General features: G+C 56.1%; 103 protein-coding genes and 1 tRNA gene (1 of these 104 running past the window's edge). 36 read left to right on the top strand and 68 right to left on the bottom strand.

Annotated features, from left to right (window positions below):
- Positions 1-463 carry the 3' portion of a phosphoribosylglycinamide formyltransferase gene (gene purN / locus AL01_RS00520; RefSeq protein ID WP_077395331.1) on the top strand. It extends 122 nt beyond the left edge of the window, so 463 of the gene's 585 nt are visible here — the last part of the coding sequence; its start codon lies off the left edge, out of view; its stop codon occupies positions 461-463.
- Between the two features lie 95 nt (positions 464-558).
- Here the strand turns inward: purN and ndk are convergent, their stop codons facing one another.
- A complete protein-coding gene (ndk, locus tag AL01_RS00515) occupies positions 559-981 on the bottom strand; it encodes a nucleoside-diphosphate kinase (RefSeq protein ID WP_077395330.1) in 423 nt (140 codons plus the stop codon).
- A gap of 113 nt (positions 982-1094) precedes the next feature.
- Between ndk and AL01_RS00510 the strand changes: the two genes are divergently transcribed.
- Positions 1095-3008: an ABC-F family ATP-binding cassette domain-containing protein gene (locus AL01_RS00510; protein ID WP_077395329.1), complete on the top strand. Its 1914-nt coding sequence runs from the start codon at positions 1095-1097 to the stop codon at positions 3006-3008.
- A gap of 70 nt (positions 3009-3078) precedes the next feature.
- Positions 3079-4257 (top strand): AI-2E family transporter, encoded by a 1179-nt coding sequence (locus AL01_RS00505; RefSeq protein WP_077395328.1) that lies wholly within the window; start codon positions 3079-3081, stop codon positions 4255-4257.
- A gap of 35 nt (positions 4258-4292) precedes the next feature.
- On the opposite strand, the gene AL01_RS00500 is transcribed toward AL01_RS00505, so the two are convergent.
- The 4 genes from AL01_RS00500 to AL01_RS00485 form a co-directional block, all read right to left on the bottom strand.
- Positions 4293-4703 carry a hypothetical protein gene (locus tag AL01_RS00500; RefSeq protein ID WP_077395327.1) on the bottom strand — a complete coding sequence of 137 codons (411 nt, stop codon included), beginning with the start codon at positions 4701-4703 and terminating at the stop codon, positions 4293-4295.
- Positions 4687-5841 carry a DegT/DnrJ/EryC1/StrS family aminotransferase gene (locus tag AL01_RS00495; protein WP_077395326.1) on the bottom strand — a complete coding sequence of 385 codons (1155 nt, stop codon included), beginning with the start codon at positions 5839-5841 and terminating at the stop codon, positions 4687-4689. The genes AL01_RS00500 and AL01_RS00495 overlap by 17 nt, the downstream gene beginning before the upstream one ends.
- Positions 5842-5845: 4 nt before the next feature.
- The gene (locus tag AL01_RS00490) at positions 5846-6247 is read right to left on the bottom strand and encodes a MarR family transcriptional regulator (protein ID WP_077395833.1); all 402 of its coding nucleotides are present in this window, start codon (positions 6245-6247) and stop codon (positions 5846-5848) included.
- Between the two features lie 240 nt (positions 6248-6487).
- A complete protein-coding gene (locus tag AL01_RS00485) occupies positions 6488-7879 on the bottom strand; it encodes a leucyl aminopeptidase family protein (protein ID WP_077395325.1) in 1392 nt (463 codons plus the stop codon).
- A 99-nt stretch (positions 7880-7978) separates the two neighbouring features.
- Here AL01_RS00485 and AL01_RS00480 point away from each other — a divergent pair, with 99 nt between their 5' ends.
- The 3 genes from AL01_RS00480 to fdxA all read left to right on the top strand — a co-directional run bounded on the left by AL01_RS00480 (position 7979) and on the right by fdxA (position 11280).
- Positions 7979-10561, top strand: a complete 2583-nt coding sequence (locus tag AL01_RS00480) for a helicase-related protein (RefSeq protein WP_143280625.1) — start codon at positions 7979-7981, stop codon at positions 10559-10561.
- A complete protein-coding gene (locus AL01_RS00475; RefSeq protein WP_077395324.1) occupies positions 10558-10845 on the top strand; it encodes an RNA-binding S4 domain-containing protein in 288 nt (95 codons plus the stop codon). Before AL01_RS00480 ends, AL01_RS00475 begins: the two co-directional genes overlap by 4 nt.
- 102 nt (positions 10846-10947) lie before the next feature.
- Complete coding sequence (gene fdxA, locus AL01_RS00470; protein WP_077395831.1) at positions 10948-11280, top strand: ferredoxin FdxA; 333 nt, start codon at positions 10948-10950, stop codon at positions 11278-11280.
- 165 nt (positions 11281-11445) lie between these two features.
- Here the strand turns inward: fdxA and cyoD are convergent, their stop codons facing one another.
- The 5 genes from cyoD to AL01_RS00445 all read right to left on the bottom strand — a co-directional run bounded on the left by cyoD (position 11446) and on the right by AL01_RS00445 (position 16617).
- Positions 11446-11784, bottom strand: a complete 339-nt coding sequence (gene cyoD / locus AL01_RS00465; RefSeq protein WP_077395323.1) for a cytochrome o ubiquinol oxidase subunit IV — start codon at positions 11782-11784, stop codon at positions 11446-11448.
- On the bottom strand, positions 11784-12398 hold the full coding sequence (gene cyoC / locus AL01_RS00460; RefSeq protein ID WP_077395829.1) for a cytochrome o ubiquinol oxidase subunit III: 615 nt from the start codon (positions 12396-12398) through the stop codon (positions 11784-11786). Before cyoC ends, cyoD begins: the two co-directional genes overlap by 1 nt.
- Positions 12399-12416: 18 nt before the next feature.
- The gene (locus AL01_RS00455) at positions 12417-14414 is read right to left on the bottom strand and encodes a cbb3-type cytochrome c oxidase subunit I (protein ID WP_077395322.1); all 1998 of its coding nucleotides are present in this window, start codon (positions 14412-14414) and stop codon (positions 12417-12419) included.
- A 14-nt stretch (positions 14415-14428) separates the two neighbouring features.
- Positions 14429-15421, bottom strand: a complete 993-nt coding sequence (gene cyoA / locus AL01_RS00450; protein ID WP_241502636.1) for a ubiquinol oxidase subunit II — start codon at positions 15419-15421, stop codon at positions 14429-14431.
- A gap of 431 nt (positions 15422-15852) precedes the next feature.
- Positions 15853-16617, bottom strand: a complete 765-nt coding sequence (locus AL01_RS00445; RefSeq protein WP_077395828.1) for a Bax inhibitor-1/YccA family protein — start codon at positions 16615-16617, stop codon at positions 15853-15855.
- A 151-nt stretch (positions 16618-16768) separates the two neighbouring features.
- Between AL01_RS00445 and AL01_RS00440 the strand changes: the two genes are divergently transcribed.
- Entirely contained in the window at positions 16769-17359 is a 591-nt protein-coding gene (locus tag AL01_RS00440; protein ID WP_077395320.1) for a 2'-5' RNA ligase family protein, read from the top strand.
- Here AL01_RS00440 and AL01_RS00435 read toward each other — a convergent pair.
- Together AL01_RS00435 and AL01_RS00430 are read right to left on the bottom strand one after the other, a co-directional pair.
- On the bottom strand, positions 17356-19398 hold the full coding sequence (locus AL01_RS00435; protein WP_077395319.1) for a lysylphosphatidylglycerol synthase domain-containing protein: 2043 nt from the start codon (positions 19396-19398) through the stop codon (positions 17356-17358). The genes AL01_RS00440 and AL01_RS00435 overlap by 4 nt on opposite strands.
- A 3-nt stretch (positions 19399-19401) precedes the next feature.
- Positions 19402-21030 (bottom strand): lysine--tRNA ligase, encoded by a 1629-nt coding sequence (locus AL01_RS00430; RefSeq protein ID WP_077395318.1) that lies wholly within the window; start codon positions 21028-21030, stop codon positions 19402-19404.
- A gap of 95 nt (positions 21031-21125) precedes the next feature.
- Between AL01_RS00430 and AL01_RS00425 the strand changes: the two genes are divergently transcribed.
- The gene (locus AL01_RS00425; protein ID WP_241502635.1) at positions 21126-24131 is read left to right on the top strand and encodes an ATP-dependent DNA helicase; all 3006 of its coding nucleotides are present in this window, start codon (positions 21126-21128) and stop codon (positions 24129-24131) included.
- 105 nt (positions 24132-24236) lie between these two features.
- Here the strand turns inward: AL01_RS00425 and groL are convergent, their stop codons facing one another.
- Positions 24237-25898: a chaperonin GroEL gene (gene groL / locus AL01_RS00420; protein WP_077395317.1), complete on the bottom strand. Its 1662-nt coding sequence runs from the start codon at positions 25896-25898 to the stop codon at positions 24237-24239.
- A 48-nt stretch (positions 25899-25946) separates the two neighbouring features.
- On the bottom strand, positions 25947-26237 hold the full coding sequence (gene groES / locus AL01_RS00415; protein WP_077395316.1) for a co-chaperone GroES: 291 nt from the start codon (positions 26235-26237) through the stop codon (positions 25947-25949).
- Positions 26238-26557: 320 nt separating this feature from the next.
- Here groES and AL01_RS00410 point away from each other — a divergent pair, with 320 nt between their 5' ends.
- A complete protein-coding gene (locus tag AL01_RS00410) occupies positions 26558-27346 on the top strand; it encodes an SDR family oxidoreductase (protein ID WP_077395315.1) in 789 nt (262 codons plus the stop codon).
- Between the two features lie 74 nt (positions 27347-27420).
- Here the strand turns inward: AL01_RS00410 and AL01_RS00405 are convergent, their stop codons facing one another.
- On the bottom strand, positions 27421-28317 hold the full coding sequence (locus AL01_RS00405; RefSeq protein ID WP_077395314.1) for an S-methyl-5'-thioadenosine phosphorylase: 897 nt from the start codon (positions 28315-28317) through the stop codon (positions 27421-27423).
- Positions 28318-28578: 261 nt separating this feature from the next.
- Between AL01_RS00405 and hemF the strand changes: the two genes are divergently transcribed.
- Complete coding sequence (hemF, locus tag AL01_RS00400; protein WP_077395313.1) at positions 28579-29484, top strand: oxygen-dependent coproporphyrinogen oxidase; 906 nt, start codon at positions 28579-28581, stop codon at positions 29482-29484.
- An 89-nt stretch (positions 29485-29573) separates the two neighbouring features.
- Here the strand turns inward: hemF and galE are convergent, their stop codons facing one another.
- The 8 genes from galE to AL01_RS00360 all read right to left on the bottom strand — a co-directional run bounded on the left by galE (position 29574) and on the right by AL01_RS00360 (position 37238).
- Positions 29574-30563, bottom strand: coding sequence for a UDP-glucose 4-epimerase GalE (gene galE / locus AL01_RS00395; RefSeq protein ID WP_077395312.1), 990 nt, complete (start codon positions 30561-30563; stop codon positions 29574-29576).
- A gap of 47 nt (positions 30564-30610) precedes the next feature.
- Complete coding sequence (locus tag AL01_RS00390; RefSeq protein ID WP_077395311.1) at positions 30611-31408, bottom strand: ABC transporter ATP-binding protein; 798 nt, start codon at positions 31406-31408, stop codon at positions 30611-30613.
- A gap of 1 nt (position 31409) precedes the next feature.
- Positions 31410-32456: a FecCD family ABC transporter permease gene (locus tag AL01_RS00385; protein WP_408735429.1), complete on the bottom strand. Its 1047-nt coding sequence runs from the start codon at positions 32454-32456 to the stop codon at positions 31410-31412.
- Between the two features lie 37 nt (positions 32457-32493).
- Entirely contained in the window at positions 32494-33633 is a 1140-nt protein-coding gene (locus AL01_RS00380) for an ABC transporter substrate-binding protein (protein ID WP_077395824.1), read from the bottom strand.
- A gap of 157 nt (positions 33634-33790) precedes the next feature.
- On the bottom strand, positions 33791-34366 hold the full coding sequence (locus AL01_RS00375; protein WP_241502634.1) for a Smr/MutS family protein: 576 nt from the start codon (positions 34364-34366) through the stop codon (positions 33791-33793).
- Between the two features lies 1 nt (position 34367).
- Positions 34368-35213, bottom strand: coding sequence for a DNA-methyltransferase (locus AL01_RS00370; protein WP_077395309.1), 846 nt, complete (start codon positions 35211-35213; stop codon positions 34368-34370).
- Positions 35210-36448, bottom strand: coding sequence for a murein transglycosylase A (mltA, locus tag AL01_RS00365; RefSeq protein ID WP_077395308.1), 1239 nt, complete (start codon positions 36446-36448; stop codon positions 35210-35212). Before mltA ends, AL01_RS00370 begins: the two co-directional genes overlap by 4 nt.
- A 94-nt stretch (positions 36449-36542) precedes the next feature.
- Positions 36543-37238: a Tim44/TimA family putative adaptor protein gene (locus AL01_RS00360; RefSeq protein ID WP_077395307.1), complete on the bottom strand. Its 696-nt coding sequence runs from the start codon at positions 37236-37238 to the stop codon at positions 36543-36545.
- A gap of 275 nt (positions 37239-37513) precedes the next feature.
- Between AL01_RS00360 and secB the strand changes: the two genes are divergently transcribed.
- Positions 37514-38032: a protein-export chaperone SecB gene (gene secB / locus AL01_RS00355; protein ID WP_077395820.1), complete on the top strand. Its 519-nt coding sequence runs from the start codon at positions 37514-37516 to the stop codon at positions 38030-38032.
- Positions 38033-38072: 40 nt separating this feature from the next.
- Here secB and AL01_RS00350 read toward each other — a convergent pair whose 3' ends face one another.
- Positions 38073-38774 carry a uroporphyrinogen-III synthase gene (locus AL01_RS00350; protein WP_143280623.1) on the bottom strand — a complete coding sequence of 234 codons (702 nt, stop codon included), beginning with the start codon at positions 38772-38774 and terminating at the stop codon, positions 38073-38075.
- Between the two features lie 3 nt (positions 38775-38777).
- Entirely contained in the window at positions 38778-39827 is a 1050-nt protein-coding gene (gene hemC / locus AL01_RS00345; protein ID WP_077395305.1) for a hydroxymethylbilane synthase, read from the bottom strand.
- 69 nt (positions 39828-39896) lie between these two features.
- Between hemC and tsaD the strand changes: the two genes are divergently transcribed.
- From tsaD to murJ, 4 genes are read left to right on the top strand one after another with little or no spacing between them, the layout of a single operon-like run.
- A complete protein-coding gene (tsaD, locus tag AL01_RS00340; RefSeq protein WP_077395819.1) occupies positions 39897-41024 on the top strand; it encodes a tRNA (adenosine(37)-N6)-threonylcarbamoyltransferase complex transferase subunit TsaD in 1128 nt (375 codons plus the stop codon).
- A complete protein-coding gene (locus AL01_RS00335; RefSeq protein ID WP_077395304.1) occupies positions 41021-41992 on the top strand; it encodes an NAD(P)H-dependent glycerol-3-phosphate dehydrogenase in 972 nt (323 codons plus the stop codon). The genes tsaD and AL01_RS00335 overlap by 4 nt, the downstream gene beginning before the upstream one ends.
- A gap of 52 nt (positions 41993-42044) precedes the next feature.
- Positions 42045-42542 carry a glutathione peroxidase gene (locus AL01_RS00330; protein WP_077395303.1) on the top strand — a complete coding sequence of 166 codons (498 nt, stop codon included), beginning with the start codon at positions 42045-42047 and terminating at the stop codon, positions 42540-42542.
- Between the two features lie 2 nt (positions 42543-42544).
- The gene (gene murJ / locus AL01_RS00325; protein WP_077395302.1) at positions 42545-44101 is read left to right on the top strand and encodes a murein biosynthesis integral membrane protein MurJ; all 1557 of its coding nucleotides are present in this window, start codon (positions 42545-42547) and stop codon (positions 44099-44101) included.
- On the opposite strand, the gene AL01_RS00320 is transcribed toward murJ, so the two are convergent.
- The gene (locus tag AL01_RS00320; RefSeq protein WP_077395301.1) at positions 44098-44565 is read right to left on the bottom strand and encodes a GAF domain-containing protein; all 468 of its coding nucleotides are present in this window, start codon (positions 44563-44565) and stop codon (positions 44098-44100) included. The genes murJ and AL01_RS00320 overlap by 4 nt on opposite strands.
- Before the next feature lie 191 nt (positions 44566-44756).
- Between AL01_RS00320 and mutS the strand changes: the two genes are divergently transcribed.
- Both mutS and AL01_RS00310 read left to right on the top strand, forming a co-directional pair.
- Positions 44757-47480, top strand: a complete 2724-nt coding sequence (mutS, locus tag AL01_RS00315) for a DNA mismatch repair protein MutS (protein WP_241502633.1) — start codon at positions 44757-44759, stop codon at positions 47478-47480.
- Complete coding sequence (locus AL01_RS00310) at positions 47470-50349, top strand: [protein-PII] uridylyltransferase (protein WP_241502632.1); 2880 nt, start codon at positions 47470-47472, stop codon at positions 50347-50349. Before mutS ends, AL01_RS00310 begins: the two co-directional genes overlap by 11 nt.
- A 49-nt stretch (positions 50350-50398) precedes the next feature.
- Here the strand turns inward: AL01_RS00310 and AL01_RS00305 are convergent, their stop codons facing one another.
- A complete protein-coding gene (locus tag AL01_RS00305; protein ID WP_077395299.1) occupies positions 50399-52633 on the bottom strand; it encodes a TonB-dependent receptor in 2235 nt (744 codons plus the stop codon).
- Positions 52634-52835: 202 nt separating this feature from the next.
- On the opposite strand from AL01_RS00305, the gene AL01_RS00300 reads away from it, so the two are divergent.
- The 6 genes from AL01_RS00300 to AL01_RS00275 all read left to right on the top strand — a co-directional run bounded on the left by AL01_RS00300 (position 52836) and on the right by AL01_RS00275 (position 60854).
- Positions 52836-54290: a PepSY-associated TM helix domain-containing protein gene (locus AL01_RS00300; protein WP_077395298.1), complete on the top strand. Its 1455-nt coding sequence runs from the start codon at positions 52836-52838 to the stop codon at positions 54288-54290.
- Positions 54287-55645: a hypothetical protein gene (locus tag AL01_RS00295; protein WP_077395297.1), complete on the top strand. Its 1359-nt coding sequence runs from the start codon at positions 54287-54289 to the stop codon at positions 55643-55645. Before AL01_RS00300 ends, AL01_RS00295 begins: the two co-directional genes overlap by 4 nt.
- Positions 55646-55672: 27 nt before the next feature.
- Positions 55673-57079, top strand: coding sequence for a threonine synthase (gene thrC / locus AL01_RS00290; RefSeq protein WP_077395296.1), 1407 nt, complete (start codon positions 55673-55675; stop codon positions 57077-57079).
- A 163-nt stretch (positions 57080-57242) separates the two neighbouring features.
- Positions 57243-58511, top strand: coding sequence for a M16 family metallopeptidase (locus AL01_RS00285; protein WP_077395817.1), 1269 nt, complete (start codon positions 57243-57245; stop codon positions 58509-58511).
- Complete coding sequence (locus AL01_RS00280) at positions 58508-59857, top strand: TldD/PmbA family protein (protein ID WP_077395295.1); 1350 nt, start codon at positions 58508-58510, stop codon at positions 59855-59857. Before AL01_RS00285 ends, AL01_RS00280 begins: the two co-directional genes overlap by 4 nt.
- Positions 59858-59864: 7 nt before the next feature.
- Positions 59865-60854, top strand: coding sequence for a Tim44 domain-containing protein (locus tag AL01_RS00275; RefSeq protein ID WP_077395294.1), 990 nt, complete (start codon positions 59865-59867; stop codon positions 60852-60854).
- Positions 60855-61068: 214 nt separating this feature from the next.
- Here the strand turns inward: AL01_RS00275 and AL01_RS00270 are convergent, their stop codons facing one another.
- Genes AL01_RS00270 through AL01_RS00260 form a run of 3 tightly spaced genes read right to left on the bottom strand, consistent with a single transcriptional unit; the run spans position 61069 to position 64011 of the window.
- Positions 61069-62034, bottom strand: a complete 966-nt coding sequence (locus tag AL01_RS00270) for a heme o synthase (protein WP_077395293.1) — start codon at positions 62032-62034, stop codon at positions 61069-61071.
- Between the two features lie 11 nt (positions 62035-62045).
- Positions 62046-63317: a heme-copper oxidase family protein gene (locus AL01_RS00265; protein WP_077395292.1), complete on the bottom strand. Its 1272-nt coding sequence runs from the start codon at positions 63315-63317 to the stop codon at positions 62046-62048.
- 37 nt (positions 63318-63354) lie between these two features.
- Complete coding sequence (locus AL01_RS00260; RefSeq protein ID WP_077395291.1) at positions 63355-64011, bottom strand: class I SAM-dependent methyltransferase; 657 nt, start codon at positions 64009-64011, stop codon at positions 63355-63357.
- Between the two features lie 184 nt (positions 64012-64195).
- Here AL01_RS00260 and AL01_RS00255 point away from each other — a divergent pair, with 184 nt between their 5' ends.
- Positions 64196-64483 carry a hypothetical protein gene (locus AL01_RS00255; RefSeq protein WP_077395290.1) on the top strand — a complete coding sequence of 96 codons (288 nt, stop codon included), beginning with the start codon at positions 64196-64198 and terminating at the stop codon, positions 64481-64483.
- Positions 64484-64559: 76 nt separating this feature from the next.
- On the opposite strand, the gene gshB is transcribed toward AL01_RS00255, so the two are convergent.
- Genes gshB through uvrB form a run of 4 tightly spaced genes read right to left on the bottom strand, consistent with a single transcriptional unit; the run spans position 64560 to position 69139 of the window.
- Positions 64560-65546, bottom strand: a complete 987-nt coding sequence (gene gshB / locus AL01_RS00250) for a glutathione synthase (protein WP_077395289.1) — start codon at positions 65544-65546, stop codon at positions 64560-64562.
- A 58-nt stretch (positions 65547-65604) separates the two neighbouring features.
- On the bottom strand, positions 65605-66105 hold the full coding sequence (gene greB, locus AL01_RS00245; protein WP_077395288.1) for a transcription elongation factor GreB: 501 nt from the start codon (positions 66103-66105) through the stop codon (positions 65605-65607).
- A gap of 5 nt (positions 66106-66110) precedes the next feature.
- On the bottom strand, positions 66111-67016 hold the full coding sequence (locus AL01_RS00240; protein WP_077395287.1) for an aldose 1-epimerase: 906 nt from the start codon (positions 67014-67016) through the stop codon (positions 66111-66113).
- A gap of 2 nt (positions 67017-67018) precedes the next feature.
- Positions 67019-69139 (bottom strand): excinuclease ABC subunit UvrB, encoded by a 2121-nt coding sequence (gene uvrB / locus AL01_RS00235; RefSeq protein ID WP_077395286.1) that lies wholly within the window; start codon positions 69137-69139, stop codon positions 67019-67021.
- A gap of 180 nt (positions 69140-69319) precedes the next feature.
- On the opposite strand from uvrB, the gene AL01_RS00230 reads away from it, so the two are divergent.
- The gene (locus tag AL01_RS00230; protein ID WP_077395285.1) at positions 69320-69676 is read left to right on the top strand and encodes a hypothetical protein; all 357 of its coding nucleotides are present in this window, start codon (positions 69320-69322) and stop codon (positions 69674-69676) included.
- 58 nt (positions 69677-69734) lie between these two features.
- On the opposite strand, the gene AL01_RS00225 is transcribed toward AL01_RS00230, so the two are convergent.
- From AL01_RS00225 to AL01_RS00210, 4 genes are all read right to left on the bottom strand, one after another.
- Positions 69735-71093 (bottom strand): ABC1 kinase family protein, encoded by a 1359-nt coding sequence (locus tag AL01_RS00225; RefSeq protein ID WP_077395284.1) that lies wholly within the window; start codon positions 71091-71093, stop codon positions 69735-69737.
- 70 nt (positions 71094-71163) lie between these two features.
- Entirely contained in the window at positions 71164-73020 is a 1857-nt protein-coding gene (locus AL01_RS00220; protein ID WP_241502671.1) for a M3 family oligoendopeptidase, read from the bottom strand.
- A 99-nt stretch (positions 73021-73119) separates the two neighbouring features.
- Positions 73120-77679 carry a glutamate synthase large subunit gene (gene gltB, locus AL01_RS00215; protein WP_077395282.1) on the bottom strand — a complete coding sequence of 1520 codons (4560 nt, stop codon included), beginning with the start codon at positions 77677-77679 and terminating at the stop codon, positions 73120-73122.
- On the bottom strand, positions 77679-79109 hold the full coding sequence (locus AL01_RS00210; protein ID WP_077395816.1) for an NAD(P)-dependent oxidoreductase: 1431 nt from the start codon (positions 79107-79109) through the stop codon (positions 77679-77681). Before AL01_RS00210 ends, gltB begins: the two co-directional genes overlap by 1 nt.
- A gap of 364 nt (positions 79110-79473) precedes the next feature.
- Here AL01_RS00210 and AL01_RS00205 point away from each other — a divergent pair.
- The 6 genes from AL01_RS00205 (at position 79474) to lptB (ending at position 83682) form a co-directional block, all read left to right on the top strand.
- Positions 79474-79560: transfer RNA gene (locus tag AL01_RS00205), tRNA-Leu, on the top strand.
- 61 nt (positions 79561-79621) lie between these two features.
- Positions 79622-80272 carry a ribonuclease D gene (locus tag AL01_RS00200; RefSeq protein WP_077395281.1) on the top strand — a complete coding sequence of 217 codons (651 nt, stop codon included), beginning with the start codon at positions 79622-79624 and terminating at the stop codon, positions 80270-80272.
- A 12-nt stretch (positions 80273-80284) separates the two neighbouring features.
- A complete protein-coding gene (locus AL01_RS00195) occupies positions 80285-81262 on the top strand; it encodes a KpsF/GutQ family sugar-phosphate isomerase (RefSeq protein ID WP_077395280.1) in 978 nt (325 codons plus the stop codon).
- On the top strand, positions 81259-81999 hold the full coding sequence (gene lptC / locus AL01_RS00190; protein WP_077395279.1) for an LPS export ABC transporter periplasmic protein LptC: 741 nt from the start codon (positions 81259-81261) through the stop codon (positions 81997-81999). Before AL01_RS00195 ends, lptC begins: the two co-directional genes overlap by 4 nt.
- A 7-nt stretch (positions 82000-82006) precedes the next feature.
- A complete protein-coding gene (locus AL01_RS00185) occupies positions 82007-82939 on the top strand; it encodes an LptA/OstA family protein (protein WP_241502631.1) in 933 nt (310 codons plus the stop codon).
- A complete protein-coding gene (gene lptB, locus AL01_RS00180; RefSeq protein ID WP_077395277.1) occupies positions 82936-83682 on the top strand; it encodes an LPS export ABC transporter ATP-binding protein in 747 nt (248 codons plus the stop codon). The genes AL01_RS00185 and lptB overlap by 4 nt, the downstream gene beginning before the upstream one ends.
- Before the next feature lie 323 nt (positions 83683-84005).
- Here lptB and AL01_RS00175 read toward each other — a convergent pair whose 3' ends face one another.
- On the bottom strand, positions 84006-84269 hold the full coding sequence (locus AL01_RS00175) for a DUF1150 family protein (RefSeq protein WP_241502630.1): 264 nt from the start codon (positions 84267-84269) through the stop codon (positions 84006-84008).
- Entirely contained in the window at positions 84256-84738 is a 483-nt protein-coding gene (locus AL01_RS00170) for an Hsp20 family protein (protein ID WP_143280649.1), read from the bottom strand. The genes AL01_RS00175 and AL01_RS00170 overlap by 14 nt, the downstream gene beginning before the upstream one ends.
- A gap of 205 nt (positions 84739-84943) precedes the next feature.
- Here AL01_RS00170 and def point away from each other — a divergent pair, with 205 nt between their 5' ends.
- The 3 genes from def to truA are packed head-to-tail and all read left to right on the top strand — an operon-like array spanning position 84944 to position 87217.
- Complete coding sequence (gene def, locus AL01_RS00165; RefSeq protein ID WP_077395814.1) at positions 84944-85495, top strand: peptide deformylase; 552 nt, start codon at positions 84944-84946, stop codon at positions 85493-85495.
- Positions 85496-85500: 5 nt separating this feature from the next.
- Positions 85501-86433 (top strand): methionyl-tRNA formyltransferase, encoded by a 933-nt coding sequence (fmt, locus tag AL01_RS00160; RefSeq protein ID WP_077395274.1) that lies wholly within the window; start codon positions 85501-85503, stop codon positions 86431-86433.
- The gene (truA, locus tag AL01_RS00155; RefSeq protein WP_077395273.1) at positions 86426-87217 is read left to right on the top strand and encodes a tRNA pseudouridine(38-40) synthase TruA; all 792 of its coding nucleotides are present in this window, start codon (positions 86426-86428) and stop codon (positions 87215-87217) included. Before fmt ends, truA begins: the two co-directional genes overlap by 8 nt.
- A 14-nt stretch (positions 87218-87231) precedes the next feature.
- Here truA and AL01_RS00150 read toward each other — a convergent pair whose 3' ends face one another.
- Complete coding sequence (locus AL01_RS00150; protein WP_182081274.1) at positions 87232-88050, bottom strand: sulfotransferase family protein; 819 nt, start codon at positions 88048-88050, stop codon at positions 87232-87234.
- 243 nt (positions 88051-88293) lie between these two features.
- Between AL01_RS00150 and rfaE2 the strand changes: the two genes are divergently transcribed.
- Positions 88294-89778, top strand: a complete 1485-nt coding sequence (gene rfaE2 / locus AL01_RS00145; RefSeq protein WP_077395271.1) for a D-glycero-beta-D-manno-heptose 1-phosphate adenylyltransferase — start codon at positions 88294-88296, stop codon at positions 89776-89778.
- Between the two features lie 2 nt (positions 89779-89780).
- The gene (locus AL01_RS00140; RefSeq protein WP_077395270.1) at positions 89781-90914 is read left to right on the top strand and encodes an AGE family epimerase/isomerase; all 1134 of its coding nucleotides are present in this window, start codon (positions 89781-89783) and stop codon (positions 90912-90914) included.
- A gap of 8 nt (positions 90915-90922) precedes the next feature.
- Here AL01_RS00140 and AL01_RS00135 read toward each other — a convergent pair whose 3' ends face one another.
- The 27 genes from AL01_RS00135 to AL01_RS00005 form a co-directional block, all read right to left on the bottom strand.
- Complete coding sequence (locus AL01_RS00135; RefSeq protein WP_241502629.1) at positions 90923-92701, bottom strand: chloride channel protein; 1779 nt, start codon at positions 92699-92701, stop codon at positions 90923-90925.
- Positions 92702-92807: 106 nt separating this feature from the next.
- On the bottom strand, positions 92808-93953 hold the full coding sequence (gene dapE, locus AL01_RS00130) for a succinyl-diaminopimelate desuccinylase (protein ID WP_077395269.1): 1146 nt from the start codon (positions 93951-93953) through the stop codon (positions 92808-92810).
- An 8-nt stretch (positions 93954-93961) separates the two neighbouring features.
- Entirely contained in the window at positions 93962-94792 is an 831-nt protein-coding gene (dapD, locus tag AL01_RS00125; RefSeq protein ID WP_077395268.1) for a 2,3,4,5-tetrahydropyridine-2,6-dicarboxylate N-succinyltransferase, read from the bottom strand.
- Positions 94793-94850: 58 nt separating this feature from the next.
- Positions 94851-95789, bottom strand: coding sequence for an acetylglutamate kinase (argB, locus tag AL01_RS00120; protein WP_182081284.1), 939 nt, complete (start codon positions 95787-95789; stop codon positions 94851-94853).
- A 26-nt stretch (positions 95790-95815) separates the two neighbouring features.
- The gene (gene yihA, locus AL01_RS00115) at positions 95816-96469 is read right to left on the bottom strand and encodes a ribosome biogenesis GTP-binding protein YihA/YsxC (protein ID WP_407647561.1); all 654 of its coding nucleotides are present in this window, start codon (positions 96467-96469) and stop codon (positions 95816-95818) included.
- A complete protein-coding gene (yidC, locus tag AL01_RS00110) occupies positions 96469-98247 on the bottom strand; it encodes a membrane protein insertase YidC (protein ID WP_077395266.1) in 1779 nt (592 codons plus the stop codon). The genes yihA and yidC overlap by 1 nt, the downstream gene beginning before the upstream one ends.
- 118 nt (positions 98248-98365) lie before the next feature.
- Positions 98366-98602 (bottom strand): membrane protein insertion efficiency factor YidD, encoded by a 237-nt coding sequence (yidD, locus tag AL01_RS00105; protein WP_077395265.1) that lies wholly within the window; start codon positions 98600-98602, stop codon positions 98366-98368.
- Positions 98599-98949: a ribonuclease P protein component gene (gene rnpA / locus AL01_RS00100; protein WP_077395264.1), complete on the bottom strand. Its 351-nt coding sequence runs from the start codon at positions 98947-98949 to the stop codon at positions 98599-98601. Before rnpA ends, yidD begins: the two co-directional genes overlap by 4 nt.
- A 2-nt stretch (positions 98950-98951) precedes the next feature.
- A complete protein-coding gene (rpmH, locus tag AL01_RS00095; RefSeq protein WP_018979184.1) occupies positions 98952-99086 on the bottom strand; it encodes a 50S ribosomal protein L34 in 135 nt (44 codons plus the stop codon).
- A gap of 175 nt (positions 99087-99261) precedes the next feature.
- Positions 99262-99657, bottom strand: coding sequence for a lactoylglutathione lyase (gene gloA / locus AL01_RS00090; RefSeq protein WP_077395263.1), 396 nt, complete (start codon positions 99655-99657; stop codon positions 99262-99264).
- A 15-nt stretch (positions 99658-99672) separates the two neighbouring features.
- A complete protein-coding gene (locus tag AL01_RS00085; protein WP_077395262.1) occupies positions 99673-100512 on the bottom strand; it encodes an LpxI family protein in 840 nt (279 codons plus the stop codon).
- Entirely contained in the window at positions 100509-101363 is an 855-nt protein-coding gene (gene lpxA / locus AL01_RS00080; protein ID WP_077395261.1) for an acyl-ACP--UDP-N-acetylglucosamine O-acyltransferase, read from the bottom strand. The genes AL01_RS00085 and lpxA overlap by 4 nt, the downstream gene beginning before the upstream one ends.
- A 5-nt stretch (positions 101364-101368) precedes the next feature.
- Positions 101369-101788, bottom strand: a complete 420-nt coding sequence (fabZ, locus tag AL01_RS00075) for a 3-hydroxyacyl-ACP dehydratase FabZ (RefSeq protein ID WP_195805412.1) — start codon at positions 101786-101788, stop codon at positions 101369-101371.
- A gap of 171 nt (positions 101789-101959) precedes the next feature.
- Positions 101960-102991, bottom strand: a complete 1032-nt coding sequence (gene lpxD / locus AL01_RS00070; protein ID WP_077395259.1) for a UDP-3-O-(3-hydroxymyristoyl)glucosamine N-acyltransferase — start codon at positions 102989-102991, stop codon at positions 101960-101962.
- An 11-nt stretch (positions 102992-103002) separates the two neighbouring features.
- Positions 103003-103926, bottom strand: a complete 924-nt coding sequence (locus tag AL01_RS00065) for an OmpH family outer membrane protein (RefSeq protein ID WP_077395258.1) — start codon at positions 103924-103926, stop codon at positions 103003-103005.
- An 83-nt stretch (positions 103927-104009) separates the two neighbouring features.
- Positions 104010-106505, bottom strand: a complete 2496-nt coding sequence (gene bamA / locus AL01_RS00060; protein WP_077395257.1) for an outer membrane protein assembly factor BamA — start codon at positions 106503-106505, stop codon at positions 104010-104012.
- A 224-nt stretch (positions 106506-106729) separates the two neighbouring features.
- On the bottom strand, positions 106730-107815 hold the full coding sequence (gene rseP / locus AL01_RS00055) for an RIP metalloprotease RseP (protein WP_077395256.1): 1086 nt from the start codon (positions 107813-107815) through the stop codon (positions 106730-106732).
- Complete coding sequence (gene dxr / locus AL01_RS00050) at positions 107808-108992, bottom strand: 1-deoxy-D-xylulose-5-phosphate reductoisomerase (RefSeq protein ID WP_077395255.1); 1185 nt, start codon at positions 108990-108992, stop codon at positions 107808-107810. Before dxr ends, rseP begins: the two co-directional genes overlap by 8 nt.
- Before the next feature lie 95 nt (positions 108993-109087).
- Complete coding sequence (locus AL01_RS00045) at positions 109088-109858, bottom strand: phosphatidate cytidylyltransferase (protein ID WP_077395254.1); 771 nt, start codon at positions 109856-109858, stop codon at positions 109088-109090.
- A complete protein-coding gene (gene uppS / locus AL01_RS00040) occupies positions 109855-110592 on the bottom strand; it encodes a polyprenyl diphosphate synthase (RefSeq protein ID WP_275077760.1) in 738 nt (245 codons plus the stop codon). The genes AL01_RS00045 and uppS overlap by 4 nt, the downstream gene beginning before the upstream one ends.
- An 11-nt stretch (positions 110593-110603) precedes the next feature.
- Entirely contained in the window at positions 110604-111170 is a 567-nt protein-coding gene (gene frr, locus AL01_RS00035) for a ribosome recycling factor (protein ID WP_077395253.1), read from the bottom strand.
- A gap of 71 nt (positions 111171-111241) precedes the next feature.
- Positions 111242-111979 (bottom strand): UMP kinase, encoded by a 738-nt coding sequence (gene pyrH / locus AL01_RS00030; protein WP_077395807.1) that lies wholly within the window; start codon positions 111977-111979, stop codon positions 111242-111244.
- A gap of 93 nt (positions 111980-112072) precedes the next feature.
- A complete protein-coding gene (gene era, locus AL01_RS00025; RefSeq protein WP_077395804.1) occupies positions 112073-112975 on the bottom strand; it encodes a GTPase Era in 903 nt (300 codons plus the stop codon).
- A 25-nt stretch (positions 112976-113000) separates the two neighbouring features.
- A complete protein-coding gene (gene rnc, locus AL01_RS00020) occupies positions 113001-113753 on the bottom strand; it encodes a ribonuclease III (RefSeq protein WP_143280622.1) in 753 nt (250 codons plus the stop codon).
- The gene (gene lepB, locus AL01_RS00015; protein ID WP_408735423.1) at positions 113753-114631 is read right to left on the bottom strand and encodes a signal peptidase I; all 879 of its coding nucleotides are present in this window, start codon (positions 114629-114631) and stop codon (positions 113753-113755) included. The genes rnc and lepB overlap by 1 nt, the downstream gene beginning before the upstream one ends.
- 82 nt (positions 114632-114713) lie before the next feature.
- Complete coding sequence (gene acpS / locus AL01_RS00010) at positions 114714-115124, bottom strand: holo-ACP synthase (RefSeq protein WP_077395251.1); 411 nt, start codon at positions 115122-115124, stop codon at positions 114714-114716.
- Positions 115125-115128: 4 nt separating this feature from the next.
- Positions 115129-115343 (bottom strand): ACT domain-containing protein (locus AL01_RS00005; RefSeq protein WP_143280621.1); only part of this gene is annotated, 215 nt, incomplete at its 5' end.

Here is a 115343-nt window from a genome sequence, read left to right as displayed (position 1 = left end):
GGCCGATGCTGCCGGGCTGGAAACAGCCCGTAAGGCGGGCATCAAAACACTCTGCGTACCTCATCAGGAGTATGGCAAAGACCGTGAGGCCCACGAGCGGGCATTGGACAAAGCCGTGCGGGATTCCGGGGCAAAGCTGATCTGCCTTGCCGGATATATGCGAGTACTAACCCCTTGGCTGGTCCAGCAGTGGGAAGGGAAGATGATCAACATTCATCCCAGCCTGCTTCCTGCCTTCCCCGGCCTACACACACACGAAGCCGCCCTGAAGGCTGGAGCCAAAGAACATGGCTGCACCATCCATCTCGTCACAGACGGTGTGGATGAAGGCCCCATTCTTGCACAAGCCCGTGTTCCCGTTCTGCCCGGCGATGATGCGGATACTCTGGCCGCTCGTGTTCTGGAACAGGAACACCGCCTTTACCCGGAAACGCTGCGTCAGTTCATTGAAAAACGCTTCTGATTAGCCTTCAACACGAACAACAAAAAAGGGAGCCATTTCTGGCTCCCTTTTTCTATGAGGCCTAAGCCTCAACCTGTTTCCATTTACGGAATGGATCAGGGCAGGATTTCTGTCTCAGCAAAGAAGAAAGAAATCTCACGCTTGGCGTTCTCGAGGCTGTCGGAACCATGAACGGAGTTCTCGCCAATGCTCTGGGCATAGAGCTTACGCACGGTACCTTCAGCAGCTTCAGCCGGGTTTGTGGCACCCATCACGTCACGGTGGTGAGCAACAGCATTCTCGCCTTCCAGAACCTGCACAACTACCGGAGCAGAGCACATGAAGGACACCAGCTCACCAAAGAAAGGACGCTCCTTGTGAACTTCGTAAAAAGCACCAGCCTGCTTCTCCGTAAGCTGGATGCGCTTCTGAGCCACGATACGCAGACCGGCATTCTCGAATACAGTATTCACCTTACCGGTCAGGTTGCGGCGTGTGGCATCAGGCTTGATGATGGACAGCGTACGTTCCAGAGCCATAAGACCCTCCTCAATAATAGATGTCTATAATCAGCCTCCCCTAGAGGAAAAAACCCGGTTCTGGTAGTGTTGCAGGTATCTTTTTTCATATTTTCATGTCCTGAGGGGCCTGCGTGAGCTTACTGACCATTACCGACCTTACCTTACGCATCGCAGGCCGCACCCTGCTGGATCAGGCGTCCCTTACCATCGAACCCGGACGGCGCATCGGGTTGATCGGCCATAATGGGGCCGGAAAATCCACCCTTCTAGCGGCCATTGCAGGGGATATTGCACCCGATGGCGGCAGCATTACCTTTTCCGGCCGTGCCACGATGGGGCGGGTGAAGCAGGAAACACCATCAGGCGACCTCTCTCTGCTGGAAACAGTGCTAAACAGCCACGAGGAACGCACCCGCCTTCTAGCCGAGGCTGACAGCACGACCGACCCAACCCGCCTAGCAGATGTGCATGAACGTCTCCTTGCCATTGATGCCCATAGTGCCCCAGCCCGGGCCAGCACCATTCTGGCCGGTCTGGGGTTCGATCAAGAGGCACAGAAGCGGCCTGTTAATGACTTTTCCGGCGGCTGGCGGATGCGTGTAGCACTGGCCAGTGCGCTCTTTCTGGCACCCGACCTGCTACTACTGGATGAACCAACCAACCATCTGGACATCGAAGCCACATTATGGCTGGAAAACTGGCTCGCCCGCTTCCCCGGTGCCGCCTTGATCGTCAGCCACGACCGTGCGCTGCTGGATAACAGCGTGCAAGCCATTGCCCATCTGGATCAGAAGAAACTTTCCCTCACTCCCGGCGGGTATGAACGCTTCGTGCAGATACGCACGGAACAGCGGCTCCAACAGAATCGTCAGGCTGAAAAGCTGGCAGACCAGCGGGCAAAGATGGAAGCCTTTGTGGCCCGCTTCCGGGCCAAAGCCACCAAAGCAAAGCAAGCCCAATCCCGCTTGAAGGCTCTAGCACGCCTTCCGCAGATTGATTCGGTCGTGGAGGAAACACCCACCCGCTTCTCCTTCCCTGATCCCGGTGCCCTGCCACCGCCCATGCTGAAACTAGAGGATGTCTCTGTCGGTTATGGCGAGACAGCCATTCTGCGCCGCCTTTCCCTCCGACTGGACAGTGACAACCGAATCGCCCTGCTTGGACGGAACGGACATGGTAAATCAACCTTTGCCAAATTGCTGGCGGGTCAGCTTTCCCCTATGTCGGGCGAAGTACAGGCCTCATCCCGCCTGCGGGTTGGCTATTTTGCCCAGCATCAAACGGATGAGCTTATTCTGGATGAAACGCCCGTCCAACATATGGCCCGCACGCTGAAAGATGCCACGCCGCCACAAGTCCGTGCCCAACTGGCCCGTTTCGGCCTGGATGCTGAACGGGCAGAAACACCTGTCCGTAATCTCTCCGGTGGTGAAAAGGCCCGCTTGCTCCTCGCACTAGCAACCCGCCATGCACCTCATCTTCTACTCTTGGATGAACCAACCAACCATCTGGACCTTGATGCCCGTGATGCGCTCATCCGCGCTCTTGGAGAGTTTGAAGGGGCCGTCATTCTTATCAGCCATGATAGCCATCTGGTAGAATCCGTTGCTGATCAGCTCTGGATTGCCGAGAATGGCACAATCACACCCTTTGATGGCGACATGGATGATTACCGTTCATGGCTGGATGAGCGGGCCAAACAGGCCACGCAGGACAATCAACGTCAGGCGTCCCGCACCCAGAAGGACACAGCCAGCACGACACAGCCAGACAAAAACCAACAACGTGCCCAGCGCAAGGAACAGACCCGCCAACTGGCCCCACTTCGCCGCAAAATCCGTGATCTAGAAACCCGGCTGGAACGGTTGGAAAAGGCCAAATCTCAACTAGAAGCTAAGCTAGCCGACCCGAACCTTTATCAGTCCAGCCGTGCGGAAGATATTGCCACGCTGAACAGTGACCTTGCCCTTGTCAGTCAAAAACAGGAAGAGACGGAAATGCACTGGCTCGAAGCACAAGATGAACTTGAAAATGCTACAAATTGACCTGGCGTGAAATAACCCACATTATTCTCTGCGTCATTTCTGCCGCCTCTTACAGGAATCTCTCCCGCCAATGCCATTCTTCTTCAGCCGCCCTCCTGTTCCTGTAGCCCAGCAGACCCCTACCAATGCCTTAGACCGCATCTACGGCATAATACGTTTAACACTCTGCCTATCACTCATCATGCTGGCTATCTGGCTGCTGGGGGAGGTTCTGGCTGTCCTGTTCGCTGCCACGCTGATGGCTATTGTCCTGCATGGGTTGGCCCGTATCCTACGGCGACACATGAAATTCATCCCCTATCCGATTGCCGTCAGTCTTGTGGCTCTCTCTGTCATCGGGCTTATGACAGCTCTTGTATGGAGCAACGGCCCCGCCATCGGGGAGCAGTTTGTCGGCCTCAAGAATGCATTGGTCGTGCAATCGGGTGATATGCGTTATCACCTCTCCCAGACAACCATCGGCCAGATGGTTCTAAATCACCTGCCCGTTTCTCTGGGAGGTAACGATAGTACCACCCCGCTAAGCAGCTTCGGTTTCGGGATTGCTGGGTCCGTCACTGGTCTGCTGGGCAGTGCCTTTGGCCTAGTGGGCACGCTCTTTGTTGTGCTGATCTCGGCCTTCTATTTCGCCGTGTCCCCCTCTCTCTATATCAACGGGGTTCTTAGACTCGTACCGCCCCATCAGCGAGAGTCTGCCCGTGACCTCCTCTATAGTGCGGGTAATACCCTTTGGGCATGGACAGCGGGACAAGCTCTGGACATGCTGGCGGTAGGTATTTTCTCCGGTATTGGGCTGTATCTAATCGGCGTGCCGCTAGCTCTTGCTCTGGGCGTTGTGGCAGGACTGTGTAACTTCATCCCCTATATTGGGGCCATTCTCGGCGCCGTGCCTGCCCTACTGATAAGCCTTTCCCTCGGCACACGAGAAGCTCTTTTCGTTGCGATTCTCTATAGTGTTATCCAATTCTGCGAGGGGAATATCCTTGCCCCGCTTATCCAGCGGCGGGCTGTCCATATGCCGCCTGCCCTAGCCATTCTATCTCAGAGTGTTTTTGGTTCCATCCTAGGGGTACCGGGGCTGGTTCTTGCCTCGCCCATCACCGCTGCACTGCTGGCCGTCTTTGATAAAGCAACCCCACCGCTTGCTGATGCGACCAAAACCCAGCTGGAAACCAATGAACTGACCCAACAGGAAATCATCAAGAACAAACAGGAAAAGTCTGACGCCACAAAAAGCAAGAGCGAATAACAGGTCTTAACAAAACCCAGTTTTACAGATACCTTTTAATCAGGCAGGTGAAGCGTTCCACGTTCAAATGAGCGCATCCGATACGTTCCACCGGCCTGAGTTTGAATACCCACCACATCAGCACCGTGACGGAAATGCCATGCTGATAGAATGATGGTCCGCCCATCGGCACTGGTAAGCTGATAAACAGCCTCCGCCGGTGTGTCCTTCGGCGGTACTTCACCAGCAATACCCCATCCTGTCTGATGCTGATGCAACCACTGGTTCATGGCTCCAATCTCGTCTGCCATGAGGTTGCGTTCATCTCCGGCTTCATACAGGACCCCACGGGTGACATCGGGCAAGTTCCATGGCCGTAGGATAGGCCATGCAACCGTCCAAATCAGCACAACCGGCACAATCACCGCTACCGCAAAAACCAGAAGAAACTTATTGTTGCGGCTCATCCTGTTCCTCCGCCCATTGACTAATCACCGCCAGCACATACGCCACTGCCTCATCTGAAAGATCGGCATGAATCGGCAGAGCCAACACATGCTCTCCTATCCTTTCTGCAACTGGCAGGGCAATCCCATCATGCTGCGCCTGATAAGCAGGCTGCTGATGCAAGGGCTTAGGATAATAAATGGCCGTAGCAATTTCAGCCTCGGTGAGACGATCACGCAGACTGTCCCGCAAGGTGCGGGATGGCAGACACACACAATAAACAGCCCAAGCACTTTGACTATCTGGCACCCTCACGGGCGGACGAACCAAAGAAGGTAAAGCTGCATCATAGGCCCGTGCCACACCCTCACGCCGCTTTAGCTCATCCTCAAAAACATCCATCTTGCTCAGCAAAACAGCCGCCTGAAGGCTATCAAGCCGAGCATTCAAGCCGATGCGCTGCACTTCGTAACGCTGGCGTCCTTCTCCATGACTGCGCAATGAGCGATAAAGAGCCGCTTTTTCATCATCATCTGTCAGTACGGCCCCACCATCACCATAACCGCCCAGCGGTTTGGAAGGGAAAAAGGACAATGTGGTGGCCCCAGCCTCATGGCCCAGCTTCCGCCCCTTATAGGAGGCTCCAAAAGACTGGGCGCAATCCGCCACAAGAAACAGTCCTTCCCGGGTAGCAAAACGATTCAGCTCATCCCACGGAGCCGGTTGTCCGAACAGATCCACGCCTATGATCGCCTGCGGCCGTACCTGCCCTGCTTGACGAATGGCCTTAAGACGCTGCTCTAGCGAAGGCAGGCTGATCTGAAATGTCTGTGGGTCCACATCCACAAAAACAGGTACAGCCCCTAGCAAAAGAACCACCTCTGCCGTGGCCGTATAGGTAAAAGCAGGTAGAAACACCGCCATGCCGGGACCGATGCCCTCTGCCATCAAAACCATCAGCAAAGCATCCGTGCCGGATGACACGCCGATAGCATGACGGGCCCCGCCATAACGGGCCAGACGTTCCTCTAGCTCCGTTACCTCCGGCCCCATCACAAAACGGCAGTGAGCGAGGACACGGTCCAGCCGCTCCCGCAGGGCAGCACCAAGACGCTTCTGCTGGGCAGGTAGATCGAGAAAAGGAACAGGCCCGGACAAGAAATCAGCCAGCTTTACGCGTCTGGAGAGACGCTACAGACGACAAGACCGGCGCACGAACGACTACATCATCCCCGCTCGCCTCTTCCATGACACTCCGCAGCCCCCGCAGGTAAGCAGACCCCTTCAGCGTGCGTTGGACAAGGACAGAACGGCGGTCCAGCGGGTCCACCTTGCGGCGAGCAAGGTCTAATTCACTCAAGCGATCCAAGGCCCGGGTGATGGCTGGTTTGGACACGTTGAGCGACTGGGCAAGGCCTCGCACCGTATGTGCCCCATCCTCTAGGTAACAGCTCAGAAATACAGCCAGCTGGCGGGCGGACAGGTCCGGCCCCTCACCACGCACTGTGGAAACGATCGTATCACGCAGCAATTGAAGCATGCGGTTATCAGCATTCCGACTCATAATAAAAGCCCCATCGTTTCCGGTTTCAGATGCCCCCATACACCCCGGCATGACCATCCGCCTCTCGGCCATGCCTCATCATGTAACTACACGGGGACTTTGCTTTTCGCCCAGTTTGTGACGCTTTTGCATCGAAATGACAAGCACTCTCAATGCAGGGCAGCTATTCCCAAACCTGTTTTCCCTACAAAATGCAATGGAAAACAGGTTTCTGTACCAAATATTACAAATTGTTTCTTTTTAGAAACTTTCCGAAAACGCACGGAAAAGTGCTCTCAGAGCCAGCACCTCTCCCCCTACAGGGCGACCGGGACGGGTCGCGTCATTCCATGCGTAAGTGTCCACATGCGCCCATGTCTGCCCTGAAGGCACAAAACGCTGTAGAAACAGAGCCGCCGTGATGGCCCCTGCCATCGGGCGGGAAGATAGATTGTTACAGTCGGCAATCGAACTGTTCATCCAATCATCATACTCTGCCCAGAGAGGAAGCTGCCAAAGAGGATCATGCGTTTCTTTTCCAGAAGCAAGAATATGTTCTGCCAGTTCTTCATCATTACTGAACAAAGCGGGAAGATCAGGCCCTAAAGCGACACGAGCGGCACCGGTCAATGTTGCGGCATCCAGCAGCACGTCAGGTTGGCTCTCGGCCGCTTCGGTAAGAAGGTCTGCCAAAACGAGACGCCCTTCCGCATCCGTGTTGCCGACTTCGACACGTAACCCCTTGCGTGTCGTCAGTACATCACCCGGCCGCATGGCATGGCCGGAAATGCTGTTTTCTACACAACCAAGGCGTATCTCCAGCGCAATATCAGCTTCGGAATCTAGCAAAGCACAAGCCAGTGCCAGCATCAGAGTGGCCCCGCCCATATCCTTCTTCATTCTCGCCATGGAGGAGCCGGGCTTCAGGTCGTAACCGCCTGTATCGAAACAAACGCCCTTTCCTACAAGAGACAAACGTGGCGCATCCTTCGTCCGGCCTGCCTTACGACCGATCACGACCACGGCAGGCCTATCGGACCCAGCCCCGACCGCTGCCAAGCAAGGATAGGCTGTCTCCAGTGCCTCACCTTCAACTAGCTCTACAGAGGCCTTCCGCTCTGTCAGCATCTTGCGGGCGGCTTCGGCCAGTTCTGTTGGCCCCATAAGATTGGCAGGCGTATTGATGAGGTCCCGCCCCAGCCATGCCGCCCGTGCTAGAATCCGAGCCTCCCGCCCCAGCTCTGTCGGAACGCAGAGCTTTGCGCATGCCTTTTCTGCTTGGGCCGCCCCTTTAAGCTGGTATTCATAAGCACCGAGGCAAAAACCAAGAATCAACTCTTCCAGAATGGAAGCATCAAGCCCTTTAGGCTGCGGGGTCCAGCATCCTTCCTTCAAATGGGCAGGCAAAGCTCCATACGACATGGGGCCTTTCCCTGTTTCCACACAGAAGACAGCACCGGATACACCATCCTGCCCCGGCAACAAGGTGAACTGCCCGGCACGCCCCTCGAAGCCCTGCTTCCGCAAGAACGCCTCATGAGGCCCCAGCAGACCGGACAACGTTACCTCATCACCTGCCTTCACTACATAGAGGGGCAGAGCCGGGCCTCCCTCATCAGAAGGGCAGAGGGGCAAAAACGGAGCGTCAGACATATGAATACCGTCCCATCATCCAGAGTATGACTCTGGCTTTGCTGAAAAACTCTCTGGAATGTCTTGCTTTTATCCCATTCAAGCAAGATCATTCCAGCCATGACGGGACCATATCCATCCTTTACCACGGCAGCCTCCCAGCCGCCGGGACCAATCCACGCCGTACTCGGCCCCACCAATACTGGCAAGACTCATTACGCCCTTACCCGCATGATGGCCCATCAGAGCGGTATTATCGGCTTTCCTCTCCGCCTTCTGGCGCGGGAGAATTATGAACGTCTCGTCAAGCTGAAAGGCGAACGTCATGTCGCCCTGCTAACAGGTGAGGAAAAGATCATTCCCCCCGGTGCCCGCTGGTTCTCCTGCACAGTTGAAGCTATGCCGTTGGACCGGAAGGTGGATTTTGTCGGGATTGACGAGATACAGCTCGCTGCCGACCCCGACCGTGGGCACATCTTCACCGACCGTCTCCTCCACGCTCGTGGTAAAGGGGAAACCCTCTTTTTAGGGGCCGAAACCATCCGTGGGTTGTTGCGGCAGCTTGTACCCGGCATCACGATCGAGACCCGTGCCCGCCTCTCCCAGCTCACAAATATCGGGCCGGTCAACCTCACACGCCTGCCGCCCCGCTCCGCCATCGTGGCTTTTTCCGCCACGGAGGTTTACGCCATTGCTGAAGCCATCCGCCAGAAACGGGGCGGCTGTGCCATCATCATGGGGCGTCTTAGCCCCCGTACCCGCAATGCGCAGGTCGCCCTCTACCAGAACCGGGATGTGGACTATCTCGTAGCGACTGACGCCATCGGTATGGGGCTGAACATGGATGTGGACCATGTCGCCCTTGCCTCCCTCCACAAATTTGACGGTCAGAACTCCCGTGCTCTTACACCGCAAGAGGTCGCCCAAATTACCGGGCGAGCTGGCCGGGGCATGAGAGACGGCACGTTCGGCACCACGGCGTCTTGCCCACCTATGAGCCAGGAACTCATTAAGGCGGTGGAAGACCATCATTTCGAGGCCATCAAAGCCATCTACTGGCGGCAGACCAACCTTGATTATAGCTCCCCTGAAAAGCTCTTCCACAGCCTGATGAGCAAGCCGCCCCGCCCCGGACTGATTACCGGGCGTACAGCGGCCGATCTGGACGTGCTGAGCGGCCTTATGCAGATGGAGGATATCCGGGACGTAGCCCGAGGGCACAAAGCCACAGAACTGCTCTGGGAAGTTTGCCAGATTCCAGACTTCCGCAAGCTCGGCGATGGCAGCCATACACGGCTTTGCGCTCGCCTTTTCCTTGATCTGTTAAAACATCGCCGTATTCCTCCAGCATGGATGGAAGGGCAATTACGGGGACTAGACCGGCTGGATGGAGACATGGACACGCTGATGCACCGCCTCTCTGGTGTGCGGGTTTGCGCCTATGTGGCGGCCCGAACAGGCTGGATGCATCAAAGCCGCCAGTGGCAGGAGCGTTGCCGTGCGGTGGAAGACCGCCTCTCCGACACGCTACATGAGCGACTAAAGGAACGCTTCGTCAACAAGCGGGCCACAGCCCTGCTCCGCCGACCTGAAGCAGGCGCAGCCTCCGATGCCCTCTATGCCGTTACCCCCCAAAATCGCATCATCGTGGAAGGCCATGAGATCGGCCAGATTGTCGGTTTTACAATGCAAATCGATACCCCTACCGACAATCGGGAAGGTGAACTGCTGTTGCGGGCCGGCAAAAGAGCCTTACGACAAGCTATGCCTGCCCGGATACGCCATTTCCTGAAGCAGGATGCCAGCCAACTAACACTGAACGATGATAGACAAATTCACTGGGAGGGAGGCGCCATTGCCACACTCACCCGTGGCGATGATCTATTCCATCCCCTTATCCAGCTTCTGCCGGGAGAGTTTCAGGATAATCACCAAAGCCGACAGGTACAGACCCATCTTCAGGCCCTGATTACAGAACGGATCAACGGCATACTGGCCCCCTTTCTCCGACTGGTAGAGCAACTACAGGACACTCCAACTCTACGGGGCCTCTATTACCGCCTACGGGAGGATGGGGGCACCACACCAACCCTGCCTGAGGACCGGAGCCTCTCCCCAGCAGATAAGAAACGCCTCTATCGCAGTGGGGTGCGTATCGGGGTGCGTCAGATTTATTATCCGCTGCTCTTCCGCCCTGCCAGCTTACCCATGATGGTCCTGCTTCATAATATCTGGCACGGCCGCCACCAGAAGACGCCGAACGCTGCCCGCATCTGCCTACCTGTTGCAGACTATCCAACGCCCCCGCCGGGATGGGAAGAGACCGGCCCTGTCCATACCCGCCTCGATAGGCTGGACGCCCTCCTCTCTACTCTTCGCCCACATGGGCGACAGCCGAACCGCTCCTTCATCGCACCGGATACGCTTGCTTCATCCCTTGGGATAAAAACAGCCCTGTTACCCGCCCTCTTGAAGAGCCTGAGCATCCCTCACCATGCCCCACAGCCTCTTACAGCTGATCAGTACGGCCCAGCCTCTCCGCTTATCATTCTAGGACGAGCAAACCGCAAAGGGACAAAGCCTATCAAGCACACACGCCAGAACCGAAAGACAAACCCTCCCCGCAAAGAACAAAAGAACACCCGCAAACTGGCCGACTCTCCTTTTGCTGCACTTCAGAAATGGTCATCCGGTAAATCATGATGGAAGAACAGCGGCTTGATCTCTGGCTCTATTACACACGGCTCGCCAAAACCCGTGGCCTTTGTGCTGCTTTCATCCGCAAGGGCCGGGTTAGGATCAATGGGCAACGGACACACAAAACCCATGCCCGCCTCAGGCTCGGTGATATCGTTAGTTTCGCTTCCCCCCACCGAGAAAGAGAGGTGTGTGTTTGGCGTGTCATGCAGCTGGGAGAACGCCGGGGCCCCGCCAAAGAAGCAGCTCTACTTTATGAACGGATAGAGGAAAAGACGGCTAATTTCTGACAATAGGCTTGCAAAATGCCCTCCCCTTTCGGCATATCAGTGCTGGAATCCTTGAAATGGGCCGTTTGGCTGGCCTGCAACACCAAACCGGAGACGCCAATAATGGCCTATGTGGTCACAGAAAACTGCGTTCGCTGCAAGTTCATGGACTGTGTGGAAGTCTGCCCCGTTGACTGCTTCTACGCTGGTGAGAACTTCCTTGTCATCAACCCTGATGAATGCATTGACTGCGGCGTGTGTGAGCCCGAATGTCCGGCAGAAGCCATCTTCCCCGATAGCGATGCCCGTGCTGCTGACTGGATGGAAATCAACGCCAAATATTCAACTATCTGGCCGAACATGAGCCAGAAAGGCACACCGCCCGCCGACCGTGAAGAATGGAACGGCAAGGAAGGCAAGCGTGAAATGCTCTCTGAAGAGCCGCATAAAGACTAATTAGCCTTCCCCATTAACAGCTGACAAAACCCCCAGAGGATACCCATCCTCCGGGGGTTTTTCTTTGCCAGTGATCCCGCCTCTTTTCAGCAAGTTCACATAAAAAAACCGGCGGAGGTAATCCCCCGCCGGCTTCTTCATAGTGCTGACATGATAGGCTGACTATTAGCCAGCCATCATGTTTGCCTGTGCGTCCCAAAGAACAAACAGATAACCAGCCACCACGATCAGAACCATCAGAGCCGTCACGATGAAGGCTGCCAGATTCTGCCGCTGTGAGAGGCTCTTCGCCCCCATGTGCAGGAAGAAGATCAGATGGACAACCATCTGCACTGCAGCCAGCACACCGAGAATGGCAATCGTCTGCCAGAAGGAGAAGGCCTTGCTGAGGACAGTGGCGAAGGACGCCACTGTCAGGATCACGGCCAAAACGAAACCTACAATGTAGGAACCATAGGAACCGTGATTCTCACCTTCGTGCGATGTCGTATGATTCTCGCTCATTAGACAACACTCCCCAGGTAAACGAAGGAAAAGACGCAGATCCAGACGATATCAAGGAAATGCCAGAACAGGCTCAGGCATGTCAGTTTCGTCTGCATCCGGGTGCTCAGCCCCTGCTTGCCCATGATCTGGAAGAACAGGACCAGCATCCAGATCAGACCGATCGTGACGTGCAGCCCGTGCGTGCCTACCAGCGTAAAGAAGGAAGACAGGAAGGCGGACTTGTCCGGACCAGCACCATGAGCCACGAGCTCATTGAATTCCCTGATCTCAAGAACCACGAAGGAAACACCGAGCAGGAAGGTCAGCAGCAGCCAACCCAACACGGCACCCTTGTTCTTCTTGTGGGCGTTGATGGATGCAAAGCCGTATGTGATGGAAGAGAAAAGCAGGATGGCTGTTTCGATCTCAACATTCTTGATATCGAACAGGTCCTTACCCGTCGGCCCACCAGCAAAGTGATGGCAGAGTGTAGCAAAGACGGCAAACAGCGTGCCGAAAATGATACAGTCTGTCATCAAGTAGATCCAGAAACCAAAAATCGTGGTTTCCTGCTGATGGTGCTCATGCTCATCGTGATGAGCAGAGGGTGCGTGAGTTGCGTCATAAGACATGGTTTTCATCGCCTCCCTTTACTCTGCTGCCTTGGCAGCGGCAAGCCGCCGGGCAAAAGCTTCTTCATCAGCCCGGATCTCTTCTACAGGAACGTAGAAATCAACATCCAGGTTCGCACTGCGATGAACAACGGTGAAGAAAGCCACAACCAGCCCCACAACAACGGCCCACCAGATATGCCAGACCAGCGCAAAGCCAATCAGCAGACCGCAAGCACCCAGTACGGGACCAACAGCCGAATATTTCGGCATATGGATCGGCTCCAGCTCGGAGACCGGTGCCGGACGTCCCAGTTCCTTCTCGATATGGAATGTATCCAGACCACGAATAACCGGCAGACGTGCGAAGTTGTAGTGCGGAACCGGAGATGGAATTGACCATTCCAGCGTACGACCAGAACCCCAGTTGTCACCCGTCAGATCCAGTGCATCCGGCTTTTTGTTGACGGCGTCAAACGCAGCCAGAACAAACTGGATGACCTGGCAAGCCAGACCAGCAGCCAGAACGAACACGCCAACGCAGGCCACGAGCAGCCAAGGATGCCAGTCCGGGTTGTCGTAATGGTTCATACGGCGGGTCATACCCTCCAGACCAACAGCATAGAGCGGGATGAAGGAGAGGTAGAAACCAACGAACCAGAAACGGAACGCCCATTTACCCCAAACATCACGCATCTTGTAGCCAAAGGCCTTCGGGAACCAGTAGCTCAGACCAGCCACGTAACCGAAGAACACACCACCGATAATCACGTTATGGAAGTGCGCCACCAGGAACAGGGAGTTATGAATAACCCAGTCTGCTGCTGGCATAGCCATCATGACACCGGTCATACCACCAATGGAGAAGGTGATCATGAAGCCGACGATCCAGTGCATCGGACCTTCGAAGCGGACACGCCCCTTATACATGGTGAAGAGCCAGTTGAAGATCTTCACACCCGTCGGTACGGCGATGAACATCGTCATGATACCGAAGAAGGTGTTCACATCAGCGCCGGCACCCATCGTGAAGAAGTGGTGAACCCACACGATGCTACCCAGGAAGGTGATGATACCCGTTGCAATAACCATCGTAGCATAACCGAAAAGCGGCTTGCCGGAGAAGGTTGCTGCAATTTCAGAGAACACACCGAAGGCAGGCAGGATAAGGATGTAAACCTCTGGATGACCCCAAGACCAGATCAGGTTCAGGTAGAGCATAACGCTACCACCACCATCATTGGTAAAGAAGTGCATCCCGACATAACGATCCAGAGCCAGCAGAGCCATGGAAACCGTCAGAACCGGGAAGGTCGTCAGGATCATGATGCAGGCAAAGAAAGCCGTCCATGTGAAGACGGGGATGTGCATCCACTTCATGCCGGGGGCACGGAGCTTGATGATCGTTGTCAGGAAGTTCATCCCAGTCAGCAGCGTACCGATACCGGAGATCTGCACGGACCAGATGTAGTAATCCACACCAACGCCGGGGTTGAACTGCAGTTCGGAGATCGGCGGATAGCCGAGCCAACCGACATTGGAGAACTCACCAATGAAAAGAGACACATTGATGAGAATGGCACTGACGAGCGTCATGTAGAAGCTGATCGAGTTGATCAGCGGGAACGCAACGTCACGCGCACCAATCTGCAGAGGCACCACGAAGTTGAACAGGGCCTGCATCATCACCATGGCCATGAAGAAAATCATGATCGTACCATGGGCCGAGAAGACCTGGTCATAATGGTGCGGTGGCAGATAACCGGGGTTACCTGCGTAAGCGAGGGCAAGCTGTGTACGCATCATCAACGCATCGGCAAAGCCACGCACGAGCATGACGAGGCCGAGAATGACGTACATGATGGCGAGTTTCTTATGGTCGACAGTCGTCAACCACTCACGCCACAGATAACCCCATTTTTTGAAATAGGTGACCGCCGCAAGAACGGCAATCCCGACTACAGCCACACCGATGAACGTACCGACAAGAATCGGCACATCATAAGGTATGGCAGAAAGGGTAAGTTTTCCGAGCATCTTTAGATCAGTCCTCACATGCCGGTATTGGAAGGTGCAGCCTCATGAGACTCAGCTGGCATGTTCATGGACTTTTCACCCATGTTCTTGCCGTGATCCTCGTGGCTCATGCCGACATTGTATTTCGCAACAATGCCCTCAAACAGCCCAGACTGTACGCTAGAGAAATATACGACCGGGGCCGGCTTTGGTGCCTCATCATGCGGGGCAGGCGGTGCGGTGTGATATTTCGGGTATGTCTGTGCGTCCAGAGCCTCTTTAGCTACAAGCGGATTGTCGCCGCTGCGTACATTCTGCACCCAAGCGTCAAACTGCTCCTGCGGCATAGCAATGGCACGGAAGCGCATATCGGAGAAGCCCGGCCCTGTATACTGGGCGGCCTCACCCTGGAAGTTACCTGGGCGGCTTGCCAGCAGGTGGAGCTGTGTTTCCATCCCAGCCATGCTGTAGATCTGAGATCCAAGCTGCGGAATGAAGAAGGATGTCATCACACTGTCAGACGTAATCCGGAAATCCAGAGGTGTCTTTGTGGGGACGTCCAGCTCGTTGATGGTTGCAATTCCAAGGTCTGGGTAAATGAACAACCATTTCCAGTCCAGAGAAATTACTTCCACATGGAGCGGTTTTGCATCAGGCGCACCGACTTTTGCCTGCATCTCCTTGGAGATCGGCTTATACGGGTCGTAATCGTGCGTGCTCTTATAGTTAAAGACACTCAGAACAAGAATGATCAGAATGGGCACGCCCCAAATGAACACTTCAATCTTGTTTGAATGTGACCAGTTCCGCAGATATTCCGCCTTCGTATTGGAAGCCCGATATTTCCAGGCAAATACGAGGGTCGCAATAATCACCGGAACCACAACGCACATCATGACGGCCCATTCAAGCACCATCATGTCGCGATTACCTTCCCCGATCGGGCCGGCCGGTTGAAGAAGATCAACCGTACAACCCGACAGCATCAATGCAGGCAACGCCGGGAAAAATCGCCAGAGTCTTTTCATGGATCCTGCCTCTATCTGTTGTTCCGCCATAAAAAGGCCGAAACACTTTCTGACACAGTCAGGACAGCGCAATCGCCACCGAACGTTGTCATCTTATATGTGCCTTTCCCGTTCGTATCCTGACAACAGAAGGGAACTCCCTCCTTACTCAATATGAAATATGGGGCCCTGAGACCCCAGTGCCGACCACTTTATTCAGCCTGAATAACGGAGATTACAAGGGGGCAATCCTCATAAAAAAAAAGAACCCCATAGGTCTTGTTTTAAGAAAGACCGGTTATCTGCCGTTTCTTAGAAAACACTATAAAATCGTGGAAAACAAGAACACATCCATTTAATTTTTCATTTTCTTTTCAATCGCAAAAAATCGCAACAAAAAAGGGCCCGAAGGCCCTTTTCCATATTCAGATACAAACCCGACTCATCAGGTATCAATCACGCCCACCAGACCGTGTCCCAGTAAACTGAAGAAGAAACTGAAAGAGATTCACGAAGTTCAGATACATCGAAAGGGCATCATAGACCCCCATCTTACCCAGCTCCTCCGCAGGGAGGACAGTCGCATATTGCTGGTAAGAAAACTTAATACGCTGCGTATCGTAAGCCGTCAGCCCCGTGAACAACAGCACCCCGACAAAAGAGATCAACACTGTCAGACCGTGAGCCGGGAGGAACATATTAATCAAAGACGCAATTACCAGTCCGACAAGCCCCATCGTCAAGAAAGACCCGAAACCCATCAGAGACCGGTTTGTCACATACCCCCAGAGGGACATCACCCCATAAAGAGACGCCGTAATAAAGAAGGTACGAACAACCGAAGCCCCAGTATATGCCATCAGCAGAGATGCCATGCTGATACCCATCACTGCGCTGAAGAGCAGGAAAAGCAGCTGCGCCGTAGAACGAGAAAGACGGTTCACACCAAAGGACAGCACCAGAACAAAAGCCAGAGGTGCAAAGATGCCCAGCATCCCCAAACCAGTAGGAGCCAGCGTGAAAACATCACCCCGCTGCACGACATGGAAGAATAGTGCCCGGAGAGACGTATGGACCACGGCATAAGCCGTTACCCCCGTCAACGCCAGAGCAAGAGCCATCCAGTTATAAACACGCAGCATATAAGCCCGCAGGCCTGCATCAAAAGCGACAGCTGACTGCCCCCGTGTCGTCTCAAAATCCGAATGGAAAGCCATAACACCCACTTACTGCGGAAGATCTACGGAAGAGGCCTATCCTGCCCCCTATCGTTTCCATAAGATGTGGGGTAGTTTCCTCTCAAGTCAAGAAGGTGGGAGACCCCCTCGGCTTTCTTTTTGTTAATCTCCCTTTCTGCGGGAGGTCTGTATGAACCTTTCCCTCGCCATCACGCTCTCCTCCACCCTTCAGGCTGAACTCGGCCTATTGCGTGGCAGTCTGGATGATGTCCACTGGACACCAGCAGAACAGAGCCTGATTCCTCTCCAGCACCTCGGCCATCTCTCCAGTCGTCATGAACTGGAAGAGCTGGATATGGCCCTCTCTCATTTACGGTGGGAACCGTTCCCTCTGGCACTGCATCAAGTGGCCCATCAGATGGGAGATGTGGAAGACCGGCTGACAGTCGGCGTTACACCGCAGCAGCCGCTGCTTACCTTACAGAAACGCCTTGCCACAGCCTTAAAGCGGGTAGGCCTCTCTCTGCCCCGCCGCACTGTCGTCCCAGAACTGACAGTCGCCCGGCTAGCACCAGCATCACCAACCGATCTCATCCCGTGGATACAGCGTCACAATCTGTTCCATAGCTCTGAAATGGTGGTGGATCATATAAGCCTGGTGGAACATTTACCCTCCAGCAGCGGCACGCATATCCGCCCACTGGAAAACTATATGGCCGGACCTGAATTCATCCAACCACCAGTGTCACTATCTTCCCACGAAGAAGACGAACTCTTTTAGACACCCAACAACAGTTTCAGGGCGTGATAATCTTCCGGTCGGCAAACAAGGAACCACCCTTCATCACTCTCAAGAGAGAAAAGCCCGAGACCAAAAGAAGCGTAGATATCCGCTTGCCGTGCCCCATATTGCAGGACGGCAAGCTGGCATCCTTCCTGCACGGCATAATCCCGCAAACGCCATATAGCACCACCCCGCCAGCCCCGTGCGCCTACAGCACCTCCCAAGCACAGCAAAACCGGCTCCGAAAGCAGGAACGGCTTTAGCCGAAGAACAGCGCACGCAGCCTTACCCGTGGCATCCGTCAGCATACCATCTGGCACGAAAAGACGTTCCAATGGCAAGGACAGGGCAAAATCTGATTCTTGGAGGCAGGCATAACGCACACGAGTATCCATATTCCACGGCAGAATATGAATCCGTGTCTTCCTAAGTGCCAACCAAAGGCCCACAACGCAGCAGAGTGCCGCCCCTCCCAGAAACCAGCGGCCTACAGCTGTATGAGCATCATAGACCATCGACCGCCACCACACATGCCCGAGATGACGTTGCCGAGCGATCCAGCTGACACCAGCTAGGCCACACAACCAGAGCGAAAATGGCGCCAGAATAAAGGGAGAAAACGGCTCAACCCGCCAGTAAGCCTGACGATAATAATTCTTGCGGAACGGCAGCAGCACAAGCAGGACGGCCAACACTACGACAAAAGCCACCCAATGGGCTTGCCGCACAGCCAATATCGCCAACGTAGCATAAAGAGCACCAACCGAAAGCCGCCATGCCAGTGCCACCCTTTGGGACAACCCAAGAGACAAACCAACAAGCATCACCCCAATAAGAGTGAGCAAAAAGGCCGCCCCTTGAAGGATGACTGCCCCCCAGAAAGAATGAAACAGAGGCAATGGTGCCAAAAGGGCATACACCACAATGACAATACCCAGCATGGCCTGACTGCCCGTCGCCACAACTGTGGAGAAGTCCGCTTCAGACGAACGCAAACTCTGGCTATGCTCCACGGTTTTACCAAACCGCACCAACAGAGGGGCACCCTTTATAAAAAGCTCATGCCCAGCGAACATGGCCCCGGCCAGAAGTAGAGGAATAATGTAGTAAAACAGCCGAAAGACCAGAATACTCGCCATGATATGGGGTACGGAAAACCACGGCGAGAGAGCGAGCAGCATAGTGCTATCGAACACCCCCAGCCCGCCCGGCACATTAGCCAAAAGCCCTGCCGTATAAGCCCCGATATAGATGGCCAGAAAGCCACCAAAAGTCAGGCTACTCCCCTGTGGTAACGTATCCAACACACACCAGGCAATCAGGGCTGTGGCAGACATGTCCGCCATGCTGGAAAATATCTGCCCCAGCCCAATCCGCCAGTCTGGAAAACGTAACGTCCATTTATAGATACGAACTTCCTGCTTCCAGCAGGGCAGAAGCACATAGGCTAGCAAAACAGCAAAACAGCCACCCCCGCCTATAGTCGTCATCCAGTGTGGGACATGGCGAACGTAAGGAATGATACCCGGCTGGTCCAGCAAGATAAAACCCACCAGCCCCAACATCCCCAGCCAGTAAGTGACCGAGCAGAACGCCACGATTGACGCAATCTTAAGCCCCGGCACGCCCCAATTACGATACAGCCTGTATCGCACTGCCGTGCCAGAAATAGCGGCACACCCCAGATTATGGGAGAGGACATAGGAACAAAACGCCACAAAGGCCGCTCGCCCCCACGAAACCCCCGCCTTTACATGCAGGCAAGCCAAACCATCATAAAAAGACAGAATGGCGTAAGAGAGGAACGTAGCCCCAGCCCCCTTCCACAAAGCAGATGTCGGAATAGCATGAAGCCCGCCCATCACCTGCTGAAGGGAAAGGTGCTGAAGCTCCCGCCAGATCACCAGACCAGCAACAATCAGCAGAACTAACCCCACCAATGCAGGCAGGCGTGTCAACAGACGCCTCAGCCGCCCTCCACCAGAGGGCGGAGACGCTACCTCCGCATTATCTGGCACACCGGAAGGATCCGTCATGCCTTAGCCCCGGCTCTCCTCTGCCACGGTCTCTTCTGCCGCCTCAACAGGGCGGGCCAGAGCCTCATCGATAAGAGCAATAGTCTCTTTCAACCCGAATAGAGCCGCAAAGATACCAAAACGAGGGCCTTCCTTCTGGCCCAAAAGCACCTCATACAGGCACCCGAACCATGAACGCAGCTCCGGCTTCGCAAAATAGCGTTTACCAACTTCAAAAACGACATTCTGCACGTCATCCGGGCTGGCATTCTCTGGCACGGTCTTCAGAGTTGCAGCGAGGTCCTCAAGCGCCTTGCGCTCCGTTGCTGTCGGCGCACGGAAGACCTTGGTCGGGCGGACACGTTCATTGAAGTAATCGAGGGCGTGCTGAACCAACCCAGCCACATACGGATGTGTCTCCGGCGACAGGCTGGAATCATAACGCCGGAGGAACTTCCAAAGCGTTTCCACCTCACGGGCATTAGCCACACTGGCCAGATTCAAAAGAGCGGTGAAAGAAACCGGGCTGGTATCCTGCGGGCGCAATGTACCTTCATGGACGAACCATACCGGATTGGACAGAAACTCTTCTGCACTCTGCTGCTCCCCCTTCTGCACGAGGGCGAGGTATTCGTCCGTCGCTCTGGGGATCATGTCCGTATAGAGCCGCTTAGCACGGGTCGGCTGCTGGAACATATAATGCGCCAGACTCTCCGCAGGGCCGTAGCGCAACCATTCTTCAACAGAGAGACCATTCCCCTTGGATTTGCTGATCTTCTGGCCGTTAGCATCCAGAAACAGCTCATAAGTCAGGTTCAACGGCGGCTCACTGCCAAGGATGCGGCAAATTTTGGAGGAGAGCTTTACACTGTCGATGAGGTCCTTACCGGACATCTCATAATCGACACCCAGCGCATACCAACGCATGGCCCAGTCGGCCTTCCACTGCATCTTGGCCTGCCCGCCATACACGGAAGTCTCGAAACTTTTGCCCTCATCGTCCTTCCAGACCACCGTTCCGGCATCCGGGTTGACGCTGATAATGGGCACCTGCATGACACGACCCGTCTCAGGGTGGATAGGCAACACAGGGGAGTAAGTTGCACGACGTTCCTTGCCCAGCGTAGGGGCAATCACCTCGATGATGCGGTCATGCTCTTCCAAAACACGCTTCAGGGCCGCATCAAAAATACCGGACGTGTAATAATCAGTGGCCGAGGCGAATTCGTAATCAAAACCAAATGCATCAAGGAACTGCCGCAGTCGGGCATTGTTATGAGCGGCAAAACTTTCATGCGTGCCAAATGGATCGGGAATACGGGACAGGGGCAGCCCCAGATGCTCTGCGAGCATTTCCTGCTGCGGCACATTCCCCGGCACTTTGCGCAGAGCGTCCATATCATCAGAGAACGCCAGAAGGCGCGTCTTGCGGCCTGTCAGCTCCTGAAAGGCCTGTCGAACCCATGTCGTCCGGGCAACCTCACCAAATGTACCGATATGAGGCAAGCCGGAAGGGCCATAGCCTGTCTCCATCAGAACCGGTTTACTAGGGTCCCTATCTGCCACACGGGCGGCCAGTTTGCGGGCTTCCTCAAACGGCCAGAGCTTGGGAAGGGACGAATCATTCTGGGGAGAAGGCGTTTTTTTCTGCATAAGACCATGTTAATTATGAACCCTCCCCCCTCTGGTCAAGTATTCAGGCGTTCCGTCTGCCGCTTTCCCCCTCGCAGGCAGGGGCCTTCCTGTGTATGAGTCTGGACATGTCCAGCCTGTTCCGCTCCTTCTTTGACGCTCCGGCCTTGATCGCACGGCATGGCCTCTCCTCCATCATTACCCCCGATGGTGAGGTGCTGGACATTCCCCTTTCCGAAGTCCGAGATACGCTTCGTCAGCTTCCTCCGCCTCTGCTCATTCATGGGCCTGCTACGCTCCGCTTGCTAGAGCTTCCCCCCGAGCCACTCCCCGCCCCTTGGCTGGACTTGCTAGAGCTTTTCTTGCTTGTCCACCCGGCCCGCAACGTCACTCCGACTGCCCGTGGCCTTGCTCTGGAGCTAAAGCTCATCCCCCCGGATGATGCCACCCCCTTGCAAGCTGACATCCTTTACAAAATCGCCCAGCATCTTTTGGATGAATTGGCAGAGCAATCCGCCCAGAAAATCGCCACGCTCCATCTTCTGCTCCCCACATTACGACAAGCCGGGTGGAGCTGGCATGACATCGTAAAAGATGCCCTCCCTGCTGCAAAAAACACAACACAGCACAACCGAGCAAAAGAAGTCGATGCTCTAAAAATATGGAAACGCCTACCCCAATGGGAAGAGCGTGCACCTCGCCCCCCTGCGGGCAGCCACTCCGTCAACCAGCAAGAGGCCCGCAAGCGTCTCTCTGCCCTGCTGGGTAAAGATGCCGAGCCACGGCCCGGTCAGGCTGATTTTGCCTCCGCCACTAGCTACGCCTTCACGCCCCGTGATGTTGCCAACACCCCCAACATCATGCTGGCAGAAGCAGGAACCGGTACCGGCAAAACAATGGGCTATATCGCCCCAGCCAGCCTTTGGGCCGAGAAAAATGACGGAGCTGTATGGGTCAGCACCTATACACGCCATCTACAACGGCAGATCGAACAGGAACTGACACGCCTCTACCCCGACCCGACAAAACGGCACGAGCTGGCTGTCATCCGCAAAGGGCGGGAGAATTATCTTTGCCTGCTAAATCTGGAAGACATCACCACCACCCTGCTCAACCGTTCACCACAGCAAGGGCAGAGTGGCCTTATTCCACTGGTTTTCCTCGCTCTCTGGGCCGAAGCTACAGAAGATGGCGACCTCATGGGTGGTGATCTACCCGGCTGGTTTGGCGATCTCTTCCAATCAGGATTACTGAACATGATTGCCGACCGGCGGGGTGAATGCATCCATTCTGCCTGTCCGCATTACCAAAGCTGCTTCATTGAACATGGCATCCGTCGTGCCCAACACGCCCAATTCGTCATCGCCAATCATGCGCTCGTCCTATCGCAAGCAGCGTGGAATGCCATGCTACCGCAGGACACAGCCCCCGGTAATCTGCCAGACGAGAATGGCGTCCCCACCCGCTATATCTTTGACGAAGGGCACCATATCCCCGATGCCGCCGACAGTGCTTTCTCGCTGGTCTTTTCCGGACTAGAAGCCGCCGACCTGCGCCGCTGGATCTTGGGAGCCGAAGGGGGACGCTCCCGCGCCCGTGGGCTGCTCCGCCGCATGGAAGACCTTATGGAACGTCTTCCCTCCCTTAAGGAAAGCCTTCAAGAACTTATCTATGCCACACAAAAGGGATTGCCACGCCCCGGTTGGAGTAGCCGCTTACACGAGGCACGACAGGCCCGTCTGACACCACAGTTTGAGGACACAAACCTACCGGAAGAAGAGACCTCTGCCCTACTGCCTGATGATACTGATGAAGAAACGCCCTCTCTCGACGTCATAGAGCAAACCCCACTTACCCAACCAGCTGAAGATTTCCTTCAAATGCTGGACATGCATCTTGATGCCCGTATAGCCGAACTACAAATGCTGACACGGGGCGAACATGGCCATTATCCACGGCAAGAATGTGACCTGCACCCTATCCCCACCCCGCTACGAGACCGAGCCGAAGGCCTGCTAACCGCACTTCAGGACATTGTGACCCCGTTGGACCGGGTCATCAAACATCTGCAAAACGCTCTGGAGGAACAGGAAGAAGAGCCAGACACTGCTTTTCAGCAACGGCTGGAGGGCACTATCCGTAGCCTCCATCGCCGGGCACTCTCCCGCCTGCAAGGCTGGATCAACATGTTACGGGCGATCATCGACCAGCCCATAGCCCAGCCGAGCTTGCCCACTTATGTGGACTTCATCCACCGTGAACCTCTCCCCTCCACACGGGTTCTACAGAAGGGGCACGACATTGCCCTGAACCGCCACTGGCTAGACCCGACCATTCCCTTTGCTGGCACTCTGCAAAGCACCACACACGGGCTGCTCATCACCTCCGCCACATTGCGGGACCGCAGCCCAAATGAGGACGGAGACACCGGATGGGAAAAGGCCGAACGGCGACTAGGAACAGCACACTTCCTCAATCCCCCTATGCGGGCAGCTCTGATGAGTCCGTTCGATTATGCTCACCAGACACGAGCTTACATCATCACCGATGTTTCCAGAAACCCGACAATACAAGCACAGGCTTTTCAGGCCCTATTCGAGGTTGCGCATGGTGGGGCCTTGGGGCTTTTCACAGCCATTCGGCGACTGAAGGAGGTTCATCGGCGCATCCATGAACCACTAGGGATGAAGCATATCCCGCTTTATGCCCAGCATGTCGATGCTATGACCAACGCCACACTGGTTGATGTTTTCCGTACTGAAACCAATAGCTGCCTACTGGGGACAGATGCCATGCGGGATGGCGTGGATGTCCCCGGTGAGGCCCTCCGCATGGTGGTGATGGAGCGCACCCCCTGGCCCCGCCCCGACATTCTACACAGGGAACGCCGCCGCCATCTCTCTGGCGGCAGGCCGGGTGACTATGACGACCTCATCACCCGAATGCGCCTGCAACAAGCCTTCGGGCGGCTCATCCGCCGTGCTGATGACCGAGGGGTGTTCATCATTCTGGACAGCCGGATGCCGTCCCGCCTCCTCTCCGCCTTCCCGGACGGTGTTCCCATCCAGCGTTTGCCACTGACCGAAGCACTGGCAGACATTGACGGCTTCCTAAACCGATAACCCACAAAAAAAGCCCCGCTCCCAAAGGGGCGAGGCTTTTCTTTTGACCTGTCGTAACAGGAGGCCATCCCGGCCAAAGTGACCGGGATGGGGAAGAATGAGCGATCAGAAGCCGCCCATACCACCCATGCCACCCATTCCGCCCATGCCACCCATACCGGCACCAGCAGCATCGTCGGACTTCTTCTCCGGACGCTCGGCAACCATGGCTTCCGTGGTGATCAGCAGGCCAGCAACAGATGCGGCATCCTGCAGGGCTGTACGAACGACCTTTGTCGGGTCGATGATACCAGCAGCCACGAGGTCCTTGTACTCACCCTTCTGGGCGTCAAAGCCTTCGTTGTAGTTGCTCAGTTCCAGAACCTTGCCAGCAATCACAGCACCATCTTCACCGGCGTTGTGGGCGATCTGGCGCAGCGGAGCCTGCAGAGCCTTGCGAACGATCTGAGCACCAGCACGCTGGTCATCGTTCTCGAAGGCCAGGTCATCGAACAGCAGGCTTGCACGGGCCAGAGCCGTACCACCACCCGGGACGATACCTTCTTCAACAGCGGCGCGGGTGGCGTGCAGAGCGTCATCAACGCGGTCCTTACGCTCCTTCACCTCAACCTCGGTGCTGCCACCAACGCGGATGACGGCAACGCCACCAGCCAGCTTGGCCAGACGTTCCTGCAGCTTCTCACGGTCGTAGTCAGATGTCGTAGCTTCGATCTGGGAGCGGATCTGAGCGCAACGGCCCTTGATACCCTCAGCAGCACCGGCACCTTCAACGATGGTGGTGTTCTCTTTGTCGATATGCACCTTCTTGGCTGTGCCAAGCATATCCAGCGTGACGGATTCCAGCTTGATGCCGATATCCTCGGAAACAACCTGACCACCGGTCACGATGGCGATGTCTTCCAGCATAGCCTTGCGACGGTCACCGAAGCCCGGAGCCTTAACGGCAGCGATCTTCAGGCCACCACGCAGCTTGTTCACAACCAGCGTTGCCAGTGCTTCACCATCGACTTCCTCAGCGATGATCAGCAGCGGACGGCCAGACTGCACAACGCTTTCCAGCAGCGGCAGCATCGGCTGGAGAGAAGAAATCTTCTTCTCGTGGATCAGGATGTAGGGGTTTTCCAGATCAGCCGTCATCTTCTCCGTATTCGTCACGAAGTACGGGGAGATGTAACCACGGTCGAACTGCATGCCTTCCACGACATCCAGCTCGGTGTGCAGGCCCTTAGCCTCTTCCACCGTGATGACGCCCTCGTGGCCGACCTTCTCCATAGCTTCGGAGATCATCTTGCCGACTTCGGACTCACCGTTAGCGGAGATCGTACCAACCTGAGAAATCTCATCCTGAGAAGAGATCTTCTTGGTGCGGGTCTTCAGCTCGTCCACAACACGCAGCACGGCCTTGTCGATGCCACGCTTCAGGTCCATCGGGTTCATGCCAGCGGCAACAGCCTTGGCACCCTCACGGATGATAGCCTGAGCCAGAACGGTAGCGGTCGTGGTACCATCACCAGCCACATCGTTGGTCTTGGAGGACACTTCACGCACCATCTGTGCGCCCATGTTCTCGAACTTGTCGGCCAGCTCGATCTCCTTGGCAACAGAAACGCCGTCCTTGGTGATGCGGGGAGCACCGTAGCTCTTGTCCAGAACAACATTGCGGCCCTTCGGACCGAGTGTCACCTTCACGGCATTGGCGAGAATATCCACACCACGGAGCATACGCTCACGGGCATCAGCACCAAATTTTACGTCTTTAGCAGCCATTATACCTAATTCCTTTAAAGATGGTCAGAGAGAGTTCTGGAAAGTGGCTCAGCCAACGATCCCCAGAATGTCGCTCTCTTTCATGATCAGCAGGTCTTCACCAGCGATCTTCACCTCAGTACCGGACCACTTGCCGAACAGGACACGGTCGCCAGCCTTAACATCCAGCGGTACAACCTGGCCCTGCTCATTGCGAGCACCGGAACCAACAGCCAGAACTTCGCCTTCCATCGGCTTTTCTTTGGCTGTCTCAGGAATGATGATGCCACCGGCGGTTTTTTCTTCACCGTCCAGACGGCGGACCACTACACGGTCGTGAAGGGGACGAAACTTCGTCATGGATCACTCCATTCTAGGCTGGCCCTTCTATAAAGCAGCACAGCCGGGTTATTGCGCTCATTTCAGCAGCGCACCAATAAACTCCCCGATCACACGGGGCGAGTGAGAGATAGTGATGGCCCCTTCCAGCGTCAAGAACTCACCCCCCTGAGGTAGCTGACATTTTTAATCGTTCTTACCTGAAAATTTTATCGTTTTAATATGTAAGACCTATCATAGTGCCTTTACCGCCAAACCTCTTGCTCCGGGCTGTGAATGAGGTGAAAACTGCTTCTACCGCCCCTGAAGGGGCATCCCCCCAGAGGACAGGAGAGTCCATCATGGAACTGCATCTGCAAGGACGATCGGCTATCATCATGGGAGGAAGCCGAGGCCTTGGGCTAGCCATTGCCCGATCACTAGCTCGGGAGGGTGTCCGCCCCTGCCTGCTGGCCCGTGATGAAAACAGGCTACGGCAAGCCGCCCACGACCTCGCCGCCGAAAGTGGCATCACACCACATTGGTATGCCGTGGATTTTTCAGAGCCGAACAGCGTACAGACCTGCCTAAATGCCCTACGGGACATTGTGCCAGAAACAGACATCATCATCGGCAATGGCGGCGGCCCGCCTCTGGGGCCTGCTACGGCATGCGATCCAGCACTCTGGCAGAAAGAAACCGCCACAATGCTACTGCCTGTCATGCAGATGACAGACCAATATCTTCCGGGCATGAGGCAACGGCAATTCGGGCGGATCATCATGGTGTCTTCCACCAGTATCGTAGAACCCATCCCCAACCTTGTCCTCTCCAGTGCTTTACGCTCTGCACTGGCAAGCTGGGGCAAAACACTGGCTCGAGAGGTTGCCCATGATGGCGTGACGGTTAACACACTTCTGCCCGGCCGTTTTGAAACAGACCGCATCACCTCACTAAATGCGATACGGGCGGAAAAAGCCGGCATCCCCCTTTCTGAATTCCGTAGGCAGAAAGAGGATGGCATTCCCATTGGCCGTTATGGACAACCCGAGGAGCTCGGCCACATGGCCACTTTCCTTGCCAGTCCACTGGCAGCCTACATTACTGGCACCTGCATCCCGGTTGATGGAGGATTGCTTCACGGTTTCTGAGGCCCCCCTATACAAAAGGCCTCCCCGCTAACTAGCAGGGAGGCCTCTTTTCATAAGTCGTTCAGACGCTCTGTTCAGCCAAACAGCACACGTCCAGCAACGGCATCCAGACGAGCCAGAACGGAGAAGTCTCTGGCTTCCGGCGGAGTGATGATGGCGTTGTCCAACGCACGCTCGGCAGCACCAGGCCCCGTGCAGATAGGCCGAGGCTTACCAAGAGCAGGAATAGCACGGCGGACAAGCTCCCGTGCGTGTTTGGAGTTGCTCTTCATGGTGCGGACCACAGCCTCTACCGTGACATTCTCATGCTCCTCATGCCAACAGTCATAGTCTGTTACCATAGCGACCGTGGCGTAGTTCATCTCGGCTTCACGGGCCAGACGGGCTTCCGGCATGTTTGTCATGCCAATGACGGAGGCCCCCCATGAGCGGTACAGCTCACTTTCAGCACGGGTAGAGAACTGCGGCCCTTCGATCACAACATAGCTACCGCCTCGTGCAACGGTGATCCCCAGCTTCTCGGCCTCATCCGCCAGCGTGCTGGCCATGCGGGCAGAAACAGGCTCGCCCATACTGACATGCGCCACGCAGCCTTCCTCAAAGAAAGTACGAGGGCGGCCCTGTGTCAGGTCGATGAACTGGTCCACCAGCACGAAATTACCCGGTGCTAACTCTTCCTTCAGAGACCCCACAGCGGAGAGAGAGATAATATCCGTCACACCGGCACGTTTGAGGGCATCAATATTCGCACGATAATTCAAACGGGATGGCGGAATGGGGTGCCCACGGCCGTGGCGGGGCAGGAACACGCACTTCACACCCTCCAGCGTGCCGAACAGCAGCTCATCAGAGGGAGAACCCCAGGGAGACTCACAACGGCGCCATTCCCGGTTTTCCAACCCATCAATCTCATACAGGCCCGAGCCCCCGATGACACCAATGACGGGCTCGATCGTCTTGTCTGCTACCATAAATCCTCACTTCATCCTGCCTCGACCCGGTCGCCGCTCGCAGGCACTCTATCCCGCACAACCCTTCCGGCAGTCTCTCATCAGATAGCGGAGACTGTTTCAGAAGACCAACCCAAAAATCAAGGGAAAGACCTGTCTCGCCTTTTTACAGCTGCAAGAAAAGTCAGTAAGCCAGACAGACGCTTTTAGCTTATGAACAACCATGGTCCTCTCGGAAGGCCGCGTTACTGAACTCTACCACATCATGATCAGGAGAGGCTCATGTCGTCCACATCCCCCTTTACCCTCCCAGACGTCCCTCATGCTAGCCTGAAGGATGAAGCCCAAAACTGGTTCAAAAGTCTGCGGGACAGGATATGTGCCGCTTATGAGGCCCTAGAAGACGAAGCCGCCAACAGAGAGTCTCCCATCCTGAAAGGGCATGAACAGCCGGGGCGTTTCCAGCGGACATCATGGGATCGGCCTGAAGGCGGCGGCGGTGTCATGTCCATCATGAAAGGGCGTGTTTTTGAAAAAGTGGGCGTAAATATCTCCACGGTTTGGGGCGAATTTTCACCCGAGTTCCGCAAAACTATTCCCGGCGCAGAGGAAGACCCACGATTCTTCGCCACGGGTATCTCGCTGGTGGCCCACCCCTGCAACCCGCATGTCAGTGCGGCACATTTCAACACCCGCATGATCATCACCTCCAAAGGTTGGTTTGGTGGCGGTGGGGATATTACCCCCATGTTCCCCACACATGCAGAAGCCCATGAAGACGCCGCAGAGTTTCACCGAGCTTTTCAGGCAGCCTGCGACAAGCATAACCCGGAGTATTACCCCCGCTTCAAAAAATGGTGCGATGACTATTTCTTCCTGAAGCACCGCAATGAGCCCCGGGGGCTGGGAGGTATCTTTTATGATTGGCTGGACAGCCAAAACCTCGCCAATGACTTCACCTTCACCCGTGACGTAGGGGAAGCCTTCTTGAACAGCTATACCGGGATTGTCCGCAAGCGGATGTTCACGCCATGGAGCGATGAAGACCGACTAGCCCAGCTCCAACGGCGTGGACGGTATGTGGAGTTCAACCTCCTTTACGACAGAGGCACGCTGTTCGGTCTGAAGACGGGCGGCAATACAGATGCCATCCTGATGTCCATGCCGCCGGAAGTCATCTGGCCATAAAAAACGACCGCCAGAAGGAAGAATATGGGATGTCCCGTTCCAGACCTTCTGGCGGCACTAAAATCTAGTCTGCCCTGCACCCACACAGGTCAGTCGTCATAGCCCTGCGGATGTTGTTCTCGCCACCGTAAAGCGGTCTCAACAATCTGATCAAGTTCTAGAAACTGCGGTGTCCACCCTGTATCAGCACGCAATAGAGCGGGGTCAGCCACTAACTGCGCAGGGTCCCCATCCCGCCGAGGGGCTGCCTCCCATGGCACGTCCCGACCGCTTACTCTCTCGACACTGGAGATAACCTCCAGATTTGAATAACCCCGCCCGGTACCAACATTGTAGCACACACTACGCTCATCAATCTGATCAAGTGCCTTAAGATGAGCATCCGCAAGGTCACTAACATGCACATAATCCCGGATGCAGGACCCGTCATGGGTGGGATAATCCGTACCAAAAAGCCTAAGAGCAGGCCGAAGTCCTAAAGCGGCATCAATGGTTAAGGGGAGCAGATGGGTCTCTGGCTGATGGTCCTCACCGGCTCGCCCGGCGGGGTCCGCACCTGCGGCATTAAAATAGCGCAGACACGCACTCCGTAGGCCGTAAATCCTATCTGCCCAATGCAGGATGCGTTCAATCATGAACTTGCTTTCCCCGTAAGGAGAGCCGGGTTCAACGGATGCAGTTTCAGAGATAAGGCTGGGGCAGTCACCCGCCCCTCCGAACAAGGCGGCTGTTGATGAGAAAACGAACTTCCTCACGCCATGCGCCACGCAGGCCTCAACGAGATTGAGGGTGGTAAGGCTATTGCGCCGCAAATAGTAAAAAGGCCTCTCCACACTATCGGCAACCAAGGAGAGCGCAGCAAAGTGCAGCACCCCATCCCACGGCCCCTGCGCAATAATGTCCAATGTAGCCCCATAATCCACCAGATCAACCTGAAACAAAGGCACATCAGGAGGGACGGCAGAGCGATGGCCCGTACTCAAGTCATCAAGAACGGCCACCTCATGCCCTGCATCCAGCAGAGCCAGCACAACATGACTACCAACAAAACCAGCACCACCCGTGACCAGATAACGCATTAGAGCCTCTTATCCATACATGCACTGTAAAGAGGCAACTGACCGTATCAGGCACTGTCCCCCATAATACCGTCCACCAACACATGGGGCAGCCCACGGGGGCAAACCTCAAGGCGGGTCTGGACACCGTAGACCTTCGCCAGAACCGCTGGCGTTGTAACGGCCATGACCGCTCCCTGTGCCACAAGCTGGCCATCCCGCATATAGACAACATCATGAGCTCGTTGCAGAGCTATGTTCAAATCATGAACAACCAGTAGCGTCACGATATGACGTTTTCGTGTTTCACGCCGGACGACATCCATAACGGCAAATTGATAGCGTAAATCCAACGCACTCAATGGCTCATCCAGCAACAGCATGGCCGGGCGGCGGACCAGAGCTTGAGCCAATCCCACCATCTGCCTCTGCCCACCAGACAGCTCATCCATGTAACGCAGGGCTAGTTGGCCAATGCCCAATTCCTCCAGAACATCCGTGCTTTCCCGCAGGGCACATTCAGCAGAGACAGCCTCCCCCGCACGGCGGGCAACCATCACAGCCTCAATCACCTGAAGATGAACAGCGGGCGGAAGGCTCTGCGGCAGATAGGCTGCCAGTCTAGCCCGCTCCCCTACGCCAAGCTTGGAGAGGTCCTGCCCAGCAAGGCGGATATGTCCCTCTGCACGGGTCAAGCCAGCGATACCCCGCATCAGCGTGGATTTGCCCGAGCCATTCGGCCCCAGCAGAGCCGTCACACGTCCTGCCCGCATAGGAGCAAATGTCATGTTATGCAGCACCTGCCGCCGCCCATAATGGACGCTGATCCCCTCGACCTCAAGCTGATGTGTCGGACAGTTCACCATCTCAGGCCCCCTTTCTCAGAACCACAGCAAGGAAGAAGGGAATCCCCACCAGAGATGTGACGATCCCAACCGGAATCACGACCCCCGGAAGAATATTCTTGGCAGCGATAGAGGCCAGCGACATGATGAGCCCCCCGCACAACGCCGAACCGGGTAGATAGAAACGGTGATCCTCCCCCAGCAGGCGGCGAGCAATATGCGGTGCCACCAACCCCACAAAACCAATCGTCCCCACAAAAGACACGGCCAGAGCGGACAACATACTAATACGCAGCAGGGACATCATCCGCAGACGTTTCGTATCAACGCCATAACTGGCAGCTCTGTCCTCCCCAAGGCGCAGAGCTGTCAAAGCTGGAGCAGACCGGAAACAGAATGGCAGAACCAGCAGGCAACCAATGCCCATGACGGAGATCTTGCCCCAGTCAGCCCGTGTCAGGCTCCCCATCGTCCAAAATACGAGGTCCTGCAACGCATCTTCATCAGCGATGAACTGCATCAAGGCCACAAACGCATGGAAGGTAAAAACCAGCGCAATGCCGAACAACACCACCATAGCCGTGGAATGGCCCCGAGCCCGGGCTACCAGCTCCAAAAGGCCAGCAGAACCTACGGCAAACACGAAGGCATCCAGCGGCACCATCCAATTCTCTGGCACATACGGGATATGCCAATGCAGCACGATAGCCAAAGACGCCCCAAAGGCCGCAGCAGCAGACACGCCGAGCGTATAGGGACTAGCCAATGGGTTATCCAGAACCGTCTGCATCTCCCCGCCAGATATCCCCAAAGCCACCCCGACCAGAGCGGCCATCAGGGCATATGGCAAGCGGATATGCCAGACGATAACAGCATTTGTCCCGGAGGAAGGATTAAGAAGGGCATGCAACAAAGCCGAAGGGCCAAGCCCAGCCGGGCCAAGGGAAAAGTCCAGCAGGATGGAAAAGAGAATCAAGCCTGCCAAAAGACAGAGAAGCCCCACCCTGTGGCGGGTCAACTTTACATAAGATGCCTGTATACCTGTCAGCCGTGCAGCAAGGCGGGCCATCTCGGCTGATGACCCGCCTGTTGTAGTCTCTCTCTCTTTAGTGGGCATCCGCCTTAATCCAATACGTCCCGCTGTTAGGCATCACTGTAAAACGGCTCTGTATCAGACTGCGGTCGGCGTCCGGATCCAGATCCTTGAAACGTTCGGGATAGAACCATTTAGCCATGACCTCAATGGCAAGAATGTTGAACGGGCTGTCATAGAATGTATGCCAGATGCCATAGGCACGCCCGTTACGCACGGCACTCAACCCGGCAAGTTCCGGTGCTTTCAGGAGAGCTTGCAGGGATTCCTGCGCCAATTCCGGCGTTACCTGAGAGCCCATCTTCAGTCCCGGCCCGCTGTTACCGGGCCCCCGTGTACCATCGAGGATCAAGACATCCGGGTCCTTCGCAATGACCATTTCAGCTGAAACATCGCCAATATAACCCGGTAGAAGATCAGCCGCGATATTGCGGCCACCGGCAGCCTCGATGAAGGCCCCCATATTACCCCGCCCGGCCGTATGACAGCAGCTTTGCCGTGCCCCGGCCAGCATATTGATAAACACGGCGGGACGTTGATTCTCTGGAATGGACCCCACAACAGACTGAATGAGCTTCAACCGGCTTTCATAAAAATCAGTATAGGCTTTGGCTTCTGCCTCACGTCCGAGAGCCTGCCCGAGAATCAGCATGCTAGGCACGGTCGTCTTTACCGGGTCCTGCCGGAAATCCACAAACAAAACGGGAATATGAGCCGCCCTCAGACGAGCCGTGACATCACCAGCCTGCCCCGGCCCGTGACCGGTCGTGCTAAAAATGGCAAGGTCTGGGTGTAGGTCCAGCACCTTTTCCGGGCTGATCGTATCGGCAGTCGTCCGGCCAATCACGGCCACCTTGTCCGCCTCCGGGAATGTCTTGAGCATCTGCTCGTAATTCTGTTTATCGGCTTCCCGGAATTCGCCCTGCCACCCTACGATGCGGTCGAAAAGATGTCTGCCTTCCAGCGGCTCCAGAGCGTAAATCAACCGCCCTTCCCCCAGAATGATACGCTGAGGATGGTCGGGTACGGATACAACCTCCCCCGTGATATCACGCACATCTTTTGCCTGAGCCTGATGGACCGGCACTGCACTGCTCGCCAAAGCCGCCAGCATAACGCCAGCAGGGCCGAACAGGTTCTTCAATGAAACCATGATGTTACGCCTTTCCCCAGAAAGATCACCCCGCGAGGATACCATATCCCCTGCCGGACGAGACTTCCTATCTCAATTGATAATCATTCTCGATACGATTTGTTATAGAAAACCTCTTCCGCTTCTCCAAGGTCGGAATGGCTTTCCTTTCACACCTCTAGCGTTTTTTCCGTAAAAGAAGCCGTAAAGCTCCCTGATTGCCCTGATGACTATGCACCACCCCCAGCACCATAGGGGCAATATCTGCTCTGTGCAGCCAATGGGGCAGCTCCCGGCGGATACTGCCTCCACGGGCACCACTGCCCAACCCTGTAACAATCTCAACACAACGCCAGCCCATGACACGGCTACGCTGCATGAAGCGATGAAACTCCTCAAACGCTTCCTGAACGATATAACCATGTAGGTCGAGCCGGGCATCAACCCGAATCTGCCCACGGGAAAGGCGACGCCACTGCGTATCATCCAGACCGGGCGCACGAACCCCGACATGAGGGGCGGGACGAACTGGCGTTGATGCCCGAGCCGGTGGAGCACCCCTCACCAGTCGCACAGTCACCATGCCCGTCATCCGTCCCCCTGCTGGCTGGCGTGGCGATGCACCCGCTCCCTGCCCGGGTGATGCCTCAGCTGGTGCTTTCGCCGCATCCTTCCGACCACGCAGAGGTGCTACGCCCTGTACAAAAGCACGCCATAATGCTGCTTCATCATCACCGAGAATCCGTTTTGCCACCTTATTGCGTCCCGTCTTCCATCAGTGCATCGGTACCATCACCCTGCGCTATCATGGCACGCAGCCGTTTGCGTGCAAACCGGACATAAGTCGTATCCGCCTCAATCCCGATGGAGCGTATCTTCAACGACTCTGCGGCAATAAGGCTCGTACCTGTCCCCATAAACGGGTCTAGCACTATCATATCCGGTTTCACCCCATGCAGGCGGATGCAGCGTTCTGGCAGAGCAACCGGGAAGGTTCCCGGATGGCTGTAGCGGGCCTGCCGACTCCGAACTGTCTCGTAAGGAATGAACCATGTATCCCCCCGGCAGCGGCGATCCTCCCGGTGCTGCCGGCGATGAATATTACTCTTATCCGTGAATGGCACACCCGCACCGAGCCTATCCAGCTCCACATCACCTTGTTTCGTCAGATGGAAAATATGTTCATGGTTCCGGTTGACGTAACGGAGGGAATTGACCGGCTTAAAATGCCCATGCGTAACCTCCCCTACCGCCACAGATTTAATCCATGAAATATGGTTCTGGAGGGTAAAGAGCTTTCGCAACCGGACCATCAACTCGAAGGGCAGCCACGGCTGTGCGGACGACCCCGCAATATTGAGGAAAAAAGAGCCATCATCCCGCATGACACGGGCCACCTTGGAGCAAATAACCTCCATCCAGTCGAGGTAACTCTCCTCAGACAGGCTGTCTTTATAGCTCCGATAGGCCAAGCCAAGATTATAAGGGGGGGATGTCACCACCACATCCACACTACCGGCGGGCATGCGCCGCATGACACTCAGGCAATCCCCCCGGATGAGCGTATGCATCCCCAGCGTCTCACGACGCGCACGTATCATCTGGCCGTCTGCCCTACCCCTGCTGGAATGCTCCCAGCCACGGTAACAGTTGGCTGGTCCTCCGCCCTTTTAGCTTCAGGCAGCGGAACCAGAACCATCATACGGCCATGATTCTTCATATCTCCGGCAATATTTGCGGCTCTATCGCCCCAGCCAAGGAAGAGGTCCCCTCGTGCGGCACCTCGTATGTCACTGCCTGTATCCTGTGCAAAGACCATCCGTGACCACGTCACAAAACGCCCCTGCGCATCCTTTCCACTAATATCTACCCACACGGGCATCCCATAACCGATGAACCGTCTATCCACGGCGAGAGAGCGTTGCGGTGTCAACGGCAGGCCAAAAGCACCTGTCGGCCCTTCATTCTCTGTGCGCTGCGTACGACGGAAGAAAACGTAACTTGGATTTGCCTCCAGAATGGCAGTCGCCTGAGCCGGATTGTTAGCCAGCCACTCCCGGATGCTCTGAGCATTGACCTCTTCCGGCTTCATCAGCTTGCGTTTGATCAACACACGACCAATCGGAACATAAGGCTGCCCGTTGCGTCCATCATATCCAAGAAACACCTGCTGCCCATCTGGCAAACGCAAACGGCCAGACCCCTGCGTCTGTAAGAACAGCAAATCGACCGGGCTTTTCAACCAAGCAATTTCGAGGCCTTTGCCCTCCAAAGAACCTGCATCAATGGCTGCTCGGTCATCATAAGGACGGAAAACGGAGTTTACCCAATGGCCATATTCCAGTTCGCCATTCTCATTCCGGCCCCGCAGAAGGTCCTTCGGGCGACCATAAACGGGAATCTGATACTCACCACCCCGTGTCAGTGAGGCCGGAACTTCCGGGTCATAATAGCCTGTGTAGAAAGCGTCCTGCTTTACAAAGTAAGGCTGGAACCAGCTTTCAAAAAACTGTTTCGCCTCTGCCCTATTGGTAGCCTGTACGGAAGACACTGCCGTGCAGACATTTTGCCAATCCTTCATGTTACGGCCGTAAGGCAGGGTTTTAGCACCCCCAAGGGATGCATCCGCTGGCAGATGGGCAATGCGTAAACATTCCATCCTCACCATACCAACAAGCCCGGTATGGTCCTCGCTCTCCCACCCCGACAGCTGCCCAAAACTAACGGGCGTGATATCCACCTTCCCCATCGGCACGCCGGGCATACACCCGGACAGAGCCAGCGCCATCAAAGGGGCTAATATCGGACCAGCAGAGGAGAAACAGCGTTTTATCATAACAGAGCCACCCGCCCCGGTATGAACAGTACCGGGCCTTCATCATACCCGGCCTCCCCGTACGGGAGACCAACCTTATCAGAGCGGGGTAGCCTCACTCGGCCTCTGTTGCAACCACCTTCCACTGGCCATTTACACCCTGTTCAAAGCTCCAGCGGTCACGGAACTCTGTCAGAGCTTCCGTCCCCTCAACGAGGGTACCCTGCTCGTCCCGGCAATAACTAACCTGCCACGACACAATGCGAACACAGAGGCGGCAGACATCACTACCTTCACCCGCCGCAACGGCAGACACATAATCCAGCCGCTCAATACGCCGTAGCTCCAAATGCACCTGCTCTTGGCGTTTCTGCCGCTCCTCCAGTGCATGACGGAAAGCAGCCAACACATCAGGGGCCAACACCTTCTCCAGCGTGGCGACATCAGCGCAAGCAAATGCTTTAACGGTACGGGCAAAAATATCCTCAGCCTTCTTGAGGAAATATTCGGCCGAAAACCCGTTGATGTCCGTACCGACTCGGACAAGCGCCTGCCCAAGCTGCGTATCAGCCTGCGGCAGCCCGTATTCTGTCGCTTTTTGCTCTACCCCAGAGCGACCGGGCAACGGCGGGGGCTTGGGGGCCTCTGCTACGCCTCCTTCCTGCTTCCTGCCAACTGTTTGAGCGGTCGGCATCTGCTCCTGCCGGATGGCCTGTGCCCCCATACGGCGCCCCAGAACAAAAAACACGGTACTGCCCACCGCTACAGCTAGCAGAGCCCAAAAAACGATATCCCAAGGGAAAGCCGTCATCTTACGTCCTAATCATCACATCCGGGCACAGACCTGCGCAGCCCTACCCGTACCATGCCCTAAAGGTAGGATGCTCTAGCAGCAATCTCAAGACTTCCCGCCATATCCTGCCTTATTGGGGAGACAAAGGGGCCTCCCTGCTTGGCCCCTTCCCCAAGACATGCTACCGGCTGAGAGGACACGCTCATGCAGGGTATAGGCCTTGTCCCCCGTACTGGCGGACAGCTTCTCCCGCAGGCATATTATGCAGGCACATTCACACAAGGATGATTCAGATGCCCGATACAAAAAACCCAGAAACCCCGCAGGACAACACACCACCATCCCTGCCGCTGGCCATCAATTTGCAATACACCAAGGACCTGTCCTTTGAGGTCCCCCGTGGTGCAGCTACTTTCACGTCACTTCAGGCCCCGCCGCAGGTTAACGTGAATATTGATGTGCAGGCCAATCGTATCGAACAGGAACAGTCCATCTACGAGGTCACGCTGATCATCCGTACCGAGGCGACTGAAGCCCCGCTGGAAGGCAGCAAGGAGCCGGGGCCTGTCGTCTTCATCGCAGAACTCGCCTATGCCGCTATCGTCACGCTGGACAACCCACCGCAGGAAATCATCGAACCGATTCTGCTGGTGGAAGTGCCCCGCCTGATCTTCCCCTTCGCCCGGGCCATCATCAGCGATGTGACACGGGATGGCGGCTTCCCACCGGTTGCTCTCCAGCCAATCGATTTTGCCGCTCTGTGGCAGGCCAAGCAGGAGCAAAACTTCCCTGAGCCAGAAGGCGAAGCCTGATCTACAGGCCATCACGGTCTTAGTATGGGTAAGGCGGGCCTTAAATGGTCCGCCTTTTTTCATGTCTCTTCCCAAGCACGGTAAGGGGTGAGCCAACCTCAATACAGCCCCACTGCCCCATCGACTCAGCACGTTTGGCAATAGCCTGTGAGAAGCAGATAGCCCGACACTGGCCAAGCCGATCATGAAGCTCTGGCGGGCACAATTCCATAAATAAAGACACTGTTTCGCTGGAGTAAAAAAGGACAGCTTCCAGCTCTCCAGTAGCCAAAGCCTCCAACGCTGCCCCGGAAAGATGCTCTACAGGCTGTACCTGATAGGCTTCAACCCTCTGCGCTCCCAACTTTACTGCCAGATCAACCCCATATGGCTGGCCATGCCGCCCCCGTCCGCAGGCCAACAAAAGGTCGGAGCCATATAAATTTTTCTGGCGACACAGTGCTTCCAATCCTTCCTGCGTGCCAGAAGCCGCTTCAACACACCGGAAACCCATCGCCTCGGCCCGCTGTGCCGTGCGGTTGCCTACCGTCAGCAACAAACGATCCCGGTCCTGCTTCACCAGAAACGGCAGAGCCTGACTGCTCGTCACCAGCATGGCCCGACAGGGATGATCCTCTATCGGCGGCATCTGACGCATCGTCATGACGGGGCTGGCAATAGCCCGCCACCCCTGCGCCTGCACGGCACTAACCGTTTCGCTCAGACCCGGTTCAGGCCGTGTGACCAACACTGCCTGACGCATGATTTACGGTTGGACAATCTTAGCAAAAATGGCAGGCGGCGTATCTCGCCGCAATTCGCACGCCAGCTCATACCCCATCCGTGCCGCATCCTCTGGCAGGCCCTCACATTCCCGGCGCAGCAGGAAGGTGCCGTCCTCACTAGCTACCAGACCGGAGAGATAAAGCCGTCCATCCTTCAACTGAGCATAGCCACCAATTGGTGTCCGGCAGGAACCATCAAGCTCCGCCAGCAGGGCGCGCTCTGCCGTAGCTACAGCACGAGCCTCCGGGTCCTCAATGGCAGACAGAAGCTCCCGCAACTCATGGTCACTCTCACGCACGGTTACGCCAACAATACCCTGCCCCGACGCAGGCAGCATCACATCGGGGGAAAGCGGCACATCGATGCGATCTTCCATGCCAAGGCGTTTCAGCCCGGCATAAGCCAGCAAGGTTGCATCACACTGGCCCGCACCGAGCTTATCCAACCGGGTTTGCACATTGCCACGCAGCAGAGTGAATCGCAGGTCTGGACGGACATGCAGCATCTGCGCCTGACGGCGAACAGAGGCGCAACCAACCAGTGCCCCTTCTGGCAAGCAGTCGAACGGTCTTTCAGGGTCAACCGTTACACCACGTTTCCGCAGCATCAGCACATCACGAGCATCTTCACGCTTCATCGTGCAAGCCAACACCAGCCCCGGCGGCAGATGCGTCTCAAGGTCCTTAAGGCTATGGACGGCAAAATCAATGCCCCCTACGGCCAAAAGCTCGTGAATCTCCTTGGAGAACAACCCCTTCCCGCCAATCTCTGCCAAGCGGTCCTTGAGGTTGAGGTCCCCGGAGGTTTGCATCTGCTCCTCCTTAAAGGCCCCCATATCCCGCAGAACAGGACAGAAACGGGTCAGACGGGTCAAGAAATGCCGTGTCTGCACCAGTGCCAACGGGGACGCCCGTGTCCCCACCCGCAGAGGAAGTTTACGGCGGTCCGGTGGCGCCTGAACGTGGGAGCGGCGGGCCGCTTCGGCAGCAATTTTCTGGAGAGCTGCGGAGGAAAAGTTTGAAGCATTCATGGTGTTCCCTCCATAACCGATTCTGGAAGGGGTGTCATGCTCCGAAGAATCCGCCATAATGAACCAATCATGTCTGACATTTCCCACCTGACACCGCTCCTCGCCATAGAGACCTCATGCGATGATACGGCCTGCGCCATTTTGGATGCTCACGGTACCCTGCTAGGGGAAAGCGTTCTCTCGCAAGAGGATCATGCCGCTCTGGGCGGGGTTGTGCCAGAACTGGCCGCCCGTGCCCATCTGAATGCTCTGCCAGAACTGGTAGAGCTGACCCTCCAACGGGCAGGGCTAACCTTGAAGGACATCGCCCTCTTCGCCGCCACAACCGGCCCCGGCCTCATTGGCGGGCTGATTGTTGGTAGCTCCTACGCCAAAGGGCTGGCTATGGCCTGTGGAAAGCCTTTCATGGGTATCAACCATATTGAGGGGCACATCCTCACCCCCCGCCTACCCGCTGCCCTGCGCCCGGACGAACAAGCACCAGCTTTTCCCTATCTGGCACTTTTAGTCTCTGGTGGTCACTGCCAGTGCATCACCGTAGAAGATACAGGCCAATATCGCCGCCTTGGTGGTACAATTGACGACTCTGCCGGTGAGGCATTCGATAAAGTAGCCAAGATGCTGGGGCTGGGCTGGCCCGGTGGTCCGGCCTTAGAAAAACTAGCACGGGAGGGCAACCCGCAGGCCTATAGCCTGCCCCGCCCGCTGAAAGGCCGCCCTGGTTGCGATTTCTCATTCTCTGGCCTCAAAACAGCCGTCTCACGCCATATTGAACCTTATGGCCGGGAAGCCCTGCCTCGACAGGTCGCTGCTGACCTCGCAGCGTCCTTCCAACAGGCCGTAACGGATGTAATGGCGGACCGCATCACCAATGCGCTGGCCATAGCCCCGCAGGTGACAACCCTTGTGGTCGCCGGTGGCGTTGCCGCCAATACGGCCCTACGTCAACGACTTGAAGGCATTGCCGAAGCTCATAAGATCGCTTTCCTCGCCCCACCGCTGCGGCTCTGTACCGACAATGCCGCCATGATAGGATGGGCCGCTCTGGAGCGACTAAAGCAGGGGGAAGTACCGGATGATATTTCCCTTGCCCCCCGCCCCCGCTGGCCGCTAGATGAACGCCAACCTTACCAGCCACACACACCGCAGGAAACGCCCCCCGTTGGGCACTCCCCTCTGATGGAACCATCCGCATGACTAGCCAGCCACGCATTGCCGTCATCGGGGCCGGAGCATGGGGTATTGCTCTGGCCTGCACCCTATCCCAGATCGCCCATGTCACCCTCTGGACACGCACCCCCGTGCCAGACGGTACACGCACCATGCCCCACCTGCCGCAGGTCACCCTGCCAGACAACATCACGGTGACCAGCACTCTACCTTCCGAGGCGGATATTGTCCTTCTCGTCGTCCCTACGCAGGGGCTGCGTGATACGTCACTGGCTCTCCAGAAACGCCTAAAGCCTGATGTGCCCGTTGTTACCTGCTGTAAGGGCATGGAACAGGGAACCTTCATGCTCCCGCTAGACATTATCGCCCAAACCATGCCCGGTCGCCCGGCGGCGGTTCTTTCCGGCCCTAACTTCGCCATTGAGGTCGCACAGGGCATGCCAGCTGCGGCCACTCTGGCCGCCTCCGACCTGCCCTTCGTTACGGAGCTAACCCGGCGTCTCACTACCCCTACGCTGCGCCTTTATGCCAGTACCGACCCCTTGGGCGTTCAGCTCGCCGGGGCAGCTAAGAATGTCATTGCCATTGGGGCAGGTATCAGCGTTGGGGCCGAAATGGGAGAAAATGCCAGAGCTGCTGTCATCACCCGTGCCTTGGCTGAGACGGCCCGTCTTGTAAATGCCATGGGTGGCGAAGGCCGCACCATGTACGGTCTGGCTGGCATGGGGGACCTGATCTTAACCGCTACGGGGGCAGGCTCCCGCAATTACAGCCTTGGCGTAGCTCTGGGCCGTGGGGAGAATGTCGAGGATATTCTTGCCAAGCGTGACACGGTCGCCGAAGGCGTACTAACCGCCCCCACCCTAAAGAAACTCGGCCAGCGTTTTGACATCGAAACCCCTATCATCAATGTCATCACCCGCCTCATTTCTGGCGAGCTTACGCCTCATCAAGCCCGCGATGAACTGTTAGACCGCCCGCCCTGCTTTGAATAACCTGCCCGACTGGTTGCTCCAGCCTTATATCACCTTATCAGGATGACCCTTCATGACCCGTTTCCATGACTTCCGGCTACCTGCCCTTGAAGGCGGAGAGATTGATTTTTCCCAGTGGCGGGGACGCCCTGTGTTGATCGTCAATACAGCTTCGGAATGTGGATTCACCAAGCAGTATGAAGGACTGCAGAAACTATGGCGGGAGATGGGCCATTCCACACCAGATGGGCTTATCATCCTCGGGGTGCCCAGTAATGACTTTGGCAAGCAGGAACCCGGCAATGCGCAGCAGATCAGCCAGTTCTGCCAGCGGCGTTACGGCGTTAGCTTCCCTCTAGCGGCCCGGTCTGTCGTCCGGGGGACGGAGGCTATTCCGCTCTTCAAATGGCTAGCCAAAGAAGGCGGCTTTCTCTCTCTCCCTCGCTGGAACTTCTATAAATATCTCATCGACCGTCAGGGCAGACTGCACCGCTGGTTCACACCGCTGACGGACCCTCAGTCCCCCCGTCTTCTGGAAGAAATCCGGCGGGTAAGCCAGAAACACGCCTGACCATGCTCAGACACCTTCTTACCGTTGGCGGCTGGACCATGCTCTCCCGCCTGCTAGGGCTCGTGCGTGACCAGCTTCTGGCCATGTTTCTAGGGGCTGGCCCGGTGCAGGATGCGTATCAGATCGCCTTCCGCCTGCCGAACATGTTCCGCCGCCTCTTCGGAGAAGGAGCACTAAACGCCGCCTTCGTGCCACTCTTCACTGCCCGATATGAGAAGGACGGCCCCAACAAAGCACTGCTGCTAGCGGGGCAGGCTTTCTCTCTCCTGCTCCTCTGGCTCAGCCTGCTGACTGTTCTGGCGGAAATCTGCATGCCGTGGGTGATTGATCTCATCGCCCCCGGCTTTCGGACACAGGGTACGGGACGCTTTGCCATTGCCGTGCAGCTTACCCGTATCACCATGCCTTATACGGTGCTGATCTGCGGGGCGGCACTTGTGGCGGGCCTCCTGAATGCCCGTCAGAAATTTGGCGCAGCCTCGGCTGCCTATATCGCCTTCAATATTGTTGGCATTATCGCCATTCTGATTGGTGCCTTCCGGGGGCACCAATATGTAGCGGCGGCCAGTGCGTGGGGGATCACCATTTCTGGCGTCTTCCAGCTTGCTGGACTACTCTGGGCTGCCAAAAAAGCCGGCCTCATGCTGCCACTGGTTCGCCCTACCCTTTCAGCGGATATCAGACTACTCATCCGCCGCATGTTGCCGGGGCTGGTCGGTTCAGGGGTTACACAAATCAACCTGACCATTGATACTATTATCGCCACTCTGCTGCCGACAGGCTCCATCTCGTGGCTCTATTTTGCAGACCGGGTCAACCAGCTTCCTCTTGGCGTATTAGGTGCCGCTTTGGGGACAACCCTGCTACCTCTCTTCACCCGCCACATCACCGCCAATGACCGTCCCGCTTTGCAGGACAGTCTAAATCAGGCCATGAATTATGCCCTGCTGCTTAGCCTACCTGCCATGATCGGACTATTCAGTCTGGCACCGGAGATCATGGCCACATTGTTCGGCTATGGGCATTTTTCTCTGCTAGATGTTCATAATTCCGCTGCGGCGCTCCGTATGTATGCGCTAGGCCTGCCTGCCTTCATCATCATCAAACTGCTGGCCCCGGCCTTCTTTGCCGAAGGCGATACCTCAACGCCTGTCCGTATCGGCTTTGTGACGATGGGGATCAATCTAGCTCTCAATGTGCTGCTCTACCGCACATTGGCGCACCTAGCCCCTCCGCTGGCGAGTGCATTAGCCGCTATCATCAACATGATTGCACTAGGCTATCTACTCTGGCGGCGGGAGTCCTTCCGCCCTACCTTCCAAAGCGTGACACGAGCCACCCGCATCATGCTAGCGGCCCTTGCTATGGGCATGTGGGCATGGGGTGGTGCCAATCTACTCGCCACCAATCTACCCGAGTGGCATGCTCTACCCCGGCTTTTCTTGCTGCTCTGCCTCATCGGTAGTAGCGCAATGCTCTATGGCGGGCTGCTCATCGCTCTACGGGTCCTGAGCCTAGAGGAACTCCGCAGCCGCCTGCTCCGGCGTCTGAAACGTTAGAGATGCGCTTCCAAAAGCCGGACAAGAGCCTCCAATTTTTCCTGATCCTCTGCTGAGAACCGGTTCTTCACGGGGCTATCAATATCCAGCACACCATGAACCTCACCATGTTTCATGATGGGCAGGACAATCTCTGATTCAGAAGCACCATCACAGGCAATATGACCGGGGAAAGCATGAACATCCGCTACACGCTGCACGCTCCGTTCCGCCACGGCCGCCCCGCAGACGCCTTTGCCCACGGCAATTCTCGTACACGCTACCCGCCCCTGAAACGGGCCAAGCACCAGCTCGCCCTCTTTCATCAGGTAAAAGCCAACCCAGTTGACCTGCGCCATTGCCTCGAACAGCAGAGCAGCAATATTAGCTAAGTTAGCGGTTTCATCCCGTTCTGCCTCCAGAAGACCTTGAGCCATCGGGAGGACATCATCAAAAATAATGTGATTTTCTGGTGCAGTACTCATGGGAAGCACCATGCCGCTACAGGGCAGGTCATGGCAAGGGGCAAGAAAAACGACTCTTCTGGCACATCACCGTGAAAGTCAGCCTTCCCCTCAGCGTGTCATGATGAGAAAATGGTCGCATTTCCATTTAAACACCTGTTAACCTAAACGGGACATCCAATCCCGATAAAACGGTGAGGTCTTTTCCCTGCATGGTCGATCAGAAACCATCCGTCCCTCCCATTCCCCCGCAGACAACGGGGAAGGTCACCCCGACCATGGAACAATGGTTCAGCCTGAAAAATCAGGAACCTGATGCCCTCCTCTTTTTCCGCATGGGGGATTTTTACGAGCTCTTCTTTGGAGATGCTCAGGCAGCCGCTCTTGCACTGGACATAACCTTAACCCACCGTGGCACGCATGATGAGGAACCCATCCCCATGTGTGGGGTCCCCGTTGGGACAGCACAAATCTATCTCTCCCGGCTCATCCGCCGTGGCTTCCGTGTAGCCGTAGCCGAACAAACCGAACTTCCCCGCAAGGGACAGAAAGGCCCACTCCGCCGGGAGATCATCCGTGTCGTCACCCCCGGTACACTGACAGAAGATGAGCTGCTAGATGCTGGACGGGCCAATACCCTCCTTGCCATTGTTGCACCGGACAAACGCCATAAAGACCGCCTTGGTGCGGCATGGATTGATATTTCCACCGGCACGCTGGAACTGCTCCGTCTGGGAGCGGACACACTGGCTGAACTACTGGCCCGCATTGCCCCTTCGGAAATCCTATCCGACCCGACACTCATTCCGACCGAACATGCGGGCCTCATTACCCCCTCTACAGCCCACCCTAGCCATGAGGCTGCAGAACGCACCGTAACGGAGGCCTATCAGGTTGCCCAGATGGATGCTCTGGGGGACTTTAGCAATGAGCAAATCATCGCCTGCGCCGTACTGCTGGATTATGTCCGCCGCAGCCAAGCGGGCAAATTACCCCGGCTAGCACCACCCATCGACCATGGGCTGGACAGTATCATGGGGCTGGACCCCGCCACCCGTAGCAGCCTCGACATTCTCCAGTCCCGTGATGGCGGCAGCAAGCACACGCTCTTCTCCAGCGTTAACCAGACAGCCACAGCCGCCGGAACTCGCCTTCTGGCCCACTGGGTTAGCACCCCCAGTACGGACCTTGCCCTCATCACAGGGCGACAGGATGGCTGGCACTGGCTGCACCATCAGCCCAAACCCACGGGGGTCTTACGGGATATCCTCAAGCACGCTCCCGATTCGGCTCGTGCCCTAGGTCGCATTTCCAGCGGGCGTCCCCTCCCACGGGACCTTGCCGCCATCCGTGATACACTCCGGGCGGCCAACCAAATTACTGAAACGCTCGGCACGCTAGCCGAAACCGGCATGCCGGAACGCATCCGCCATATCGGGGCCAACCTGTATGGGCGGGCTGATGCTCTGTTAGAGCGATTGGAAGCTGCCCTAAATACGGAGCTACCCGTCAAGATTGAGGATGGCGGGGTCATCGCTCCCGGTTTTGATGCTGAACTGGATCGCCAGCGTGACCTCCGGGACAATAGCCGCCGCCTAATCGCCCAGTTGCAGGTCCGTCTGGCAGAAGACTACGGAATTTCCAACCTTCGCATCCGCCATCACAACCAGCTTGGCTATGTTATTGAAGTCCCCGCTGCGGCTGGGCGTAAGCTACGCCAACATGAAGGGTTGAGCCTGCGGCAGGGCACGGCCAGCCTCGCCCGTTTCTCCAACGAAGAGCTAACGTCACTCAATCAAGCCATTCTGGAAGCCTCAGAAAAGGCCGACCAGCTAGAGCGTCATCTTTTTGCCGACCTTGCCCGGCACTGCCTGAATACGCCGGCACTTGATGATATCGGCCTCGCCCTTGCCGAGCTGGATGCGTTGATCTCCTGCGCCCGCATCATGGATCGTGGCACATGGTGCCGCCCAACCATGACAAACGGGCAGGATTTTAACCTTCAGGCCTGCCGCCACCCTGTTGTGGAAGCGGCCCTGCATGAAAGTGCAGCGCATGATACGGCTTTCATCGCCAATGACTGCGCCTTGCCACCGGAAAAACATGCCATCCTGCTAACAGGCCCTAATATGGCCGGTAAATCAACATTCCTACGTCAAAATGCTTTAGCCGTCATTCTCGCACAAGCGGGGCTGCCTATCCCGGCGAAAGCCGCCACGATTGGCATTGTGGACCGTCTCTTCTCCCGTGTCGGTGCGGCGGATGATCTGGCCCGTGGCCGCTCCACCTTCATGGTAGAGATGACCGAAACCGCCGCTATTCTCAATCAGGCAGGGCCTCGCTCCCTCGTGGTCGTGGATGAGATCGGACGGGGCACATCCACCCTTGATGGCCTCTCCATTGCTTGGGCCACGCTGGAGGCCCTTCATTCCCAGCTACGCTGCCGCACCATTTTTGCCACGCATTTTCATGAGCTCGGTGCCCTGCTGAAAACCCTCCCCCGTCTGGCGGCCTGCACCATGGCCGTTAAGGAGTGGAAAGGCCATGTCGTCTTTCAACATGAGGTCCGCCCCGGGCTTGCCCAAAAAAGCTGGGGCCTCCATGTGGCCAAACTGGCAGGCATACCGGCTTCTGTCCTCCAGCGGGCACGAAATCTTCTCACTCGCCTTGAGAATGAGCGTGACCAAAACAACCAACCTGCCAGCCTTCCCCTCTTCGAACAAGCTGCGCCAGAGCCCCCCATTCCGCAGAATGATCCGCCCTCTGTTGGCAACTGCTTGCCTAACGGCACATTATCGGCCCTCCAAGCCCTGCATAAGGAGATTGAAGGGCTGGACCCGGATTCCCTTTCCCCCAGAGAGGCCCACTCTGCCCTCTATCAGCTAAAAAGCATGATTGACGGCCTTGCCAAAATGGATGTTACGGATGAAGAATGACTCCCCGGATATCCTGACGAACCCGCCAGAACCAGCTGCCAATAAGAGAGCCGTCATGTCTGCTCACCTCACCTCCACTGCTCCATCTCGTCCTGATCTGTCGGGTCGGCAACCCGCTATTCCTCGTCAAGACGCTCTGGAACGGTTACGGACAGAGCTTGGCATACAGCGGGAAACCATCCGCCAGCAATTTGAGCAGCGTGAAACAAACGGCGTAGAGACCGCTCGCAATCTCGCCCTGCTGATGGACCGTATCATTGAGAAACTGGCCCGCTATGCGGGGCTGCCTCATACCCTGCAGGAGAATGGCACTGATGAAGTGTTCTGCCTCTGTGCCACAGGAGGCTACGGGGCAGGGCTGCTGGCCCCTTTCAGCGATGTGGACCTGCTTTTTCTAACAGCGGAAGCACCATCTAAAGACCTCATCGAGGCCATTGAATATATCCTTTATACACTCTGGGACCTCGGGCTGCGGGTCGGCCATGCCACACGCACTATTGAGAGTGCACTGGAAATGGCCAGAACGGACCAGACGTCCTGCACGACCCTACTGGATATCCGGCCCCTCTATGGGCAAAAAACACTTGTTCTTACCTTGCAGGAAAAGCTGGAAACCCACCTGAAAGGCCCTGCGCTGGAACAGTTCGTCCTTCAGGCCATCACCCAGCGAGAAGATCGGCATCGGAGATTTGGCGACACACCCTATCTTGTGGAGCCACACATCAAGGAAGGCAAAGGAGGGTTGCGGGACCTTCAGGTCCTCAACTGGATTGGCTATGCCGTTCTGGGGAACGGGCTATCTGTAAAATCCAACCTCCAACGTGCCCAAGGGCTGGCACCTGCTTGCACCCTGCTCGGCCTACTGACAAAGCGGGAAATATCACGCACCCATAGCCTTTGGAACTTCCTTTGGACGGTCCGGCTCAACCTTCATTATATCACTGGACGGAATGAAGAGCGGCTGACTTTTGACGTTCAACCCATCATCGGTGCCCGTATGCGGTATGGCAATCATGGCCATCAACGGGGGGTGGAACGCTTCATGCGTCATCACTTCCTTATGGCCCGGGCTGTGATGCGGCTAACCCATGTCTTCCAGCCAGCCATTCTTTTGCACCTGCGTAACCAGCTCCAGCAACGCCCTCCACGGGTGGAGCCCGGCCCGGATGGTTTCCAGCGCATTGATGGTTGCCTGAGCCTGCCCAATCCGCTGGCCCTCGTGCGGGAGCCTGTAACAGTCTTCCATTTTCTGGACTGTGCACGCCGCCATCAACTAGCCCTCCATCCAGCTGCCATACAACAGATCATCCGTTTCGAGCGGCATAGTGCGTCACTCCGCCATAATGGAGAAGCATCGGCACTTTTCATCAAGCTACTCTGCGACCCAGCAGCGGAACTTCCCTCCCCTGCCGCCGCCACACCACCCGCCGGTGATGACCGAGACCACAGGCAGGACCGTATCTTCTGGCTACCACTGCTCAACGAAACGGGGATTCTCTCCCATCTGCTCCCCGGCTGGTCTCGCATTCTCGGACGGACACAGTTTGACGGCTATCACATCCATACTGTGGATGCGCATACGATTGAGGCTGTCCATATCCTGCGGATGATCGAACAGGGCCGCATGGCGGATGAGCTACCGCTAGCCTACAGGCTAGCCCGCACCATGACACAGCGTCCTCTGCTCTATCTTGCCACCTTGCTGCATGATATCGGCAAGGGCCGTGGGGGGAACCACTCCGAAATCGGTGCGGACATCGCTACGCAGATCTGCCAGCAACTTGGCCTCTCCGCTAGCGATACCGATACAGTCTCGTGGCTTGTGCTGCATCATCTTCTGCTCTCACGCACGGCCTTCAGCCGGGATATTGATGACCCACAGACCATTCTAGACCTCGCCGATACCATCCAATCCCCTAAACGGCTGCGGATGCTCCTGCTGCTCAGCATTGCCGATATTCGCGCTGTTGGCCCCCGGGCATGGAATGCATGGAAAGCCACTCTGCTCGGCCGTCTCTATACCCGCATCGCCGATGTATTGGAGGGAGGGCTACAAGCACAGGAAGATGACGAGCGGGTCGACCATAATAAGACCTTCATCCAACAAGCCCTTAGAGATGAAGGCATGCCCGATGCCGATATTACCCATTTCATGAAACTAGGGCGGCCTGGTTACTGGCTGGGGTTCGATCCCCAAAGCCATGTCCGCCATGCCAGGCTTGTCTGCCGCCACCGAGCTGAAGGACGGGAAGATGCCATAATCGTGGACATCGCCCCACTCCCCGACCGAGGCATCACAGAACTAACTGTCTTCTGCAAGGATCAGCCCGGCCTCTTCTCCCGCATTACCAGTGCGCTGGCCCTCTGTGGGGCATCCATTGCCGATGCCCGCATCCATACCCTCAATAACGGCATGGTTCTTGATACATTCTGGTTCCACGACCCCTATGGGCAGGCCTTTATGGAGGCCGAGCATCTCGACCGGCTGCACAACACCATCGTGCAGGTCATGGAAGGAGCAATTGATCCTAAGGAAACGCTCAGCGCAGCCAACTTCCCGCTTCCCCGCCGGCTAGAGGCTCTCCATATTCCATCCCGTGTCCTAATCGACAGTGATGCTTCCGAGAATTATACCATCGTGGAAGTCAACGGGCGGGACAGACCGGCCCTACTGCACAACATTACCACCACGCTCAGCCGCCTGAAGCTGCATATTTCTTCGGCCCATATCATGACCTATGGCCTGCGGGCCGTGGACGTCTTCTATGTAACCAATGCAGACGGCCACAAGCTGACTGCCTCAGCAGAAGACGAACTTCAGACCGCTCTGTTGGACACGCTCCACACTATGGAGGCGGATGCCGACTGAAAATGACGGGGCCATGCCGGGAAAGGACATGGCCCTGTTTCTTTCTGCCTTACATATCCGTTGAGAAGGAAGCCTTAAACGTCCTTGGCAGCCCTTGGGTCAGATACCCGTTCACACTGCTGAAGGCCGTATAAGATGACGCCCAATAATGGCTGTTGGTGAGGTTCTCCACACCAAAACGGAACGTGACCGGACGCTTCGGTGTCATCAAGAAGGTATAACGGGCCCCGAGATCGTAGGTGGTCCAGTTCGGAATCTTCAAAGAATTCTGGACATTAACCCACTGATGGCCCGTATGAGTGACACGGCCTGTCAGGGTCAGCCCTTTGACGAAGGGAACGTCATATTCCAGATTGCCATTGATCGTATAACCCGGGATACCAACAGCCTTGTTGCCGAGATAATCCCCCTTAACCTGCTTGGCCTGAATCAGGGCACTGCCACCGTTAAAGCGTAGTCCCTTGATAATCTCACCATTGAGGTTCAGCTCAATACCCTGATTACGCTGACGCCCGCTGGCCTTAAAAATCTGTTCATTCCCATAATCCTCTACGAGTCCCGTAGGACGATCCAACCGGTAGAAGGCTAGAGAAGCACTAAAGCGACCAATGTCGTATTTCCCGCCAACCTCATACTGAACGGTCCGTGTCGGTGCGAGAAACTGCTGGGCATTAACCAGATTGGGATAAAGCGAACTCTTCGCTGGTGCCTGAAGCCCCTGATTCAGCCCTTCCACCCGATTGAAATAGAACGAAACATGACGGGACGCATGCACAACAAGCCCAACCACGGGTGTGATGGCATCCCGGCTATAATGGGTCGGCGTGTACTGATAGCTGTTCTGAAGAATATGCTGATATCGGAAACCACTCGTCACAGCGATGCGGTCGTGCCAGAAGGACATCGTATCCGAGAAGAACAGACTATAAAGCTGCGTTTTCGCACTGGGTGTTGCGGAAATACGATGGATTGAATCCGGCTTTTCCTGAATACCGGGGCTATAAATATTCGTACTGCCGAGGTAACCGCCCGCATAGCCCGTAGAAGCCTCTGACCAAAGGGCCGATCCACCAGCATTGACCTCATGTTTCAGGAAGCCTGTTCTGAAATGGGCACGAACACCGCCGCGGGTACTTTCGTTAGTCTGCTGATACGGAATGTATGACCCGTAGCCAAAGCCATCACCTGTCCGTCCGTCTGAGACATAAACAGTATCGTAATTTCCTTCCTCATGACCGGTCATGCCACCGAAACTGCCGTAGAGCGTGACGTGGCTGTTCAGGTCATGTTCAACATTCAACAGGCCGAAGACATAATGCATGTCTTCATAGCTCCAGCCTTGGCTCCAATTATGGCCCGGTCTTGTGGGGCGGGGAACAGTCGTCAGACCGGAATTCAGAACGACAGAGCCACGCCCCTGCTGGACATTCTGGTTCTGATAATTGATGTCGAGACTGATGCGGGTATTGTCATTATGCCAGTCCGTATCAAGCCCCAGCGCAACGGAATGGCGCCGCTCGCCAGAAATGGATGTCTGCCCATCCATCCCAGCCGCATTAAAGCGGATACCGAACTGATCATCCTTACCAAAACGACGCCCTACATCTAGGCTACCCCCGCCTTGGCCTTTGCTGGTGTAATCCCCTGTCAGTCGTGCAACTGGTTCGCTCTCAGCATGTTTAAACTGGAGATTGATATTCCCACCGACAGACGTTCCCCCCGGTGCAGCGCCGTTAATAAAAGCACTAGCCCCATTCAGAACCTGCACTGAATCATAAAGCTGGGGAGAAATCAGCTGTCGGGGGCTAATCCCATACAGCCCATTGATGGCCACATCATCCCCATAAACTGGCAATCCACGGATGATGAAGGTCTCTGAGAAATTGCCGTAACCATAGGTCGTCCGTACGGAAGGATCGTTCTGAAGCACCTGCCCCAATGTCTGGGACTGCTGGTTCAAGATCATGCTGGACGTGTAACTGCGCAAATTGAAGGGGAGGTCCAACCCCTTCTTGTTGCCGAGGACACCAGCTTGCCCCCCTAGCTTCACTTCCATCCGCTCCCGCCGCCGTGCCTTGACGAGTATGGTCTCCCTAGGGGCTTCTGCCTTCTTACGGGCGTCAGTCTTCTCGCCCTGCCGATCAGACAGTTTTATTGGACCTTTTACAGAGTGTTCTCCTCCTTCATCTCCGGCAGCCCAGACAGGATTCCCGGCCAGTGTACTGCCTGCCAGCAGGCACCAGAGACCGGCGGTTCTGCAAGAAAAACGAAAAGAGATAGCCATATATGCCCATCCTGAATTGCAAGACTGAATGAGCGATGTCTTATATGTTAATGAAAATTATTCTCAATAACTTTCCATAAAAAAGACGTAATATTTTTATCTTTATTGCATTTTTCCCCATTTCGCAGCTTTCCCATTTACAGCCGCCTCAACGAACAGTAGGAAATGAGAATAATTATTAATATTAAGATGCCGTACCCGTATGTCCCCCAGCCTCCGTTCCATCCTGCGTCTTTTCCATCGCTGGATTGGCTTCCCGGCTGGAGTCTTCCTCTTCATCCTCTGCTTCACCGGCTCTCTGGCCTGTTTTTCACCCGAAATACAGGACTGGATGCAACCTAGCACGACTCTACACGCCCCCTTACCTTCCATGACCTCATCCGGCCTAACCGAAGCCGGACGGAGGCTAAAAGAACAGCTTAACGCAGGCCATTTTACCTTTCTAAGGCTGCCCTCTCCCCGAGACCCCGTTTTCCGTCTCTGGCATTATGACGGCCATATATTCCTTGGCCCTGCCCTTGCGCCCGATACCGGCCTCCCTCTGCCCAGCAGAGACGTTCCCGGTGGTACTTTTTTCGTTACTCTGCATAGCCACCTCTACTTACCCACCCCGTGGGGGCAGGTCGTGATAGTAGTCGCTGGCACTGCGTTGCTCGCCACATTGCTCACTGGCCTCTGGCTCCAGCTCCGCCGTTTTCTGCCGGACCTGCTGCTCTTCCGCCCCCACGCTGCCCGTCAGCGTCGCTGGTTAGACCTCCACCTACTGGGTGGAACACTTAGCTTGCCCATCCTGTTTGTCATTGGGTTGTCAGGTACAGTTCTACAGGCACAAAAGCTTTTTCAGCTTGCCAGCCCCCCACATCATCCACCCGGCCATGCCAGCCGTCATCAGGCCCAGAGTGCCGCTCCTCTCTCCATCCCTGCGGACACCCTGCCCACATTGGCTAGAGCCGGACAGCAGCAATGGGGCACCGTGGCCGAGGGCTTCTTTATGCAAACAGGCCACGACCTCAGCCTTTATGCGCCGGACAACTTACATTTCTGCCTCCAGCGTCAGGCTCTAACCGCCACACATACCACCATACCCGCCCGCTCCCTTTGCCCCACCCTCCACAGTGTTGTCCTAGGGCTGCATAATCTGCGCTGGGCGGGGCTGGCGACACGATGGTTCTACTGTTTCAGCGGCCTACTAGGCTGCATCATCATCGGTTCCGGTATGATCCTTTTTCTTCAATCGGAACAAAACAGCATCATCCATCTTTCCACGATTTCCCTAGCCCAACGAAGTCTTCAGCAGGGCTATTCCGCCCTCACCACCGCCACCATTGTGGGGCTGCCTCTAGCAACGCTGGCCTTGTTCTGGAGTACACGCCTGCCGGCACCTTCTGATCTTCCCTCTCTCTTATGGGAAGAAAGTCTGTTCTTTGGCCTCTGGGGCCTCTCCCTACTCCATGCCTGCGTGTCCCGCTGCGCTGCTACATGGCAACTTGCCCTCTTGGCTATACTGGGGGTAGGCACCACAGGCCTAGACCTGCTGACACGCCCCTTTCACACAGGCCGTCCCCTCCTCTTCAGTGCTGTGGATGCCCTAGCAACTGGCATCGGGATAGCCTGTCTGTCTGTTCTTCTCCGGCCTATTTACAAGAGGTCAACATGATCCTTTCCCTCATTCTCATGAGCCTATGGACCATTATCTGGCTTCTCTATCTCAACCAGCTTCCGGCTCACAGGCGGCGGAATCCCTGCCACCTTCCCCCTGCTAATGCGCTACAAAAATACCTTCGCTTACTTCTACCCCCCTGCGGTCTGACAGCAGCCTATCTACTAAATGGGTTGGATGGGTTGTTCCTATGGGCTTTCACAGCACCACTTACGGGTTTTCTGCTGGCCCTGATTCTTCCATACCCCCAGCATCCAAACCGTCCCCACCGAAGGGAACTTGCAAAACGCTCCCAAAGTCCCCAGATACCTGCCATGCAAATACGTCTGTCCTCATTGCTGACTTCAGCCTTCATCGTATCGGCCGCTTTTCTGGGGCTCAGCCCTGCCGCCAGAGCGGACCGCCCATGGCAGGATGCCCATGTGCAGGCTCAGATCACTGCCGAGCATGAGCTAAGCCTACCTCTAGCTGCCTCGCTCAGCTCACTCCCAGATGGCTCCCCCTTTGCCTTAGGCGTGACTGGTAAGCTCTACAGGCTAGACCCCGTGGATGGGCACCTCACCATCCTGATGGATGAATTGCCCCCCATCACAGCGTTGACAGCTACAGCCCAAGGTCTCTGGGCCGTAACGCAAGCCCCCAAACCTGCTTTGTTGAATATCGCACCAGATACAGGGGTCATCCTCAACCATATCGGTTTTGGCTCCGCTCTGGCGGTTGGTAGCCATATTTCAGCCCTTCAGGTAACGGACAATAAGGCCTTTCTGGTGGATGATGGCGCCCCAGCTTTTGTCGTCATCGACCTGCAAAGCGGACATGCGGAACGCCTGCTAGAGGGAGCTCCTTCTCTAAGCAGTCACGCCCCCCTCATACGCCACGGGCAGCCTGTCACCACCGCACAGGGACAGTCCAGAACGGGCGGCAACGTGCATTTTCTTCTGTTGGACCATAGCAAGAACTGGCTGTTCTATCAGACACCGACAGGACCACTTTACCGAATCGGCACCACTATCCTGACCGATTCTAGCCTCGGTCCGGCTGAGCGCATAGAGGCTATGACGAACTGGCGGCGGACCCCTAGCCTAGGTGGTATGGCCATCACCCGGGATGACACACTCTATATGGTCGATATTGACCACGGAGACCTCTTAGCCTTCGGTGCCGACCGTTTGCCCTGGCGTCTTCTTCATGATGACAGACTCTACGATGCGCAGGCCATTTCCCTACTCAAAGGCCGCACAGGCGCACAAGAGAAGCTGGCTATTCTGACAGAGCCTACAGCACCAACAAACGGTGCAAATCCTGCTTCCGCAACCAATCACCAGCATCTACTGGAAATTACCCTGCCCTGATGACATTTCGGTGTTATAGTGAGGCCTATGCGTTATCGATCTACCCGCGGCACACTGGATGCCGCTGCCCCCGACTTTTCCGATATCCTGCTCAGCGGTCTGGCTGACGATGGCGGGCTTTACATGCCCGACCACTGGCCACACATCCCTCGTGAGACCCTGACTAGCTGGCGTAGCCTCTCCTATGCCGACCTAGCGGCGGAAGTTATTGGCCTCTTCACCGAGGGCAGCATAGACCGTGAAACGCTCCGCACCATGGCACGGGATGTATACGGCAAGTTCGACCACGCTGCTGTAGCGCCTCTGGTGGAAGTGGAAGACGGCCTCTTCTCGCTGGAACTGTTCCACGGCCCGACACTGGCCTTCAAAGATATGGCCATGCAGATGCTTGGCCGCCTCTTCGAATATGTACTGAAACAGCGTAACCGCCACGTTACCATTGTCGGCGCAACATCGGGCGACACAGGGTCCGCCGCCATCGAAGCCTTCCGTGGGCGGGAACATGTCTCCATCGTCATCCTCCATCCCTATGGCCGGACATCGGACGTCCAACGGCGTCAGATGACCACCGTGCTAGAGGATAACGTCCTCAACATCGCCGTAGAAGGTGACTTTGACGACTGTCAGGACATGGTCAAAGCCATGTTCGCTGATGAAAAATTCCGTACGGACTGTTCCCTCTCCGCCGTTAACTCCATCAATTGGGCCCGTATTGCTGCGCAAATCCCCTACTATGTGCGCTCTGCCCTTGCCCTTGGTGGGCCGGACCGCCCGGTCTCCTTTGCCGTACCGACCGGGAACTTTGGTAACATCCTCGCCGCTTGGGCTGCCAGCCAAATGGGCTTGCCCATCGACCATCTCTGTGTCGGTTCCAACAGGAATGACATCCTTACCCGCTTCCTGCTCAATAACGACATGACCAAGCGGAAGGTCGAACCCAGCCTGTCGCCCTCCATGGATATTCAAGTATCCTCCAATTTTGAACGTCTCTTGTTCGAAATGCTGGGCCGTGACCCCAACCGGTGCCGGGCCATCATGGAGGAGTTCCGTCAGACAGGCTGCATGGCCGTACCGCACGATGCTTGGGAGCAAATCCGTGAGACCTTCCACGGTATTGCTCTGAGCGACGAGCAGACAACCGCCACGATGAAGCAGCTTTTCGCCGAGAGCCACTATCTGGCCGATCCTCATTCAGCGATCGGGCTGGCGGCAGGGCACCGCTTCCGTGAGGCGGGTACACCGATGGTTGCCGCAGCTACGGCGCATCCAGCCAAATTCCCCGATGCCGTGAAGAAGGCCACAGGCATTCATCCAGAATTGCCACCCCATCTAGCAGACCTCTTCTCCCGCAAGGAGCGTTATGAGGTCCTCCCCAACAACCTCGAAAAGGTCAAGGCGGCTGTTCGCAAACATCGGGACAGCCAGACCACATAGGCCTGACGGATCAGGCACCATAAAGGGGGGTAGCCTTGCCGGGCTGTCCCCCTTTTCCATCCCTACCTCCTCCCTCTGGGCAACAGGGGCTGGAAAAAGACCCCCGACACACCATATTGCAGGCACCTCAGCCTCTTCTTTCAGAATGGACACACAGAACTGCATGAGCGAACAGATCAGACGTACGACTCTTGAAAATGGCCTCAACATCGTGACGGAACGGATGGAGCGTGTCGAAACCGTCTCTTTCGGGGCCTATGTTGCAGCTGGTACCCGTCATGAAAGCGAAGCTACCAACGGGGCTGCCCATTTTCTTGAGCATATGGCCTTCAAGGGAACAAAACGCCGCTCTGCCATCCGCATTGCCGAGGAAGTCGAAAATGTGGGCGGTTATCTCAATGCCTATACAGCACGAGAAAACACGGCCTATTACGTCAAACTTCTAAAAAATGACCTGCCCCTCGGTGTGGACCTGATCGGCGATATCCTCACCCACAGCACCTTCCTGCCGGAGGAAGTGGAGCGGGAACGTGGTGTCATTCTTCAAGAAATTGGTCAGGCCAATGATACGCCGGATGACATCGTCTTTGACCATTTTCAGGAATGTGCCTATCCCGACCAGCCCATGGGCCGCCCCATTCTCGGCACAGAAAATGGCATTGCCAGCATGAGCCGAGAAACACTGATGGCCTATATGCACGAGCATTACAGCACGCAGAACATGGTCATCGCTGCGGCAGGTAATCTGCATCATGATGATGTGGTCGAGCTCGTCCGTACCCATTTTGCAGACCTACCCACACATACGCCCCCACAAGCCGTACCGGGTCGCTATGTCGGCGGACTAAAGCAGACAGAGCGCAAGCTGGATCAGGTCCATATCCTCATGGGTTTTCCAGCCCCCGGCTATCGGGAAAAGAGCTATTACAGTGCGATGATCCTCTCCACCCTGCTGGGTGGCGGCATGTCATCTCGCCTGTTTCAGGAAATCCGGGAACGGCGGGGATTGGTCTATAGCGTTTACAGCTTTGCCAGCCCGTTCGCAGATAGCGGCATGTTCGGCATCTATGCCGGTACAGGGCCAGACAAAACGGATGAGCTTATCCCCGCTGCCCTGAACGAACTCCGCAACCTTCAGAATGGCATCAGCAAGGAGGAGCTGGATCGTGCTCGCACCCAGCTCAAAGCATCTCTCCTCATGTCGCTGGAAAGCACGGGCAGCCGCTGCGCCCAGATTGCCCGCCAAATTCAGGTGCATGACCGCATCATCTCCACAGGGGATATGATCCGCAAGATTGATGCCGTCACCGAAAAAGATGTGCTCGCCACCGCCCGAACCATCTTCAATGGCGCACCGACCCTGACAACAATGGGGCCAGCCCGTAACATTCCCGGGCCGGATGCCATTCATGCCGCACTGAAATCCGCATGACCAGCCTTCTTTCCCACCTTGATGATGCCCTAAAACTCGCCCGCCAGCATGGGGCCGATCAGGCTGATGCGGTGGTCATTCGTGGGCAGAGCCGTTCCGCCATGATACGGCAAGGCAAGGCCGAAGGCATCCGCCATGCTGAAAGCCTATCCCTCGGGCTGCGGGTCTTCCATGAAGGCCGTGTGGCTACGGTTGCAGGCAACGACCTAACCCCAGAAGCCCTTTCCCAACTGGCAGAACGGGCTTGCGCCATGGCAAAGGTCGTGCCCCCTTCACCGGATGATGGTCTAGCTGCCCAGCCCCTCATTCCCGTTCCGGCCAACGCTATTGCAACGCTTGATCTCCTTGACCCGGCCACTCCGCCCAGTATGGAGACCCTGCTGAGCAAGGCGCAGGACATGGAAGAAGCCGCCCTCTCGCATGATGGCATTACCAACAGCAGCGGGGCCTCCGCCAGCACAAGTCTGCACGATGTTGCTCTTGCTACCAGTGCGGGCTTTACCGGGCAGTATCAGCGCAGTGGCCACGGTTATGGCATCAGCGTTCTGGCCGGGACAGGCGCACAGATGCAACGTGACTATGCCTTCCATAGTGCCGTGCATCAGGCGGACCTTGAAAATCCCGCCCAACTGGGTCACGAAGCGGCCCGCCGTGCCCTCGCCCGACTAAACCCCACACGACCGAAAACAGGCCTTTATCCTGTTTTATTCGACCCCCGTGTGGCTGGCTCCCTATTGGCCCATCTTGCCGGGGCAATTAACGGGTCTGCCATCGTACAGGAGGCTTCTTTCCTCAAGGACAAGCTGAACCACGCTGTCTTCAGCCGGGGCATCACCATTACTGATGACCCGACCTTGCCACGTCTTGCCGGCTCCCGCCCCTTTGATGGAGAAGGTACAGCCGGCCGGCCTCTCAACCTTGTGGAGGATGGGCAGCTCCATCACTGGCTGCTGGACAGCCGCTGCGCCCGCAAGCTGGGCTTACCCGCCAGTAATGGCCGGGCCAACCGTAGCGGCGGGGGAAGTGTTCATCCCGGCACGTCCAACCTCCTCCTTCATGCAGGCCAGCACTCCCCTGAAGAACTAAGACATGATATCAAAGAGGGCGTGCTCATCACTGAACTGATGGGCAGTGCCATCAACATGTTAACAGGGGATTACAGCCGGGGTGGATCAGGCTTCATGATCCGCAATGGTGAGATTGCCGAACCTGTTTCAGGCATTACAGTGGCCGGCAATCTACTTGACATGTTTGCGCGGCTCATTCCCGCCAATGACATCAACCTGATGATGGGCCATCATGCCCCGACCATCCGTATTGACCAGATGAGTCTTGCTGGAGATTGACCAGATTATGCGTATTCGTCTTCTTCCTCTTGCAACGGCAGCATTCTGTCTGCCGCTCTTTGCCCTCGCCCCGGCGGCCGATGCCAGAGCAGGCATGGGGTCCTCCATGGGTAGCCGTGGTTCCCGTACCTATACGCCACCACCCCGCACCAGTGTTGCACCCAACTGGACCCGCCCAATGGACCGCAGCATGACGCCCCGGACGCCGTCCTATTCCTCTCCCGCACCAGAAAGCAGCTTTGGCCGTTCGGCTCCCGCTTTCGGCAGCAGCGCACGTCCTCCCTTTGCCATGCGTCATCCCTTCCTGACGGGACTGGCTGGCGGCTTCCTTGGTGCCGGCCTGTTCGGAATGCTCAGCGGGCATGGCTTCTTCAGCGGCTTTAGCGGTGCTGGTGGAGGGGGCGGCTCCTTCTTCGGCTTCATCATTCAGGTGCTAGTTGTCGCTTTCATCATCAATCTGATCATCAAATTCTGGCGGAAGCGGTCTGCTAACAACACTTCATCCGGCGGCACTGGTAGCTCCGGCATGTTTGGTGCTGCTGGTGGGGCTTCTCCTTTCTCCAACCAGCCACAGCAGGCTCCTTCACAGGAGGTGACCCTGACACCTGACGATTACAGTGCCTTCCAGCAGCTCCTGATCAACATTCAGGCCGCATGGAGCGCACAGGACATGATGTCCCTCCAGCGCATGGCTACGCCAGAAATGGTCAGCTACTTCAACAACCAGCTTTCCGAGCTGACAAGCCGTGGTGCCCGCAACATCGTCTCTGATGTTCAGTTCCTGCGTGGCGACCTCTCCGAAGCATGGCGGGAAGGCACCGTCACTTATGCCACGGTCGCTCTGCAATACTCTGCTATTGATGTCACCACTGACAGCATGGGCAATGTTCTGGATGGCAGCAAGACCGAACGCCAGACGGTAACGGAACTCTGGACGTTCCTCCGTGCTGATGGCCGGGGCAACTGGATCCTCTCCGCTATTCAGCAGGCTGGGTAATCAGTACCCTTATCGGGAGGGGTTTGCCTCTCCCGATAACAAAAACCCCGCTTCCTACGTCCATATCGGAGTAGGAGGCGGTTTTTTTTGTGGTCACCAGACCAATGTTACAGCCGATACAACGCCACTACGAACAGAGCCAGCGTAAAGAAGGAAAGCCCTAGAACAATACCAAAGAGACGTCCCTGACGGCGGGAAGGAATGTTGTGATCGCTCATGCTAGAAGAACCCGATCAATCAGAAGGCCACAGAAAAGAAAAAACAAATAAGCAAGCGAATAGCGAAATGCATACCGAGCTGGCTTATCTTTCGTCAGGCTATTCCCCTTATCATCCTGCTTATCGAACAGAACCCGCAAACCATAATAAATAAAGCCGAGGTCCAGCAGGCTAGCGCATACCGTGTAAAACCAACCGCATTGCCCAACCACACTAGGCACAAGGGACACTGCCCCGAGAATAAAGGTATAGATAACGATCTGCCAACGTGTATGCCGAGCCCCCTTCACGACTGGCAGCATAGGAATACCTGCGCTCTCATAATCCTTACAGGCATAGAGCGAGAGCGACCAGAAATGCGGAGGCGTCCATAAAAAGACGATGGCGAACATCACAACCGGCAACACATCCAGCGACCCCATCGTAGCGGCCCAGCCGATCATGGGAGGAAAGGCCCCGGCGGCACCGCCAATCACGATATTCTGCGGCGTACTGCGCTTGAGCCACATGGTGTAGATCACACCATAAAAGAAGATGGAAAAGGCCAGAATACCCGCTGCTAACAGATTAGTCGCCAGCCAGAGCAGCACGACCGAGGCTACGGACAACACAACTGCATAAACCAGCGCACTGGTTGGCTCCACCCGCCCACCGGGCACGGGGCGGACACGAGTACGCTTCATAATCGCATCAATATCGCGATCATACCACATATTGATGGCACCAGCGGCACCAGCACCGATACAGATACAAGCGATAATGACTAATCCAACCGGTACGGACGGCCATTTCGGGGCTACGGCCATACCAGCCAGCCCAGTGAAGACCACGAGCGAGATCACCCGTGGCTTGAGCAAAGCTACCCAATCCTGCAAAGCAGCATCACCATCATGCCCCTCCACACGCAGCACTCCCAGAAAACGGGCCAGTGGAGATGCCAAAAGGCTAGATGATGCCTGCATGGAAAAACGCCTTACTGTTTACGAAGAAGTCCCGTTACCTCTTGGGCCCGCTCAACGAGCATACCATACCACACCATCCCGGCGGGCAAAGCAAACATGAGGAGACTCCCCCCCATCAACAGGGTGGCGGGCAAAACCAACTGCGGCAGGACCGAGCAAAGTGCGCCGGCAAACGTGACCAGCGCATGAGCCATGCCAAAGACGGCAAAAAACCGTCCATGAGAAGCCAGCCTCACCCCGCACCAGCCATAGAATGCGGCACTCAAGGCCAACAAACTACCGAACATGACCAACTGATGCCCTGCTGCACCCAACATGAAAGCACCGGGCTGTACACTCCCCCCTGCCCAAAGCGGCTCCGTCAGCATGGCTGCCCAGCCGGCAAGCAGTAGAACCAACCCACCAGAGGCCCAGCCCGCAGCAGGACCGGAAGGCAACGCTACACGCCAGAGGTCTCGGGCAAACGCCACTAACAGAGCCAGACAAGGAAGAACCAGACCTACCGTTAGGCTTGCCTTGTAAGCAGAAGATGGGAGTTCACCGAACAAATGATCTGCCCAGAACAAGACAGGCACCAATCCCATGATACCAAAAGCATAAGGAGCGCACCGGGGCACCCAGCCCTGCTCCGTCTGTTTCGGCAAGAGAGCAGCTATGATGATACCGAGTGAAGGCACGCTTAACAGGGTCATTTCCACAGTGCCACGCAGGACACTCAGCAGAGCATCAGGCCCAGCACCGGCTAAGCCGCCCCGTAGCAGGAAAGCCAGCAGAACAGGAGCAATCACGAGCATGGAAAGGGCATTAGCCAGAAAGGCCCAAACCAGCGGCGGGAAGCTACGGAAAGGAATGGAGCGCATTTCCAGCACGGTGGCCACCACATTGAAGGCCAGAGCCAACACGCCGATACTCCACAGTGCCAGCCCTCCATACGGCATAACAGGCAGCAGAAACGCCCCTACTGCCAGCACACCGAAACCGATGCGAGTAGCAGAAGGCAGGGCCATACCCTCACCCTTCAGCAGGTCAGGCAAAAACCACTGGGCCATACCACCAAGAAAAACAGGAGCGACAACATAAAATGTCATCAACACGGCATGGGAGACAACAACACCCGCCGAAGGATGCACATGTAAGAAAGGCAACCCCATAACGCCGCCTAACATACCGGCAAAGAGTGCCAGCAGGAAAAATGCCCCGCCACTCCCGCCACGATGGAATGAAGATGCTCTCTGGAATAACGGCCCTGAAGTCACTCTATTCTGCCAGCCTGTTACATTCATGGGATACCGCCCTTCATCAACAGGGCGATGATTTACCTTACTTAGTCTCCTCAGGAGGCAATGTCACGAGGGTGAAAAGTCCGGCAGGTGGTACGGGGGTAATGGTCGCACGGGCCATATCTTCCGGTGGAAGGAGAGATTCAATGGCAAAGTCAGGGTGCCAGCCCAATGCACGAGAGGCACGAGCCATGATCTTCTCCACCTTCAGGCGGACACCACCACGGGCAAGGAAATGATTGACGAAAAGGATGTGTCCGCCGGGTTTGACGACCCGTTTCAACTCCGCCAGCAGCAGGTCTGGATGAGGCACAACAGAGGCCACAAACATACCGACAGCAATATCGAAACTGTTATCGGCAAAGCTGGTATTCTCGGCGTCCATCACCATAAGTTCATCTACATTACGCAAACCTTCCCGCTTCACTCGCTCCCGTGCGAGAGCGAGCATGTCTTCCGAAAGGTCGATTCCCGTAATGTGTTTTTCTGGCTTATAGGAGGGTAATGCCAACCCTGTCCCGACCCCGACCTCTAGCACACGCGTTCCCGGGAGAGCATTGACAGCCTCCACAGCCCGCCGACGCCCGAAGGCAGATACACCACCAAAAACCTTGTCATACATACGGGCCCAGCGGCGATAGGCGTCACGCACGCTATCCGCATCAAGAGAAGAACGGGGTTTAAGGGAAGACACCATGAAAATGCAGCCTCAACAGTCTGCCCCCAACAAAGCGGGGAGCCTTATCGCTACTGATACCAATCAGTCCGCCCCTTTCTTGCCCCCCAACGCCCTTTGCTGACAAGGCATACAGACGATATTATGCGAAAAAATTTGGTTTACCTGCCATATGCAGGACCAGACCTCATAGCTGGATTACATAATGAAGCACCTTAACCTCATACTAGCCCTTCTCTGTCTGTTCTTCTGGATAGCCCTTTATGTCGTCTATTATCATGAGAAACTGCTTCCCTGGCTTGTAAACCGTTTTACCCGGGACAAGCTCCCCAAAGGGGCAAAAGTAGAGAATGGCTACTTCTCCGATGGCGTGCCAATTCCATTCAGAGACAATCTTTATCCCTCATCAGGGGAAACAGACAGTCACCCCACCGAGACAACGCAACAGCCTCACGATGAGACCACAAAACCGGACGATAAACGCCACGACTGAAGGAGCCACGTTCCCCTAAAAAACGGAAAGCCCGGCAATGCCGGGCTCCCCACTCTTCCATAACTATCGAACCGTATCAGGCAAGCCGACCTTCGATGCTATCCCAGATCATCCCAGCACTATTAATGCCATCGAAGCGATCCAGCTCCTGAAGGCCCGTTGGGGATGTGACATTAATTTCGGTCAGCCAATCCCCGATCACATCAATACCCGTAAAGATCAGGCCATGCTCCTTAAGATAAGGGCCGATCGCTTTGCAGATTTCCTTATCCCGTTGCGTCAGCTCCACACGCTCGGCACGGCCGCCAACATGCATGTTGGAGCGGGCATCACCCTGCGCTGGAATGCGGTTGATCGCCCCGATCGGCTCGCCATCCACAAGAATAATGCGCTTATCCCCTAGTCGCACGGCAGGCTCATAACGCTGGACCATCAGCGGTTCACGAGATTGGGAGAAATGCATCTCCAGCAGGGAGGAGAAATTCTCATCATCCTCCTTCACCCGAAAGATGCCCGCTCCACCATTGCCGTAAAGCGGTTTCAGGATGATGTCCTTATGCTTCCGCCGGAAAGCAACAATCGCCTCTCTATCCCATGTGACCAAAGTAGGCGGCATCAACTGAGGAAAATGCGTAACGAGCAGCTTCTCCGGGGCGTTGCGTACTGAAACCGGATCATTCACCACGAGGGCCTGCCCCTCACCCGTACCATGAATATGCTCCAGCAGGTGAGTAGCCGTGATGTAGCCCATATCGAAAGGCGGATCCTGCCGCATCAGCACGACATCAAATGATCCAAGGTCCAGCACCTCTTCCGGGCCAAAAGCGGCATGATCGCCCTTCTTCCGCTGCACGCTCACCTTGCGGCCCCGTGCCTGAAGACGGCCCGCCGTGCCCTTCCCTTCCAGCAAGGAGAGGGTGGTGGGATGATACACATACAGCTCGTGCCCACGACGCTGTGCTTCCAGCATCAAGGCGAACGTGGAATCACCATCAATATTGATATCCTCCAACGGGTCCATCTGCACTGCAACACGACGCCGGGAGGGAGATGATTGAACCATGAAAATAACTCCGCAAAAGCAGTTCAGGACCGCAGGGGTTTTTTAATACACCACCATATCAGGCCGGTTCTGGATAGGCGATGGACAGCACTTCCACAAGCACGGGTCCAGATGGTGTCTGCATGGTGACCTCATCATGCACAGCGGCCTTCATAAGGGCACGGGCTACCGGAGCTTGAAGACTAACCTCTCCATGCTCCAACCGGGCCTCATCCACACCAAGGATCGTCACGGTATAATGCCGATCTTCTTCATCTGCATAGCAGACGGTAGCACCGAAGAAGACACGTTTCCGATTAGTCTGGCCTGCCGGGTCCACAATCACAGCCTGATCCAGCCGTTTTGTCAGAAAACGGATGCGCCGGTCGATCTCCCGCAGGCGGCGTTTGCCGTACTGATAATCCGCATTCTCCGAGCGATCCCCATTACTCGCCGCCCATGAGACGATCTCCACAACCTGCGGGCGTTCCTTCTGGGTCAGTTCTTTCAACTCTGCCCGCATCCGAGCCGCACCCTGCGGCGATAGATAACGGTGCAGGGCAATTTTCTCTGTCGCCATAAAGCTCAGCCTTCTGCCGGACGGCGTGCTGCCTCCGCATGAAAGCGAATCATCCCGCCAAAACTCTGCCCCGGTGCCAACACATGCACACCACGTCCAGCGATCTCCGGCCGGTTGATAGCATCCGTCATGCTCGTGACAGGCTCAATAGCTACATAGCCCTCTTGCGGCTGGGAGAAGACAACCAGATGCGAGAAAATGGAATCTGCTTCCACCGTCAAGGTCGGCACGCCACCGGGCTGCTCCAGCCGGGTATGTCCCCCAAAGCCTGTAAAACCGTTATCCAGTACTCGCCCCTCAAGGGCTTGCCCCTTGGAGAAATCCCACTCGCCTTCACAAGCCTTCTTTTCAATCGGCAGGCCGTTATCGTCCGTCAGCCAGACCGAGTCCGCTGCGAACTTCAAGTTAGAACCGGCCTCCGAATGAAAGAAAGGATGAAACCCCAATCCGACCGGCTGATCGACCTTGTCGCTATTTCTAATCACGATGGAAACATACAGCCCATCGGCCCGCAACTCGTAGGACATGACAGCCCGATAGGCGTAGGGCCACTCTCCACGGCCTGCCTCATCAGAAGGGACATGATCAAATGTCAGGATGGCATGGCTGTCCGTCTTATGCGCTATCTGCCATTCGTGCTCCCAGCCATTACCATGAATGGGGTGCGGGCAGCCCTCCATATTAGGGGTAAGCCTGTATTCCTCTCCTCCAAAAGAGAAATGCCCTTCGGCAATACGGTTGACGTAAGGCAGGAGCGGATAAGCTCCTACGGCAACCCCCTTCTGGTTCCGCAGAGCAGGATTAGCGACCGGACGGAGCATATCATGACCATGCACCTGCCACTGGCCAAGGGCGGCCCCCGTCTCTGGCAGAATGGTCAGGCGCTGCCCGTCTCTTGTGAGTTCCAACATGGTCAGTCCTTCTTTTTTCGTCTGGTCGTCTTGCGTGTCTTAGTCTGCGGAGCCGCCGCCGGGGCCGGAGCGATAAGGCCAATGTCGCTGGCCTCCCGCCGGTGAATCTCATCCCGCAAGGCTGCGGCCTGTTCAAAGTCCAACTCAGCCGCTGCTTCACGCATTTTCTTACGCAAATCGTCAATAGTGAGTTGCGGGTCGGTTTCTGGCGGGGCTTCCTTGCCTGCCAGCTCTTCCTGAAAGAGCGTGTCGCTAATGCGGCTGCGAACCGTCTGCGGCGTGATGCCGTGTGCCTCGTTCCAAGCCATCTGCTTTTCCCGACGGCGAGCCGTTTCTTCGATGGCGTAACGCAGGCTGTCCGTCTCCTTGTCCGCATAGAGCAAGACACGGCCATTCACGTTACGGGCCGCACGGCCAATCGTCTGCACCAGAGAGGTACGGGAGCGCAGGAAGCCTTCCTTATCCGCATCAAGAATCGCCACAAGGGCACATTCAGGAATGTCCAGCCCCTCACGCAGCAGGTTGATGCCCACGAGAACATCAAAGGCACCCAGACGCAGGTCCCGGATAATCTCCATGCGCTCCAGCGTATCAATGTCGGAATGGAGGTACCGGACCTTCACGCCATGCTCGGAGAGATATTCTGTTAGGTCCTCGGCCATGCGCTTGGTCAGGGTCGTGACGAGCACACGGCCATTCTCGGCAATGGTCGCCTTGGCCTCATGCAGCAGGTCATCCACCTGCCCTTCTACAGGCCGGATGACGGTGATGGGGTCTATCAAGCCGGTCGGACGGATGATCTGCTCGGCGAAAACGCCCTCCGTCTGTTCCATCTCCCACGCCCCCGGCGTGGCGGACACGAAGATGCTCTGCGGCCGGAAGGCATCCCACTCCGCAAAAGACAGCGGCCGGTTATCCAGACAGGAGGGAAGACGGAACCCGAAATCCGCCAGCGTTTCCTTACGGGCACGGTCACCCCGCTCCATCCCACCAATCTGCGGCACACCGACATGGCTTTCATCCACGATCAGCAGGGCATCTTCTGGCAAATATTCAAACAAGGTTGGCGGCGGATCACCGGGGCGGCGGCCAGAAAGATAACGGGAGTAGTTCTCAATCCCCTTACAGACGCCTGTCGTTTCCAGCATCTCAAGATCAAAGTTAGTCCTCTGGAGAATACGCTCCTCCTCCAGCGGCTTGCCTTTATCCTTGAAATAACGAATTCGCTCCTGCAGCTCATCCTTGATGCTGACCATCGCCTGATTAAGCGTAGGCCGGGGCGTCACATAGTGGGAGCTGGCATAGAGGCTAACCTCTTCCAGATCAGCCGTCTTCTCGCCTGTTAGCGGGTCGAACTCGGTGATGCTTTCCACCTCATCCCCAAAGAGCATGATACGCCATGCCCTATCCTCGTTTTGGATGGGGAAAATATCCACCTGCTCCCCTCGCACCCGGAATGACCCACGCTCGAAAGCCAGATCATTCCGCTGATACTGCAGCTCCACTAGGTGGCGGATCAGATCGTCCCGGTCGATGATCTCCCCCGGTACGAGACGTATCTTCATACGGGCGTAAGATTCCGGCGAGCCAATACCATAAATGCAGGACACAGACGCCACGATGATAACATCGTTACGCTCCAGCAGGGCCTGTGTAGCGGCATGGCGCATCCGGTCTATGCGCTCGTTACGCTGGCTATCCTTCTCAATAAAGGTATCCGAGCGGGGCACATAGGCTTCCGGTTGATAATAATCATAGTAGGAAACAAAATATTCCACCGCATTATCGGGGAAGAACTGTTTCATCTCACTATAGAGCTGGGCTGCCAGTGTCTTGTTGGGGGCCATGATGAGCGTGGGACGCTGCGCCGCCTCGATCACCTTGGCCATGGTGAAGGTCTTGCCAGACCCTGTTACGCCCATCAGCACCTGGTCCCGCTCCCCAGCCTTCAACCCATCCAGCAAGGCGGCAATTGCCTGCGGCTGATCCCCGGAAGGTTCGTAATCGGACTTCACGACAAACCGGTTGATCTTCGGTTTGGCGGGCTGTTTTTCAGGGAAAAAATCCGTCTGGCGAGGTGCAACCGGTTTTTTCTTTTTGCGAGACGACGAAGAGACTGCCATGGGCCCTAAATGGAACCATTTTCCTGCTACCACAAGATGCCAGTGCCGGGAAAAGTGATACCACGTCTTTTGACGACCTATTCTACATAAAAAGACTGACAGTTTTTGAGAGGTCGTTTACCATTGGCCTACCTCTTGACGGCCTATAAAGGCCCCACGCCTCGAAAAGGTTAGACCCTTATGGATATCGAAAAGATCGAGCAGAGCTACACGCAGTTCCGCAACACAGCGCAGGAAGCCTTCCAGCTGATTGACCGGCTGATCGGCCAGATGCAGGACGCTTCCCAGAATGGGGATACACAGGCTGGTGAATGGGCGGAAAGCCTCCAGAGAATAGCCTCCATCTTCCAGAATGGTCAGGGCCATGCGGGAGACCTCGTTGGCCAGCTGGCTGGGCTTGTTAGTCACCTCGGTGAGAAATCCGGCGGTGAAGGTTCCTCTGAACAGAGTGGCGGCTTTGCCAACTTTGGCAAAACACTTCAGCAGGACGTTATTCAGGAAATCGGCAGCGGGCTGCTGAGCAAATTCTTCCGCTAAGTTCCTTGCGCTCTAATAGAGAATAAGGCCGGACAGGATGCCCCGTCCGGCCTTTCTTTTATCGGGCAGGCTGTACCTGCGCTTTCTGCAAGGCTTCCTTCTGCCGGGCGGCCAGCACCTCCACATTGAAATCCTGCGTCAGTTCCATGAAGAGCCGGTGCCAGTTCACCCGTGCCCCCAGCCGCAGGAAGGCACTACCCAGCCCAATGGCCGAGCGATCTAGCATGACGAATTCCCGCGGTAACGTGATGCCACCGGTGCGCTTCAGCCCTTCATAAACATTTTCCAGCACCTTGCGAGCTTCCTGCGGATTGTTGCTCTCTTCCACATTGCAGACTTCATCCGTCATGAGTGGACGGTAAAAGAAGCGTGCCCACTCATTGAGAACAGCCGCCCGCTCCCGTGAAATATCCTTAAAGCCCCAATCATGATAAGCCTCATAAGCGCGCTCCTCATCACCATCGCGCAAGGCAGCGAAGAGAGAGAGGACACCCCCAACAAAACGGGGCGAGAAAATACGCACCGACCCAAAATCAAGCAGGTTCAAACCACCATCCTGCCGCACGGTGAAATTACCCATATGCGGGTCACCATGTACAACCCCATAATGATAAACGGGCTTATACCACGCTTTGAAAAGCGCAATCGCAATAGCGTTACGCTCCTCCTGCGGTAGCTGCTCTTCCAGAACAGACTTCATGGACCGTCCGTCCACCCAGTCCATCGTCAATAGCCGCCCTGTGACCAGCCCCGATACAGGAGCGGGCACGGTGACCTCCGGCACATCCGCTAGCATGAGCCTGTAGAGCCTCAGGTGGCTGGCTTCCCGTGTGTAATCCAGCTCTTCCCGCATCCGTTCGGCAAGTTCGGCATAGACCTCATCCTGCCGGATAGCATTACCAACGAGGCTGAACACACCCAGCCCTCGTTTTAACTGCTTGAGATCCTGCTCCATAGCCCCAACCATACCGGGATATTGCAGCTTGCAGGCCACCTCCCGCCCGTCAGCCAAAGCAGCACGATGCACCTGCCCCAATGACGCCGCCGCTACAGCCTCGTGACTGAATGAGCGGAAGCGGGCTTCCCACCCCGGCCCTAACTCGGCCCTCATGCGCCGCTGGACGAAGTTCCAACCCATAGGCGGCGCATTGGCCTGAAGATGGGCCAGTTCCTCGGCATATTCATCCGGCAAGGCACCGGGAATGGTTGAGAGAAGCTGAGCAGCCTTCATCATTGGGCCTTTTAAATTGCCCAGAACGTGGCGCAACTCCTCAGCGTGGCTGTTCGCATTGCTACGCAATCCCAGTTTATGGCCCGCCATACGTGCCGCCACGCCCCCGACCATGCTGGAGGCCCGGAACATACGCTGCATGTTATCGACAAAGCCCGTCCTGTCGATGTCACGTTCACGCGCCATAATCTCAACCCTTACCTGTTGCCCTGTTAGGCAATATGCCGGCCTGCAAAGTGCAGGCTAGCTTTCATCTTCATGCTGCTGGTTCAGCCTCAAGCTGATCAATCAGCCCGGAAATAACATCCAGACCACGATTCCAGAATAAGGGATCACCAGCATTCAGCCCGAACGGTGCGAGCAGCTCCTGATGGCGCAATGTACCGCCAGCGGCAAGCATCTCCTTGTATTTACCGGCAAAACCTGCCGGGCTGTCCTGATACACGCCATAAAGCGCATTCACCAGACAGTCACCAAAGGCGTAGGCATACACATAGAAGGGCGAATGGATGAAATGCGGAATATATGACCAATACAGGTCATAATCCGGCGTGAAATTGAAAGCTGGACCAAGGCTACGTGTCTGCACGTCCCGCCAGATTTCACCAAGACGCTCGGCTGAGATTTCACCCTTGCGGCGTTCATCATGCACCTGCACTTCAAACTGATAGAAGGCGACCTGCCGCACGACCGTATTCAGCATGTCCTCCACCTTGGAGGCCAGCAGATGATGACGGCGTTTCGGGTCACTCTCCGCATCCAGCAGGGACTGGAACGTCAACATCTCACCAAAGACAGAAGCCGTCTCAGCCAGAGTAAGCGGCGTATCGGAACGAAGATAACCCTGCTTCTTCCCGGCCAGCATCTGATGAATACCATGCCCCATCTCATGGGCCAGCGTCATGACGTCACGAGGGCGGCCATGATAGTTCATCAGCAGGTAGGGATGTGCAGAAGGCACAACCGGATGAGCAAACGCCCCGGAGGACTTACCCGGAACGGCCGCTGCATCAATCCACGGATTATTGAGGAAGGTGCTAGCGTGGCGCCCCATCTCCTCATCAAACCCCTGATAGGCACGCTGGACGATGGCTGTACCCTCATCCCAGCTCAGCCGCTTATCCTGCACATCAGGCAACGGAGCGTTACGGTCCCAATGTTCCAGCTTTTCTAGCCCCAACCAACGGGCCTTCATGCTGTAATAACGATGGGACAGACGGGGGAAAGATGACTGTACGGCACCGACCAGCGCATCCACAACCTCATCTTCCACCATGTTCGCCCGGTTACGGCTACTGACGGGGCGAGGATAACCCCGCATGGTGTCGGTCGTTGCCTTATCCTTGGCTAGCGTGTTGGTAATGCCCACCAGCAGCTTATTATTGGCCGCCAGAGTGGCACTGATCGCCTTGGCTGCCTCTTCCCGCTTCGCCCGGTTGCTGTCTGTCATATAATTAAAGACATCGCCCAGCGGCTGCTCTTTCCCTTCAAAGGACACCATCAGCCCAGCCATGGTCTCATCAAACAGGCGGACCCACGCATTCCGACCAGAGACCGCCATGTCCATCAACACACGCTCAATCTCATCAGAGAGCTGATAGGGGCGGAACACCCGCAAGTCTCTCAGATAGGGCTTCCAAGAGGCTAGCTCTTCATTTTCGCTGAAGCCTTTCTCAAGGGCAGCATCTTCCAGCCGATTTAATTCTAGCGGGAAAAACAACAAATAGGCGGAAATGGCCGTCAGACGCTCCCGCACGCTCTGGGCAAAACGGCCACAGGCGGGGTCAGTCGTATGAGCAGCAAAGAGCAGCTGAGAATAAGAGCCGATCTTTCCCAGCCCTTCCTCAATCACCTCATAGCCCCGGAGAGCATGAACCAGCTCGGCCGGGGAAGCCTTGCCTAGCGTGCCCTTCCAGCGGGTTTCAAAAGTTTTGGCCTCAGTCTCCAGCCGAACGAAGTCCGACTCAATGGTCGGGTCTTCAGGTGAGCCGTAGAGGTCGGAAAGATCCCAGCGGGGTGCGGCTACCGGTGCAGCAGCCTCCCCTTCAGGAGCAAAAACCTGCCCGCCTTCTGGCAGACGGGCAAAGGAACGTGTCGTGAGAAAAGATGTCATCATCCTTTCAGACTAGCCAAGCCGGAAGGCTGTGAAAACTCCCTTTTCCTTCACAGCCTTATCACCTAGCCCGCCCCATCAACCGATAACAGTCCGTTATCAGGCAGAAAGGCTTCTCAGATCAGCTTCCTCATAGCCAATGATGCGGGCATAATCCTTAGGCACAACGTGCCAGAATTTCGGCAAAACATCCTCCCAATGGTGCAGAATATCCGCCGCATAGGTACTGCCCGTTTCACGCACATGCCGCTCCACAAGGCTACGCAGCTCATCCTGCCAGCGTTGGGCCGTTACAGGCTGGCACATGACTGTGTCGTGATTCACCCGTTTCGGGAAATCACCGTCACGATCCAGCACATAGGCCGTACCGCCCGTAAAGCCTGCCCCAAAATTGTCTCCGGCCTTACCCAGAACGACAACCGTACCGCCAGTCATATATTCGCAGCCATTGGAGCCGCAGCCTTCGACCACGGCCACAGCACCGGAGTTCCGCACGGCGAACCGTTCGCCGGCCTGCCCGGCGGCAAAGAGTGCCCCTGCCGTTGCACCATAAAGCACCGTGTTGCCGATGATGGAGTTCTTCTCCGTAGCGCAAGGTGTGGCACTGCTGGGCCGCAGCACTAGAGTGGCCCCGGAGAGGCCCTTGCCAACATAGTCGTTAGCATCGCCTTCCACCTCAATACGCAGCCCCTGCACGGCAAAAGCCCCAAGGGACTGACCAGCAGACCCACGCAGAGAGAGTGTCAGATGCCCTTCCGGCAGGCTGGCCATGCCAAAACGACGGGTGATAAGCGAGGAAAGCCTCGTCCCCACCGCACGATGCGTATTACGAACGATGTAATGCAGATGCAGCTTCTCTCGCCGCTCGAACAATGGCTGCGCATCAGCAATGATCTGCGCATCCAGCGTATCCGGCACTTCATTGCGGCCTTCCAGCGTGCAATGACGGGCAAAGCCACCCGTATCGGCCTGCACTAGCAGGGCATTAAGGTCCAGATCATCCAGATAATCCGAGCCACGATAAACCTGATGGAGCAGATCCGTCCGGCCGATGATCTCCTCAAGGGAGCGGTATCCCAGACGAGCCAGAATATTGCGGACATCCTCGGCAATCAGCGTGAAAAGATTGATCACCTTCTCCGGCGTGCCCTCAAACTTCTTCCGCAGCTCCTCATCCTGTACGCAGACACCGACAGGGCAGGTATTGGTATGGCACTGCCGCACCATGATACAGCCCATCGCCACAAGAGCCGCCGTACCGATGCCGAACTCTTCGGCCCCCAGCATGGCCGCGATCACCACATCACGCCCGGTCTTAATGCCACCATCAACACGCAACTTCAGCCGGTGACGAAGACGGTTAAGCATCAGTACCTGATGGGTCTCACTCAGCCCCATTTCCCACGGCAGACCAGCATAATAAATGGAAGACTGAGCACTCGCCCCCGTCCCGCCAGAATGACCGGAAATCAAGATAGCATCAGCCTTCGCCTTGGCTACACCGGCAGCGATGGTCCCGATGCCTGTACGAGCTACGAGCTTCACCGTCACGGTGGCTTCCGGGTTGATCTGCTTAAGGTCGTAAATCAACTGGGCAAGGTCTTCGATAGAATAGATATCATGATGCGGCGGTGGCGAGATCAGCGTGACACCCGGCGTGGCATGACGGAGACGGGCGATAAGCTCCGTAACCTTAAAGCCCGGAAGCTGACCTCCCTCACCCGGTTTAGCTCCCTGTGCGACCTTAATCTCTAACTCACGACAGTTATTGAGATATTCCGCCGTCACACCGAAACGGCCAGACGCCACCTGCTTAATGGCCGAGGAGGCATTATCCCCATTGGGCCGTGGCGTGGCACGAGCCGGGTCTTCACCACCCTCACCGGAATCGGACTTTGCCCCAATACGGTTCATGGCGATGGCCAGCGTCTCATGCGCTTCCGGGCTTAGTGCCCCAAGGGAAATACCCGGCGCAACCAAACGGCGGCGAATCTGGGTGATGCCTTCCACATCATCCACATCAATAGACCGTGCGCTGGAGCGGAAGTCTAGCAGGTCACGCAGGGCAACTGGCTCTTGCGCTTCCAAAGCATCGGCATAGCGGCGGAACAGCTTGTAACTATTGGCCTGCACCGCCGTCTGCAACATATGCACCGTGCTAGCCGAGAAGGAATGAGCCTCTCCACCCGGGCGGATTTTATACCGCCCCCCAATCGGCAGTGGCGATACATTCACCGGCTGCCATGCCTGCTTATGCGCCTTGATGACATTCCGAGCGATACCGGGCAGACCGATCCCAGAAATACGGGAGGCCATACCAGGGAAGAACTCAGCCACGAGCGCACGAGAAAGGCCGATCGCCTCGAAGTTATAGCCCCCACGATAGGCCGACACGACCGAAATACCGGCCTTGGACATGATCTTAAGCAGCCCCTTGTCCACGGCCTTACGATATTGCTGCATGGCCTGCCGCAGGGTCATCTTGCCGAACAGCCCCCGGCGAAGACGATCAGCAATGCTCTGCTGCGCCAACCACGGGTTGACCGTAGAGGCCCCCACACCCACCATGACGGCCAGACTGTGCACATCCAGCACGTCCGAGGCCCGGACATTCACGGAAGTGAAGGTCCGTAGGCTATGATTGATGAGGTGAACATGCACGGCCGCCACAGCCAGCACCATAGGGACAGCCACACGATCCGCCGTGCTGTGTTCGTCCGTTAGGAACAAATGAGCACAGCCACCTCGTACGGCATCCTCCGCCTTCTGGCATATCTGCGTCAGGGCTACCCGCATACCCTCATCGCCATCAGCCAGCGGGAAGGTACAGTCAATGGTTTCTCCCTGTCCGCCACACATCTTCTGAAGGCGGCCAAATTCACCACTGGTTAGGATGGGGCTAGCAAGCTGGAGAAGCTGGCACTGGCTGGCTTCCTCGGCAAGAATATTACCCAGATTTCCTAATCTCGTCACAAGGCTCATGGCCCGTGTCTCACGCAGGCTGTCAATCGGCGGGTTCGTCACCTGACTGAACCCCTGCCGGAAATAATGAGACAGCCCCCGATAATGACGAGACAGCACCTGAAGCGGCGTATCATCCCCCATGGACGCCAGAGCTTCGCTACCATTCTGCACCATCGGCTGGAGCGTAGCTTCCATGTCCTCATACGTCAGATTAACGGCTAGCTGACGACGGCGCAGAGATTCAGCGTCAATCTCCTCTGGCTCGTGTACCTGATCCATCAGTGGACCGACATCCTCGATGCCATCCTTGATCCAGCTTTCATAATCCTGCCGGTTAATCAGCATATCCAGCACGTCATCCGGCGTGTAGAAGCGGCCTTCATCAAGGTCCAGCGCAAGGGTTTGCCCCGGCCCGAGCCGCCCACGCAAAGCGATGGCCTCATCCGGTACACGCACCATGCCCGTCTCAGAACCAACGATCAGCAGCCCATCCTTGGTCAGGCTGTAGCGCAAGGGGCGCAGACCGGCACGGTCCAAACCGGCGATGACCCAGCGACCATCCGTCCCGCAGAGAGCTGCCGGACCATCCCACGGCTCGATAACCGCATTGCAATAACGGTAAAATGCTTTTGCCCGATCGGACAAAGACGAGTTCGCCCCGGCTGAGGCCGGAATCAGCAGAGCCTTGGCAAAGGGAGCATTCCGCCCAGCGAAGGTCAGAAGTTCAAAAACATTATCCAGTGCCGCCGTATCGGACCCCGCCACCTGCACGACTGGCTTAAGGGACTCCATATGCGCATCCAAAGCAGGGCTGCTTAGCCGTGTCTCATGCGCCCGCATCCAGTTGACGTTACCGGACAGCGTGTTGATCTCACCGTTATGAGCAATCTTACGGAAAGGCTGGGCGAGCTTCCATTTTGGAAAGGTATTGGTGGAATAACGCTGGTGATAGATAGCAAAACGGGAAACAAACCGTTCATCCAGCAAGTCTGGGTAAAAGTCTGTCAGATTTTCTGCCAGAAACATGCCTTTATAGATGAGGGAGCGGCAGGACAGGGAGCAGATGTACAAGTCCACCTGTGCCCGTGTCGCCTCCTGCTCGATACGCCGCCGGATGACGTAAAGATCACGCTCCAACGTTTCCTCATCACGCCCCAGCGTGTTGCGGATCATGATCTGTTCAATCTCAGGGCGGGTCTCATTGGCTTTCTCACCAATGCAGGCCGTATCAATCGGCACCTGACGCCAGCCATAGATGCCATAGCCGAAACGTAGAATTTCTGTCTCGATGATCTGGCGGCAACGTTCCTGTGCCCCGAGGTCCGTACGAGGCAGGAAGACCATCCCGACAGAAATGCGTCCTTCGATCCTCAAATCGCCCGCATTATGGATGGCATCCTCGAAGAAATTCTGCGGGATTTCCACATGGATACCCGCTCCATCCCCCGTTTTACCATCGGCATCAACAGCACCGCGGTGCCAAATATTGCCTAGAGCCTCGATGCCCGCCCGCACCACGGCACGGCTGGGTTTGCCGTCCATGGCCGCCACAAGCCCCACACCGCAGGCGTCATGCTCTTGCGCTGGATCATACAAGCCCTCCAGCCGCTCAACATTCGCCTGATAGGCTTTCACAAAATCCTGTGCCGTTTCTGGGGCGGATGTCACATGGGTGGTTTCATTCAGGGTGGACATCAGACGCACTCCTCGACAGATGTTGCAGCACGGGCAGCCCCGGCCGACAAATAATTCATGATGGCATCAGCAGCATCGCGTCCATCACGGATAGCCCAGACGACAAGGCTCGCCCCCCGGACAATGTCCCCACCGGCAAATACACCCGGCAGGCTGGTTTCATGCCCCTTCCCGGAGACATCCAGCGTGCCCCACCGTGTCACGGAGAGGTCCGGCTGCTGCCAAAGTTCCGGCAGGTTTTCGGGTTCAAAACCCAACGCACAGATGACTAGATCAGCCTTCAGGTCACGAATATTGTCAGTTGGCTCCACAGCACGGCGGCCTTCTCCGTCAGCTGCACCGAGACGCATCTCTCGCAGGCGAACGGCCTTCACAACATCATCCCCAAGGAAGGCCTCCGGTGTCAGCATCCACTCGAACCGAGCACCTTCTTCCTCAGCATTGAGAACCTCTTGACGAGAACCGGGCATATTGTTCCGGTCCCGACGATAGGCGCAGACCACATCCTTTGCACCTTGCCGGATGGCTGTGCGGACGCAATCCATGGCGGTATCACCACCACCCAGCACCACAACTTGCTTGCCTTTCGCTGTCAGGTCGGCGGCTGCATCCTCTGTCTGGGAGGCCTTAAGGTAAGACAAAGCCTCCACCACATTGGCCAGCCCAGCCCCGGGCCCCTTCACCTGCCGGGCACGATACACACCCGTAGCCAGAAACACGGCATCATGCCGCTGACGCAGCTCTTCCAACGGCAGAGCACCCTCACCATGCCCAACAGACTGCCCCAGATGGAAGATAATCCCCTGCTCTTCCAGCAGTTTCCAGCGGCGTTCCACAACGCTCTTATCCAACTTGAAGCCCGGAATCCCGTACATCAACAAGCCGCCGGGTTTTTCCTGCCGCTCATAAACATGCACCTCATGTCCTGCAGCCCGCAGTCGTTCGGCACAGGCGAGACCGGCAGGACCGGCCCCGACAATACCGACACTCTGCCCTGTTTCCTCAATTGGCAAGCGAGGCAGAACCCAGCCTTCAGCAAAAGCAGTCTCGGTAATGTAACGTTCCACCGCTCCGATAGTCACACTTTTGAAACCCGGGCGAATGACGCAGTTACCTTCACAAAGGCGGTCCTGCGGGCAGATGCGACCACAGATTTCAGGAAAACTATTGGTGCTGGAAGACAGCTCATAGGCTTCCTTCAGCCGCCCTTCTGTTGTCAAACGCAACCATTCGGGAATGACATTCCCCAACGGACAATGAACCGTGCAGTAAGGGATCCCACATTGTGAACAACGGGACGCCTGCTCCTGCGCCCGCTGCGAGCTGAAGCCGGCGTAAATCTCTCCGAAATCCTTCCGTCTTTCAGCAGCCGAGCGTTTATCCGGAAGTTTCTGGGAGCGGTTTACGAACCGCAGCATCTCTTCAGCCATCGTGACATCAATCCCTGTTTTACCTGCATCATGCTTCTGCACCTGCCACCCGGACAGACATCGGCAACCATATGGCAGGATATTCCTTACAGTTTTTATAGGATTAAACAGCCCCACTACAAAAAAATAGACAGCATTACTTACCAAATATATTTCAGAACACCTTGAAAATGCATATGATTATCATTTTCATTTTCCAATTTAGGTCCAAAACGGACCATTTATCATAAGGCCATAATCCCCACCTCTTTTTTTCGAGAAGATGCATTTTCCTTATTGACGATCCCCCCTCTGCCCCGTAAAAGCACTTTCAACAGAGCTGAAGCAGCCTCCTCACGGAAACGGCTTCCTCTTACAGCTTTATGCCCAGATGGCGGAATTGGTAGACGCGCAGGCTTCAGGTGCCTGTGTCCGCAAGGACGTGGAAGTTCGAGTCTTCTTCTGGGCACCAAGGCTTTCTCCCCTGATATGCAGGGTAGAAAAGTACGCACTCAGAAAAATCCGGTGACTATATGAGCACTCCGCGCAACGCCATTCATCTTTATGAGGGCGACCTCCCGGACGATATTGAGCTGGGTTCTTCCATCGCCATTGATACCGAGACCATGGGTCTCAACCCGCATCGGGACCGACTCTGCCTCGTGCAGATTTCTGCCGGAGATGGTCAGGCTCATCTTGTACAATTCGTACCGGAGCATCTGGGTGGCCGTGGTTATGGACACTGCCCCAACCTCAAGGCACTGCTGCAAGATAGTTCTGTCACCAAGCTAATGCATTTTGCCCGGTTTGATGTGGCGGTTCTCCAGCATTATCTGGGCATTACGCTTAACTCCGTTATCTGCACGAAGATTGCGGCGCGCCTCGTCTATACATTTACAGATAAGCACGGCCTCGCCTATCTCAGCCGGGAACTGCTGGGCATTGATATGTCCAAACAGCAGCAAAGCTCTGACTGGGGCAGCCCGAATTTGACAGAAGAGCAGCTCCACTATGCAGCGTCTGATGTGCTGCACCTTCACGCCCTTTGGAATAAGCTGGAGGCTATGCTCATCCGGGAAGGGCGGCGCGATCTCGCCCAGAGCTGTTATGATTTCCTTCCAGCCCGTGCAAAGCTGGACCTTCTGGGCTATGATGTATCGGATATTTTCGCCCATCGTGCCTGATAAAGTTGCTCCATGACCGCATCCCCTCTCCTGACAGCCTGCCGTGCTCTCCAGACAGAACGTCAGGGGTTGGAACAGCTTGAGGGTGCTCTGCATGGCCCCATGCAAGAAGGCTTTGAAGCTGCACTGGATGCCATCCTGGCAATGAAAGGCCGCCTTATCCTCACGGGGATGGGTAAATCTGGCCATATTGGGCGTAAAATCAACGCCACGCTAGCGTCCACGGGGACGCCCTCACTCTTCCTTCATCCTGCCGAAGCCGCTCATGGTGATCTCGGCATGGTGGGGCCGGGGGATGTCGTCCTCTATCTTTCCAATTCTGGCGAGACCAGCGAGCTCGCTGCCATTCTCCTCCATGCGGCCCGCTTAAATCTCACGCAGATCGCCTTTACAACAAAGGCGACCTCTACACTGGCACAGTCTGTCCAGATTCCCCTTATCATACCGGCCGCACCCGAGGCCTGCCCGATGGGACTGGCCCCGACAACATCATGTCTGCTTCAACTGGCTCTCGGTGATGCTCTGGCCATTGCCTTGCTGGAGCAACGCGGCTTCAACGCCCATGACTTTGGCCTCCTGCATCCGGCGGGAACGCTGGGCGCACAGCTCCGCCCTGTTGGCGACTTCATGCATACAGGCAAGGCGATGCCACTAGGGCGTGAAGATATGTCCCTCCGGGCCGTCATCCTTGAAATCACCCGTAAAAGTTTCGGCTGTGTTGGGATTCTAGATGGTAATGGCCAGCTTGCCGGTCTCATAACAGATGGAGACCTCCGCCCTGCCCTAGGTCGGGACCTCGACACAACCACGGCCCGAGAGATCATGAATCGCACCCCTCTGACAGGAACAGCCACCATGCGGGCGCAGGATATCCGGCGTCTCATGAATGACCGACCTGTCCCGGTGACCAGTCTCTTTATCGTGGATGATGAACGCCGCCCTATTGGGATTATCCATCTTCATGATCTTTTGCGGGGGGGCTGCCCATGAGTACATTCCCCCCAAACCGGGATGATTTTGACCCGGACCGCTTGGAAAAAACCCGTCAGCTGGACGCCCTACGGCAAGAAGCTATGGCCAGAAGGCGCACCCCTCCTTCGGCTGAAGCTATGGCCAAACGGAGTTTGCTCCTAAAGCGGGCCAAATGGGGGCTTCCCGGTCTTGCGGTTTTCCTGCTCATTTCAGTGGGCATATGGCCGGAAATCAACCATCTGATCCATCAGAACAGTGCTATTCTAGCCAGCATGCGCCATGCCCATACGGATAGTGGCATGATGGAACATGCCGCTTATCACGACCTTGATTCGCACGGCCACCCCTATACCATCACGGCCCGCATCGCTCGACAGAGCGAGCCTAACCGTATTGATATGACCGAGCCTGAAGCCGACATCATGCTGCATAACCGGCAATGGGTTCATGCACGGGCAGATAATGGCATGTATCTCCAGCATGAACAGACACTGACACTGAACGGCCATGTCGTGATCTACCGCAGTGACGGTGTTCTGCTGAACAGCCCCTCTGCCGATGTTGACCTGCCGCAGGAGGTTATCGCCACGCATGATTGGGTTCATGCTGAAGGCCCCTTTGGTAAACAGGATGCCGAAGGCGCCTTTATGGATCAACGGACGAACACTCTCCAGTTCCTCGGCCCGGGGCGAACAGATCATTTTGAGGATTTATCCTCTGCCCCCTCTTCTCCCGCCACACCGAACAGCCCATAAAGGAAGCATGATGCGTCTCCCTGTTTTCTCCCGCCCTCATGCGTTTCTTGCGGCTGCTGGTCTCCTTTTGGCCGAGACTCTGGCACCGTCCGCCATTGCCCTAGCCGCCGACACTGCTCCCCATGACCAGGCACATGGGCAGGTCGTTCATCTCTTCTGGAAGAAAGAAGAAATCTACGACCATAATCGCCAGACCGTCACCCTCACCGGCGGGGCTCGTGCCCAGCGGGGCGATATGACAGTCGATGCCGATACACTGGTCGGGTATCTCCGCCCGAAAAAACAAACCGGCACCTCCCATGCCGCCACTAATGATAGCCAGAAAACCGGCGGTAGTGATGATATGGAGCTATATCGTGTCGAGGCTTTCGGCCATGTCCATATCTATAATCTAGAAGACCAGGGCTGGGGTGATCACGGGCTATATGACGTTGATAAAAGCGTCTTGATGATGACGGGCAAGGCCATGAAATTCACCACGCCCCGCCAGCTTATGACGGCCCGGGACCTCGTGGAGTATCACCCGCAGACCCATGTCTCTATCGGATGGGGTGATGCGACTGTCACAACCAGCGATGGTAAAAGAATTACGGCTGATGTCATGCAGGCCGTGGAACTTTCCGATGCCCAAAAAGCCGCCAACAAGGCTAGCCAGACAACTGATGGTAAAAAGTCGAAAAGTGGGAATCTGGACCGGGCCTATGGCTGGGGCCATGTCATGATCCGCACGGATCGCCAAACAGCTACCGGGGATCGTGGCGTCTATCTGGCCGGGCCTGAACTCGCACGTCTAATCGGTCATGTGCGTGTCACGCAGGGGCAGAATCAGAATAATGGGTCTCAAGCCATTGTGAATCTCAGAACTGGCATCTCCCATATGCTGTCCGGCTCCAGCGACCCTGTACAGGGGCTGATCGTTCCCAATGAGGCAGGTAAATGACCATGCAGGAAAATCAGGGTAAGCCGGGACTGGCAGCCAAAGGCATCGGGAAAAGCTACAAAAAACGCACTGTCGTTCATGACGTGTCGCTCCATGTGCAGCGTGGCGAGGCTGTCGGTCTGCTTGGCCCGAATGGTGCCGGAAAAACAACCAGCTTCTACATGATTGTTGGATTGGTGCAGACAGACATGGGCAGCATCACATTGGATGGTGCGGACATCACCCCCCTGCCCATGTATCGGCGGGCACGGCTGGGAGTTGGCTACTTACCACAAGAAGCTAGCATCTTCCGGGGGCTGAATGTCGAACAGAACATTCTTGTTGCGCTGGAAGCAGTTGAAAAAAACCGGGATAAACGACAAGCCATGCTGGATGGCCTTCTGGCAGAATTCGGCATTACCCGCCTGCGGCACTCCCCGGCTCTGGCCCTTTCTGGTGGTGAGCGCCGCCGCCTTGAGATCGCCCGTGCGCTGGCAAGCCAGCCAAACTATATCCTTCTTGATGAACCTCTGGCAGGGATCGACCCCATCGCCGTTAGTGAAATCCGTGCTCTTGTATCCCACCTAAAGGATCGTGGCATCGGCGTGCTGATTACAGACCATAACGTGCGTGAGACACTAGAAGTTATCGACCGGGCCTACATCCTGCATAGCGGGCGTGTTCTCATGGAGGGTACGCCAGAGGCCATCGTAGCCAATGAAGATGTCCGCCGGGTCTATCTGGGAGAAAACTTCTCCCTATAAGAAAGCAAAATCCCCATATTTGCCACATTGCGTAGGCACGCTCCTCTCTCTAGGGAAGGACAGAAGCGTAACCATCTTCTACTACAACCCTTCCCAGCGGAGGTGACGTGAAGACTTGTCTGTATGGACTATCATTATTCTGTCTGTATTACACCTTCATGCGGTTGACAGACCTCCTCACCGCAAGGCTGGCATCCCAGCTGCACATCGCAGACAGAATTGACCCATCAATCATTGCAGGCCTTGCAGCAAGCCTCGCCTATGGAGGCGTTTACTGGGTTATCCAACGCTACAAGCGAAATCATAAGCCGTAACCCCCGCCTTCATTGCAGAAAGGTCGGCACCATATCCTGCTCAAGGATGGCATCCACCGCACTATCCTCATCCTCGGCGAGGCACACGGGCGTCCCATCCGCCGCATGGATAGCAATCAGTGTAGTGCCCTCATGCGTAATGGGCCGGAAATAGGCAACCTCTTTCATGCCCCAGTTCCGCAACTCTGCCCCTGTCATAGTACGGGCACGCTCGTATACATCCTCCGCCAGCCTATCACTGGCGGAGCTTTTTCTCTCATCATTCCCGGCCAAAAGGCTCATCCTCCGTTATGGGAGAAAGATCACGGGCCAACTCTACATCACGAGCTGGTGAGGACGGCTGCACAGCCCCATCAGAGCTACCCTGCTTGATGGTAATATGCTTCACACGTACTTCCGGCTCCGGGCGATGAAGGTCGATATGCAGCAAGCCATTATCCAACCAAGCCCCGGCGATTTCGATCCCTTCCGCCAGCACAAACGCTTTATGAAACTGTCGGGCAGCAATCCCCCGGTGTAAGAAGACACGCCCCTGCGTATCGTCCGCCTGCCGACCACGGATGACCAGCTGATTATCTTCCTGAGTAATCTGAAGGTCATCCATGACAAACCCGGCTACAGCCAGAGTAATCCGCAGAGCCGTACGGCTCAGCTGTTCGATATTATAGGGTGGATACCCATCCGATGCTGTTTTTGATGCCCGTTCAAGCATTTGTTCCAGATGATCAAACCCCAGGAACATGGGGGACGTGAAAAGTCGTCCAGATGACATGGTATTACGAGGCCTCCTCAGGGAGCGAGACGTGAGTAGAAAGGCAACCCTCACAAGGCATTGCCCACACTGGCAGATATGAGGTCAGCCCCCTCCTGATGCAAGGGTTATCCACCCGCTGACGCATTAAAGAACAGGCTGGAATTACCCATCGCCAGCCGCTAACATGCTTGCCATGAAGAATTTAGATTTTCTTGATCGGCTTGATGACATCGCCCCGACATCAATCCTTGTTGCCCCCCAGCCCGTGCTGAGCCAGGTGGCCCACGAAGTTCGCCCGGAAGACATGGCCGCCATCCGTGAGGCCCTGCCGGGTATGTTCTCGGCCATGTACAAGGCCCCCGGCATCGGGCTGGCTGCTCCGCAAGTGGGGTTAAGCCAGCGTTTCGTGCTGGTCGATGTTGCTCGTGAGGATGAACCCCGCAACCCGATGGTTCTCATCAACCCGGAGATCATCGATTCCTCCGAGACACTTGCCGCACGGGAAGAAGGCTGTCTCTCCCTGCCTAACCAGTATGCTGAGGTCATCCGGCCGGAATCCATCCGGGTTCGCTATCGTGATCTAGATGGCCAGACCATCGAGCAGGAAGCATCCGACCTACTGGCAACCTGCATCCAGCATGAAATCGACCATCTGGATGGCATCCTGTTTGTTGATCATCTGTCTTCCCTGAAGCGCAACATGATTATGCGGCGTCTGGCCAAGGAACAAAAGCGGAGACGGTAAGTACCATGCGCCTCATCTTCATGGGCTCGCCGGACTTTTCCGTTCCGGCCCTTCATGGCTTGATTAAGGCAGGCCATGAGGTCGTTGCCGTTTATACCCAGCCCCCCCGCCCAGCAGGCCGAGGTAAGGCTCTGCGGCGACAGCCCGTGCATGAGGCCGCCGATGCGCTCAGCATCCCTGTCCGCACGCCGGAAAAACTGCGCCATAACGAAGAAGAGCTAGCCTTCTTTCAGGGATTAAACGCTGATGCAGCCATTGTGGCAGCTTATGGCCTTATTCTGCCAGAGGCCATCCTGAATGCGCCACGGCTCGGCTGCCTGAATATTCATGCCAGTCTACTTCCTCGCTGGAGGGGTGCATCACCTATCCAGTCCGCTATCCGAGCCGGTGATGCAGAAAGTGGCGTCTGCATTATGCAAATGGACAAAGGGCTGGATACAGGTGCGGTCATCCTCTCCGAGGCCACACCCATCACAGCGACAGACACGGCAGGTAGCCTGCATGACCGACTAGCAGAGATTGGTGCCCGTCTGGTCGTTCACGCCCTAACAGAACAACCTACCCCTATTCCGCAGGACGATTCCCGTAGCTGCTATGCTCCACGACTGGAGCGTAAAGATGGCCAGATCGACTGGAACCGCTCGGCCGTTGAAATTGAGCGTCAAGTGCGGGCCTTCATTCCGTGGCCGGGAAGTTATACCCTTTTGGAAGGGCAAACTTACCGCATCGGTGCCGTTACCCTGCCGGATGAAGCCGAAACTGCCGCCCTCATAGCCTCAGCCCCCGCTCCGGGTACTGTGCTGGATGACAGATTGACCATTGCCTGCGGGACAGGCTGCCTACGGATCGACCGCATCCAGAAGCCGGGACGGGCCATGATGGACCGGGACGCCTTTCTGCGTGGCACAAAACTAACCAAAGGGATGCGCCTTGACTGACGCCGCCCCGCCCGGCATCAGCCGCTGGGCCATCCGCATTGAGTTCGACGGCCGCCCCTATGTTGGCTGGCAACGCCAGAAAAGTGGCCTCTCCGTCCAACAGCTTATTGAGGAAGCCGCCGAGCATCTCACGCAGGGCCGCAAGGTCAGCAGCGTAACGGCAGGGCGGACTGATTCAGGCGTTCATGCGGCTGGACTCGTGGCGCATCTGGACTTCCCGGACGATGCCCCTCTCAGCCGCAAAGCCGTGCGAGATGCCATCGGTTACCATCTGAAACCCCATCCCATTTCCATTCTGGAAGCTGCCCCCGCCCCAGAAGGCTGGAACGCCCGCTTCTCTGCTACATGGCGGCGATACCGCTATACCATCCTCAACCGTCCGGCCCGTCCGGCCATGCAAGAGGGCTTCGTCTGGCACATCCGTGCCCCGCTAGACATTGAGGCCATGCAGGAAGGTGCCAACCATCTACTGGGTGGGCATGACTTCACCTCCTTCCGCGCAGCGGCTTGCCAAGCCCGTGATGCCCTGCGGACGCTGGATGAACTCACCATCACCCGCTCCGGCGAATATGTGTATGTGGATGTGCAGGCCCGGTCTTTCCTGCATCATCAGGTCCGTAATATGGTCGGGACGCTGGCATTGGTCGGCCATCATCAATGGCACCCTGACCGGGTAAAAGAAGCACTAGAAGCTCGTGATCGCTGCAAAGCTGGCCCTACCGCTCCCCCCGATGGCCTGTGCCTGATGGATGTCGGCTACCCGGATAATCCTTTCCAGCCATAAAACTCTGCTGATTTTCATATGATCCGTACCGACTTCGGGTTCATGCTTCTGTCTCTCCAGAATGCACCCCCAGCCAGACGATTCACGACATCGGGTGGCAATATGAGAGGATGCTTCTGAGGCTCCACCTTCTGGGCAATGTCATGCAGCCCCGGCGTTTCCAGAGCCTTATCGTATGCCGTAGGAGGCGTGTAGCGGACGTTGTCCATGTCATAAGTAGCGGCAGGAACGTTCAATTCCTTTTCCAGAAAACGCATGACGGACAGGGGCTTTGTCACCAGGCTGTCATAATCAACCAGTACTAGTTTGAACGAAAACTGTCCGAAAAATGCCTCCTGCAAGGCCTGATACGCAAAACCGAAAGCCCCCGCAGGAGACAGCAGATAATTCACCCGCTGATGTAGCGTAGCCCTATGTTCCACAGGCACGAGATAGGATGAAAACGTCGGGTCCCTGCCAATGATGCGCTCAAAGGAGTTAATCACCCAGACAGGATCACGCACACAGCAGATCACTTTTGCATGAGGGTAGAGATAGTCCAGAAGCTGAAGCTTGCTGCACCAGGCCCGGTTATTATCAATGACCAGATTCGGCTTTGATGGCATGTCATGGTATGTATCCATTGTCTTCTTAAGAAGATTCATGACCTTTTCGCCGCTAAATTCAGTTTTATATTCACCTTCTGAAATAACAGATAGCATCTTCGTCATAAGAGAACAGACAGGCGTCGAATATTCTGCACAGTAAATGTTAGGATTCTGCCCTAAAAGAACACTAAGAAGGGTGCTTCCTGAGCGAGGAAGACCGGATATAAAGTGAACATGACGAGACATTACGTACTTCCCGGCCTTGTTTTTTTGTTTCGATTTGTATTTCATCAGAATGTGTCATTATTATCACTGTCAACTTCTAAAAAAGATAAAAATTTATTTATTGTACTACACCCCCCCCTTACGGACTGGATAAAACCCTTTCTATGACGACAGAACGGTAAAAACATCCTAAACTTCCCCTTACAGACATAAGGCCACACGCCATTTACAGGTAGTGCTGTCTCCTGAGGGGAGGGATGTTTTTTGACTGATACGCTGATTGACGGTGCCATTACCATTCTGGGTGATCTACTGCTGGACCAGTACATTACCGGGGACGTCACCCGCATTTCACCAGAAGCCCCCGTTCCTGTCCTACTAAGCAGCCATCACCGTTCCACGCCCGGCGGGGCTGCCAATGTGGCCGTGAATGTCGCCGCTCTCGGTCATCCAGTCCATCTGATTGGCGTGGTGGGGGCCGATCAAGCCGCCGATACACTCCGGCAAGCTCTCTCCAGCTGGAAAGAGATCAAGCTAGATGGGCTGGTGGAAGATGCAAGCTGGACGACCATAACAAAAACCCGTGTCCTCAGCGGTCGGCAACAGATCGTTCGGTTGGATAATGAAAAACTCGTCCCATTCTCCCGTGCGACCGAAGATGCCCTCATCACTTCCACCATACGCACATTGGACAGCAGCCACATTCTGATCTGTTCTGATTATGCCAAGGGTGTCCTGTCTGACCGGGTGTTAACAACCATCATAGACGCCGCCCGCTCCCGCAATATTCCTGTACTGGTGGACCCTAAAAGGGCCGATCTTTCCGCTTATCGGGGGGCTAGCCTCCTAACCCCCAACCGGCAGGAACTCAGCAAGGCCCTCGCTGCCGCCAACATTACCAATTCCACAGGCCCCACATGGACACTCCATGACGATGCCGAAGTGGAAAAAGCCTGCGCCGCCATCGCCCCCCTTACGGAAAGCGACATTCTGCTTACCCGTTCCGAGAAGGGCATGACCCTGTGGCAGCAGGACACAGCCCCCCTACACTGCAAAGCGCATCCTTCAGAGGTCTACGATGTCTCCGGGGCTGGTGACACAGTCATCGCCACGATCGCCTGTGCGCTGGCTAGCGGTCGCTCCCTTGCTAGTGCCGTGACTATGGCCACCACTGCGGCGGCTATTGCTGTCAGCAAACTAGGAACAGCCTTCGTCACCCGTGATGAACTGCATCAGAAACTGCTAGAAGAGATTGCCGATAATGGGGCCTGCCTTCCCCTGACTGATGCCTGCACCATCGTTGAAAACTGGAAGCGGCACGGGGCCTCAGTCGTACTGACAAACGGATGCTTCGATCTCCTCCATCCCGGCCATGTCTCGCTCATCCAGTTTGCCGCTGGTCAGGGAGACAAGCTGATCGTAGCCCTCAATACTGATGCCTCCATCAAACGGCTGAAAGGCCCTCGCCGCCCTCTCCAGACCGAGCAAGCCCGTGCCACTGTCATCCGTGCACTACGCCATGTCGATCTGGTGGTTCTATTTGATGAAGACACGCCACTAGACGTCATCACCGCCCTAAAGCCTGACGTTCTCGTCAAAGGGGCAGACTATAAAGAGAATGAGGTCGTTGGTGGGGATATCGTCAGGAAGCATGGCGGGCGGGTTTGCCTTGCCCCACTTCTGAATGGCCATTCCACTAGCCGCATCGTCCAGACCATGGACGACACCCATCCAACAAAGGACGCCTGATCATGACACACATTGCCACATGGCAGGACTGGCTACTGCACAAAGCTCTCCCCCTCTGGGCTGGAGCGGGTTTTGACGGAAACGCTGGCCTTTATCATGAACGCCTGACCTTTGATGCGGCCCCCATCGCCCTGCCTCACCGCCGCCTGATGGTGCAGGCACGGCAGATTGCCACTTACTGTCAAGCTGCCCTGAATGGCCACTACAATGCTGGGGAACAGGCTCTGGCGGTGCTAAACCGGGTTGCACGGCTCTACTATCGGGTGGATGGCTCTCCCGGCTGGGTTTTCGCCCTTGGGCCAAACCAAACGCCTTCCGACACAAAACGGGACCTGTACGGCCATGCCTTCATCCTTTTTGCACATGGATGGGCCTACCGTTTGTCCAGTGATCCGGCTTTACTGCATAGAGCCGAGGACAGCCTTGCCGAGATCGACACCATTTTCCCTTCTACACATGGTGGCTACCGGGATGCCATCCCCGCTACATCAGACCGACACTCCCAAAACCCGCACATGCATCTGCTGGAAGCCTGCCTAACGCTCTTTGAAGTCTCCGGCCGGGAGGTGTTCCTTGAGCACGCCGAGGCTATTCTTGCCCTCGCCCTGCGCTCCTTCATCCCAGCCGGAACGAATGCCTTACTGGAATTCTTCACACCAGACTGGAAGCCGGAGCAGCCTACAGGACAAAACCGTGTTGAACCCGGCCATCAAGCGGAATGGTGCTGGCTGCTGGGCGAATATCTCCGCCTCGCCCCTGAAGGCGAACATGCCGCTGCCGCTCAGAGGGCACAGCATGCCCTCTATACCCGCCTTCAGCAAACTGTTCCCGGCCCTCTTCTACCTGATGCACTGCTGGATGATGGCACAATGCTAGAAGCCTCAACCCGCATCTGGCCACAGACCGAAATGATGCGCCTGCTTGCCCAGCATGCCCCGGCTAATCTTCAGACCCGGCACGAACGGCTTGCACAAATGAGCCAGCTTTTCTTCACCCATTACGCCCCGGCCTCGCTTAATGGCGGGTGGATCGACCGGTTGGATGAACAGGGAAACACGGCCACAGACCACATGCCCGCTAGCAGCCTCTATCACATCTACAGTGCAGGGCAGGTTCTTATAAAGAACGCCTCATAAAACGACCATTACACGGAAAAACGACCATCCCCAGCAAGGTCACGGCGGCTGCGCTCTAACTCCACAGCATAACAGCGCAGCGTATGCCGTTCACTCAGCTGGCCGACAAGCTGCCGGGACTGTCGGTCTTCCACAACTGCCAGCACGTCAGCTTCTGCCTCAGCGAACAGATCGGCCGCTTCCCGAATAGTCATATTCGGGTCCAGCATAACATCCCGATAACAGGCCAGAGTAGATACGGGTTTTTCAGTCGTAGGGGCCGCCGTGATCTCGGATACCAAGACAATGCCCTGATACCGCCCCTCCTCATCCACCAGCACGAGGCGTTCCTCAATACCCAGCGTCAATTGAGCCTGCGCCTGCTGGATCGTCATAGCAGCCGGAAAGCTGCGTACCTGGGCCCGCATTAACTTCTGCACAGTCAACGCACGCAATCGGCCAACATCCACTGCTGACCGAATTGTCTCACCACGCAGGTGAAAACGCCATGTCGCAAAATTATAGCCAAATAGCCGCCTGACCGTCAGTAAGGACAGAACAGCTGCCAGAACCACCGCACTGCTGATCGTCATGTTGCCTGTCATCTCCAGCACTAGACAAATCATGGTCATGGGGCCGCCAATGATGGCCGTTGCCATAGCCGCCATACCCAACACTGCACATACCTGTCCATCTGCCGGGGCCAACCCATAATGAGCCAGCAGATCACCAAACCCCTCGCCTGCCAGAACACCCAAAAACAACGAAGCGAAGAACAACCCGCCCCGGAACCCCGAGCCAATGGAAAGGCACGATGCCACAGCCTTAAGCAACAAGAGCAACAACGCCAGAGAGGGCACAATCTTCCCCGCTAGCACCAACCCAACCCCGCCATGCCCTGCCGATAGGACGGACGGAAAAGACGCCGCCAGACAGGCTACGGGTATCCCACCCACAACAGGCCGTAACCAGATAGGGACCGGTAATTTCTGGAACACCCACTGCGTTTGCGTCACACAATACATGATGACAATTGCTGTAAGTGCACACAGGATTGCCAGCAAACTGACACCGGGTACAGCACTCCAACCCATATGCCAGCTCATCATCAAGGGGGGCACACCGCCCTCCACACGCACAAGATGCCGTACACCCAGCCCGGCCATCGCCGCCAGCGCAATAGGGAACAAATTGACGAGGCTGTAAGTCCCCAACACAATCTCGAATGCGTAGAAAGCCCCGGCGATGGGTGCATCAAATCCGGCACTCACAGCCCCAGCCGCCCCAGCCCCTACAAGGATACGCAGCTCTTCCCGCCGGACACGAAACAAACGCCCCAGCCACGAACCAAATGCCGCCGATATCTGCACATAGCCAGCTTCCAGCCCGATGGATGCCCCTACGCCATTAGAAAGGACCGTCTGTACTGCAAGGCTGATACTATCCCGCACAGACATACGCCCTCCACGCAGAGCGTTAGCCTCTACTGGGTCCACGGGCCGGCGCACCATCCGCCTACGCAAGACTGCCCCCACCAGCCCCACGACTAACCCGCCAAAGCCCAGAACCATGAGACACCGCCAGAGAGGCAAGGCGGGCAGTTCCGACAGGCGACCCCCATTATGCAGGCCATACAAGACAACATGCATACCGAGGGTCACCGTGTTGATCACCACAACACAGCCGCCCGCCAGCCCTCCCGTCAGTAATGCCAACAGGAACAGCCCAAATCCGTCACGCCGCACGAATGACCGCAAAATGGCAGGTGCAAGCGGCATCGTATGTGATGGCCCGTTCCGTCTGGGCATGAAGGATAATCTCCTCTGGTCAGCAATGGGGGAGTTACATCCCTATAACAAAAAAACCCGCCTCATCCCGGCGGGTTTTCCCAACAGTTCATCCGTCTGAACTCATTCAGACACCAAAACGGTGCATGAATTCCAGATAAACCTGCGTCAACTGTTCTACGGAAGCCAGAGAAACATGCTCATCACGCTTATGCATAGTTGCTCCCACCAACCCGAACTCAGCTACCGGACAGCAATGCGTAATAAAGCGGGCATCGGATGTGCCCCCGCCTGTATCCAACTTCGGTTTCCGGCCCGTTACCACCTGAACAGCTTCTGAAAGCTGCTCTACCTCAGCTCCCGGGTCTGTCAGGAAGGACTCCCCGCTGACGGCCACCTCCATCGTAGCCTCTGGCGCATGGTAGGAAACGACATCTCCTATCCAATTCCGCAAGCTCTCGCTGGTGTGCAGGTCATTAAAACGAATATTCACCCGTGCCTGTGCCGTGGCCGGAATCACATTAGTGGCCGGGTTGCCAACATCTACACTCGTAATCTGCAATGAAGAAGGGGCAAACCACTCACTCCCCTGATCCAGAGTGCGTGACGTTAGATCGCTCAGGATAGGCACCAGACGATGGATGGGGTTATCGGCCAAATGAGGATAGGCGACATGCCCCTGCACACCTTTGACCGTAATCACCACATTCATGCTGCCACGGCGACCAATTTTGATGACATCACCCATCTCAGCTGGATTGGTTGGCTCACCCAGCACGCAAAAGTCGGGTGCTTCTCCCCGTTCCTTCATCCATTCCAGCACAGACTTCGTACCATAACGGGCAGGCCCTTCCTCATCACCTGTGATGAGAAAAGCCAGACTACCTTTTAACGGTCCGGCTTCCAACCTACGTGCCACAGCGGCCAGAGCGGCCGCTACGCCGCCCTTCATGTCCGCAGTGCCACGCCCGTAGATATGTCCATCTTTAATATCGCCGGCGAAGGGGTCGCAGCTCCAGCCCTCACCAGGGGGAACAACATCCGTATGCCCTGCAAAACAGAGACAGGGTTTCCCCGTCCCTAGCCGAGCATAAAGATTAGGCGTTTGCTCCCCCTCCGGGCCAAAGGCGAGACGTGTAACCTCAAAGCCCATCATTTCCAACGCATGAGCAACAACGCTCAATGCCCCGTCATCTGCTGGTGTTACGGAGCGGCACCGCAGCAGGTCCTGCAGAAGTGCAACGGGGTCGGATGTAAATGATGGATGGCTCATGGGATTACTCAGTCACGCAGCAGCTCGTTAATGGATGTCTTGGAGCGTGTGCGCTCATCAACCCGCTTGACGATCACAGCACAAGCCAGAGACGGCCCGCCCGGTGTTTTCGGCGGGAGGGTCCCCGGAACAACCACGGAATAAGCCGGGACACGGCCCATATGGATCTCACCCGTTGTACGGTCCACAATCTTGGTGGAAGCCCCAAGGAACACACCCATGGACAGGACAGAACCACGCTCCACAACCACGCCCTCGGCCACTTCGGAACGGGCACCAATGAAGCAATCATCCCCGATTATGACAGGAGCAGCCTGCAGCGGCTCCAGCACACCACCAATACCGGCACCACCGCTGATGTGGCAGTTCTTACCAATCTGCGCACAAGAGCCAACCGTGGCCCATGTATCAATCATGGTGCCGCTCTCGACACGGGCACCCAGATTGACGAAACTCGGCATCAACACGACACCCGGTGCAATGTAAGCAGAACGGCGGACAACAGCACCCGGAACAGCCCGGAAACCAGCCTTATCGAACTCTTCCTTGCCCCAACCAGCGAATTTCAGCGGCACCTTATCAAAACCCGGCGCCCCACCGCAGGCATTGGCCATTGGCTCGGAATCATACAGACGGAAGGACATCAGAACGGCCTTTTTCAGCCATTCATGCACGACACGTCCATCTTCCTTCTGCTCAGCAACGCGGAACGTGCCATTATCCAACCCAGCAAGAGCGGCTTCCACGACATCACGGGCCTGACCCTGTGTCTGTGAAGACAGGCTGGCACGATCTTCCCAAAGGGTTTCAATCTGCTTGCGAAGCTCTGCGTGATCCATAAAACGCTCCTTAATTATAAAACCATAACCCGGGCAGGTCTGCGACCCACCCCATAACTCAATCCGCCTTGATAAGCGTGCCCTGCCCGGCCTTGGTGAAAAGCTCCAGCAGGCAGGTATGCGGCACCCGGCCATCCAGAATAACGGCCGCCTTAGCACCAGCCTGCACGGCCTTGAGGCAGGTTTCCACCTTGGGGATCATACCGCCGGTGATGTGCCCTTCCCGGATAAGGCGGCGGGCTTCTTCTGCCGTGAGTTCTTCAATGCGCTGTCCGTTCTCATCCAGCACACCGGGAACATCTGTCAGCATCAGCAGGCGGGACGCCCGCACGGCACCGGCAACAGCACCAGCGGCAGTATCTGCATTGATGTTGTAGATTTCACCCTCTTCCCCGGCACCCAGCGGAGCCACGACCGGGATCAGACCTGCCCCCAAAAGGGCATAAAGCACACGGGGGTCTACACGCTCCGGCTTACCAACAAAGCCGAGATCCACAGCCTCATTCTCGTTCTCATCCGTCCGGTGATAATGAACAAGACGACTTGCCTGAATCAAACGCCCATCACGGCCAGAAATCCCCACGGCCAAAGCACCAGCATGGCTAATGAGATCCGCCACCTGTTTGTTCACCGTACCGGACAGGACCATCTCGATCACATCGATCATTTCACGATCCGTGACACGGAGGCCATCAATGAAGCGGGACTCAACACCTAGACGCTTCATCATGCTGTTAATCTGCGGTCCGCCACCATGCACCACAATCGGGTTAATGCCGACCAGCTTGAGCAAGGCAATGTCGCGTCCGAAGGTGGCCGCAAGGTTGTTCTCAACCATCGCATGACCACCATACTTCACAACGATGGTATCACCCGCATAGCGGCGCAGATAAGGCAGAGCTCCCGCCAGAACAGCCGCCTGCTGCTGATCGCTCAGACTATCAGGGGCCAGAAAGTCTTCTGGGAGAGAGGCGGGGAAAGAATTGGAAGAGGACATGACCATTCACTCTACAGAAAAACTTTTCAGGGCTGTTCGGCGAAGCGGGCCATTATGCCACGCAGCTCCGCAACACCCAATGACGTCGCACTGCTTGTTGCCACAATATGAGGGAAAGCAGCCGCATGTGTTTTAGCCAATGCTTCCACTTCCTTTTGCCGCCCCGCCAGTGCGGAAGCCGACAGGGCATCACATTTAGTCAGAACGATCTGAAACACGACCGCAGCTTTATCCAGCAAGTCGCACACTTCCTTATCAGAAGCCTTGAGACCAACCCGGCCATCAATCAGCAAGATCACACGGGCCAGATTGGGCCGCCCCCGCAGATAGGCAAACATTGTCCGCTGCCAATCTTCTTTCACGGCCTTTGACGCCTTAGCGAAGCCATAACCCGGCATATCTACAAGGGACAGCCGCCCACCCAGATTGAAGAAATTGAGCTGCTTAGTCCGTCCCGGTTCGGAAGAGGCACGGGCCAGAGCCTTGCGGCCTGTCAGCGCATTAATGAGGCTGGACTTACCAACATTGGACCGTCCCGCAAATGCCACCTCCGCCCGGTCAGGGGGAGGTAGCTGCTCGATTGTCTGCGCTCCAAAGAAGAAATCACAGGGGCCAGCAAAAAGTCTGCGCCCTTCCTCCAGCTCTTCCTCGCTGGGCAGAACCGTCTGCATCTGCTCCATCACGGACCTTTCTTCTTTGCAGCACCGCCCTTACGCGGTGCTTTACCTTTACGGCTACCCAGCGGCACGGGCAGGCTCGTCCTGCGCTCGATGTAATGTTGCTGAAGGAATGTCAGCACGTTGTTCCAAGTATAATAAACCAGAAGACCCGCCGGGAAACTGGACATCACAAAAACATACACGATGGGCATGAACTGCATGATGCGAGCCTGTGCGGGGTCCATGCTAACCATGCTGTGTTTCTGCAGTAGCCAGAAGGTAATACCCAGCGCTGCGCCCCAGACACTGAGGTGCAGGAACGAAAAAATATGCGTGGGATCGAACGGTAGCAGCCCGAACAGGTTGAACAGGTTGGTCGGGTCCGGCACGGAAAGGTCTTTGATCCAGCCGAAGAAAGGCGCATGACGCTCGTCAATGCTCAGATTGAGCATCTTATACAGGCAGAAGAAGATTGGAGCCTGAATCAGCATGGGCAGACAGCCCCCTGCTGGGTTGATCTTCTCTTCCTTATACAGCGCCATGACCTTCTGATTCATGGTCATCGGGTCGCTTTTGTACTTCTCCCGAATCTCAGTCACCTTCGGTGCAATCAGGCGCATACGGGCAGCAGACTGGGCCGCTTTGGAAGCCAGCGGGAACAGCACGATCTTGACCATCAGCGTCATGACCATCAGCGCAAGACCGAAATTGCCGATATGCGCATAAAGCCAGTGCAGCAGGAAGAGGATCGGCTTCGTCAGGAAACTGAACCAGCCAAAGTCGATACTATCATCAAAACGAGGCAGATTGAGCTTACGTCCATAGTAACGCAGCAACCCCGGTTCCTTAGCACCTGCAAAAAGATGGCTCCCCTGCCCAAGGCGAGCACCATCCTGAATAACTTGCGGCTCCTGCGAGGTGAAGGTGACACGATAAGCCCCGTGACCTTCCGGCAGATAGCTATACTGGGCCCGCACATTGGAGGACGCATCAGCGCCAATAGCTGTCAGCCAGTATTTATCCGTAATACCGCCCCAGCCACCTTTACCGGAATCCGTCCATGACACATGCCCCGGCCCGTTACCGTCTGTCCGCAGGGACTTATAGCCTTCGTCAGCCAGTTTGCCATTCATGACAGCGATAGGCCCTTCGTAAGCCACGAAAGACCCCGTTTCCTCCGGGAGGTAATCACGCTGCACACGCTGGAAGGGATAAACCGAAACAGGCTGCCCGGAATGGTTCTCCACCTCCTGCTGCACGCTCATCATATAATGACGATCCTGCGCCAGATGAATGATAAAGCGCACACCGGCCCCATTATCCCAATACAAGGTAACGGGTGTTTCGGGGGTCAGACTGGTTTGAGTACCATCCACCTTCCAAAGGGACTGCTCATTCGGCAGACGGGTCGTAAAGCCAGCAGCATTCTCCCAGCCAATGACCAGATAATTCGCCTTCTCACTGCCAGCCTTGTCTAACAGACGAACCAGAGGACTATCCTTGGCGATTGTCTCCCGGTAACGGATCAGCTCTAGGTCATCAAACCGTGCTCCTCGCAAATTGAAGGAGCCCTGAACATCTGATGATACAACCTTCAGCCGATGTTCCTGATGATCGTCCGCCTCTTCCACTGGGCTAGCAGACACTGGCGGTGCAGGGGGCACAACAGCCGCAGGGGCTGGAGCAGTATTCTGTGCCTCCACCGCCTTATGCCTGTCCGGCGACAGGAAAAAATTGAAACCAATCAGGATCAGGGCCGACAGGGCGACGGCCAGAATAATACGTTTGCTACTTTCCATCGGGCAGGAGCCGCTCTCTCGTTATGCTGGAAGGGTAGGTTGCCTCATTCACTGGCTCAAAATCGTCCCCAAAACAATAGCTACGCCATTTTTTTTGCGTTTTCTTCTCAAGGAACGACTAGCCATCAGGGGGATAATCCACGCCACCCGGATGAAAAGGGTGGCATCTACAAATACGACAGAGTGTCAACCATCCCCCTCGGATAGGGCCGTGGCGGCGGATAGCTTCCTCACCATAGGCGCTACAACTGGGATGGAAACGGCACTGCCTACCCATGAGTGGGCTGAAAAAAAGACGGTAGAGCTTTATCAGCCCCAGTAGAAGGACAGAAAGCAGCCAACTGGCCGCCTTCACTCTCTTCCCGCCTTCTCAAGAGCCTGCAAGACCCGCCGTACATCATGTTTCAGAAGAGGGAAAGGCCGAATTCTGGTTGCGGCGCGTCCGATCAGGACGATATCACCCGAGGAAGAACATCCTTCCTCCTTCACCACCAGCCGGAGGGCCTCCCGCAAGCGGCGGCGTGTACGATTGCGTATGACGGAATTACCGACCTTTTTGGTAACAGTAAAACCGGCCCGTACTGTCATGTCCCCCTGCCCCGGCAGAACTTGGCCGATTAGCCCGGGAGACACGACCTTATGGCCCTTGCGGGCCACACGCAGAAACTGCGACCGCTTCTGCAGGCGGTCAGGCTGTTTCATGCTCAGGCGGAGAGCTTCTTACGGCCCTTGGCGCGACGGTTAGCCAGAACACGACGGCCACCCACTGTGGCGGAGCGTGTGCGGAAGCCGTGGCGACGCTTACGAACCAGACGGGAAGGCTGATATGTGCGCTTCATCTTTTCAATCCTCTAATCTTAACAACATGTCGATTAAAGACATGTATCAGAACAGGACGCACCCAGTAACGCCCCTCCACTTAGGGAGTGGCTTTTAAGGGGATGGCCCTGCCCTGTCAATCCTGCAATTCCATGCGAAGCGCACAGACTGCGGAGCCATACCCGACTTTCAGGCTCAGGCGTCCTTCTTTTCGATCAACTCGATCTTGTATCCATCAGGGTCCTGCACGAAGGCAATGACAATACCCGTATTGCCCATTGGCCCTGCCTCACGAGTAACACGCCCGCCCCCTTGGCGGACGACATCTACAGCGGCAGCAACGTCACGCACACCAACGGCAAAATGCCCGAAACCCGTGCCATGCGTATAATCCTCGGCCTGATCCCAATTGTAGGTCAGTTCGATTTCAGCCTCACCACGGGCATTGCCCTCGTAGCCGATATAAACCAACGTAAAACGTCCTTCCGGAACTTCCAGACGGCGAAGTTCACGCATACCCAAAAGATGATAAAATGCCAGACTGCGATCAAGGTCTCGTACACGGACCATCGTATGAAGATAAATGCTCATATATCTTACGTCCTTTTATTCAGAAATGGAGTCCGAGCCTAACCCATAAAGGAACAGTCCCAGACGATCCGCCTCCTTTATACAGTGATCCACCCCCATCACCAAGGTAAGCCGTGAGGGGAACGCCACCCCCCGCAATCCTGCCTCTGCCGCCTTTCTGATAGTTTCTGGCCCGATAGCGGGCATATCCGCTCGCAGCTCCTGCCCAGTCTTAGGCATCTTAACCAGAACGCCCCCAGCCCCTTCCTGCCTTACACTCCCACAGCGCAGCAGCATGGCGTCTGTTCCCTCCAGAGCCTCAACAGCCAGTGTTAGCCCCTTTTGCACGACACAGCCCTGCCCTATGTCCAGCGGCCCCATAACGGACAATATATGCACTGCCTGCCGAATATCGGCCATCGCCTGACGATCGGGTTTGACCCGCCCCCAAGGGCCGCATCTATTACTTGTTGTATCAAGAAACTCATGGGCGCCCCGCACACGGAAACCTTCTTCTTCCAGAAGCCTAACAATCGCTGCCAGAAGGCCATCATCTCCAGCAAACAAGGCCCGCCCCAACTTGGCAAGCAGACGCACGCCTTCTGTATCCGGCCTCAAAGACCGCCATGAAGGTCTCTTGACGGGGCCTATCAATACAAGCTCAGCACAGCCATGCCGACGCAGAGCCTGAAGAATAGTCCCCGCTGCTGCAAGACGGATTATTTCATGAGGATAAGGGGCCAAGAGGGATTCATCTGCAAACCCCTCGAACCCTATAAGGAAAGGCTCTTGCCCTTTGCGCCTAAGGGCTTCTGCCACCTGAGCCGGGAGCGGGCCACCACCGGCCAGAATCCCAACCCGAGCGGGCTGGCTCACCCTTCTACGTCCTTCTCGGGGCCACCCTGCCCCGGCCGTGTAAGCCCCCTTCGGCTGGGTGCCTCCATAAAACGCAGCATCTCGACCACTCGTCCGATATGGCCGTAACGCTGACGCACCTTATCCATGCGTTCACCCAAAAGGGCATCACCACGACCAGAACGGGGGTAAAGCTCCCGAAATGCCAGACGCATCTGCTGTATCTCGCTGGCCTCCACACCGGAGCGCTTAAGACCAATCCAATTCAACCCGACCAATCTGGCCCGATTGCCCAGAACACTGCCATAGGGGATGACATCCATCTCCACCCCGCACAGCCCGCCAACCACAGCACCATGCCCAATGCGGACAAACTGATGCAAAGCAGCTGAACCCATAATCCGGGCATAATCACCAATAATGACATGCCCCCCCATGACCACGTTATTAACGATGATCACACCATCACCCAGTACGCAATCATGCGCAATATGGGCGTTAGCCATGAGTAAACAGTTCCGGCCGATGCGGGTTTCACCCGTCCCCTGTGCCGTCCCCCGATGGATGGTCACATTTTCCCGTACCACCGTTCCAGCACCGATGTAGCAACGGGTCGGCTCGTCAGCGTATTTCAGGTCCTGCGGGGGGTATCCCACGGTGGAAAAGGGGTAGACCTCCACCCCATCCTCCAACACTGTATGCCCCTCCACCATAACGGACGCATGCAGGCGAACATTATCACCCAGCTGAACATCTGGGCCGACAATACACCAAGGACCAATCCGCACTCCCTGACCAAGAGACGCCCGTGGGTCCACAAGGGCCGTTGGATGGATCCCGGTTCTGTCGGGGGCCTGTCCCGGTTCTGGCATCAGGATCAGTCCACGATCATGGCACTAAAGGACGCTTCCGCAACGGTGACACCCTCTACCTTGGCAACACCACGGAACCGCCACACTGTTCCACGGGCGCGCTCCTTGCTGACATGAATGCGCAGCTGATCCCCCGGCCCAACCGGACGGCGGAATTTGGCGTTCTCCACCGTCATGAAGTAGACCAGCTTCCCTTCAAAGGCTTCACCCAGCGTCAGCACGACAAGCGTAGCAGCCGTCTGCGCCATGGCTTCCACAATCAGCACACCCGGCATGACAGGACGTGCCGGGAAATGCCCTTGGAAGAACGGTTCATTAACCGTCACGTTTTTGATGCCAACGGCAGATTCCGCCGCCTTGATCTCTTCCATCCGATCGAGCAGAAGGAAAGGATAGCGATGAGGAATCGCCTTCATAATCTGCATCACATCTACGCTCTCAGGCACCTGATGTGTCTGCCCAGCAGCATCACCCACTTATCTCATCTCCCGGCTTTCTTTGACAAAATGCAACCGTCCGCCTCTCCTAGAAAGGGAAAGGCGGTCAATGTCCGCATCTTTTACCAAAAAACATCCCGAAATACCAATCGGTTCATCTTACTTGCGTGAAAGCTTCCGTAAAGTTGCCACATTTCGGAAGAACTCACGAAACGGCATGGCTGGGCTGCCAATGACATCCGCCCCTGCCTCCACATCATTCATCACACCGCACTGCGCCCCTATGCGGGCCTTGCGACCGATATGGATGTGACCGATCAGGCCAGCCTGGGCGGCAATCGTCACGAAATCTTCAATCTCGGTAGAGCCCGAAACACCAGCCTGCGACACCACAATGCAGCAACGCCCCAAACGGGCGTTATGACCGATTTGGACAAGATTATCGATCCGGGTCCCCGCCCCGATAACCGTATCTCTCATGGAGCCTCGGTCCACCGTTGAGTTAGCACCGATCTCCACCCCATCCTCAAGAATGACACGGCCAAGCTGCGGTACGGACTCAAACCCATCCGGCCCTACAGCAAAGCCGAAACCATCCTGCCCAATTCGAGCACCGGGATACAGAATGACCCGCTCCCCCAACAAGGCATGACTCAGGGTGACATGCGCTCCGATCCGGCAACCATCACCTAGAACAACATGGTCTCCCAACGTCGCATGGGCACCAATGACGCAGCCATTACCAATCTGCACCCCATCGCCAATAACGGCAAAGGGCCCTATCTCGACCTGTTCACCAATAACAACATTCTCACCAATAAAAGCTGTCGGATGCTGTTTTGCCTGTGCAGGTGGCAGAGGATGAAAAAGACGGGCTACTCGAGACCACGCCAGATACGGCTCACGGCTAACCAGTGCCGTGCAGCCCTCCGGCACTTTATCAGCAAAAGCAGGGCCAAGTACGACAGCTCCCGCCTTTGTTTCCTTCAGAAGAGGTAGATAACGGCGATTATCCAGAAAGGAGACATGCTGCGGACCGGCTGCATGGAGCGGAGCAACACCTGCGAAAGACGTCCCCAGCACCACCTCTCCCGGGGCCTCTGCTCCCGTTGCCTCAAGAATTCGTTCCAGCGTAAAAGGGCCGGAACGCCTGAAAAAACGAGAATCGCCCGGAAGCTGGTCCGCTGCCATCGTCACTCCCCTTACTGCTGGCGGCGCAGAATCGAACCCTTGGCCGGGGCCTCGGCAGGCTGCTGCTGAGCTGCCTGATTCATCAGCCTCTCTTCATCTGCCGTAGTCGGCATCTTGCCAGACTTTGCCAAAACCTCTGGGTCTACCCCATCGCCGGGAATGAAGACATGCGGCAGAACCTTGTTAAGGCGATCTGCCACCTCCTCAGTGATGTCCTGACCATCAACATGCAGCACAGCCTGCTCGGCATGCAGTACAAGGTTCATGCCATGAGCTGCTGCCACCTTGGCGATGATTCCATCACGCTGTTCCAGCACACGCTCGATCTGATGGAAAGCCACCTGATAGGCCTCCTGAATGATACGAGCCTTATTGCTGAAATCACGCTGATCTTTGGCACGACGTTCCTGCAAATGACGGACACGCAGCTGAAGCTGATCAGACGTCAAAGTGCGGGCCTGAACTTGCAGTTTCTGCTGCTCTTCCCGCCAGTCACCTTCTTCCTTCTGCACAGCACGGGCGAGACGATCACGGCGCTCACCCAGCACCTGCTGCATTTCCTGCGCTGCAGTGGAGAGCTGCATCACACCCTGCACGCTAATCAGCCCGACCGTCACCGGCGGCGGAGCATCTTCCTTTGGCACAGCCGGTGACGCTGGCACCGGCGGCAAAGGAAGTATCGGTGCAGCCTGCTGCCCTTCCCCTTCCTGCGCCCCAGCATCATCAGCTTCATCCATACCAGTCGTATCCGGCACGGCAGCCGGAGCCGGTGCAGCATGATGGTGCGCCGCAGCCGGAGCTGATGGCTGGGCAGTTTTCGGCACGAACCATGCCCCGTTACCCTCACTAGCATCAGCAGCAATAGACTGTCTGACTGGCATAAACGTCAGGGCCGTTACGGTCATCAAGGTCAAAGGCAGTGTTAAGCGTGACATGAAAACCTCTTTGTAAAATCAGAACACTTCAGGCCGCCATGCCACTCCCGAAAAGGAACAGAGCATGTCGGCCTGTATCTTGCTTAGAACTGCTGCCCAAAGCCGAAGCGGACCGGGTACAGCCTGTCCCCATGCTCACGATGAATCGGAACAGCACCATCGATATTGACAAGGCCGAAGGGACTCTTCCAGGAGATACCAAGACCACCGGAAACACGGGGGGTCATAGTACTACCCCCAATCGGCGTATAGTACGGGTCGTTCCAGTTCCGATAATGGTTCCGGTCCTTCACACGCTTACCAGACAGACTACCGGCATCAATAAAGCCACGACCTGAAATGCCCAGACTATCACCCATCGGAAGCGGGAAATTCAACTGGATAGACGCCGTATACATGAAGGTACCACCCAACAGGTCTTCCTGTCCGGCACCTGGGCAATAGCCATTACGCGCCTGCCCCAATGGGGTGTTAGCAGCCCCACTATGACAAGCCCCCTTGTAATGGCTGCTTCGTGGTCCGACACCACCCTGCAGGAAGCCTCGCAGGTTCTGCCCACCGAGATAGAAGTTATCAACGATGTTGCGATCGCCGCTGGAACTCCAGTCGTGCATATAGCCGACACCGCCTTTGAACTGGAAACCCCAGCTATGGCTGCCTGTCAGATCATCCAACGGCAGATAGTAGCTACCATTGGCTTTGACACGATAATATTTCTCATTACCACCGAGACCAGCAAAATCACCACCAGCACTGAGAACATAGCCCGACCGGGGATTCATGCGGTTATCACGGCGATCGTAGGTAATGTTCGTCCCGATCTGTGACAGGAGAGACCAGCCAGCCGCATCACGCACATAGACAGATGGCGTATCATCTTCCCAACCCGGATACTGCGAATTAGGCACACCATTACCGACATGACGGTCTACAACGGTATAGGTCCAAGACTGGGACAGGTACCGGTTATAGGCATAACCAAGACGAACAGACGCACCGTACTGCCCCTCGTTATAGCTCTGATAGGTCTGGTAATTGTTCTGAATCGTATAAAGGTCGAAGCCAGCAACAAAGTTACGCCCGAGGAAGTACGGGTCCGTCACAGACAGGTCAGCCTGCTTTTCATAATAAGCGACCGTACCGGAGAACCCGGCATCAATCCCAGTCCCCAGCAGGTTATGCTGCTTCAGACCGACATTCCCCATGATACCGGCATCCGTCGAGTAACCACCACCCAGGGAGAACTCACCGGTCGGTTTCTCCACAACGTTAGCACTAACGTTGACCTTATCTGGTGCAGACCCCTGGGACTGTTCCACATTGGTACTGCTGAAATACCCCATATCCTGAAGAGCCAGCTTGGAATATTTGCGGTTAAACGGCGTATAAGCATCGCCTTCGACCATGGGCAGGTTACGGCGGATCACATGATCCCGTGTCACCGTATTACCGTTAATGTCGATGCGCTCCACATAGGCATGGGGCCCTTCGACAATATCGAACAGCAGGTCAACGACCTTCTTTTCCGGATTACGGGCAATTTCAGGCCGGACCATCGCAAAGGGATGACCGTTAGCCTGAAGCCACTCCTGCATATCCGTTGCATTATCCTGCACCGCAGTGCCATCGTAATACTGGTTCTTATAGACCTCGATATGATTCTTCATCGTGTCCGCCGTGACATGATGAACATTGGAGCGCACACCAATCTTGCCCAAGCGGTACCGTGGCCCCTCATGGAGGGTATAGGTGACGTAGAAACTCTTATGATCCGGAGACAGCTCACCAGTCGCATCGATCATGTGGAAGTCCACAAAACCGCTATGCAGGTAGAAACGTCTCAGCAACTCGGCATCGTAACGGATGCGCTCTGGGTTATATTCATCCGAGGAAGAAAAGAAGCGGTACCAGGCATGTTCCTTGGACGATACAACATGGGACAAAGCCGCTTCGCTGAAGCTTTCATTACCAACAAAGGCAATTTTACGAACCAGTGTCTGTTGCGATTCATTGATGTTGAAGATCACATCAACACGGTTATGGGAAAGACGAATGACCTGCGGCACCACCGTAGCCCCATAACGGGCACGGGCTGCATACATATTCAGAATCTTCTGACGATCTACAGCCACGGTCTGCGCCGAAAATACGGCACGGGTCCGCATGCTGATTTCTTTCATCAGGTCCTTATCCTTGAGGGCGTGGTTTCCCTCAAAGACGATACGGTTCACCACTGGGTTTTCTGTCAGGTCTACAACAAGGGTGCTGCCCTGACGCTTCAGCGTCACATCCCGGAACAGGCCGGTAGCGTAAAGCGTCTTCAGCGAGCGGTTCAGAGCGTCACGGTCAAAGCTATCACCCGGCTGCACGACCATATAGGAGAGAACAGTGCTGGTCTCGATCCGAGTATTACCGTGGACTTCGATAGCCTGGATCATGCTGCCTGCAGGCACATAGCCGTCACCTGCTGACCGCCGGTCATGATGAGTACCACGCCCCTGCTGCGGAGCTGCCTCTGCAGCACAAAGCAAGGCCGGTGCCGTACAGACAGAAGCCAGCAGAGCCAGTCGAACGGCCATTGGCCGGAACCTTTTCGTACGCAATCCTGACAAAACCGGTATTCCTCGTCCCAAATTTCTACGAACGGCCATCCCACCAACACCCTGATGCAGAACGTCCAGACAGTCCCATACGCACAACCGCACCAAGCGGACTCCCCTACACCATCGTGATGAAGGGAGCTGCCTGTTTCAGTTATATACTCTACCCTAGATGGTCTTTTCCATCATTGCAGGGGGAAAGATCAACCCCCATGAGCAAACAACCAGTGAAAAACTCCCAACCCTCTGAGATCATTCACTGTTGAGAAAATGAAAAGTGCGGCCACAAGCAGCAGACCAAACTGCAGAGCGTACCCCTGTGTTCGCTCCGATAATGGACGCCCCAACACGGCCTCAAAGGCATAAAAAAGCAAATGCCCACCATCCAGCATAGGGACAGGGAAAAGATTCAGCAGTCCAAGATTCAGAGAGAGCAGAGCGATAAAGCCTATCGCACTGGCAATGCCATAATCCACGGCCTGACCAGACATATGAATAATGCCAATGGTCCCAGAAAGCTGCTGGGCGCTTCTCTGACCACTGATGATCTGCCAGATGCCTTCCAGCATATTGCCACACATATCCCATGTCTGGCCGATGGCTGCCGGCACCGCCTTATAAACCGGCAATGGCGCACTATGACTTACCGCAAACCCAACACCCAGACGGCCTACATCATGGCCGTTTTGCTGGATGCGATCAAGCGTGACAGGCAGTTCTTCAGTCTGTCCCTTCCGCAAGAAGCCGACCTTCATAACCTCACCGGGATGAGCAGCAACCTGTGCCTGAATATCGCCGATGCTAAGAATATGATGCCCGTTCAGACGCTGGATCTCATCACCAACCTGCAATCCGGCTTTCATGGCGGCACCATCGGGTGCCAGCGTGCCGATATCGGGCCGTGCCTCCGGCTTACCAAAACAGGAAAGCAGGATCACAAAAAGAAGAATTGTCAGAAGGAAATTGAAGACCGGCCCCGCAACCGTCACGATAGCCCGTGACAGAACAGATTTCCGATTGAAGGCATTCTCGTCACCTTCCTCCCGTGGGGCATCGGGCCGGTTCTCAAAACCGTGCAGCTTTACATAGCCCCCAAGCGGTAGAAGGCTAATCTGCCAGCGTGTTCCCACCCGGTCCTTCCATGATGTCAGGGCGGGGCCGAACCCGATGGAAAAAACAGTCACCTGCACGCCACGCCACCGTGCGGCCAGATAATGGCCCAGCTCGTGAATGAAGACAACGATCCCGAAAACGACCAGACCGGCAATGATGCTCTGAAGACTATGCATGGGCCGCCATCCGCTTTATCTGTGCCCGGGCTAGTTCACGGCCCATTTCATCCCAATGATAAACGTCCTCTAGCGAGGTCGGCACGGGGTTTTCCGGCATGGCCTGAAGGCTGGCATCAATCAGCTCACCAATACCAAGGAAGCGGATTTTCCCGGCGAGGAAGGCTTCCACGGCAATCTCATTGGCGGCGGAGAAGACAGTCGGAGCCACACCTCCAGCCCGCAGAACCTGACGAGCCAGACGCAACGGAATGAAGCGTTCCTCGTCTACTGCTTCAAAATTCATCTGCCCCAGCTTTACGAAATCCAGGCGCTCACACTTCGTCTGCATCCGGGTTGGAGAGGCCAGTGTGTGGGCAATAGGAATCCGCATATCTGCCGTTCCCATCTGAGCCACGAAACTACCATCACGGAAGCATACCATGCCATGCACAACGGACTGCGGATGCACCAGCACGTCAATCTGATGCTCTGGCAGATCGAACAAGCGGGCAGCCTCGATCACTTCCAGCCCCTTATTCGCCATGGAAGCGGAATCAATCGTGATCTTAGCCCCCATGGACCATGTGGGATGCTTCAAAGCCTGCTCAGGGGTCGCCTTGGCCATTTCCTCCTTGGTGGAGCAACGGAACGGACCGCCAGAAGCTGTCAGCACAATCTTCTCGACAAGGGACATATCCGCCCCGCCAAGTGATTGCACAATGGCATTATGCTCGGAATCCACGGGCAACAACTCGGCACCGGCATGGCGCACAGCGTCCAGCATGACATTACCAGCACAAACGAGGGCTTCCTTGTTAGCCAGAGCCACCTGATGACCGTTGCGTACGGCCTCCAAAGTTGGCGCTAGACCGGCCGCCCCGGTAATGGCTGCCATCGTCCAGTCAGCTTCCAACGCACCAGCCTCGATAACGGCCTGCCGACCAGCCGCAACCTTCACATCGGTGCCAGCAAGACGCTCTTTCAGCTCGTCATAATGTTGTTCATCATTCAGGACAGCCAGTTCAGCTTTCAGCGCCTTGGCCTGTTCGGCCAGAAGGGCGGCATTCTTCCCGCCCACAAGGGCACGCACCTGGATGGAGTCTGCCTGCTGCTTCAGAAGATCGACTGTCGAAACCCCGATACTACCCGTACTGCCGAGTACACTGATGCGCCGACGCCCAGAACCTCCCCCCATGGAATACCTCTCCCTTGATGATTTCAACATGATACATAATGGCAGAGCTGCCGTATGACAGACCTATAGCAGAGACTGCTGCTCCAGAATAACACTTAGCGGAAGAGCTGCCAGAACGGCCCTTCTCCAGCCAGCAGGGCCAGAATAGCGGCCACAGGCGCAGCCAGTAGGAGGGCATCCAGCCTATCCAGCAGCCCTCCATGACCGGGAATAAGCCGCCCGGAATCCTTGACGCCTAACCACCGTTTGAAGGCACTTTCCATCAAATCACCCGCCTGCGCTGCCACGGCAATAATCCCGCCCGTCAGACACGCAGACATTGACCAGCCCTGCCCAGACCAATATCCGACTACCCCGCCAAGAATGACCGCCCCTACGATCCCCCCGAGAGAGCCGGAAATGGTCTTGCCCGGAGAAATGGCCGGTGCCAATTTAGCCCCCCCGATAAGACGCCCTGTCGCATAAGCACAACTGTCACTGGCGATGACAGCGAAAATGACAAAGAAGGTCTCATAAAGTCCTTCTGGCCGTCCTCGTAGCCAAAGCAGGGAGAAACCGCCCAACATGGCTACAAGAATAGGACCGCAAGCCCGCCTACCAAATAGGACACTGGACGCCAAAAGATACAAAGCAGCGAACCATTGCCCTTTGATGGCAATCAGTCCTCCACAGAAAGGCCAGAGCAGAAGGAGAACACCCCGAAGGCTCTTCACCGGCTGACCTAGCAGTGTCTCCCCTTCCCAGACGATTCCGACCATAACAAGCAGAACAAGTACCCGGTAGGCCCAACCGCCACACCACAGGCACAGCACGACCACCGGAACAATGACCAGACTGGAAAGGATACGTTTCTGCAACTCTGTCATTCTGGCCGCCCACCAAAACGCCGCTGGCGGCGCATGTAACGCTTCATGGCCTCGGCAAAATCTTTTTCACCGAAATCCGGCCACAGCACATCAAGAAACAGAAGCTCGGCATAGGCAGACTGCCAGAGCAAAAAATTGGAAAGACGGCTCTCCCCGCTTGTCCGCATCACGAGATCGGGGTCGGGCACATCATGAGTCTGAAGAGCACCAGCAAACAGGGTCTCATTAATAGCCCCCGGGTCCAGCGTCCCCGCCCGCACCTGTTCGGCCAGATGACGAGCCGCCCCGGCAATCTCGGCACGGCTACCATAGGAAAGAGCAAGGGAGAGGGTCAGACGCGTGTTATGGCGTGTCTTCTCCTCCGCCCGGCGCAATTCTTGACAAAAATTTTCCCCAAAACGTTGAGGATCACCAATGATGCGCAATTGAACGCCCTGCTCATCCAGCTCCCTGAAACGGTGCCGCAGATAAAACCGCATCAGCCCCGTCAGTTCACTAATTTCCTCACCAGACCGGCGCCAGTTCTCCGATGAGAAAGCATAGAGCGTCAAATAAGGCACCCCATGCTCCATCGCCGCACGAACGCAACGCTGTACGGCCTCGCCACCTTCACGATGGCCATGGGCAACTGGCACACCACGGGCTCTAGCCCAGCGCCCATTACCATCCATGATGACGGCAACATGGCGTGGAAGTGCGCCAGCCGGATAGGAGGAAGGGTGAGTGTCCGACAATGTTCTGACGATCAGACCTGTTTGATGTCCCGCTCTTTATCAGCCAGCAGACCATCGACACGGGCGATATAATCATCCGTCAGCTTTTGAATGGCGGCCGTCCAGACTTTCATGTCATCCTGGCTAATGTCGCCGTTCTTTTCCAGAGCCTTGGTCTTATCCATACCATCCCGGCGGACACCACGCACGGCCACACGGCCGCCCTCAGCATAACGAGCTGCTGCCTTGGCCATCTCGTTACGGCGTTCTTCTGTTAACTGCGGAATGGGCACACGGATGGTCTGTCCCTCGGCTGCCGGGTTAAGGCCCAGTCCACTATCACGGATAGCCTTCTCCACGGAGGAGACAACGCTGGCATCCCAAACGGACACTGTCAGCATGCGCGCTTCCGGCACGGCAACAGAACCAACCTGAGACAGCGGCACTACGGAGCCATAAGCCTCCACACGCACCGGCTCCAGCAGGTTCGGGCTGGCACGACCAGAGCGCAGGCCGGACAGGTCACGGCGCAGGCTCTCCAGTGCGCCCTCCATACGGCGTTTGAGGTCATCAAGCAGGTCGTTCAGTTCTATGCTCATGGCAAATCACTTCCTCAATAATCGGTTCCGCTCATCAGCCTGAGCAGGCTGACATGATAATCTGGTGGTCCTCAGTCCTCAATGATCCGGGTGAAACGTCCCTCACCCTTCATCGCCGCTGCAAATGCACCCGGTGCATGCATGTTGAACACGATGATCGGCAGGGCATTTTCCCGGGCGAGACTGATGGCGGCTGCGTCCATAACCTTCAGGTTACGGGCCAAAGCATCCATGTAAGTCAGCTGCTCGTACCGCTCGGCATTGGGGTTCACACGGGGGTCTTCAGAATAGACACCATCAACCTGAGTCCCCTTGAAGAGCGCATCGCACTCCATCTCGTTCGCACGCAGAGCAGCAGCTGTATCGGTAGTGAAGAAGGGGTTGCCCGTACCTGCGGCAAAGATGACCACACGGCCTTTTTCCATATGCCGGACGGCACGGCGGCGGATATAAGGCTCGGCAATGGAAGCCATATGGATGGCCGTCATCACACGGGTCTCGACATTGCGCTTCTCCAGTGCGTTCTGAAGCATCAACGCATTGATGACCGTTGCCAGCATCCCGGCATAATCACCCTGCACCCGGTCCATCCCTTTGGCGGCGGCGGCCAGACCACGGAAGATATTCCCTCCGCCCACGACGAGGCAGACTTGCCCGCCCATAGCGGCGACATCTGCAATATCAGCGGCCACCATATCCACCATTTCCGGGTCCACACCGGCGGCTCCCTTACCCATCAGTGCCTCGCCAGACACTTTGAGAAGGACCCGTTTATAAGGGAAATTCGGCGCTTGTGGGGCGGTGCTCATGGTCGTACCGGCTCTCTGGTTGATAATGTCCTGAAATCTGTCTGCTCCCTCATACAGAGCCATCCCCGCATGAACAAGCGAAACTCGTACGGCTTAGCCATAATCTGCAAGGCCAAGAGCCCGCAAACGGGCCGTCTCCTTATCCCACGCAGCCCTCTCCTTCACATTGATGAAAAGGTGGCAAGGGGCATCCAGAAGCCCTTCTAGCTGCTTACGCGCTCTCATTCCGATCTCCCGGATGCGCTGCCCACGCTCCCCGATGAGAATAGCCTTATGCCCCGCCCGTGAGACATAAATCGTCACATCAATGCGGATGGACCCATCCTTGCGTGTCTTAAAGGATTCGGTCTCCACCGTGGCGTGATAGGGAATTTCCTCATGCGTCTGAAGAAAAACCTGTTCCCGTACAATTTCCGCAGCCAGAAGACGGTCTGGCAGGTCTGTCAGGTCATCTTCTGGGTAGTGATAAGGCCCAGCGGGCACGGCCTTAGCCAGCCCTGCCAGCAGGCCATCCACACCTTCACCAGACCGAGCGCTCACCATATAAACCTCTTCTACAGGTAGAAGGTCGGTGATGGCTTTCGTCAGAGGTAGAAGCTGGTCACGCTGAATGAGGTCTGTCTTGTTCAGCACAAGCCAAACAGGACGCTTGCTATCCTTCAGCTTTGCGATGATGTCTTTGATTTCATCCGTCAGACCAATACGACTATCGATCAGCAGAAGTGTCAAATCAGCATCTTGCGAGCCGCTCCAAGCGGCATTGACCATCGCCTGATCCAGCCTCCGGCGAGGCTTAAAAATACCCGGCAGGTCCACGAAGATGAGCTGCGCTGCGCCCTGCATAACAATGCCAAGCGTGCGGAACCGTGTTGTCTGCGCCTTAGGGCTAACAATGGAAAGTTTGGCTCCGGCCATGCGGTTCAGCAAGGTAGATTTACCCGCATTAGGAGCCCCAACAAGAGCGACAAAGCCGCAACGTGTCTGGCCCACTGCCATGCTCTCCATTGGAGAGGTGATCTCTTCAGGCACGTTCTGCCTCCTGCCCTATCTTCTTTAATAAATCCGTTGCGGCTGCACTTTCCGCCAGCCTCTTGCTGCCAGCACGCCCAAGCCCCGTCTTCCCTAAAGCTCGCACTTCCACGCAGAAAACCGGCGCATGGGAAGGCCCTTCAGCAGAGGTCAGCTCATAATGAGGCAACGCCTCGCCCCGCCCCAAAAGAAACTCCTGAAGCAATGTCTTCGGTTCCTTATGGGGCTGGCCACTTCTTTCGATGTCACGATCCCAGAAACGGCGTACCACATGGCGGGCTGGGTCCAACCCTGCATCTAGGTAGAGTGCTCCCAACAGGGCCTCCATCGCATCCGCCATGACACTTGCCAGAACGCGTATGCCTGCACTTTCCTCATGCTGGGCAATCTGTATCGCCCCGGATAGCCCGATCCCTTCTGCAATGCGGGCCAAAACTGGACGAGATACCAGATGAGCATGACGTGCCCCCAAGGCACCTTCCTGCTCCTCCGGGTAACGCTCAAAGAGCCATTCAGCCATCAGCAGGCCAAGCACCCGGTCGCCCACGAACTCCAAACGTTCATTCGAGCCCTGCCCCCGTGGGGTTTTTGCGCCCTGACGCCCCCTCTGGTTCCCCCGACTGCGCCCCTGCCGCCTAGGCACTGCAGAGCGATGTGTCAGGGCTTCGTGCAAAAGGGCTGGGTCGGAAAAATGGTGTTCCAGCTTCGCCTCAACATGGCGAACGGCTTCATCACGCGTCATCATCAATCAACACCATGCAGAAAACGGCCCCAGCGTATTTCCATTGGCCAGTACCAGAACTGCCAAGCTGGATGGCGCATATCAACAGAAAACAGGATGATCTTAGCCCGTCCTACTAAGTTATTCACAGGGACAAACCCCAGATCATGCCCTCCGCTATCCGTCAGATAATCATTCCCTGCTGGAACGGCACAAGCTCCGCTCTCATGCCCCCCTTGGAAGCGACTATCTGAACTATCGTCCCGGTCATCCCCCATAGCGAACAAACAACCCTCTGGCACGGTATATTCAGGCGTGTTGTTGGCGAGATCATCATCCCGCATTTTCAAAATGTCATGAGCTACGGTCTTTCCATCCTCCCGGGGCAGCATCTCCCGGTAACGAGTGCCAGACAGCACATACCCACGCTCATCAACCACGCTATAAGGCCCCTGATCATTTCGTGGCACTTCCCGACCATTAATGAAAAGACGCCCCTGTTCCATACGAATGCGGTCACCCGGCAGACCAACAATCCGCTTGATGTAATCGACCGAAGTATCCTTAGTGAAACGGAAGACCGCCACATCCCCACGATGCGGCATAGCAGCGAAAAAACGCCCCGGAATAAATGACGGCGAGAACGGAAATGAATAACGGGAATAGCCGTAACTCATTTTGGAAACCGCCACAAAATCCCCAACCTGAAGGGTAGGAATCATAGAGGCAGACGGAATATTGAAAGGCTCCACTAGCAATGAGCGCACGGCAACAACCAGAATAACCCACAAAAGGATCTGCCTTGCGGAGGCCCAGAGGCTTTCCGGCTGCTCTGTCTGTTCCGCCTGTCTGTCTTCGCTCATGGTCCCTGTCATCCTATTATGGCGCCTTTTGGCAGGCATGCCCCGCCTCCAGCCCTTGCCATAACCCGCCTAGCCCGCCGGGTCATGCGTTAATTCCACATTCTATAGATATTTTAAGTTGTCACTCTGATTGAGCAACAGCCTGTATCAGTACCTGCGCCATAGCCATCGGTGGCTCGTCACTCATGCTGAGCAGAAGAACCGCCTCATGCCCTACTGGCAAGCGTTTCTCCAACAGGTCCGCTGCAACGCCTGAAAGGCTAAGTACGGGCGCACCCAGCGCATCCCGCCCTACGGAAATATCCTGAAGTTGGACCCCTTGGGCAAAGCCTGTTCCCAAAGCCTTGGCACAAGCCTCCTTCGCAGCCCAACGCTTGGCGCAGGCCCCAGCACGGGCCACTCCTCGCAGGCTCTGCACATAAGCCCGCTCCTCCTGCGTGAACACACGTTCAAGAAACGCATCACCATGACGGGACAAAGCCCTCTCGATCCGCTCGATGGAGCAAAGATCAACCCCGATCCCCAGAATCATGAGGTCATCCCTTCGTCCGCTCAGCCTGCAACACGCCCTTCTCGGCACGGAAACCCGCCAGAACAGTCGCCAGATGTCCCTTGCTACGAACCTCAAGGTCCACCAGAATCTCCATAAAGTCCAATTGCCGGTTTACGATCCGTAGATTGATCACGCTGGCCTCGTGTCGTGTAGCAAGGTTGGTCAGTGCCGCCAGAACGGCGGGGGCGTTCCCCGCCA

It is taken from the genome of Bombella intestini, assembly GCF_002003665.1.
Lineage (GTDB): Bacteria > Pseudomonadota > Alphaproteobacteria > Acetobacterales > Acetobacteraceae > Bombella > Bombella intestini.
The sequence above is the reverse complement of the archived record's forward strand: the minus strand, read 5'-3'. Positions and strand labels throughout refer to the sequence as shown.

Excerpts from the sequence above, each read along its gene's own strand:
- lpxA (WP_077395261.1), bottom strand. The coding sequence starts at position 101,363 with ATGCCAGAACCGGGACAGGCCCCCGACAGAACCGGGATCCATCCAACG.
- groL (WP_077395317.1), bottom strand. The coding sequence starts at position 25,898 with ATGGCTGCTAAAGACGTAAAATTTGGTGCTGATGCCCGTGAGCGTATG.
- bamA (WP_077395257.1), bottom strand. The coding sequence starts at position 106,505 with ATGGCCGTTCGACTGGCTCTGCTGGCTTCTGTCTGTACGGCACCGGCC.
- AL01_RS00065 (WP_077395258.1), bottom strand. The coding sequence starts at position 103,926 with ATGTCACGCTTAACACTGCCTTTGACCTTGATGACCGTAACGGCCCTG.
- cyoC (WP_077395829.1), bottom strand. The coding sequence starts at position 12,398 with ATGTCTTATGACGCAACTCACGCACCCTCTGCTCATCACGATGAGCAT.
- lptB (WP_077395277.1), top strand. The coding sequence starts at position 82,936 with ATGACCATGCAGGAAAATCAGGGTAAGCCGGGACTGGCAGCCAAAGGC.
- AL01_RS00170 (WP_143280649.1), bottom strand. The coding sequence starts at position 84,738 with ATGTTCCTGGGGTTTGATCATCTGGAACAAATGCTTGAACGGGCATCA.
- AL01_RS00310 (WP_241502632.1), top strand. The coding sequence starts at position 47,470 with ATGAAGAATGACTCCCCGGATATCCTGACGAACCCGCCAGAACCAGCT.
- AL01_RS00440 (WP_077395320.1), top strand. The coding sequence starts at position 16,769 with ATGAACCTTTCCCTCGCCATCACGCTCTCCTCCACCCTTCAGGCTGAA.
- dapE (WP_077395269.1), bottom strand. The coding sequence starts at position 93,953 with ATGAGCCATCCATCATTTACATCCGACCCCGTTGCACTTCTGCAGGAC.
- mutS (WP_241502633.1), top strand. The coding sequence starts at position 44,757 with ATGGTCGATCAGAAACCATCCGTCCCTCCCATTCCCCCGCAGACAACG.
- ndk (WP_077395330.1), bottom strand. The coding sequence starts at position 981 with ATGGCTCTGGAACGTACGCTGTCCATCATCAAGCCTGATGCCACACGC.
- cyoD (WP_077395323.1), bottom strand. The coding sequence starts at position 11,784 with ATGAGCGAGAATCATACGACATCGCACGAAGGTGAGAATCACGGTTCC.
- AL01_RS00210 (WP_077395816.1), bottom strand. The coding sequence starts at position 79,109 with ATGGCTGAAGAGATGCTGCGGTTCGTAAACCGCTCCCAGAAACTTCCG.
- AL01_RS00270 (WP_077395293.1), bottom strand. The coding sequence starts at position 62,034 with ATGCAGGCATCATCTAGCCTTTTGGCATCTCCACTGGCCCGTTTTCTG.
- AL01_RS00380 (WP_077395824.1), bottom strand. The coding sequence starts at position 33,633 with ATGGTTTCATTGAAGAACCTGTTCGGCCCTGCTGGCGTTATGCTGGCG.
- gltB (WP_077395282.1), bottom strand. The coding sequence starts at position 77,679 with ATGTCCACCCTGAATGAAACCACCCATGTGACATCCGCCCCAGAAACG.
- AL01_RS00360 (WP_077395307.1), bottom strand. The coding sequence starts at position 37,238 with ATGACGGCTTTCCCTTGGGATATCGTTTTTTGGGCTCTGCTAGCTGTA.
- dapD (WP_077395268.1), bottom strand. The coding sequence starts at position 94,792 with ATGGATCACGCAGAGCTTCGCAAGCAGATTGAAACCCTTTGGGAAGAT.
- AL01_RS00405 (WP_077395314.1), bottom strand. The coding sequence starts at position 28,317 with ATGGTAGCAGACAAGACGATCGAGCCCGTCATTGGTGTCATCGGGGGC.
- frr (WP_077395253.1), bottom strand. The coding sequence starts at position 111,170 with ATGAGCATAGAACTGAACGACCTGCTTGATGACCTCAAACGCCGTATG.
- greB (WP_077395288.1), bottom strand. The coding sequence starts at position 66,105 with ATGGCGACAGAGAAAATTGCCCTGCACCGTTATCTATCGCCGCAGGGT.
- thrC (WP_077395296.1), top strand. The coding sequence starts at position 55,673 with ATGCGTTATCGATCTACCCGCGGCACACTGGATGCCGCTGCCCCCGAC.
- AL01_RS00480 (WP_143280625.1), top strand. The coding sequence starts at position 7,979 with ATGACGGGACCATATCCATCCTTTACCACGGCAGCCTCCCAGCCGCCG.
- galE (WP_077395312.1), bottom strand. The coding sequence starts at position 30,563 with ATGCGTTATCTGGTCACGGGTGGTGCTGGTTTTGTTGGTAGTCATGTT.
- acpS (WP_077395251.1), bottom strand. The coding sequence starts at position 115,124 with ATGATTCTGGGGATCGGGGTTGATCTTTGCTCCATCGAGCGGATCGAG.
- AL01_RS00200 (WP_077395281.1), top strand. The coding sequence starts at position 79,622 with ATGAGCACTCCGCGCAACGCCATTCATCTTTATGAGGGCGACCTCCCG.
- AL01_RS00185 (WP_241502631.1), top strand. The coding sequence starts at position 82,007 with ATGATGCGTCTCCCTGTTTTCTCCCGCCCTCATGCGTTTCTTGCGGCT.
- murJ (WP_077395302.1), top strand. The coding sequence starts at position 42,545 with ATGCTCAGACACCTTCTTACCGTTGGCGGCTGGACCATGCTCTCCCGC.
- dxr (WP_077395255.1), bottom strand. The coding sequence starts at position 108,992 with ATGGGGGGAGGTTCTGGGCGTCGGCGCATCAGTGTACTCGGCAGTACG.
- AL01_RS00230 (WP_077395285.1), top strand. The coding sequence starts at position 69,320 with ATGGATATCGAAAAGATCGAGCAGAGCTACACGCAGTTCCGCAACACA.
- AL01_RS00305 (WP_077395299.1), bottom strand. The coding sequence starts at position 52,633 with ATGGCTATCTCTTTTCGTTTTTCTTGCAGAACCGCCGGTCTCTGGTGC.
- AL01_RS00350 (WP_143280623.1), bottom strand. The coding sequence starts at position 38,774 with ATGCGTCAGGCAGTGTTGGTCACACGGCCTGAACCGGGTCTGAGCGAA.
- AL01_RS00225 (WP_077395284.1), bottom strand. The coding sequence starts at position 71,093 with ATGGCGCGTGAACGTGACATCGACAGGACGGGCTTTGTCGATAACATG.
- def (WP_077395814.1), top strand. The coding sequence starts at position 84,944 with ATGAAGAATTTAGATTTTCTTGATCGGCTTGATGACATCGCCCCGACA.
- AL01_RS00295 (WP_077395297.1), top strand. The coding sequence starts at position 54,287 with ATGATCCTTTCCCTCATTCTCATGAGCCTATGGACCATTATCTGGCTT.
- era (WP_077395804.1), bottom strand. The coding sequence starts at position 112,975 with ATGGCAGTGGGCCAGACACGTTGCGGCTTTGTCGCTCTTGTTGGGGCT.
- mltA (WP_077395308.1), bottom strand. The coding sequence starts at position 36,448 with ATGATAAAACGCTGTTTCTCCTCTGCTGGTCCGATATTAGCCCCTTTG.
- AL01_RS00140 (WP_077395270.1), top strand. The coding sequence starts at position 89,781 with ATGACACACATTGCCACATGGCAGGACTGGCTACTGCACAAAGCTCTC.
- fdxA (WP_077395831.1), top strand. The coding sequence starts at position 10,948 with ATGGCCTATGTGGTCACAGAAAACTGCGTTCGCTGCAAGTTCATGGAC.
- yihA (WP_407647561.1), bottom strand. The coding sequence starts at position 96,469 with ATGGAGCAGATGCAGACGGTTCTGCCCAGCGAGGAAGAGCTGGAGGAA.
- AL01_RS00275 (WP_077395294.1), top strand. The coding sequence starts at position 59,865 with ATGCGTATTCGTCTTCTTCCTCTTGCAACGGCAGCATTCTGTCTGCCG.
- AL01_RS00045 (WP_077395254.1), bottom strand. The coding sequence starts at position 109,858 with ATGACAGAGTTGCAGAAACGTATCCTTTCCAGTCTGGTCATTGTTCCG.
- rnpA (WP_077395264.1), bottom strand. The coding sequence starts at position 98,949 with ATGAAACAGCCTGACCGCCTGCAGAAGCGGTCGCAGTTTCTGCGTGTG.
- AL01_RS00220 (WP_241502671.1), bottom strand. The coding sequence starts at position 73,020 with ATGACATCTTTTCTCACGACACGTTCCTTTGCCCGTCTGCCAGAAGGC.
- AL01_RS00265 (WP_077395292.1), bottom strand. The coding sequence starts at position 63,317 with ATGAATGTAACAGGCTGGCAGAATAGAGTGACTTCAGGGCCGTTATTC.
- uvrB (WP_077395286.1), bottom strand. The coding sequence starts at position 69,139 with ATGGCAGTCTCTTCGTCGTCTCGCAAAAAGAAAAAACCGGTTGCACCT.
- fabZ (WP_195805412.1), bottom strand. The coding sequence starts at position 101,788 with ATGCAGATTATGAAGGCGATTCCTCATCGCTATCCTTTCCTTCTGCTC.
- AL01_RS00455 (WP_077395322.1), bottom strand. The coding sequence starts at position 14,414 with ATGCTCGGAAAACTTACCCTTTCTGCCATACCTTATGATGTGCCGATT.
- AL01_RS00410 (WP_077395315.1), top strand. The coding sequence starts at position 26,558 with ATGGAACTGCATCTGCAAGGACGATCGGCTATCATCATGGGAGGAAGC.
- AL01_RS00285 (WP_077395817.1), top strand. The coding sequence starts at position 57,243 with ATGAGCGAACAGATCAGACGTACGACTCTTGAAAATGGCCTCAACATC.
- gloA (WP_077395263.1), bottom strand. The coding sequence starts at position 99,657 with ATGAGCATTTATCTTCATACGATGGTCCGTGTACGAGACCTTGATCGC.
- AL01_RS00320 (WP_077395301.1), bottom strand. The coding sequence starts at position 44,565 with ATGAGTACTGCACCAGAAAATCACATTATTTTTGATGATGTCCTCCCG.
- AL01_RS00330 (WP_077395303.1), top strand. The coding sequence starts at position 42,045 with ATGACCCGTTTCCATGACTTCCGGCTACCTGCCCTTGAAGGCGGAGAG.
- AL01_RS00385 (WP_408735429.1), bottom strand. The coding sequence starts at position 32,456 with ATGGCCCGCCTTGCTGCACGGCTGACAGGTATACAGGCATCTTATGTA.
- pyrH (WP_077395807.1), bottom strand. The coding sequence starts at position 111,979 with ATGAGCACCGCCCCACAAGCGCCGAATTTCCCTTATAAACGGGTCCTT.
- lepB (WP_408735423.1), bottom strand. The coding sequence starts at position 114,631 with ATGCCTGCCAAAAGGCGCCATAATAGGATGACAGGGACCATGAGCGAA.
- rpmH (WP_018979184.1), bottom strand. The coding sequence starts at position 99,086 with ATGAAGCGCACATATCAGCCTTCCCGTCTGGTTCGTAAGCGTCGCCAC.
- hemC (WP_077395305.1), bottom strand. The coding sequence starts at position 39,827 with ATGAATGCTTCAAACTTTTCCTCCGCAGCTCTCCAGAAAATTGCTGCC.
- AL01_RS00135 (WP_241502629.1), bottom strand. The coding sequence starts at position 92,701 with ATGCCCAGACGGAACGGGCCATCACATACGATGCCGCTTGCACCTGCC.
- AL01_RS00255 (WP_077395290.1), top strand. The coding sequence starts at position 64,196 with ATGAAGCACCTTAACCTCATACTAGCCCTTCTCTGTCTGTTCTTCTGG.
- secB (WP_077395820.1), top strand. The coding sequence starts at position 37,514 with ATGCCCGATACAAAAAACCCAGAAACCCCGCAGGACAACACACCACCA.
- AL01_RS00335 (WP_077395304.1), top strand. The coding sequence starts at position 41,021 with ATGACTAGCCAGCCACGCATTGCCGTCATCGGGGCCGGAGCATGGGGT.
- AL01_RS00195 (WP_077395280.1), top strand. The coding sequence starts at position 80,285 with ATGACCGCATCCCCTCTCCTGACAGCCTGCCGTGCTCTCCAGACAGAA.
- AL01_RS00500 (WP_077395327.1), bottom strand. The coding sequence starts at position 4,703 with ATGAGCCGCAACAATAAGTTTCTTCTGGTTTTTGCGGTAGCGGTGATT.
- AL01_RS00240 (WP_077395287.1), bottom strand. The coding sequence starts at position 67,016 with ATGTTGGAACTCACAAGAGACGGGCAGCGCCTGACCATTCTGCCAGAG.
- yidC (WP_077395266.1), bottom strand. The coding sequence starts at position 98,247 with ATGGAAAGTAGCAAACGTATTATTCTGGCCGTCGCCCTGTCGGCCCTG.
- AL01_RS00390 (WP_077395311.1), bottom strand. The coding sequence starts at position 31,408 with ATGGTGAACTGTCCGACACATCAGCTTGAGGTCGAGGGGATCAGCGTC.
- groES (WP_077395316.1), bottom strand. The coding sequence starts at position 26,237 with ATGACGAAGTTTCGTCCCCTTCACGACCGTGTAGTGGTCCGCCGTCTG.
- lptC (WP_077395279.1), top strand. The coding sequence starts at position 81,259 with ATGAGTACATTCCCCCCAAACCGGGATGATTTTGACCCGGACCGCTTG.
- AL01_RS00150 (WP_182081274.1), bottom strand. The coding sequence starts at position 88,050 with ATGTCTCGTCATGTTCACTTTATATCCGGTCTTCCTCGCTCAGGAAGC.
- AL01_RS00260 (WP_077395291.1), bottom strand. The coding sequence starts at position 64,011 with ATGGTGTCTTCCCTTAAACCCCGTTCTTCTCTTGATGCGGATAGCGTG.
- fmt (WP_077395274.1), top strand. The coding sequence starts at position 85,501 with ATGCGCCTCATCTTCATGGGCTCGCCGGACTTTTCCGTTCCGGCCCTT.
- AL01_RS00430 (WP_077395318.1), bottom strand. The coding sequence starts at position 21,030 with ATGCAGAAAAAAACGCCTTCTCCCCAGAATGATTCGTCCCTTCCCAAG.
- hemF (WP_077395313.1), top strand. The coding sequence starts at position 28,579 with ATGTCGTCCACATCCCCCTTTACCCTCCCAGACGTCCCTCATGCTAGC.
- lpxD (WP_077395259.1), bottom strand. The coding sequence starts at position 102,991 with ATGGCAGCGGACCAGCTTCCGGGCGATTCTCGTTTTTTCAGGCGTTCC.
- AL01_RS00435 (WP_077395319.1), bottom strand. The coding sequence starts at position 19,398 with ATGACGGATCCTTCCGGTGTGCCAGATAATGCGGAGGTAGCGTCTCCG.
- gshB (WP_077395289.1), bottom strand. The coding sequence starts at position 65,546 with ATGGTTCAATCATCTCCCTCCCGGCGTCGTGTTGCAGTGCAGATGGAC.
- AL01_RS00370 (WP_077395309.1), bottom strand. The coding sequence starts at position 35,213 with ATGATACGTGCGCGTCGTGAGACGCTGGGGATGCATACGCTCATCCGG.
- cyoA (WP_241502636.1), bottom strand. The coding sequence starts at position 15,421 with ATGAAAAGACTCTGGCGATTTTTCCCGGCGTTGCCTGCATTGATGCTG.
- AL01_RS00280 (WP_077395295.1), top strand. The coding sequence starts at position 58,508 with ATGACCAGCCTTCTTTCCCACCTTGATGATGCCCTAAAACTCGCCCGC.
- AL01_RS00445 (WP_077395828.1), bottom strand. The coding sequence starts at position 16,617 with ATGGCTTTCCATTCGGATTTTGAGACGACACGGGGGCAGTCAGCTGTC.
- AL01_RS00485 (WP_077395325.1), bottom strand. The coding sequence starts at position 7,879 with ATGTCTGACGCTCCGTTTTTGCCCCTCTGCCCTTCTGATGAGGGAGGC.
- tsaD (WP_077395819.1), top strand. The coding sequence starts at position 39,897 with ATGTCTGACATTTCCCACCTGACACCGCTCCTCGCCATAGAGACCTCA.
- AL01_RS00475 (WP_077395324.1), top strand. The coding sequence starts at position 10,558 with ATGATGGAAGAACAGCGGCTTGATCTCTGGCTCTATTACACACGGCTC.
- AL01_RS00490 (WP_077395833.1), bottom strand. The coding sequence starts at position 6,247 with ATGAGTCGGAATGCTGATAACCGCATGCTTCAATTGCTGCGTGATACG.
- rnc (WP_143280622.1), bottom strand. The coding sequence starts at position 113,753 with ATGATGACGCGTGATGAAGCCGTTCGCCATGTTGAGGCGAAGCTGGAA.
- AL01_RS00425 (WP_241502635.1), top strand. The coding sequence starts at position 21,126 with ATGAGTCTGGACATGTCCAGCCTGTTCCGCTCCTTCTTTGACGCTCCG.
- AL01_RS00505 (WP_077395328.1), top strand. The coding sequence starts at position 3,079 with ATGCCATTCTTCTTCAGCCGCCCTCCTGTTCCTGTAGCCCAGCAGACC.
- AL01_RS00300 (WP_077395298.1), top strand. The coding sequence starts at position 52,836 with ATGTCCCCCAGCCTCCGTTCCATCCTGCGTCTTTTCCATCGCTGGATT.
- argB (WP_182081284.1), bottom strand. The coding sequence starts at position 95,789 with ATGTCCTCTTCCAATTCTTTCCCCGCCTCTCTCCCAGAAGACTTTCTG.
- rseP (WP_077395256.1), bottom strand. The coding sequence starts at position 107,815 with ATGCATAGTCTTCAGAGCATCATTGCCGGTCTGGTCGTTTTCGGGATC.